Source organism: Myroides albus, from assembly GCF_009711045.1.
Lineage (GTDB): Bacteria > Bacteroidota > Bacteroidia > Flavobacteriales > Flavobacteriaceae > Flavobacterium > Flavobacterium album_A.
The window spans coordinates 1-106,441 of the sequence record NZ_WMJX01000010.1; the positions used below are offsets into that span (position 1 = coordinate 1).

The following is a 106,441-nucleotide window of genomic DNA, read 5'->3' on the forward strand; positions in this document are numbered from 1 at the left end:
TTAAAGTAGATAATTTCAGAAGGTAATGGATCACCAGCTGCATCTAATTTTTTAACTTCAAAGTAGTACCCTTTTCCATCTCCAGCATCCTTGATAGATACACTACCGTCTAATTTATTAATTGTCTCAGAAATTACTTTTTTATTATCTTCAACAATTCTCTCAAAATTAGAACTAACCACAGAACTAATATCAATAACAGCTACTTTATCATCTGTTACAGTCATTTTAGTCTGCGCATCTTCTCTTTTGTTATTTTTCGGATCTTTTAATATCCATTTAGAAATAGCTTCCTCACCAAAGTAATGTAATTTTTTAAATGTTTTCTTCACATTGTCAACTTCTTCCTCTACTTCTACAACTTTAAAGAATGTTTCGGTTTCATTACCTAATAAAAGCTCATCTAATGGAATTTCAGAAGTCCCGGTAGTTTTATCAATAATAACAAGTTTACCAGGTTTCCCATCCTCACCAGGAACATATACAACTGTTCCTCCACCATTTTCTCCAGATCCTGTTGCATTCTCAACAACTTTAATACGATCACTCAAAGTGTTAACAACAGATTGAGAAGTTACTTTTTCCCATTGACCAGTAGGTTTGTTAGTCCAATAGTAAAAACCTATACCTNTCTCATCTAATGGAATTTCAGAAGACCCATTAGTTTTATCAATAATAACAAGTTTACCAGGTTTTCCGTCCTCACCAGGAATATATACAACTGTACCCCCTCCAGTTTCTCCAGATCCTGTAGTACTTTCAATAACTGTAATACGATCGACCAAATTATTAACAACAGATTGAGAAGTTACTTTTTCCCATTGACCACCAGTAGGTTTGTTAGTCCAATAGTAAAAACCTATACCTATTGTTACAACATTACTAGCATCCTTTACTTCAGTAGCGTTATAGATAAGCATACCTTCATCCTTAGTGTTACCAGCTAATCCAAAGGTGTTTAAATCTGTTAGTTCAATTCTTGGTATCAATACCCCTTTGTTAGTTGAGGCAACATCTAACATCGCTGATTGCGATGGAAGTGGATTTCCAATACCTACTCCTGGTATATCTGTTTGCGCTTGCGCAATAGAAGAAACACCTAAAGCAAGTAAGAATAAAGTAGTAATTCTTTTTTTCATGTTTATTTTGATTTTACATTATACTTTGAAAACTCTAAAAAAATCATAACAATATTTTTTTACAAACTCTTCACAGAATTCTGTTTTCGTTTACACTACAAAATTAAAAAAAACAATCATTATAAATGCTTTTTGTTAATATTATTGATTTATTAAAAAAATACACTTAATAACAGACAAAAATCAAAATAATTTATCTTAATTAAGAGAAATAATCATTTTAAAAACATTTTAACTATAAATAAACAACCACAGCATTTAAACATATTCAACAAATTATGCTAAAAGACATAAAAAAAAGGCTTAAAAAAAGTTAATTATTACATAATAAGTAAAAAATATAATATTGAAAATGAAAAAACACCACAAAAAAAGCCATAGGTTAATTCCTATGGCTTTTTGTACTTTATATAATACGCTATTTACTTACTCAAATCTCCTAATTGAGCCTCTACTTCTTTTACTAACAGCATTGGATCTATTCCAATTGTCAGTCCTTTTCGACCGCCACTGACATATACTTTCTCTAAGTCCTTTACCTGCTCATCTACAAATGTGGCATAATTTTTTTTCATCCCAATAGGAGAACACCCTCCTCTAATGTATCCCGTAATGTTCAATATATCTTTTACTGCAACTAATTCAATCTTCTTCTCTCCACAGAGTGCAGCAGCTTTCTTTAAATCTAACTCAGCTTCAATCGGCACGACAAACACATAAAAAGTATTTCCCTTACCACTCGCTACTAAAGTTTTATATGACTCATGAGGAGAGAGACCTAATTTTTCGCATACAGAGATACCATCTATCAAGCCATCTGAAACATCGTATTCGCAAACATCATAATGTATCTTCTTACTATCTAATATCCGAAGCGCATTTGTCTTTTGTCCTTTTACTTCTTTTTTACTCATAATAATACTTTGGTTACAAAACTACAATAAAGTAGTTTTATAACCAGTTTGTCTTAAACAGAACATGAAATCATCTTCATTGTCACACACACAATATACTCGCAGTGTTGAACCTACAGACTTTTTAAAAATTGGCTTAAAACTCTTTGGCAAACTGCTGTAAAACTGCTCTAAGTTACTAATAGTATATTTTGGATCTATATCTACTGTAACCAAAACAACAAACTCATTTGTTTTTAATTCAATTGGTAGTTTCATAGTGTTATACTTATTACATTAATTGTTCTAATTTATAAAAAATAATGTATAAAATACGTGTCACTTTAAAATATATCCTTATATAATAGTATATTTTCCAAATGATATCTCTATTAGAATACAATTTACGCGTATCACTTAAAAACCAAAATATTAATAATCAACCCTTTACAACCAACTACCAATTTTAACATTTATTTTATCAATCTTTAAAGATAGGCTGTTTCACAACCTTTTATTCAACTTTTACATACTTATCGATTATTTTCAGGCATACCTCTACTCACAAAACATTACTTTTCCCCAGTATATATCGATGTAATAGTCTCAAGAAACAATAAACCACAGTCTAACACAGTTATCTCCCTCCTTTCTTAAGGATATTTCTAAACTCATAACACTCATTTTATCAAAAAAATAAAATTATTAATAATTCTTAAAAAACAATAATTAAACTCAAATACAACCTATTTTCCCTCCTTATATATAATAAAAACAAAGCGTATTAAAAATATACCTAAAACACCTAAAAAACAGCTTTAATCACTTTTATACTTATTAACACTAATTTGTTGAAAAAAAAATTACATTTGCCCGAAATAACTCAAGTAAGCTTAAATAACAACTTAGAAAATGCAAAACATTCCTAGTGTTGACTTACGTGATTTCCTATCGGATGACCCGGTACGTAAACAAAAGTTTGTAAATGAAATCGGAAAAGCCTACGAAGAAATTGGATTCGTAGCATTAAAAGGACACTTCTTAGATGATCAATTAGTAGAGAATCTTTACCAAGAGGTGCGCAATTTTTTTAACCTACCATTAGAAACGAAGCAAAAGTACGAAGTTCCAGGTATTGGCGGTCAAAGAGGGTATGTCGCTTTCGGTAAAGAAAGTGCTAAAGGACGCTCTGAAGGAGACTTGAAAGAGTTTTGGCATTTTGGTCAATACGTAGAAGACAATCCTGAATTAGAAGCTTCTTATCCTGCAAACGTAACTGTCAATGAATTGGCACACTTTAATGCAGTTGGAAAAGAAACCTACAAAATGTTGGAAAAAACAGGAGTTTACGTTCTAAGAGCTTTATCGCTTTTCTTAGGACTTGATGAGTTCTATTTTGACAATTATGTAAAAAATGGAAATAGCATTCTACGCCCTATCCATTACCCTCCTATCACATCTGAACCAAATAATGCAGTAAGAGCGGCAGCACATGGTGACATTAACCTTATTACACTTTTAATGGGCGCTCAAGGAAAAGGTTTACAGGTTCAAAACCACAATGGAGAGTGGATTGATGCAATCGCTGGAGAAGACGAGTTGGTAATCAATGTAGGGGACATGTTATCTAGACATTCTAACAACAGATTAAAATCGACTATTCACCAAGTGGTAAACCCTCCAAGAGAAATGTGGAGTACTTCTCGATACTCTATTCCTTTCTTTATGCACCCTGTTAGCACAATGCCTTTGAACTGTTTGGAAAATTGTATTGACGAAAACAATCCAAAACAATTTGAAGATATTACTGCTGGAGAATTTTTACACCAACGATTAGTAGAACTTGGATTAATAAAATAATTCAACAAGAAGCATATTCAAAAAGGTTAGCAAATGCTAACCTTTTTTGTTTATAGCACATCGCTCCAAATGAGCCTATTGCTATTAGTAGAAATAAGTATATAATTTATTCGACTACAAGCAATTGTCCTTTTTATCTTATTTTATTCAAGTAGTTTTACGCTTTTTAAGAAATCCTATTGTATATACAATAATCAATCTTATAATTTTCAAATAAAATATATCTTCTTTAAGTAATAATCGCTTTTTAAGCAAATACATTTTTCGTAACTTTGAAAAGAGCGTTTATAATTTAAACACAATTCAGCAAACAACAATATGGCAAAAAAAACAAATAGCTTTGAAGATTTAGGAGGTTTTGTTTTCTCTACAAATGAGAATTTCGATTTCAATACCAATGAAGATTTCGAAACACCTGCCCCTCATCTTCAAAAACTGGAAGCTCATTTGGACAAAAAGAATCGAGGCGGTAAAATAGCCACGATTATAAAAGGTTTTGAAGGAACCGAAGATGATTTAAAAGCATTAGCAAAAAAACTAAAAACACTATGTGGTGTAGGAGGAAGTGCTAAAGAAGGTGAAATAATCATCCAAGGAAACTTTAGAGATAAAATAATGGAATATTTAACAAAAGAAGGCTACAAAGTAAAACGTGTAGGTGGATAAATAAATTTTGAATATTATGAAAATAAAAGATTCTGAGCTAATTTTAAATCCTGATGGTAGTATCTACCACTTAAATTTAAGACCTGAGCATGTTGCAAAAGACATCATCTTCGTAGGTGACCAAAACCGCGTTGATCGAATTTCAAAACACTTCGATAAAATAGAGGTTGAAACTCAAAAAAGAGAGTTCAAAACTTGTACTGGAACCTATAAAGGGAAAAGAATTACAGTGATCTCTACAGGTATTGGTCCTGATAATATTGACATCGCTATCAATGAAATTGACGCTTTATTCAATATCGACCTAAATACAAGAGAAATCAAGAAAGATTTGACATCGGTTAATATTGTGCGTATTGGTACTTCGGGTTCTTTACAAGCTGATATTCCTGTAAACAGTTTTGTTTTATCACAATATGGTCTTGGTTTAGACAACTTAATGCGTTCTTACGTAATTGACAAAGTGATCGATACAGACTTAGAGGATGCATTTATCAAACATACTAATTGGGATTTGAGAAAAGGACGCCCTTATTTTGTACAAAATAGTCCTGAACTGGAAGCTAAATTAGAAAGTGACAAAACATTTAAAGGCATCACAGGTACTGCTGGTGGTTTTTATGGTCCACAAGGACGTGTATTAAGACTTGCTATTCAAGATCCTGAATTAAATCACAAAATTGACAACTTCAAATTTGGAGGTCATAGAGTGACTAATTTTGAAATGGAAACATCTGCTATTTATGGCCTTTGTAAATTATTAGGTCACCATGCAGTATCTCTAAATACAATTATCGCTAATAGAGCTAATGGTACTTTCTCTGAAGATCCATATGCTGCTGTTGATAAATTGATTGTGTACACATTAGATAAATTAAGTGCACAATAAAATAAAAAAAGAAGTAATTTAATGATATGAAAAGGTAGTATATTTTTATACTACCTTTTTTTATGCCTTTTAATTCCATACTCAAAAGAAAGAGTCTATCTCAAAAATGGGAAACTCCACCTAAAGTTTAGTCAATCTGAGAAGGACAGGCATTCCCCCTATTATATCACTATAGCTAAGATGAAAGAAGCTACTTCTTTAACTTGAAAATCAAACAATAGCCTAACTAAATATGTTCATTATCTAATGTATAGCTCCAAAATCATGCTTTATAGTGGTTTGAAAAAGTTATCTTTTATCTACCCTTGAAACTTAGCGTAAGTTTACTCATGACTATTGCTTTAGCTATTTGATGATGATTTACCTTTCTCAGGAGGGGTGCAACTAATTCAACCTGACTCAACCCTTAGAAAGGTTCTGATAACTGCTCAATATCTTGCTGTTAATAGCTAAAATTTCGTATACCATATAAAGTCATCAATTAGGAGAAATGAAAACACTTTCCTTGGGCTTTCTTGCGGTTTTCTTGCACCTTCCTTGCGGTTTTCCTGCTGAAAAGGCGTGTTTTCCGAACAAAACCCCTAGCAATCGCCTAGAAACCCCAAAGAAAGCCCAAGCAAGACTGCTTTGATTTATCACTTAAACAAAGATCTATAAAGGTCTTTCTATTCTACTATTCTTTAAAAATGTATAGTATTGAGAGAGAATAACTCCTTTGATTATCCTTCTCCCCCAGGCAACAAGGGGTTTCTCCTCCGATTTTTCTATATGCTAAATACTTAAGTGAGATAAGGAGTAATCAAGAAGGACCACCCTGCGTTCCTTAGTGTTACCAATCATAGTTTAGAACTGATATCTTTCTCTTTCCTGCTTTACTGATTGTTTAGATGCTACATAAATATCCACATCCGACCTTATTAAAGTGATAAAACAGCTCATCGCTTTAACTTTCACTCAAAGTAAAGTTCAAATAAAGTACAAAAGTCAAATCACAGTTCGACAAACTCGTTTAAATACTGATAGACAGTAAACACTTAGACGAATACTTCAAGCAAATCAATATAATTATGATTCAACTTGCATACATAAAAGCGATCAAACCTGAGTTGTATCTATATTAAGAAATTATTATTATTTAGTGTACTTTATATCCATGTTCATTCAATAAAACAAAACATATTCTACTTAAATAAGTTGCTTTTTGCAGTATTATCAACTTTTTCAACAAAAGCTAATTACATTAAAAGCAACAAAAAGAATTAAAACCTTTATTTTACTTTTTATTTCTTAAATTATTTCACAATAGTTATATACTTTATACTAATAGATTTAAAGTAAAGCATTAATCTACCTGAATGGCATTTTATTTGATAAATAATAAATAATATTATTAAATTTAAGAGCTTAAAATTTTTATTTGAAATGACGAAAGAAGACTCGAGAATAGAGCGTATTAAATATGCTCCCTATAGAGAACGAATAATTACTGCAGAACAAGCAGCTCTTTTAATTCATGATCAAGCCGTAGTTGGAGCAAGTGGCTTCACTAAAGCAGGAGATAGTAAATCAGTTTTACCAGCATTTGCACAACGCGCTGCAAAAGAGAATGTTGCTATCACACTAATCACTGGAGCTTCCTTAGGACAAACAACCGATGCAGACTTAGCTACTAACAATGCACTTATACGCCGTATGCCTTTCCAAGCAGATGCAGTTCTAAGAAAAACAATTAATAGTGGTCAAGTAAAGTATATCGATCAACACTTAAGTGAAACAATAGAACAATTACAAGAAAAACACATACCTCAAGTAGAGATAGCTATTATTGAAGCTACCTATATTAATGAGGAAGGTTTTATTATTCCTACAACTTCTATAGGAAACTCAGCTTACTTTGCCAGTGTTGCCAAAAAAATAATCATTGAAGTTAACACAGCTATTCCATTGAGCATAGAAGGTATCCACGACAACTGTGTACCAAAAAAACAACCAAGACGCGAGATTATCCCTATTCATACAGTTGAAGATAAAATCGGTGAGTCTTTCATTCGCTTGAATCCTGAGAATGTAGTAGGAGTTGTATTTTCAAGTATAGAAGATACCCCTGCCCTGCTTCCGGAACCTGATCACAAGACATCAGCTATATCTCAACACCTATTAAACTTCTTTGAAGAAGAAGTTAAAAAAGGTAAATTAACCTATGCGTTACTTCCCTTACAAGCAGGTATTGGAAAAGTTGCAAACGCTGTTTTAACCGGATTTAAACACGGCCCTTTCGAGAACCTTACGATGTATTCAGAAGTATTGCAAGACAGTACATTTGACTTAATCGATGCTGGTAAGATGACTTTCGCATCTGGTTCTTCAATTACTGTTACTGAAGAATGCTACAACAGATTGCTTGAGAACTTCGACCAATACAAAGATAAATTAGTTCTAAGACCACAAAACATTAGTAATGCCCCAGAGGTAATCCGAAGATTGGGAATTATCGCTATCAACACTGCTATTGAGTTTGACATCTACGGAAACGTAAATTCAACACATATTGGAGGTAATAAAATGATGAATGGTATTGGAGGTTCTGGAGACTTTGCTCGAAATGCCTACCTAAGTATCTTTGTTACACAAGCAGCATCTAAGGATAATAATGTGATATCACACGTTTTGCCAATGGTGTCCCATGTAGACCACACAGAACACGATGTAGATATTCTTGTTACTGATATTGGTTTAGCAGACTTGAGAGGTCTATCTCCACGCGAAAGAGCTGAAGTAATCATAGAAAACTGTGCTCATCCTGACTACAGAGATGAGTTAAGAGATTATTTCGATAGAGCTGTAAAAGAAGTAGGTGGTCATACCCCACATATCCTTGAAGAAGCTTATAAATTCCACATAAGATTTAAAAATACAGGATCTATGAAATCCTAAACTATTAAAAACTCTACTTAATCAAGTAGAGTTTTTTTATTTAGAATAAACCCATAATTAGATAACTAACAGAATTTGCATTTTTAGTATATTAGCATGAAAATGTATACAATTTAAAAATGAAAAAAGTTAAGATTATAGGGGTTCCCGAACATTTTAATTTACCATGGCACCTTTGTATTGAAAATGGAGAATTCAATGAGATTGGAATAGACCTACAGTGGGAAGATATACCAGAAGGAACTGGAAAAATGTGTCAATTACTACGCAATGAAGAAGCAGATCTTGCCGTTATATTATCTGAAGGAATAATCAAGGATATATCCAATGGCAATCAGACAACAATCGTACAGGAATATGTATCTTCTCCTTTAATTTGGGGAATACACGTAGCAAACAGTTCTCCTATCCAATCAATCGGCGAATTAGAGAATAAGAAAATTGCAATCAGTAGATATGGATCTGGTTCACACCTTATGGCTATTGTACACGCTAAGTCAATGAATTGGGACATCAGTTCACTACAGTTTGTAGTAGTTAATACACTTGAAGGAGCAATAAACGCTTTGACAGATGGAGAAGCTGACTACTTTATGTGGGAAAGATTCATGACTCAACCTATCGTTGATAAGCAGATCTTTCGCAGAATAGGTGAATGTCCAACTCCTTGGCCGTCATTTGTCATCGTTGGTACTAATAAGTTTGTCTCGGAAAACAAGTCCTTGGTTAAGCATATATTGGAAGTTGTAAATACAACAACTGCAGAGTTTAAAAAGATCCCAAGTATCGATAGAACATTAGCAAGTAAATACAACCAAAAACTTGAGGATATACAAAACTGGTTAACACTAACACGTTGGTCTCAAAGACAATTATCACAAAAACACTTTGACAAAATTCAAAATCAATTGCAAGAGTTAGGTCAGATAGAAACGCTAAAAGAATATAAACACATAATACTCTAAGTGGCTTAAATATCCCAGTTTTAAACGATGAACACAGATAATAGAGGTAAAAAAAAATGGTACACTTATATTAGAATTCCAAAACCTTGGGATTCTATCATCATTTTATTACTGAATATTCTGATTACGGTACCTATCTTTATTATCTTACACCACAATATAGTAGACCCTGAATGGCCTTTTCAACTGGATCGTATTTTACTTTTTATCCTCATTGTAGCTATACTTCAATTTTTATTGCAAAAACTAAAGACCCTTTTGCTTATAATACTCTTTTGTTATCTTGGAATACTTACGTGGACAACGATAAAAGGAGGATATGGCTATTATGAAGTTTATGAGGACTACAGGGCAATGGTTTACAATATGTCTGAAGCTCCGGCTCCACAAGATATTATTATCTCTAAGCTATTGCCGTTTCCAAATAAGAACAAAATCATTAGAGCTATTGAGTTCGACAACCCACAGGTAAGGAATTTTGCCTTATTAGCTACGACCAAACACTTTACAAGAACAAAAGGCTACTACGAAAGCCGACAGTTAATCCAGTCCCTTGCTATCTTTAAAGAGATCCGAACGCGATGGAACTACGTTAATGATCCAAAGGGAAGAGAATATATCGCGACAGCATCAGAATCATTAATTCACTTTTCGGGTGACTGCGACGATTATTCCGTATTAATGGCTGCTTGTATTAGAGCTATCGGTGGTACACCACGGTTAATCCATACAAAAGGACATATGTACCCTGAGATGTTGATTCACAACAAAGCGGATTTAGAACAAGCAATATACTTAATCAAAGAAGTTTTGTTCAGAGAAGAAACAAAAGGAAGAGAAATCTATTACCACATTGATGAGAGAGGACAAATCTGGCTTAATCTTGACTATACAGCACGTTATCCAGGTGGCCCTTTCATGTCAGAAGAAATATTAGGACAGTTAACCTTAAATTAAAACAACATATGATAAACAATATTACCCCTTTAATAGCAGGAAGTTTATTTGGCGGACTTGCCATTATCTTTGGTGCATTTGGTGCGCATGCTTTGAAAAAATATATGAAATCTGATTCACTTACGAGTTTCGAAACAGGCGTAAAATACCAGATGTATCATGCAATATTACTTGTAGCAATGGCATTCATGCCTAAAGCAGACCAGTTAGCACACGCTGCTAACATCATTATAATTGGGACCATATTGTTCTCATTTAGTATATATGGACTGACGTTAAGTTCTACTTTTGGTAAAAAAATCAAAATATTAGGTCCAATAACTCCTATAGGCGGGCTTTGTCTAACGATTGGATGGTTTATTATTTTCTTTTACTTTTCATTTATACATTAAGAAATATCATAAATAAACTACCCTATTTATGGTATTTACAACATATCACCTACTAATCATCAAAATATAACAACTATTTTTACCTATATTTGTTATAACAGTTATAAAAACATATACATGAAAAAGATCATAGGACTATTGTCATTTGCTGCTTTAGTAACAGCATGTGGGCAAAGTGGATATCAAATTACAGGATCAACAGAAGACGTTGAAGAAGGTACTGTAGTATATCTTGAAAAGTTAAACTTAGACAATAACCAATTTTTTGCTATTGATTCTACAGTTGTAAAAGACAATTCTTTTGTATTCAAAGGAGCAACTACAAACGCAATTGACCAAGCCTTTATTCACATTGGTGAAAACCCTGGTAGAATTCCTTTTATTCTTGAAGATAATAACAAGATAAAAGTAGAACATTCGAAAGAAAAAAATCTTGTCAGCGGAACTAAATACAATGACGAATATTATAGCTTTATCGCAAAGAAAGATGAATTGACAAAACCTATTGTTGATTTCAGAGCGCAAAATGAAGAAGCTTATATCAAAGCAAAACAAGAGAACAATACTGCAGTTATAGAAGAAATCAAGAATCAAGATCGCAAATTAACTGGAGCTTATGCAGATTGGTATGAAAACTATATCGAAACTAATCGCTCTTCTATTGCTACATTGATCACTTATAATGAATATACTCATAATGGTTACTATTCGAAAGATGAGATTGAACCAATATTTGATAGCTTTTCTTTAGATTTAAAAACAACAACTATTGGTAAAGCTCTTAATGAGTACATATCTAAATTACCTGAGCCTGCAGTAAAAATTGGAAGTAAAGCACCTAACTTCAAAGCACTGACTCCTGATGGAAAAGAATTAGCATTAGAAGATGTTTTAGGTAAAGTTACTCTAATTGATTTCTGGGCTTCTTGGTGTGAGCCTTGTCGTATTGAGAACCCAAACGTTGTAAAACTTTACAATGAATATCACGAAAAAGGATTGAACATCATAGGGGTTTCTTTAGATCAAACAAAAGAGAATTGGGTTGAGGCAATCAACAAAGACCAATTGACTTGGAATCACATTTCAAACCTCGCTTATTGGAAAGAACCAATCGCAAAAGAATATGAGGTAAGAGGTATTCCTGCGACATTCTTATTAGACGAAAATGGCGTAGTAATTGCAAAAAATTTAAGAGGAGATAAACTTAAAGCAAAAGTTGCTGAGTTATTAAAATAATAAACAACTTCGAAAGAGGCTTCATAAGCATATGAAGCCTCTTTTTTATTTGTAAACGGCCATTATTCTTCTTTATAGTCTTAGTGATGTATTGTTTCTAACTGCACAACTCTTTTGTCGTGAAAACATAAAAATAACTAAATAACCATTTACCTTAAGAACATTTATTATACCTTTAGCTTAAAAGAATTAAAAATTATGTTACGTAAATCTGCCCTATTATTAGGAATCGCATTTCTAACTATGAGCTTTTCTTCAAAAAAGCACCCATATACAATCACAGGATCAACACTTCAACAAACGAATGGAAGTTATATCTATTTATCAATATTAGATCCCATAAAGAATGATTTTGTAAAAACTGACTCAACACAGATTAAAAACAACACCTATAGTTTTAAAGGTACGATTACAGCGCCTTCTTATGCTATTTTAACAACAGATGATATAAATGATGCTTTCATTTTAGAACAAGGTCATATCAAGGCTTATAATACTCCACAGAACATCAATACCTCATCTATTACTGGTACAAAGAACAACGATGAATTAGATCAGTTCACTCAGAAAGTTCGCGAAAGTCAATTAGAGTTAACCCGTTTTAAGGATATAAATCAACCCATTCTTGAAAATGCAGTGCAAGAAAACGATGGTAAAACCATTGACGCTATTTCTGCAGAATTTAATACTTTGATAAAAAAGGTTTCGGACGTAATCCTTGATCAATCAGCAAATAAACCAAATAGCTTTACATCGCTTGTTGTCCTTTACCAAAGACTCGACAACGACAATATCTCTCGTGAAGAAGCTTATTACAACTATGCGCAACTAAGCAAAGAATTACAAGAGACAAATATTGGTCAGGCAGTAAAGAGAATGATTGATAAAACTAATGAAACAAAAATTAAAGTAGGTGAATATGCTCCTGATTTTGAAGCGGTAGACTTACAACAAAATAGAATTACATTACTTCAAAACTTAGGCAAGGTCACTATACTTCACTTTTGGGCTCCTTGGTGTCCATCTTGTAAAGAAACAACTCCATTTATCTCTGAATTATTCCAAAAATACAAAGGAGAAGGACTCAAAATCATCAGTATTGCTTTAGACGAAGACAATGAGGAACTTAGAAAAACAATACAAGACGAGAAGTTGGATTGGACACACATATCAGATCCTGCAACCTTGCAAATTAAATATGGGGTTCGAACAATACCTACAGCATTTATTATCGATAAAGATGGTGTAGTAGTCGATATTAACCACTTAGAACCATCAATAGAAGATGTAATAAAATCATATCTAAAATAAGAAAGGTCTGCAATAGCAGACTTTTCTTATTTTAGTCTTGGACATAAACCATTTCCCTTGAAATCCAAACAAGTTCTTCATTAACCTTGAACTCTCTACTTTTTTCAGTGAACTGATATCCTACTTTTTCGTAACATTTTATAGCTCCAATATTCCAATCAAACACATTCAGATAAACTTTCGTTGCCTGTAGCTCTTGCAAGCAATAATCTGTCAATAAAACAATCATTTCTTGTCCATAACCTTTTCCTCTAAACGCTGTATCTCCAATTACAATTCTTGCTAACTTACAAGTATTATATGGCTCTAAGACTACTTCACCTACACCTATCACTGTATTACTAACGATCTCTTGTATTGCAAAAAAAGAAGAACCTTCTTTCTTCATAAAACTAATGACTTCTTCTTCTCGCAATGGATAAGAAAAGGCATCACCTGCAAATTGAAACAACTCTTCTTTCGAAAACCCCCATTTAATCATTGTCGGAATATCCGACAGGTCAAATTCTTTTAATCTAAGCATATTATAATATATATTTGCGAAGATATATCTTTAAAGAAATATTAATCATATTATTTGTAACAATAATATAAGTTGTGCGACACATTAGATATGAATAAACATCTGGAGCCTGAATTTATAACCTTATTGGATAACAATCAAAACCTTATCCATAAAGTATGTCGATTATATACAGTCGACGAGGCTTCTCATAAAGATCTTTTTCAAGAAATCTCCATTCAACTATGGAATGCCTATCCTAAGTTTAGAGGAGATGCTAAATTCACTACCTGGGCTTACCGAATCGCATTAAATACGGCAATCTCTTTATATCGTAAGAAGAAGCGATCAATAGACACTACTTCTATTGACTTTAGTATCCACAAATTTGAATACACAGAGTACAACGAAGAGGAAGAAGAACAGCTTAAAGCAATGTACAAAGCCCTACAAGAATTAAATGACATCGAAAAAGCCCTTGTCTTTCTTTATTTAGAAGATAAAAATTATGATGAAATAGCAGAAACACTTGGTATATCAAGTATAAATGCAAGGGTTAAAATGAATCGAATTAAAACAAAACTAAAACAGCTATTAAATCCATAGTAATACGTTAGATATCATGCAGGAGTTAGATTTACTTAAAAAACACTGGAATCAGCAAAAGGATTTTCCTAAGATTTCAAAAGAAGAGATACAGAAGATGATTCACAAGAAGTCATCGTCTATAGTTATGTGGATTTTCGTGATTAGCATCATAGAATTTATTGTGCTTAATCTACTTAGTTATCTATATTCTTTTAAAGAACAAAACGAAATAGAGTTAAAGGGCAAACCTTTATATTTTCTTGTGGATTACATAGATTATATCTCAGGATTGACTTCTATCGTATTTATTGTATTGTTCTTTTTCAATTACCGCAAAATATCTGTAGCAACCTCAACAAAACAACTCATTGCACAAATATTAAAAACCAAAAAGACAGTCAATTACTATATCTACACCAATCTAATCATTATAGGATTAGTTATTATTCTCGCAACTATCAACTATATTCCATGGACAAATTCAAATATTAACTTTAAACAGAGTATAGTTTTTTTAGCATTAATGGCTGTTTTTTCAGCTCTTTTCATCTTGTTAATTTGGGGGTATTATAAAGTGATTTATGGTTTATTAATCAAAAAATTAATGAAGAACTTTAAAGAATTAGAAAAAATAGATTCAGACAATTAGATATCACTTATTTTAACTAACTTACAACAAAATAAGGAATAGTTTATTTATGACAATTACCCAATTAATATATGCTCTGGCTGTTGCTGAGCACCGAAACTTTACGCTTGCAGCCGAAAAAATATTTGTAACCCAACCTACCTTAAGTATGCAAATACAAAAGCTCGAAGAAGAGCTTGGTGTTCAAATATTTGACAGAAGTAGCAAGCCGATTCAACTAACTGCAATTGGAGAAATTATTATAAAACAAGCTCAGAAAATTGTAGATGAATCAGACAGAATAAAAGATTTAATAGATCAGGAAAAAGGCTTTATTGGCGGAGTCTTTAAATTAGGAATTATCCCTACTGTAGCCCCTACATTGCTACCTATGTTCCTAAAAACATTCTTTACAAAATACAGTAAAGTTCACTTAATTGTTGAAGAGTACACTACTGATGAAATTATCTACAAGCTTAAAAATGGTTACTTAGACGCTGCTATTGTTGCAACTCCTTTGCAAGATAGTGATATCGTTGAAAAAGTCTTGTACTATGAACCATTTGTTGGATATATTCCTCCGCAGTTTAAACAAGGACTAAACAAAGAGATAACTGCAGAAGAATTAGACTTAAAAAACCTCTTACTCTTACAAGAAGGCCACTGTTTTAGAGATGGAATCATCAATATTTGCAAAAATGCAAATGCCTCAGAGGACAGGAGTTTTAAACTTGAAAGTGGAAGTTTCGAAACGCTAATCAATCTATCTAAAGAAGGATTGGGTTATACCCTTCTTCCATACCTACATACAATAAACTTGAGTAGAGATGATCAAGCTAATTTGGTTCAATTTAAAGACCCTAAACCCGCAAGAGAAATTAGCTTAATACACACCAAGAATGAGCTTAAAGTACAAATTATAAATGCCTTATATGATGTTATACTAAGTATTGTAAGAGGCGCCATAGCATTTCAAGATGTCAAGATTATAAGCCCTAAAAAAGCAAAATAATATCATTTAGATAGACAAAAAAAGGGACAATGTTTAAAACATTGTCCCTTTTTTATATCGACTCAATCTTATTTTTGATCTTCTTTGTCTTTAACCACTAATCTGAATCCTTCTCCGTGAATGTTTAAGATTTCAACACTCTCGTCTAATTTTAAATACTTTCTCAACTTAGCGATGTAAACATCCATACTACGAGAAGTAAAGTAATTATCATCTCTCCAGATCTTTGTTAAGGCTACTTCACGAGGCATTAAATCATTCTCGTAGATAGCTAACATTTTTAATAATTCATTCTCTTTTGGAGATAATTTGATTGGCTCATCATTCTCAAAAGTTAAAAATCTTAATTTAGAATTCAAATGGAATTTACCAATTTGAAATTCAAACTTAGTATTATCCGTTTTAACTTCTGAAGATTTTCTATGAATAATTGCTTTTATCTTCATCAGTAAAACTTCTGAATCAAAAGGCTTATTTAAATAATCGTCTGCTCCAACCTTATAACCTTTCAATACATCTTCTTTCATTGACTTTGCAGTTAAGAAGATAATTGGAATTTCCTTATTCTTATCACGGATTTCTTTGGCTAAGGTAAATCCGTCTTTATAAGGCATCATAACGTCTAAAATACAAAGGTTAAAAGTATCTCTTTTGAACTTTTCAAAACCTTCCATCCCATTCTTTGCTAATGTAACCTCGAAATCATTAATGGCTAAATAATCTTTCAAGATTGCTCCGAAATTAGGATCGTCTTCTACTAATAAAATCTTTTTGTTGTTTGTTGTTTCCATGTTATATGTATTAATTTATTAATGGCATTTTTATAATAAATGTACTTCCTTTTCCTTTTTCGCTCTCTACATATACTTGAGCATTGTGTACTTCTACAATTTGTTGAACATAGGCCAAACCTAATCCATGACCTTTAACATCGTGTAAATCTCCCGTATGTTCTCTGTAGAATCTGTCAAATATACGCTTTTGAGCATTTTTACTCATCCCTACTCCTTGATCTTTTACTTTAATCAAGATAAAGTCCCTATAGTTCTCAGTATAAACATCGATTATAGGTCTTTCTTTAGAGTACTTAATTGCATTGTCTAAGATATTTACGATCACACTGGTAAAGTGAAAATCATTACCTAAGACATCAGTTCTAGTAGCATCTAAATGCAAGTTTATATCTCCGCCTCTATCTTGTATAATCAAAGCAACGTGATCAACAGCATTTTCAATAATTTCATGAACATCCATTCTATCCTTCTCAACATCGTAATCGCGCTTTTCCAATTTCGAAATACGCAAGACATTCTCGACTTGAGCATGCATTCGCTTATTCTCGTCCCGTATCATCTTTAGATATCGATCAACTTTTTCTGGATCAGATATCACCTTGGGATTCTTAATAGCATCTAACGCTAAGTTTATAGTTGCAATAGGCGTCTTAAACTCATGCGTCATATTATTGATAAAGTCAGTCTTTATTTCAGAAATTTGCTTCTGTCTAATTAACTGATCAATAGCACTTAGATACGCAGCTATAATAACTACTGTAAAAAGTACTGATAAAAATGTTATTCCAATTAAGGAAGAAAACAAATATTTACTTTTTTCTGGAAAAGACACGTACAAATGATACTTACTTTTCCCACTATTATCTTTCAAGATTGGAACACCATAAGTTGAGTTTTCTTCGTATTCAAACTCATCTGACTTAATCTTAGTAGCCAATCCTTTATTATAAATACCAAATTCAAACTTAGCATTAACACCATACTGCTTTAATTCCTTTTGCAGTAGTTCATGCAAATTATCTTTTGATACTCTTTCATCTACACTTCGCAAAGCAACAATATCTTTGAAATAAATTTCAAATTGCGCTTTGTCTAATAAATCTAATCCACCTGTCTGTTCAATAACCTCATCAGGATAATTTTGATTTATCTCATTTCTCTCAAATCCATTACCGCGATAAATCTCAGTCTTTCTCTTAGAAATAAAATTCTTTACCTTGACTGAATCTGGAGCTTTCTTATCAAAGAGCGAACTTTTTATATTATAGTCCTCTGCTATTAAATAATTCGAGTAAAATATCTCCTCATTGGTAGCAGGGTCTCTCTCGACAATTAAATACTGCTTTAGTTCACTTTGTTTAGGAGCGGTCCCAATACTATCTTTTAACTGATTGTAAAACTTATAGAACTCAGTCGCTTCATTTTGCTGAATTGTATTTGCTACATTTCCAATTACCTGTTGAACATGATATTTAAACTGTTCATCATTATTTCTATATGAGCTTACAATCCAATATAGTTGAACTATTATTATACCTATCAGAGAAAAACTCATAATAGCTACTAATAAACGAAACCTAAACTTACTCATTGATTTTCAAAATTAACATTAAAATAAACACCAATAATAACGATTAACATAAAATTAACTAATTAAATTGAATTTTTTCTCAATTTAATGTCATTAACAATGGAAATTACGCATTCTTTAACCAATTTCATATCAATATTCTCAATAATATAATCGCTTAATGACTTTTTCTTCAAGTCATCCCATTGATTAGCTATAATCTGTCGAATACTGTCTTCCGTTGTGTTATCTCGCTTCTTTACGCGCTCAATTCTTATTTCTTCTGGTGCTGTAACAAGAATCGTAAAGTCACATTCCCTATCCAAACCCTTTTCAAATAGAATGGCTGACTCCTTTATAATAAAATCAGCTGCCTGATTTGCCTGAACAAATTCGAGAAAGTCTTTCTTTACTTCTGGGTGTACTATACTATTTAACTCATTTAACAGTGATTTATTGTCAAATACTACTTCGCGAATCTTTCTCCTATCTAACTTTCCCAAAGCATCGAGCACATTGATTGGAAAAACAGCCTGTATTCTATCTATTACATCTTGTCGATCCATTATATACTTTGCTCTATCATCAGCTATATAAATCGGTATTCCCTCTGCTTCAAACATTTTGGCTACCGTCGTTTTACCACTGCCTATACCTCCTGTTAACCCAACTATTTTCATAACGCTTACCTTCTATTTAAAAAACATCTCTGGCAATGCTTCTTCAGGTTTTCTATTCAAGACAACTATTCTATAAGTAGCTTTAACAAAACCCGTACCATAACCAAAAAATTGTATAAAAACTGACAAAATTGACAAAAAACCTATTTTCAAACTACGCTCTTTTATCGCAGATGTCATAAATACAAGTAAAAAGTACAAAATATAAAGACAAAACAAGTAATAATTTTCAAATAAAATACCTATCAAACTCATAAGTAATCCCAAAATAAAAACACTCGGAAACCAATAGGTTAACTTACTGTACTTTGGATACCTTTTATTTAAAATAGGCCTTGCCTTGCCAAACTTATTTACTTGCGTATAAAATTTCTTCCAGTCTATTCTCCTTTTGTGATAGACATAAGCCTTAGGGAAAAGCTCCGTTTCAAAACCTAATTCCCATAAGCGAATCGTCAAATCAGGATCCTCTCCTGGATGTATTTTACCATAACCTCCTGAAGCTTCAAATGCTTTCTTTGAAATTCCCATATTAAAGCTCCTTGGTTGAAACTTACCTACTCGCTCACTGCCCCCTCTTATACCCCCAGTTGTCATAAACGAGGTCATTGCAAAGTTGATTGCCTTTTGAACATCAGTAAAGCTATCCAATGCTGCATCAGGCCCACCAAAACAATCTACAAACTTGTGATTTAAATATTGGTCTACAATTGTCAAATACTGACTTGGTATTATACAATCTGAATCTAAAACAATAAAATAATCTCCTTTAGCGCGTTGCATACCATAGTTGCGCGAATCACCTGGTCCCGAATTTTCCTTATAATAGTAACTGACTGAAAGTCTGTCTTCATATTTTGCCACTATATCTCGTGAATCAATTGCTGAACCATCCTCTACCACAACCACCTCAAAATCACCTTTATAGGTTTGATTAGTCAAACTATCTAAAAGCTCGTCAATTTCATCTGGTCTATTGTAAAGAGGAATTATGAATGAATAGTACATTTTCCCAATATTTACATAATACTGTAACAAAAATATCGTTAAGTATTGTAATACAAAAATTGATTATTATATTTATCAATACTATTTTATTCTTTATTAGAATTAATACCCCACAAACTAATTACAAAACAATCAAAACATGAACAAAATCAGCATATTATGGGTCGATGATGAAATTGATTTACTTAAACCTCATATTCTTTTTTTAGAAAAAAAAAATTATATCGTTACAACGTGTACTAATGGTCAAGATGCCATTGAACTTGTCAAACAGCAATCATTTGACGTAGTATTCCTTGACGAGAATATGCCTGGGATTACAGGATTAGAAACTCTAAATGAAATCAAAAGTATCAACAGTAGTGTACCAATCATCATGATTACCAAAAGTGAAGAAGAATACATTATGGAGGAAGCAATTGGATCAAAGATATCTGATTACTTAATCAAACCTGTCAATCCGAATCAAATCCTTCTGAGCTTAAAGAAAAACCTCGACGATTCACGATTAATCTCTGAAAAATCAACACTTAGTTACCAGAAAGAGTTCCGCAATATATCGATGGACCTTATGGATGCAAGGACTTATGAAGACTGGATATCTATTTATAGAAAACTGTTATACTGGGAACAAAAATTAGAGACAATTGAAGATCAAGGATTAATTAATATCTTAGACAGTCAAAAATCTGAGGCCAACAACCTCTTTTGTAAATTTGTCGAGAAAAACTATGAATATTGGATTAATAACCCTGATGACAGCCCAGTATTTTCACATCAAATCTTTAGAAAGTGGATTGCTCCTGAACTAAAAAAAGAAAATGCCAAAATATTATTTGTCGTTGTCGATAATATGCGATACGATCAATGGAGAGCATTTGAGCCTATAATAGGAAATCACTATAAAGTAGAATCTGAATACAGTTTCTTTTCCATTTTACCTTCTGCAACTCAGTATTCTCGAAATGCCATTTTCTCAGGGTTAACGCCTTTAGAAATGTCTGAACATTTCCCACAATATTGGAAGAACGACACTGATGAAGGGGGAAAAAATCTTTTTGAGAATGAATTCTTACAAGCCCAATTAAAGCGATTGCGACTTGACGTAAAAAATGAATACTACAAAATCACCAATCAAAGAGAAGGTAAAAAGTTAGCCGAAAACTTCAAAAGCCTAAAGAACAACCAATTAATTACGATTGTTTACAATTTCGTAGATATGCTTTCTCATGCCAAAACAGAAATGGAAGTTATTAAAGAACTGGCATCTAATGACAAAGCTTATCGTTCGCTAACTGTGAGTTGGTTCAAGAATTCTCCTTTGTTTGAAATGATTCAACAAGCCCAACAAATGGGATACAAAGTAGTCATCACAACCGATCACGGTACAATTAACTGTAAGAATCCTTCTAAGGTGATAGGCGATAAAAACACCAGCCTGAATTTGAGATACAAAACAGGTAAAAGCCTTACTTTTGAAAATAAGGATGTCTACGCAGTGAAAGATCCTAAAAAAATACAATTACCAAGTATTAATTTGAGTAGTTCATTTATTTTTGCAAAGAATGATTTATTTCTCGCTTACCAGAATAACTTCAATTACTATGTATCATACTACAGAAATACATACCAACATGGAGGTATCTCATTAGAAGAATTAATTGTTCCTTTTATTATTTTAAACCCCAAATAAAATGGAAATCACATTTTCTTTAGAAAATATTGATCAGACTGCAGAAACAGTACTAAGAAACATACAGAACAAAGTTGTTTTATTTGATGCTGAAATGGGCACAGGTAAAACAACTTTCATCAAATCATTAGCAAAGCACTTAGGAGTAAATGATTTGACAAGTAGTCCTACGTTCTCTATCGTCAATGAATATCATTCTGCTACGACAAGCGATATTGTCTATCACTTTGACCTATATCGCATCGAAGAAGAAGAAGAAGCCTATGACATGGGAATGGATGAATATCTTGACTCTGGCAATTGGTGTTTTATAGAATGGCCTGAGAAAACGCCTAATATAATTCCCGAAGACCATACTTTAATCGAAATCTTCACTTTAGAAAATGGAGATAGACGATTGACTTTAACAAATAACTAAATACCCTGTAACAATCATGAATTTCTCATCTCCTTTTTCTCAAAAAGATTTAATTCCTCAAGAAGAGTGCCTTATGGTTGAAAGACCTAAAAGCAGCTTATTCATAGGTGTACCAAAAGAAAACTTTGATATCGAAAGAAGAATATGTATCACCCCTGAGGCAGTACATACCTTAACCTCTTATGGTCATAGAATCTTAATCGAAAAAGGAGCTGGCGAAGCTGCGAGTTACACAGATCAAGAATACAGTAAGGCTGGTGCGGAAATTACTGCGGATATCAAAAAGGTTTTTGGCTGTCAGATTATCATAAAGGTTGTCCCTCCTACTTTGGAGGAGATAAAACTGCTTGCTCCATACTCGGTGGTATGGTCAACAATTCAATTAAAAACGCTTGATAACAAGTATTTTAACGCTTTAAGTAAGAAGAAAATCTCTGCTATTGGCATTGATTTCATACAGGACAAATTGGGTTCTTTTCCCTCAACCAGTGCGTTAAGTGAAATTGCAGGAATAGCCTCTATTCACATAGCCTCTGAACTCATGAGTACTATTAACGATGGAAAGGGACTGCTCTTTGGAAATATCACCGGTGTATTTCCCACGGAAGTAGTGATCCTTGGAGCTGGAATTGTAGCAGAAAACGCTGCGCGAACAGCTTTAAACTTAGGTGCAAATGTCAAAGTATTCGACAATTCACTACAAAAGCTAAAAAGACTACAGAACAACCTACCACATCGCATTGCTACATCGACCATACAAGAGAAGATATTGCTAAAAGCTTTAATGCGCTGCGACGTAGCCATTGGTGCTATCCGAGGAAAAACAAGAGCGCCAATCATCGTCAGCGAAACAATGGTAGAAAACATGAAAAAAGGCGCTGTAATCATTGATGTTGCGATTGATAACGGAGGGTGTTTTGAAACTTCAGAACTGACCACACACGAAAAACCTACCATAGTCAAAAATGGAGTTATTCACTATGGTGTGCCAAATATCACTTCCCGTTATTGCAGAACGGCCTCAATGGCATTAAGTAATATACTAACTCCACTCTTATTAGAATTTGTTGAAAACGGAGATCTGGAAGGTACAATTCACAGCGATAATACGATTCGATCTGGAATCTACAGCTACAAAGGACTCGTTACAAATCAAAGTGTGGCAAATTGGTTTAACCTTGATTTTAAAGACATCAATCTTTTCACCTTTTAAAATTTTGGTAAATGATTAGTTTACCAAGTTTGAATTAGTATTTTTGCACAAATTTATTTAAAATGAAATTTACACAACGTTTAGCATACTACTTGTTTGGTATTTTAATTGGCTGTATGTTCTTGGTTTATTTCTTTGGAGAAAAGAAAACTGAATTCTGTTATTTGCCAAACTGCAGAGTATTGAAAGACTTGAGAAGTAAACCTGTAGTTTATTCTCCTGAAGCTGAAAATATCTTTAAAGAGGGATGGGTTACAGACGATGATGTTAGAAATACCTTAACTTATGGTAAAGTTGATTTCTCTAAGAGTAATATCGAGGAAGAAAGTGGTAAACTATACATTGTCAAAGGCAAAAACGAAGCAAAAGAGCCAATCATTGTGGAGATAATTAATTACTCTGATAAAGTCAGATTAAAAAATATTAAAAAGGGAGAATAGATTTTCTCTTTCACCAAAATAGCAAAAGCCAATATCTTTAAGTAAAAGAGATATTGGCTTTTTTAATGGAGTTAAACACCACTATACTGTTATATTTTTAACCCTATCCTTACTTAGCAAACTCTCACTTCAATCCAGTGCTAAAAGTTGACAAGTACAGAATGATTCCCCCTTACTTACCAAGAAAAACTCTATATCATCACCATCCCTAAACCTACCTCCCCCTACTTTAAAACACTTATAGCTACTTTTATTTCCTTTATCAGTGGAAAAATAACAACTTGCCTTAACACAGCTTAAAAGTTCTTAAAACAGCTTTTAAATCGATTTAAAAAAGGTTTCTTGAATGTTTTTAAACCTTTAAAACAACCTTTGTTTTGATTATCCCCTTATCTATTCACTGAATACAGAGTACACCAAAAGCAATAAACCATTTAAAATGCGGGGGCAATTGAATCAGGACTTCTACACCTACTTTCACCTTGTGAAACTCTTTGACTAAATTCAACCTTACTAAACATAAAGAACACCAATACTTTCATCGGACTTTCTTGCACCTTTCTTCGAGTATCCTTGCACTTTTACTGCCCAAAAGGAGTGTTTTCCCAAGAAAACCCCCAGCAAGCTGCAAGAAAACCCGAAGAAAGTGCAACCAAAAGCACACTAATTTGAAAATAATCATACAAAACGGGTTTTGCTACTTTACAAAAAAGAAGTACTCCTATTGAATCACAGAAAGCAATACTTAGAAAATAATTCTTTAACAACAATCAGAAGATCAGAAAGCTTTTACCCAATATCACTACACAAGTATTCTGTTATGGGCATACTATTAGCTTTTTGTATTTTAAATTAAACTGGTGAATACCCACAGAGATTTTTACCTTTTGTTCAACCTAAGACTAATGACCACACAACGGTACACCCTTTTTGGCAAACCATTCTAATAGCTAAGATTCTATTTCTCACTTTAACATACTAAAAAACACTTTAACATGCTGCTATCAACAATAAAATCACTATTTTTATTACCAAGTATTATTGACTATCTCAGTGATAATCAACACACTGAAAAAAAAGTATAAGTACTTAAAAATCAGTATTTATTTAAAAAACACAACTATGAAAAAGGCGATTTTATTAATTGCAATTAGCGCAATGGCTTTTGTTTCTTGTAAAAACAATGAAAAGAAAGAAGACACAACAGTTCCTAATTCTGAACAAAAGACTGAAGAAGTACAACCTGTTGCACAACAAGAAGAAGTGCAGATTGAAGGAACAGTTACTTACATTATTGCAGATAAGTTAGCAGACTGTACAGGTGTCGGGCCAATGAAATGTATGCAAATTAAAGAGAGTAAAGATGCAGAATGGCAATTTATGTATCAAGGGATTGAGGGATTTGAGTACGAAGAAGGATTCGAGTACGTAGTAGAAGTAAAACGTACTGAATTAAAAAATCCTCCAGCAGATGCTCCTTCTATTCGCTATACTTTAGTCAAATTAATTTCTAAAGAGAAAAAATAAAACAACAAGAGGTTAGCTAAGCTAACCTCTTGTTCTGTATTCCACTTACACTTAAACAGTGATGGACTTTTTCATATATTTTCATCAATGCGATTCCACATTGTCACTAAATCAACTTACTCTTTATACGACTGAACTTTTCTATACACTTCTTCATAGTAATTGTTCGGTAGATCGCTTTCGCTTTGAGTTTCCTCACGATGACTTCCTTTCAGTGTACCAACTTTATATCGAATACTAATCCTATTCTCTCTTAAATTCACTATTCCCTTTACCTTTTCATTACTTTCCTCGTACTTGATACAAAGCACGTCCTCTGATAAATTTGAATCAAACTTGACAGTATACTGTTCACTTCCTTCCTTATGCTCACTCACTGATAGAACACCTCCATGCTTAAAAAAAAGCATCTTTTGATAACCATACACATCCAACTTCATCTCAACGTTTCCTTCTTCGCTTAAAACATTCATTTCCGTCATCTCCCACATTGTACCACTTAACGGGCCATTATTAACTAATTCATAATCAGAAGAACTGCACCCAAACAACATGAATAAAAAGACGAAATAGAAAGTTTTAAAATATTTATTTTTCACAGCAATTATTTTAATTTTATTTTATTTGTTAAAATTAATACTATTTGAATAACTTCAGCATAAATATTTGGCTAACCTATTTGTTTTTTGAGTAAGCATACGCTATATATGTAAAACAAAATTAAATAAGTATGAAAAACAGTGGAGTTCAAAGCAAAAAATAAGCTCCTACACTCCTCATTCCTACATCTCAAATAATATTACACACCCGTATTTTCAGCTTTGATTTTTTATTCTTTTACTTTTTCTCAGATGAATGGCAAATCAATTGTGCAATCAATAATCGGAATTAGAAAAAGCGAAACATACTTGCTTAAGACACTATCCCTTGTGGGTTATTAGACAATTTTCACCTACAAGGTACCATAGGTATTTAAGCGAAAAAGAAGGATCTAACACGAAATAGAATGAATGATACAAGTTTGCTACAGTAGAGTTTTAAAGTAAATTGAAAACTTGTGATTTAGATTTCCTTTGTTGGGTTTGAGCAAAGGGGATTCAAGGTTAAAACTCTAAGGTAAAAAACTCACTTTTTGCTTAGGATTATAGCAATACCAAAGAAGAAACGTAGAGGAGTTGCCGACATAAATTTGTATCTTAGCCCCGTATTTAACTTAATAAACATGTCGAGAAATCTACTTGATACACCAATTGAATACCTTAAAGGAGTTGGCCCACAGAGGGGAGATCTCCTAAAGAAAGAATTGGGTATTTTTACTTATAGAGATCTACTACATCTATATCCAAATAGATACATTGACCGTACAAAATACTATAGCATCAATGAACTAAATGGCAATAATAGCGAAGTACAAATCATTGGAAAAATCATTCACTTAAAAACAGTTGAACAAAAAAGAGGCAAACGCCTTGTAGCGACTTTCACAGATGGTACTGGAGAAATGGAACTCGTATGGTTTCAAGGTTTTAAATGGATTAAAGAGAATCTAAAAATCAACACTCCTTATGTTGCATTTGGCAAATTGAATAGTTTCAACTACTCTTTTTCAATTCCACATCCAGAATTAGAGCTGTTAGAAGACCACCAAAAGAACCTTTCTTCTGCCATGCAAGCAGTCTATCCTTCTACTGAAAAATTAGGTTCGAAGATATCAAATAAGGCAATGAATAAATTAATGAATCAACTTTTAGTTGAAACTCATCAATTGTTCAATGACACTTTACCGAAGGAAATGCGACAAAGATTAAGCCTACTCTCTATGAGAGATGCCTTAATTAATATTCACTTCCCAAAAGACCCAAACCTACTGTCCAAAGCAGAATTTAGATTGAAATTTGAAGAGTTCTTCTATATTCAAATGCAGTTGCTAATAAAAAATATTGCGCGTAAACACAAGATTAAAGGTTTTCCTTTTAAAACTGTTGGCGACTATTTCAATACTTTTTACAAAGAACATTTACCCTTCCCATTAACAGGAGCTCAAAAGAGGGTAATTAAAGAAATTAGAAATGACGTTGGCCAAGAGGCTCAAATGAATCGCTTACTACAAGGAGATGTAGGATCGGGAAAAACAATTGTTGCTTTTCTCAGCTGCTTATTAGCCTTAGACAACGGTTTCCAAGCTTGTATTGTTGCCCCGACAGAGATTTTGGCAACGCAACACTTTATTGGTATATCCGAATTTGCCCAACCGTTGAATTTAAATATAAAGTTATTGACTGGATCATCCAAAACAGTAGAACGCCGAATCATTCACGAAGAACTTGAAAGCGGAGAACTGCAGATTTTAATTGGAACTCATGCGCTTTTTGAAGATAAAGTTATTTTTAAAAATCTCGGCTTAGCGATTATAGATGAACAACATCGATTCGGTGTTGAACAACGTTCAAAATTGTGGACTAAAAATGTCCTCCCTCCCCATGTATTAGTCATGACAGCTACACCTATTCCCCGTACTCTTGCCATGAGTTTGTATGGAGATCTTGATGTTTCAGTTATAGATGAACTCCCACCTGGTCGAAAACCAATAGAAACCCTTCATTATTTTGAAGGGAAGCGATTGGCTGTTTGGCATTTTATCAGAACGGAAATTGCCAAGGGAAGACAAGTATACATCGTATATCCACTAATAGAAGAAAGCGAAACCTTGGATTACAAAAATCTCATGGAGGGATATGAGGGGATATCCAGAGATTTCCCTTTACCTGAATACAGTGTAAGCATTGTTCATGGTCAGATGACTCCTGCTGAAAAAGAAGTTGAAATGGATCGATTTGCTAAGGGAAACACAAATATCATGGTCGCAACAACTGTAATTGAAGTTGGCGTGAATGTCCCGAATGCTTCTGTAATGATTATCGAAAGTGCGGAGCGTTTTGGTTTATCTCAACTACACCAGCTAAGAGGCCGCGTGGGTAGAGGCGCTGAACAAAGTTATTGTATCCTTATGACCGGAGATAAACTGAGTAATGACTCAAAAATCAGAATGGAAACTATGTGCCGTACCAATGATGGATTCGAAATATCCGAAGTAGATCTAAAGCTTAGAGGTCCCGGAGATATCATGGGAAAACAACAAAGCGGAACGCTTCCTTTAAAAATAGCAGATATCGTTAAGGACCAAGATATCCTACACTATGCAAGACATCAGGCTGTACAACTTCTAAAAGAAGATCCTAACTTAGAAGACGAAACAAATCAAAATATTAAAAACAAATTAAACGTACTAAATAGCAAAACAACTATTTGGAATTACATAAGCTAAACAACAACACTATGAAATTAGTATTTGCTTCAAACAACAAAAACAAAATTAAGGAAATCAAGAATCAACTACCTGATTCAATAGAAATTTTAAGTCTTGAAGATATTGGATGTAATATAGACATCCCAGAAACAGCTGACACAATAGAGGGCAACGCCAAACTAAAAGCTGACTTTGTCAAAAGACACTATTGTTATGATTGCTTCGCTGATGATTCAGGACTCGAAGTAGATGCACTGAATGGAGCCCCAGGTGTGTACTCTGCAAGATATGCTGGCGAGGATAAAAATGACGATGCGAATATTGACAAATTATTAGAAACACTAAAAGATAAAGATAACCGCAAGGCGAATTTCAAAACAGTAATTTGCCTAAACTTACATACAGAAACTTTCTACTTCACAGGTATTATAGATGGTCATTTATTAAAAGAGCGCCAAGGTAATCAAGGATTCGGTTACGACCCAATCTTTGTAGCAGAGGGTATGGATAAATCATTTGCCGAAATAACTATAGAGCAAAAAAATGCCATTAGCCATAGAGGAAAGGCTGTTAGTCAATTAGTCAATTTCTTGCTAACGCAACAAAAATAAACAACAAGGGCAGTCTGCACAGACTGCCCTTGTTGTTTATTTTTGTTAATCCTATTTTCTGAGAAAGTACTCCCTCCCCTGAGTATCAACATACACTTTTCTTCCATCAAACAACTCACGTATAAATAAATATTCATTTAATCGTTTTAGTTCTTTATATTTTAATGTAGTTATTTTTGCTAAACCATACTTCTTCTCTTTCTCAACAATTAATTCAGAAGGATTGCTTTCAAATACAATACTATCATACCCTATATCAGGCTGACTGTACAAACGATACTTCCCTTCTCTCTCTAAAATATACTATAGAGAATTTCTTGAAACTACATTGGATTAACTTGAATAACCAATAGTCTTTTGTCCATTAAAAATTAAAACATTTACACTCTTTATTAGTTTAATAGAATCTACTAATATCACACTGCTTACAGTATAAGGGGCATAAGTACCACATATCTCATAAATATTAAAAATATCCTTTTCCTTTTTTATTTCATACTCAACAAATGGTTTAAAGTTACCACAATACGCTATACCTGTATTTTTCATAGGTTTATTATCATAATCAACAAAGTACACTTCTCCTTTGTTTGTAATAACTCAATACCTTCCTTCCTCTTCATTTACTCTTTGTTTGTCTAAGGTATCCGATTTATTAAATAGTGGTTTAGTCACTTGAGCTGATACAATACTTTATATTAGACAACATATCAAAAAAGTAAACAATACTCTCACAATCATTTTTTACAGCCAATACAATTAACAAAACACTAATATACTGATCATTACAAACACAAACTCCTATTACATCTTCACAAGTAAAGAACCAATCACATCGTCTCATCTTTCTACCAATCACACTTTAACAAAAAAGTCTAAAACATTAATGGCACACTTTTTAGGCTAAGACCAAACTATTTAATAATGAACACCTTACCTAAAAACAATTGAAAAATCACTGTTTAATCGACATGAAAAGGCATATACAAAGCGTTAAATTATTTATTTTTCAATAATAAATGACTTTGAAGTATAATTTTTCATTGAATAGTAGTACATTTGCGGCTATTTTAATATTTATATGAACAATTTCGAACAATTAGGATTAAATGAATCCCTTCTATCAGCGATTAGTGATTTAGGATTTGAAAATCCATCAGAAATCCAGGTAAAGGCGATTCCTTTATTATTAGAAAAAAATACCGATATTGTTGCGTTAGCCCAAACGGGAACTGGGAAAACCGCAGCATTTGGTTTTCCTTTGATCCAGAAGATAGACTTGTCTAAAAAAAATACGCAAGCTCTTATCTTATCGCCGACTAGAGAGTTATGTTTGCAAATCGCAAACGAAATTAAACAGTACGCTAAGTACGTAAAAGGCCTACATACTGTTGCTATTTACGGTGGTGCAAGCATCACAGAACAAGCAAGAGAAATTAAACGCGGTGCAAATATCATTGTTGCTACTCCTGGTAGAATGCAGGACATGATCAACAGAGGTATGGTTAATATCAAAGATATTGAGTACTGTGTTTTAGATGAGGCGGATGAAATGCTTAATATGGGCTTCTATGACGATATCACAGCTATTTTAGCGGATACTCCAGAAGAAAAAAACATTTGGTTGTTTTCAGCAACAATGCCTGCAGAGGTAGCAAGTATTGCAAGAGAGTTTATGAAAACTCCAGAAGAAATTACAGTTGGACACAAAAATCAAGCTTCGACAAATGTTAGTCACGAATTTTACCTTGTTGGAGGTAGAGATCGTTATTTAGCACTTAAACGCTTAGCTGATGCAAACCCTGACATTTTCTCAGTTGTATTTTGTAGAACAAAAAGAGATACACAAGCAATTGCTGAAAAGTTAATTGAAGACGGGTATAATGCTGCTGCTTTACACGGAGATTTATCACAAGCGCAAAGAGATGCAGTAATGAAATCTTTCCGCGGTAAACAAATTCAAATGTTAGTAGCTACAGACGTTGCTGCTCGTGGAATTGACGTTGACGACATTACACACGTAATTAACTACCAATTACCAGACGAAATCGAAACGTACACTCACCGTAGTGGTCGTACAGGACGTGCAGGTAAATCAGGTACATCTATGGTAATCATTACCAAAAGTGAACTTAGAAAAATCGGTCAAATTGAAAGAATTATCAAAACAAAATTTGAAGAGAAACCAATCCCTTCAGGTATTGAGATTTGCGAAATTCAATTATACCACTTAGCAAATAGAATCAAAGACGTAGAGGTTAATCAAGAGATTGAATCATTCATTCCTGCGATTACTGAATTACTTCAAGATTTTGACAAAGAGGAAATTATCAAGAAAGTAGTTTCTGTAGAATTCAACAGATTCTTAGATTACTACCAAAAACCTTCTAATAATTTAACTTCTGTATCTTCATCTCGTGGAAACTCAAAAGAAATTCCATCAGACGGTGCAGTTCGTTTCTTCATCAACTTAGGAGCTAAAGACGATTTAGATTGGATGACTCTTAAGGATTACTTAAAAGAGACATTGGATTTAGGTAGAGATGATTTATTCAAAGTTGACGTAAAAGAAGGTTTCTCTTTCTTCAATGTTGAAGCAGATCACGCTGAGAAAGTAATGTCTATCTTAAACGAAGAATCTTACAAAGGTCGTAGAGTAAATGTTGAAATCTCTAACAATGATGGAGGTAGAAACAACAATAGACGTGACCACAACAGAAGAGGTGGACGTAGCAACGACAGAGGTGGAGAAAGATCTTTCAGAAGTGGAAATTCAGACAGACGCGGTGGTGAGAGAAGATCTGACGACAGACGCGGTGGTGAAAGAAGATCTGATGACAGACGTGGTGGTGAAAGAAGATCAGATAGAAATTCTGACAACAACAGAGCTCCACGTAATGAAAGAAGCTCGAGAAGAAGTAGCGATGCAGGATCTTCAAGAAGAACAAGAAGAAACTAATTTGTTAATTTTTACGAAATAGTACTTAAAACTGTAAAATATCTTTTATTTTTAAGCAATCTTAAAACTATGAGAAATTTTACAGTTTTTTTATTTCTAATACTGAGCTCCTTTACTGTTTTTGCCCAAAGCAAAAATGAAGTAAAAGGTACTATCATTAATGATAAGTCATTTTTACCTATTGACGATGTCAATGTAATAAACATTACCCGAGTAAAAGGAACTGTCAGCAAAAGGGATGGTACATTTGCCTTAGAGGCGAACCTAAACGACTCTATACACTTCTCCTACCCTGGCTATAATCCGATCAAACTTAAAGTGACCAATGACTGGCTTAACAACGAGAATTTAAAGATTTACTTTGAAGAGCAAACCATTATGTTAGACGAGATTATTATTAGAAAATTTGACTTAACAGGTATATTAGAAGTCGATACCAAATTATTAGAGTTAAATGACAAAATGGAATTTGACTTTTACAGAAGAAATAGAACACCGTATTATAGTTCAGCAATAGGGACTTTCTTTAGCCCTGTCGACGCAGTCTATAATATGTTTAAAGGAAAAGATAAAAAGCTCAAGAAATTGGATGCAATTAAGGAAGATCAAAACATGATCGCTTTAATGCAAACGAGGTATGATAGAGAGATTGTCTGTGGGTTATTAGACATTACAAGAGAGGATATCGTCAAGACTCTTCAAAATTGTAGCTATTCTGATAAATTTATTTATACCGCAACAGATTTTCAAATTTATCAAGCCCTAAATGATTGCTATAACAATTCCAAAGTGCTATCTTCAAAATAATTCAATACATCTATTATATAGATGTATTTTTTTATGCCCTAACGAATTTGAATAGAGAAAGATCAATTTCTGAGAATTTAAAGTATTTTTGCAACAGTAACAACACATCATAATTTAAAACTACGCTATAAAAGATGAATATCATTTTAAAGAAAGTTAAAGTAATTGACACAACAAGTACGCACCACAATCAACTTGTTGATTTAAAAATTGAGAATGGCTTAATTACACAAATTGCCAATACGATCGAGCCTACGTCCGATGAATTAATTATCAAGGAAGATAATTTACACATTTCGCCAGGCTGGTTTGATTCATCCGTTTGTTTAGGAGAACCAGGATTCGAGGAAAGAGAAAATATACAAAACGGATTGCTTACAGCAGCTAAAAGTGGATTTACACAGATTGCTGTAGAACCTAACAACAATCCAATTACAGATAACCAAACCATAGTTAACTTTATCAAGCAAAAAGCACAAGGAGCTACAACTGAAGTTTTCCCTATAGGCGCTTTAACAGTAGGGTCTAAAGGTACTGATCTTGCAGAATTGTTTGACATGAAGAATGCTGGAGCTATAGCTTTTGGAGATTATAAAAAGGCAATTGGCAATGCCAATGTTTTAAAAATAGCACTACAATATGTTCAAGATTTTGACGGCTTAGTTATCGCTTACAGTCAAGACGACAGTATTATTGGGAAAGGAGTTGCTAACGAGGGAACTGAGGCAACAAAATTAGGTCTAAAGGGAATTCCTGCTCTTTCAGAAGAAATTCAAATAGCACGCAACCTATTCTTACTGGAGTATACAGGAGGAAAGTTACACATCCCTACTATATCTACTGCGAAGTCAATTGAACTGATTAAAGAAGCCAAAAAGAAAGGCTTACAAGTTACTTGTAGTGTTGCAGTACATCACTTAGTGATGACAGACGAAAAGCTAAGAGAATTTGATACCAGATACAAAGTATTACCTCCTCTAAGAGATGAAAACACTCGCCAAGCATTAATTGAAGCAGTAAAAGACGGCACAATTGACTGTATCACTTCTGAGCACAATCCACTGGATATTGAACACAAAAAGCTGGAGTTTGACAAAGCCTCTTTTGGAACAATCGGTTTAGAGAGTGCATTCACCGCTTTGAATACCATATTGCCAGTCGATGTAATCGTTGAAAAATTAACAAAGGCAAGAGCCATCTTTCAATTAGAAAAAGTATCAATCAAAGAAGGAGAAAAAGCAAATCTATCGTTATTTACAACTGAAGGAGAATATACTTTTACGAAAAAGAATATACTATCTAAATCACATAACTCAGCCTTTTTAAACTTACAACTGAAAGGAAAAGTAATTGGCTGTATAAACAACAATAATATAACACTGAATAAAGAGTAAAATCAAATGAATACACAGAAAAATCAAGAAGGCGGAAAGTCACAGCTTTTTATTAGCGCTGAAGAAGTAAAAAAAGGAAAGACAATGGCAGTAGTAGCACATATTACAATTATTGGTTGCCTTGTAGCTATATTTAGCAATATTGATTCAAAAAATAAATACTCTGGCTTTTATATCAAACAAGCTTTTGGGATTCACCTCCTATTTTATGCATTAGCTTACTTTGTGGGAATGGCAAACTCTTGGTTTATGACTTCAGGTTTCTTCCTGTGTTTTTTCATCTTGTGGGTATATAGCTTTGTAGGATCATTGAGTAATGACATCAAAGTACTACCTGCTTTTGGAGTTTACTTTCAAAAATGGTTTAATAAATTATCTGCTTAAAATATCACTATGGACACATCTTTATCAATATCATATATACTTAAAGAGCCTAAGGTAATTAAGGATAAGAATCCCTTAATCATCCTTTTGCATGGATATGGAAGTAATGAGGAAGATCTTTTCTCTTTCGCTTCAGAATTATCTGATGAATATTATATTGTTTCTGCCCGTGCACCCTACCCTGTTCCTCCTTATGGATATGCATGGTATGCAATACATTTTGATGCAGATGCAAACAAATTCTCTGATGACGCACAGGCGATAGAATCGAGAGAATTAATCGTAAAGTTTATAGACGAATTGCTTCAAAAGTACCCTATTGACTCAAACAACGTTAATTTAGTTGGATTTAGTCAAGGAGCTATTTTAAGTTATTCAATAGCATTATCTTATCCCGAAAAGGTAAACAAAGTAGTCGCTTTAAGTGGATATTTCAATACAAACATTATCAATGAGAACTTCGAATCAAATGATTTTTCTAAGATTAAGTTCTTTGCTTCACACGGTACAGTTGATCAAGTCATTCCCGTTGATTGGGCAAGACAAACACCCACTGTACTAAAAAGCTTAAACATCGATTTTCAATACAAAGAATATCCCGTAGGTCATGGAGTACATCCTTTAAACTTCAAAGACTTTAAAGATTTCTTAGAACAATAAAAAAGAGGGAGGTGATTAAATATAGTCACCTCCCTCTTTTGTATTTTCCAATCACTTACTCCGTCAATTCCTGATCCGGACTAATGATATTCATTTCTATTGTTTTAGCAGCAGAAAAGACCGTTTCTCCCTTTTCTTTCAAAACCATATCTTCTCTGGTATCCAACTCCCAACCCTCATTGCTGTAAAGACCACTTATATTCTTTTCTTCTAACAGAATACTCTTTAACTCATTAGGTAAAAAGATCTCTGCGAACTTTTTGTCTTCACTTACTATAACAAAGCAACTTACCTGGTTCTCATCAATATCATTTTCTTCATCTATAATTTGCTCGTGTAAGACACTATCTTCTTCGATCGGATTTAATCTAAACCCTTCTTCGAAAGGTCGAATACAACCTTTGCGGAGTTTACTCCAACGATATGCTGCAGAATAAGTACAACCATGCTCATCTTCCTCCCCCACAATAGTCTTTCCTCCATCAGTTAAAACAGTAGGAGGTTCATTTTGACTCTTATTGTCCTTTAGCACAAAGTCACAAGAAACAAACATTGAACTAATTAATAAAACAGAAATAACTAAAGCTCTCATATTAATTTATCGTTTATTTATTATTGTATAACACAGTTTCGATTGTCTCGAAATCAGTAGGCTTGCCTTCACTGTAGAAATACTTAACAAGTACTTCTCCCCTTAAATCTCCAATAAAAAACTCAGCAATCAACCAACGGTGATTCAAGATACTCACTTTATTAATTAAAGCTTTGTCGTCATTTACCTTACCGTAAGGAACCAAAGGATTGCCATTCTCTTGATGATTTAAAGCCAATACTTGTTCTTTTATACCTGCAAGATTATCATCTAAAGTTTTATAGTTAAAATACTCTTGAGCATCTGAATTGCCATCAATAGAAAAATACTTTGCTTCATTCAATTCCATTACTACTGACTTCAGAGAATCTCGTATAATATCAATCCTCTTATTAGCAATTTCAGTCTTTTTCTCTTCTGACCTAGTCATATTTTTATTCGTTGCATACAAAAACACAATGATTAAAAGTGAAAATACGAATAGGTAAAAAAAAGCTTTATGTCTCATTATATAGTGGTTATTTTAAATTTTAATTTGCAAGTTATCATAGGCCAAATATACGTTTTTTGGCAGAACTTTCTCTACTTCTGCATGAAATCCTAAGTCTTGTGCAATGTGGATTAAATAGGTTTTTTCAGGATTGATATCTTGGATAAATGCCAAAGACTCCTCAAGATTAAAGTGAGTAGGATGCTCATTTACTTTCAAAGCATTTACGATTAATACTTTGCAACCTCTTATCTTTTCCCTTTGACTCTCATCAATATACTTTGCATCCGTAATATAAACTAAGTCACCTAATCTATATCCAAGAATAGGCAAATTGCCATGCATAATATCCAAAGCTTGTATTTCCTTGTTTTTAATATAAAAAGGAGTAGATGAGTTAATTAAATTTTGTTGAACTGAAGGAGCTCCTGGATACCTGTTCTCAGTAGCAAAAATATAATCATATCGCTTCTTCAAAGCCTCCATTACTTGCTCAGAAGCATAGATAGGCAAGTCACCGTACAACAAGCTGAAAGGTCTAATCTCGTCCAATCCTGCGATATGATCAGCGTGTTCGTGTGTAAATAAGATTGCGTCGAGATACTCACACTTCGCACTTAACATTTGCTGTCTAAAATCAGGACCACAATCAATAACAAGTGTTACATCATCCCACTTTATTAGCACAGAAGTTCTAAGTCTTTTATCTCTTTGATCTGTACTGTGTGCTACTGGGTGATCAATCCCAATTATTGGAATCCCTTGTGATGTACCTGTTCCTAAAAAATATACCTCCAAAACATTTAATTTTATTACAAAAGTAAGGTTTATCTTTTTTTCTTGTACGATATTTGTTACGTTTGTTTAAAAAGCTAATTAATGAAGAAATTTTCAGAAGACTTAGTATTAGAAGGAGATAGATTAATTGAACACCAACCCGCTATCTCTGATAAAGCATTACGCATAAATTTGAACAACAATATTTATGGTACTTTTGCTGAAATTGGTGCAGGACAAGAAACTGTAAGACATTTTTTCCGTGCTGGAGGTTCCTCAAGAACAATCGCTAAAGCAATGTCTGCCTATGATAAAGTATTTAGTGATGCTATTTACTCTGTAGAAGAAGATGGAAGATACGTTACTGAAAGTAGATTAAACAAAATGTTAGATTACGAAACGCGTAAATTAGAAGACCGATTAATACGCGAAGACAATCCTAACAAAACTTTTTTTAGCTATGCCAATACTGTAGCTACTATTGATTACGCTAAGAAAAACAAAGGACATGGATGGATTGGGATAAAGTTTCAATCAGAGCCTGACCAAGCTTTTAGCAAAATAGTTCTACACATTCAATTCAAAGAAACTGATTCTAAACTACAACAAGAAACATTGGGTATTTTAGGAGTGAACTTAATCTATGGTGCTTACTACCAAAATCACGACCCAAAAAAACTTATACACAGCCTATATGATCACTTGGATAAAGATCAAATAGAAATTGACAGTATCAACTTTTCTGGACCTTTATTTCAAGACGTTGACAATAGACTAATGAGCTTGTTCTTGGTAAAAAATGGTATGACAGATGCAGTGATGTTTGGCAGTGATGGACAAAGCAAACTACCAGCTAATGTACTATACAAACAAAACATTCTTGCCCTTAGAGGTAGTTTTAGACCTGTGACAATTGTAAATATGGATATGACACAGAAGTCCATAGATATGTTTATACGAGAGAATGACTTGAATAGACAAAATACAACAGTTGTTTTTGAAATTACTCTTTCTAATTTACTAACAGAAGGGGAAATAGATGAAATAGACTTCTTACATAGAGCTGATCTTCTGTGTTCTTTAGGGCAAACTGTTATGATTTCCAATTTCCAAGAATACTATAAACTAACTGAATATTTCTGTACTTATACTGATCAGAAAATTGCAATGAGTTTAGGTGTAAGTAGCTTATTGAATATTTTTGAAGAAAAGTACTACAAAAACTTGACAGGTGGAATATTAGAGGCCTTAGGTAAACTATTTAGAAAAAACATGAAGATTTACCTTTACCCTATGATGGATAAAGAGAAGAATATTATCAATTCTACTAATCTGAAAGTAGATATTCAGATGAAAGAACTATATAAATTCTTCAAAAAACAAGGACAGATTGTCGACATTACTGAATATGAAGAGAAACACTTAGGAATCTTCTCTCGTGATGTATTAAAGCAATTACAAGAGAAGAAAGATGGATGGGAACAACAACTTCCTGCAGGTATCTCTCAAATGATAAAAGAAAAAGAGTTATTTGGATACAAAAACTAATAAAAAAACTCCCTGTCAAAACAGGGAGTTTTTTTATTTACTTTATACTCTCGTAGTACGTCTTTAATATTTCTTCTCTAAAATCTGGATGTGCAATTTCTACCATTGCTGACACACGTTGCTTTAAGGTTTTACCATACAAATCAGCTACACCATATTCTGTCACAATATATTGAGCATGCGCACGAGTGGTTACCACCCCTGCTCCTTGTTTTAAAAAGGGAACGATGCGATTATGTCCTTTATTACTTGTAGAACTCAAAGCAATGATCGCTTTTCCTCCTTTACTCAAAGAAGCTCCTCTTACAAAGTCCATTTGACCTCCAACGCCAGAATACATCTTTACTCCAAGTGAATCTGCACACACTTGTCCTGTTAAATCAACTTCTAAGGCAGAGTTAATCGCTACAACTTTAGGATTTTGTCGGATAATAGAAGTGTCATTGACATAACTTGACTCTTTCATCACAATAAAAGGATTGTTATCTACAAATTTGTACAAGCGCTCTGACCCCAATAAAAAGGTTGCAAGTGCCCTACCCTTTGCTATTGTTTTTCGAGAACAATCAATTACTCCACTTTCTATCAAATCAATTACCCCGTCTGAAAACATCTCCGTGTGCAAACCTAAATGCTTATGAGAAGTCAACTGAGATAAAACAGCATTAGGAATAGAACCAATCCCCATTTGAAGCGTACTTTCATCTTCTATCAATTCTGCTACATACTGCCCTATAACCTTCTCTGTATCTGTGATAGGCAATTGCTTACTCGCATAAATCGGCGAGTGATGTTCTACTGCTAAGTCAATTTTTGATATGTGCAATACACTATCTCCAAATGTACGTGGCATATTCTTATTGACTTGGGCAATGACCCATCGAGCATTCTCCATAGCAGCAACAGTTCCTTCTACTGAAACACCTAATGAGCAAAAACCATGTTCATCAGGAGGTGAAACTTGAATAAGAACAACGTCTATTTTCAGTACGCCTTTTCGAAATAAAGTAGGTACTTCACTTAAAAAAACGGGCGTATACGATCCGTTCCCTTCAGTTATTGTGTGTCTTACATTCTTTCCTATAAAAAATGAATTTACATGAAAACTATCAGCCAAAGAAGGATCAGCATAAGGAGCAGGTCCTTCTGTGTGAATATGACAAAATTCAACATTTCTCAATTCACTGGCGCGATCACTTATCGCTTTCGTTAATATATTAGGGGTTGCCGCTGCGGCATGTACATAAATTCTATTGCCTGATTCGACTACTTTCGCAGCTTCTTCTGCTGATACATATTTCATAAGTATGCGCTATTTTAGTTTGTAAAAAGTCTTATTTAAAGTCCTTACAAATTACAAAAAATAAAAACACAGAATACCTGATATACATCATTGAACAGAAAGATTTAGCCTATAAAAATGAATAAAAACAAATTAGAAACACTTAGATAGATACATAGAGGAATAAAGTACTTTTTATCACAAATGGCAAAAGTAGTATTGGTAATCTTCTTGAATATCCCAACATATTTAAAATCACCTATCACTCTTAATCCAAAAAGCACAAACAATAACAAATATAGGTAATTAACGTAACCAACTAATATGTAAGGAAACACACCAAAGAAAAGTAAAAAAAAAGCCACACAAATAGTTCCTAAAACACTTGGTTTAAATACTTTTCCACTTAACTGAGAGGGCAATACGCAATCTAAAGCTCTTTTACCTCCAAATGCCCAGTAGAAGTGAATAAAAGAGAGAAAAATAAAAATTACAAAATTTAAAAACTGAATAATTGAAAATAGAGTCATACCCTTAATTAATTTGAATGTATAAGACAAAGATAGCTTGCATTCAAAACATAAAAATTCACTTAAGTTAATCTTTCTTGAGTAATTCTCTTTCGAATTCTTGATAAAGACTGAGCAGTTATTCCTAAATAACTTGCAATGTACTTTTGAGGAACTTGCTCAAAAATCTTTGGTGTGTCAGACACAAGTTGTAAGTACCGCTGTTCTGGATTCAAAAAAAGTAAAAAATCAATGCGTTTTTTAGCTTGTAAAAAAATAGCCTCTGCCATTATTCTACCAATACGCTGAGCCTTTAAAGAAGTCTCATAATATCTTAATAACTCCTTTTTATAAATGATACTTACCTCTACATCATTTAAAGCTGTAATAATTAGATTAGAAGGTTTTCCCGTTAGTATTCCTTCATAGTTAGTAAAGACATCATTCTGCAAATAGAATGAGAAAGATACTTCTTTTCCATTTTCTTCTATATAATACATTCTCAATGCTCCTTTATTTACAAAGCCTACAAAATCACAAGTCTCTCCTAAACTAAGTATCTCATCACCTTTTTTAAACTTTCTATACTTTACTTTATCTTGCAACTCATGTAATAACTCTTGTCCTATCTCAGTACTTTTCATTTTTCTAATTTCTATTTTAGATTAACCTATCTAAAGTAGAATTTTTAAAACAATCCGATCTATATAAAATCAGAATATTAGCAAATAATACTATTTTTGTAGTTCTAATTTTTTACAATCGAATGACATCAATAAATAAGAAGACATTAGAAGACTTAGAATTTGATTCAGTATTAGAAACTGTATCCGAATTGTGCGTAACTGAATCAGGTAAACAAGCTGCTTTAGAAATTACGCCATTTCGCAGTGCACAAGAAACAATTAAATCACTAAAACAAACTTCAGAATACGTTTCTTCTTTTACTAATAATAACATAATTCCCAATCACTATTTTGACAGTATTTCATACGAATTAAAGTTCTTGGGTATTGAGGATAGTTTTTTAGAAGTTAGTAGTTTCAAAAAGATATTCTCACTAACTGACACAACGATTAACTTACTGATATTCTTAAAGAAATTCGAGGAATATTATCCATTTTTGTATGAAGAAATACAGGAAGTAATCGTTGAGAAAACAATTTTAAAGTCAATAGAAAACGTATTAGACAAATATGGAGAGATTAAAGACAATGCTTCTATTGATTTATTAAATATTCGCAAGAACATCAATATTGTCCGTGGAAAGATTAATCAAAGTTTTGGACAAGCCTTAACGCAATACAACAGCTCTGGGTATTTAGACGATATCAGAGAAACTGTCGTCGAGAATAGACGTGTACTTGCTGTAGTTGCAATGCACAGACGCAAAGTAAAAGGAAATGTATTAGGACAATCGAAAACAGGTAGTATTGTTTATATAGAGCCAGAGGCGACTATGAGATTCTCAAGAGAACTCAATAACTTAGAATATGAGGAAAGAGAAGAAATAGTTAGAATACTTAAAGCTCTAACAAACACTATACGCCCTTTTAGAGATGTATTAATTGAATACCAGCATTTCCTTACTTATATCGATGTAACGGCTGCTAAGGCTAAATATGCTAATAAAATAAATGGTTTGTTACCTGAGATAACAAAGGAAAAAACATTGTATTTCAGAGAAGCATACCACCCTATTCTATATTTGAGTAACAAATCTAAGAGAAAGACAACTTATCCCCAAACGATATCACTCGAAGAAGACAGTAGAATCATTGTGATTTCTGGACCTAATGCTGGTGGTAAAAGTATTACACTAAAGACTGTAGGTTTACTTCAACTTATGCTCCAATCAGGTTTGTTAATTCCTGTTCACGAGCGAAGTAAAACTTTTCTATTTGATCGAATATTGACAGACATTGGAGATAATCAATCTGTAGAGAACCACTTGAGTACTTACAGCTATCGATTAAAAAACATGAATTACTTTTTGAAAAAATGTAATGACAAAACACTTTTTTTAATTGATGAATTTGGTACAGGGTCAGATCCTGAACTTGGAGGTGCACTTGCGGAAGTATTCCTAGAAGAATTCTATGAACGCAATGCCTATGGAATCATCACCACGCACTATACTAATCTAAAAATATTAGCAGATGAGTTGCCAAGTGCTACCAACGCAAATATGCTCTTTGATGAAAAATCATTAGAACCTATGTACAAATTAAATGTTGGTCAAGCTGGTAGTTCATTTACATTTGAAGTTGCACAGAAGAATGGTATTCCATTTAGCTTAATAAATCGCGCTAAAAAGAAAGTCGAAAGTGACAAAGTTCGCTTCGACAAAACAATTGCAAACTTGCAGAAAGAGCGACATAAAATGGAGCGCACGTCAAATAACCTAAAAGAAGAAGAAACACGTGCAAGACAGGAGAGTAAAAGGCTTGAGGAAACTAATGCGAGAATACAAGATAAATTAGAAAGGTATCAAGAACTTTTTGACGCTAATCAACGCCTACTATATCTTGGACAAAAGTTAGATGATCTCTCTGAAAAATACTTTAATAACAAAAGTAAGAAAACACTTTTTAGCGAACTTTTAAAAGTGGTAGAAATAGAAAATTCTAAACGAAAAAAAGTAACAATTAAAGAGAAAAAAGAAAAAGAAAAAGTTCAGAAAGAAGTAATAAAAGAAGTTGAACAGAAGGTTGAAATAATTCGTCAAGAGAAGAAAGAAGAAAAAGAAAAGAAGAAACAACAAGATCAAAATAAACCGAAGTTTCCTTTAAAAATCGGAGATCGTGTTAGAATGATTGATGGTAAGGCTGTAGGAACAATTGATGTAATTGAAAAGAACAAAGCCACAGTTAATTATGGTATCTTTACTTCAAAAGTTGATTTAGAACAACTGGAAATGGTAGAACGAAAAAAATAATGATAGCTTTCCCTAAAAATAAGAAAATAATCCTTTTTGACGGTGTCTGTAATTTCTGTGACAGCACCGTCCAAAAGATTATTGCAGCTGATAAAAAAGATCAGTTTAGATTCACTTCTTTAGATTCTGAAATAGGAAAAGAAATTCTACAATACATCGGAGTTGATCGCAGTAAGATTGATAGTATTGTTTTGTACGAACCAGGCAAAGCCTACTATATTAAATCTAAAGCGGCCTTTCAGATAGCATCCTACTTAGGTTCTTACTATTCTATGATAGGAATATTTTCAATATTCCCTCAGAAATTAACAGATTCCATCTATGATTTTATAGCCCGTAATCGCTATAAATGGTTTGGTAAAAAAAGTGAATGCCCTATCCCCTCTCCAGAGATCAGAAATAAATTTTTATAATTTCTTTTAGCACACTGCTATTTAGAAATATTTAATCATAAATAATTTCCCTTAAACTTTCGCAATGCTTATATTTGCGTACTTATAAAAATTATTCGAATGCATATTTCATACAATTGGTTAAAACAATTCATCAAATTAGACATTACACCAGATGAGACTTCTGAGATATTAACAGACTTAGGTCTTGAAGTTGAAGGAATTACTCATTACGAAAGCCTTAAAGGTGGTTTAAAAGGAGTTGTTGTTGGACATGTACTATCATGTACAAAACATCCTAATGCTGATAAGTTAAATGTAACGAAAGTAGATTTAGGAGCAGGTGAGCCAGTACAAATCGTATGCGGAGCTCCCAACGTTGCAGCTGGGCAGAAAGTAGCAGTGGCGACAATTGGCACTGAGCTATTTGATGCAGAAGGAAATGCATTTCAAATTAAAAAAGGTAAAATACGAGGTGAAGAAAGCTTCGGAATGATATGTTCAGCAGTAGAATTAGGTGTTGGAACAGATGGAGATGGTATCATGGTACTTGATCAAAATTTGACACCAGGTACTCCTGCAGCTGAAGTATTTAATATTGTTACAGACGAAGTATTCGAAATCGGACTAACGCCAAACCGCTCTGATGCTATGAGTCATTGGGGAGTTGCAAGAGACCTTAGAGCTGGACTACTTCAAAATTCAAAAGAAGAAATCCAACACAAAGAGCTAATTACTCCTTCTGTTAGCAAATTCAAAGTTGAAAGACGTACATTAAAAATTGATGTAAGCGTAGAAGACTATAAAAGAGCTCCAAGATATTGTGGGGTTACTATTTCGGGAATTGAAGTTAAACAATCACCTGAATGGTTACAAAACAGGCTGAAAGCGATAGGAATAACACCTAAAAACAATATCGTAGACGTTACTAACTACGTTTTACACGATTTAGGACAACCTATGCATGCATTCGATGCTGCCAAAATAAAAGGTGGGAAAGTAATCGTTAAAACAGTTGAAGCAGGAACAAAATTCAAAACATTAGACGATATAGAAAGAACACTACACCAAGATGATTTAATGATTTGTGATGAGAATGGACCTATGTGTATGGCTGGGGTTTTTGGAGGAACAAGAACTGCTGTAAGCGAAAACACAACTTCTATCTTTTTAGAAAGTGCTTATTTTCACCCTGTAGCAATTCGTAAAGCTGCGAAAAGACATGGATTAAATACTGATTCTTCTTTCAGATTCGAAAGAGGTATAGATCCTTCTATAACAGAATATGCTTTAAAACACGCTGCTTTATTGATCCAACAGGTTGCTGGGGGAGAAATAACTTCTGATATCGTTGATTTGTACCCTAAGAGAATTGAAGATTATTCTGTATTCTTGAATTTCAATAATATCAACAGAATTTTAGGAGAAGAAATCTCTAAAGAGACAATCAAAAAAATATTAGTATCTCTTGATATAAAAGTACATAGCATGTCTGATGTAGGTCTTGGAATTACAGTACCCGCATATCGTGCAGACGTAACAAGAGAAATTGATGTAATTGAAGAAATACTAAGAGTATACGGTTTTAATAATATTACCTTTTCTTCGAAATTAAACGCAACGATTTCTAATAATTCGAGAACTGAAGATCACAAAGTTCAGAATACGATTTCAAATTTGTTAGTTAGTCAAGGGTTCTACGAAATTATGTCTAACTCTTTAACTACTCCAGATTATAGTAATTTATCAGAAAGCTTAAAATCAAGTTTTCAAGTTGATATACTCAACCCATTAAGTCACGATTTATGTGTGATGCGACAAACTTTATTGTTTGGTGGGTTAGAAGCTATCGCTTATAACATTAACAGAAAGAGAACAGATTTAAAACTTTTTGAATTTGGTAAGTCTTATCACAAAATGCTTGGAAGCTTTGAAGAACACAAGCACTTTGCATTATTTGCAACAGGTAACGGTACCAAAGCAACGTGGAACTCTACCCCTAAAGCAACAGACTTTTTCGAGTTCAAAGGTTATATCAATGGAATTTTGATGAGATTGGGCTTAAGTAAAGCTACCACTCAGCCAACAGATAATGATGTTTTCTCTGAAGGTATAGCATATTACATCGGAAAAGATTTAATTGTTGAATTTGGTATCTTGAAAAAAGCAATTTTAAAAGAACTGGATATTAAACAAGAAGTTTGTTACGCAGATTTCAATTGGGAAAATGTTTTAAAATTCATTTCTGAAAAGATTAAATTTACAGAGATTAATAAATTCCCTTCTGTTAAACGCGATTACGCTCTTTTAATAGACGAACATATTACATTTGACCAAATCTATAATATCGTAAAACAAGTTGATAAGAACACAATTAAAGATGTTACTTTATTTGACGTTTATCAAGGTGATAAGATAGAGGAAGGTAAAAAGTCTTATGCAATCTCTATTTTAATGGAAGATGCTTCAAAAACATTGACTGACAGTCAAGTTGAGAAGATAATGGGAAAAATAAAATATCAACTTGAGAATAATCTAAATGCTCAATTGAGATAAAAGTTAATACAATATAAAAGAGGCAGTATCATAGTGATACTGCCTCTTTTTTTAGCTTATCACCCTAACATTACGATACAATAAAACAGTGATTGTTTAGTCATCCGTAACTCACTAAAAAGACAAATAATTATCCTTTTATTAATGCATTAACCATTAGGGAGTTTACAACAGAAGATTGCTACATTTCAACCTAATCTTAAACAACTACAGTTTCCCACTCTACTGTAAAGTTGTTTCTGAATATCCTCTAACAATAACACCTCTCATATAATTAGCTATAATATTAGTTAAGAAAAGAAAGCTCATACCTAAACAAACCGTTAGGTTTACAACTAAAGAAAAAATGACTAACAATTTAGTTTGAAAAATATATTAGACGATCCTTCATAATCAATTTCAAAAACGATTCGTCCAAATACTATATTTCATTCATTTCCCTCCAAGAAAGCACAACTAAACTTAATTTGTTACTTCCATTAGAGTAATAGGTAATATCCAAATCTATATGTATTGATGTAGATACAATACAAAAAAAGCTCCCAAGAAATCTTGAGAGCCTTATACTATAAAATGTATTCAGGTAATTAACCTAATACTTCTTTTACTTTCTTACCTATTTCAGCAGGAGAATCTACTACGTGGATTCCACATTCTGCCATAATACGTTTTTTTGCTGCTGCTGTATCATCAGCACCTCCAACAATAGCACCAGCATGTCCCATTGTTCTACCTTTAGGAGCTGTTTCACCAGCAATAAATCCAATTACAGGCTTTTTATTACCATTCTCTTTAATCCAACGTGCAGCATCTGCTTCTAATTGACCACCGATTTCACCAATCATAATGATTGCTTCAGTTTCTGGATCAGCCATTAACAATTGAACAGCCTCTTTTGTTGTTGTTCCAATGATAGGATCTCCACCGATACCGATAGCAGTTGTAATTCCTAAACCTTGTTTCACAACTTGATCTGCAGCTTCATAAGTTAAAGTTCCTGATTTAGAAACAATACCTACAGTCCCTTTTTTAAATACGAAACCTGGCATAATACCAACTTTAGCTTCACCTGGAGTAATAACACCTGGACAGTTAGGTCCAACTAAACGACAATCTCTTGTTTTGATGTAATCATAAGCTTTGATCATATCTGCTACAGGAATACCTTCAGTTATACAAATAATAACTTTAATTCCCGCATCTGCAGCTTCCATAATAGCGTCTGCAGCGAATGCTGGCGGAACGAAAATAATAGAAGTATCTGCACCTGCATTATCTACAGCTTCTTTTACTGTATTGAATACTGGACGATCTAAATGAGTACTTCCTCCTTTACCTGGAGTAACACCACCTACAACGTTTGTTCCATATTCAATCATTTGCGAAGCGTGGAATGTACCTTCACTACCAGTAAATCCCTGAACGATTATTTTTGAATCTTTATTTACTAAAACACTCATGATCTTGTTTTTATTTATTTAAACTTACTCTCACAAAAATAAACAATTCTATCAAGCAATAAAACTTTTTATCTTAGTTAAACGTTAAGTTATATTAATATTACTAACTAATTCTCCCTTGATAACGAAAAACGATTATAACTGTTTCACTTTTTCCATTATTTCAGGAATACGTTTGACGTATGCAATCTGTTTCAACTTTTCGCGAGACTCCTCAGCTGGGTAACCAAAGTACACCTTACCTCCTTCTAAAGATTTAGATACACCTGATTGTGCTAAAACAACAGCTTTTGTACCAATTGTGATACCACTTGTTGTCCCTACTTGCCCCCATAGAGTCACTTCATCTTCTATAACTACACAGCCAGCAATACCACACTGTGCAGCAATCAAGCAACGAACACCAATTACTGTATCATGTCCTATATGAACTTGATTATCAATCTTAGCTCCTTCTTTAATAGTCGTATCTCCTGTAACACCTCTATCGATAGTACAAGCAGCACCGATACCAACGTTATCTTCAATAACAACACGACCACAAGAAACCAATGGATCAAATCCTTCTGGACGCTTTTTGTAATAAAAAGCATCTGCTCCTAAAATAGTACCAGCATGAATAACAACATTATCACCTATAACGGTACCATCGTATATAACTACATTAGGATGGATAAGACAGTTTTTTCCAATCTTTACGTTATGCCCAATAAATACGTTTGGTTGAATAACAGTTCCCTCGCCTATAACCGCATCTTCAGCCTGAACTTTTAATGCCGGTTTAAAAGGATTAAAGTATTTTGACAACTTATTAAAATCTCTAAAAGGATCATCCGAAATCAAAAGAGCTTTACCCTCAGGACATTCAACATCTTTATTGATTAGAATAATTGTTGCATTTGAATTTAATGCCTTGTCGTAATACTTTGGGTGATCTACAAAAACAATTTCTCCTTCTTGTACAACGTGAATTTCATTCATACCATACACCAGAAAATTAGAATCACCAACAAACTTACAACCTATAATATCAGCAATAGTTTGTAAATCTTGAACTTTTGCAAAACGCATAGTCTACCTTATCTGAAATTAATTATTCCTTGATACGCTCAATGTAAGCGCCATTTGTTGTATCAATTTTGATTTTATCACCTTCATTGATAAATAATGGTACATTCACATTAGCACCTGTTTCAACAGTTGCCGGTTTAGTAGCATTTGTTGCAGTATTTCCTTTTACACCAGGCTCAGTGTATGTAACTTCTAATATAACAGAAGCTGGCATATCAACAGCTATTGGCAACTCAGTTTCTGTATTAATTTGAACCATTACATTCTCTCCTTCTTTCAATAAATCTGGAGCATCTAAAATATCTCTAAGTAAAGTAATCTGCTCGTAATTTTCAACATTCATAAAGTGGAACTGATCTCCCTCTGGATATAAATATTGAAACTTATGAGTTTCTACTCTTACAGGATCGATTTTATGTCCTGCTGAAAAAGTATTTTCCAATACTTTACCATTAGTTAAACTTTTCATTTTAGTTCTAACAAATGCAGGTCCCTTCCCAGGTTTAACATGTAAGAATTCTACAATTTTATAAATATCATTGTTATACTTAATGCATAAACCATTTCTAATATCAGACGTCGTTGCCATTGCTTTTAATATATTTTAGTATTACTAATTAATAAATTCCCGAATATCCTCTCATAATTCCTCTCGATGAATTACGGATAAACATTAATATTTCATCACGTTCTGGTGTAGCTTCCATTTCAGCTTCAATTAATTCCAAAGCTTGTGTAGTATTAAAGTTCTTTTGATATAAGATTCGATAAATATCTTGAATCTCTCTAATTTTTTCAGGTTCAAAACCTCTTCTTCTCAACCCTACAGAGTTAATACCTGCATATGAAATTGGCTCACGTGCAGCCTTAATATAAGGAGGAACGTCTTTTCTCACCAAAGTACCTCCTGTAATGAAAGAATGAGAACCAATAGTACAGAATTGGTGTACAGCTACAAGACCAGCTAATACAACATAGTCACCAATTGTTACGTGTCCTGCCAAAGTACTTGAGTTAGAAAAGATACAGTTATTACCAACGATACAATCGTGTGCAATATGACTATATGCCTGAATCAAACAGTTACTTCCTATTACGGTTTTATATCTATCTTTTGTTCCTCTATTTATAGTGACACACTCTCGAATAGTTGTATTATCCCCTATTTCTACAGTAGTTATTTCACCTTCAAATTTTAAATCTTGTGGTTCAGCAGAAATTACAGCACCTGGAAAAATCTTACAGTTTTTCCCGATTCTAGCTCCTTCCATGATAGTCACATTCGAACCTATCCAAGTTCCCTCACCAATCTCAACGTTATTATGAATCGTTGTAAAAGGCTCAATAACTACATTTCGTGCTATCTTTGCGCCTGGATGAACATATGCTAAAGGCTGATTCATATTCTTCTTTTATAAGTTATTTATCTTTGATATTTGAGCCATTAATTCTGCTTCTGCTACTAACTTACCATTTGCATATGCATAACCTTGCATATGACAAATACCACGTCTGATAGGAGTGATTAATTCTAATTTAAAAATCAAAGTATCACCTGGGAATACTTTATTCTTAAATTTCACATTATCCATCTTCATGAAATAAGTTAAATAATTTTCTGGATCTGGAACAGTACTTAAAATTAATATACCTCCTGATTGTGCCATTGCTTCACAAATCAATACACCAGGCATTACAGGTGCTCCAGGGAAATGTCCTACAAAGAAAGGCTCATTCATTGTAACATTCTTAACACCCACTACGTGAGTATCAGACATTTCTAATATTTTATCTACTAACAAGAAAGGTGGTCTATGTGGTAATAGCTCCATAATTCTTGTTACGTCCATAAAAGGCTCTTTGTGTAAATCATATGTTGGAACATGATTTCTTTTCTCATTGCGAATAATCTTAGACATTTTCTTAGCAAATGCAGTATTCACAGCATGTCCTGGTTTATTTGCAATAACTTTTCCTCTAATACGAGTACCGATTAAAGCCAAATCTCCTACAACATCTAAAAGTTTATGTCGAGCAGCCTCATTTGGATAATGCAAAGTCAAATTATCCAATACCCCATTCGGTTTCACACTAATTTGATCTTTACCAAAAGCTTTCTTTAAATGCTCCATTGTCTCTGGAGAAATTTCTTTATCCACATAAACAATTGCATTATTCAAATCACCGCCTTTTATAAGACCATGAGCTAACAACGCTTCTAATTCATGTAAAAAACTAAATGTACGAGCTTCAGAAATATCTTCTTTAAAATCACTCATAGACTTTAAAGTAGCATTCTGAGTCCCCAACACCTTTGTACCAAAATCTACCATTGCAGTAATTTGGTAACTATCCGAAGGCATGACAATAATCTCACTTCCTGTAGCATCATCAACATAAGAGATAACCTCTTTTACAATATATTCATATCGCTCAGCATCTTGTTCTACTACTCCTGCTTTTTCTACAGCCTCTACAAAGTATTTTGAAGAACCGTCCATAATTGGAGGCTCTGAAGCATTCAACTCAATAATAACATTATCTAAATCACATCCAACTAATGCCGCTAATACATGCTCTGTTGTTTGAATACGAACTCCTTTTTTCTCTAAATTCGTACCACGTTGCGTGTTCACAACATAATTAGCATCTGCTTCAATAACAGGATGCCCTTCTAAATCCACTCTAACGAAAGTAAATCCGTTGTTTACAGGCGCAGGTTTAAAAGTCATTGTAACCTCTTGTCCTGTATGTAAACCAACTCCTACTAAAGTAATCTCGTTTTGGATGGTTTTTTGCTTAACCATAATTAAATCTTTTTAGTTTTGATAGGCTATAATTAAATATAAACTAATACTTCTTTTTTAAAAGTTCTACGTCCTCGGCTAATTTAGCAAGATTTTTAAAATAACTGTACGATCTTAAAAAATCTGCATGCCCCAACGCTGGAGTACCTTGAACAGCTGAATCATTTTTCAAGTTTTTAGTAACTCCTGATTGCGCTTGTATCTTAACATTATCTCCAATTGTCAAGTGCCCTACAATACCTACCTGTCCTCCAATTAGACAGTGCTTTCCGATTTTTGTAGAACCCGCAATTCCCGTTTGAGAAGCGATAACAGTATTTTCGCCAATCTCAACATTATGTGCTACTTGAATTTGATTATCTAACTTAACTCCTCGTCTAATAATGGTAGATCCTAAAGTAGCTCTATCAATTGTAGTACCTGCTCCAATTTCTACATTATCTTCTATAATCACATTACCTATTTGAGGAACCTTATTGTAAGTTCCATCTTCATTTGGAGCAAATCCAAAACCATCAGAACCTATAATAGTACCTGCATGTACAATACAATTATTTCCAATAATCGTTTCAGAGTATATTCTTACTCCTGCAAATATTATAGTATTATCTCCTATAACTACATTATCTCCTATAAATGAGTTCGGATATATCTTTACATTATTACCAATCTTAGAATTACTTCCTATATATGAAAAGCTACCAAGATACAAATCATCGCCATGAACAGCTCCTTCCGAAATAACAGCATATTGCTCAATCCCAGATTTCATTAATTTCACTTGATTATAGTATTCCAATAATTTAGAAAATGACTTGTAAGCATCATCTACTTTAATCATTGTAGTTTTCACTTCTTGATCAGGAGTAAAACTTTTATTAACGATAACCACAGATGCTTCCGTAGTATAAATATGATTTACATACTTAGGATTCGCTAAAAAAGATAACGAACCTTCTTTCCCCTCTTCAATTTTAGACAAAGTGCTAACTTGAACCGATGGGTTCCCAACAACTTCACCACCTAAAACTGATGCTATTTGTTCTGCTGATATTTTCATTAGGGCAAAAATATAAAATATAATTGAAATTTAACTTTGAAAAGTATTTTTTGGATAACAAACTAAATACTTGGTAACTGTTTTTGTCAGTGGCTTTAAATTAAGATGATCCGATACCTTCAGAACATCAACTACCTCCCCATCTTTTTTCAGAATCATAATAGGCTGCTTCTCTTTGCTATATGCTTGATTCTTTAATTTTCCTTGGAAAGCAAAGTAATTAGCAGACTCTAATTTTAAACCATACTTTTCGGCGACAACTGTTTTTAAATTAGCTATCTTACTTTGAAGTTCTTCCTTATTATTAAAAACTTCTATACGCAATAAATCTCTATTGACAATCATTTTACTTAGGGTTGACAGGATAAAGTCCTCATGAAATTGCCAACTCTTAAGTGCTCCCATAATATCTGAATCATCCAATAATGAAAAATTCTCCAAAGCCTTGTCTTCAAACTCTTCAATGTCTATCTGATTGTACAAAAAGAATGACAATGCCTCACTTGCCCAAAGTTTTTTACCCCTGCTACACAATTCCTTAGCACGTTTTAAAATGCGAACCAAAATCAATTCAGCACACACACTTGTCTTATGCAAATAGGCTTGCCAATACATCAACCTACGTGCTATTAAAAACATCTCTACAGAATAAACACCTTTCTCCTCAACAACTAGATTATCATCTACCACATTTAACATCTGAATGAGGCGTTCTGAATTAATATTACCCTCTGCCACACCGCTATAAAAACTATCCCTTTTAAGATAATCTAATCGATCCATATCCAATTGACTGGATATTAATTGCAACATAAAATTACGATGATACTCTCCTTTAAAAATTTTAATTGCCAAATCTAATTGACCATTAAATTCCTTGTTGAGTTTTTTCATGAATAGCAGAGATATCATCTCGTGATGAACCCCTTCTACTATACTATGTTCCATAGCATGTGAGAATGGTCCATGACCAATATCGTGTAATAAAATAGCTACATATAGAGCCGTTTCTTCTTCTTCAGATATTGCAACTCCTTTAAATCTCAAAACTTGGACAGCTTTTTGCATTAAATGCATACAGCCTAAGGCATGATGAAATCTCGTATGATGAGCTCCTGGAAACACCAAATAGGAAACTCCCATTTGCGAAATTCTTCTAAGTCTTTGAAAATAGGGATGCTGTACCAGATCATACAACAATGAATTAGGAATAGAGACAAACCCATAAATTGGGTCATTCAATAACTTTAATTTATTTGTAGTTGCCAACTATATATAGTTTAATAAATTCTAAAACAAATATATTAAAAAACCACATCTTTATCTCTAAAAAAATGTGGTTTAATATAGTTTTAGTAATTAATTTCGATTAATCTTCTAAATCAATTTGAAAAGTTTGCAAGAATCCTACTGTTTTTTCAATATCATAATGCAGTATTCTATCTTCTGAAACAAAAGACACTTCATCGCGATATGTTTTCACAAAAGCCTCTATAAAATCACTCGATTTCATTGGTCTTCTAAACTCCAAAGCTTGCGCTGCATTAAAGAGCTCAATAGCCAATATCCTCTCTAAATTTTCTACTACCTTAAATGCTTTAGTTGCGCCATTAGCACCCATACTCACATGATCCTCCTGTCCATTACTTGAGACGATACTATCCACACTTGAAGGAGTTGCCAATTGCTTATTCTGACTCACAATACTCGCCGCTGTATATTGCGGTATCATAAAACCAGAATTTAAACCTGGATCAGAAACTAAAAAAGCAGGTAAACCTCGAAGCCCAGATATCAACTGATAAGTTCTGCGTTCCGAAATACTTCCTAATTCAGCAATTGCTATACTCAAAAAGTCAAGAGCTAACGCCAAAGGTTGCCCATGAAAATTACCTCCCGAAACAATCAAGTCATCTTTATGAAAGATATTAGGGTTATCCGTAACAGAGTTAATCTCAGTTTTAAATACGCGATCAACATAGTCAATTGCATCCTTTGAAGCACCGTGAACTTGCGGTATACATCTAAAAGAATAAGGATCTTGTACATGCTCTTTTTCCCTACTAATCAATTCAGACCCTTCTAAAACTTCATTAAAAAACTGAGCAGTCAAAATTTGTCCTTTATGAGGACGAACGTAGTGAATCAATTCATTAAAAGGCTCTATTCGCCCGTCAAATGCCTCAAGTGACACCGCACCTATCAAATCAGCTAAATAAGAAAGCTTTTTTGACTTTAACAACGCATAACAACCATAAGCACTCATAAATTGCGTACCATTTAACAACGCCAGGCCTTCTTTTGATTTCAAGACAATTGGTTCCCAACCATACTTCTCTAAAACCTTAGAAGCAGGTTGTCTAAATCCCTCACAGTACACCTCTCCTTCACCAATCAGAGGGAGTGATAAGTGAGCCAATGGCGCCAAGTCCCCTGATGCTCCCAAAGAACCTTGTGTATACACAACAGGTAATATATCGTTATTGTAAAAATCAATCAATCGCTCTACAGTTTCCAACTGAACACCAGAATGACCGAAGCTCAAAGATTTCACTTTCAACAGCAACATGATTTTCACAATCTCCTCAGGCACTAAGTCCCCAGTCCCACAGGCATGTGATTTCATAAGATTTTCTTGTAATCTTGACAAGTTACTATTGTCTATCTTCACATTACACAAAGAACCAAACCCCGTATTTATTCCATATATAGGATCCGCTTGAGTATCCATTTTTTTATCTAAATAATCACGGCAGTTTACAATATTTGCCCTTGCTTCTTCAGACAACTGTATCTTCTGATTTTGAGTTAAAATCTCATTTAGCTTTTCAATCGTAAAAATATCCGAGCTGATATAATGTATCATTTCCATAAAATAATTGGCTAACTTATTTATTTATCTTGTAAAAACTAACTTATTTCCTTTAGATTCACTTTCACTCAAAGCATATCCATCAATATTGAATTTTTTTAATCCATCAATATCTTCCACATTGTTATCCAAAATATATCTAACCATCATTCCCCTTGCTTTTTTAGCATAAAAACTAATTGTCTTTAATTTGCCATCACGCAACTCTTTAAACTCAGGTATAACTAATTTTCCTTTTAAAACCTTAGTATCGATTGAACTAAAATACTCATTACTCGCTAAATTGACCACCAACTCATCTTGTTTCAATTCCTTATTCAAAGCAGAAGCCAGCACAGGCTTCCAGAATTCATATAAGTTTCCAAACTCGTTAATCGCCAATTTAGTTCCCATTTCTAATCGATAAGGCTCAATCTCATCGAACGGTCTTAAAATACCATAAAGTCCAGACAAAATCCTTACTTTATCTTGAAGCTGATCATATTTCTCATCTTTAAGAGAATACGCATCAAGCCCAACATAAACATCTCCATTAAAAGCAAAAATAGCTTGTCTAAAATCTTGCTTGTTCTTCTCTGACTTTTGGTAATTTCTTTCCTGATTTCTTTTCCAGTTCAAATCAGCAAGTGCATTAGATATCTTCATTAAGTCCATTAAATCCATTGGAGTTTTGGATTTAAGAACTTCATTAATTGTTTTTGATTCTTTTAAAAATTGAGGTTTTGTCACAATATCAACAGGTATACTCGTCGTATAATCTAAACTTTTAGCAGGTGATATTAAAATTTTCATAGTGTCATTTTTTATTTATCCAAATATAGTAGTTATCAATTTATTTTCATAGAACTAACTATACACCACCCATCCTTTTCCAAAGTTTTCTCAATAGTTTAACACCATCTCGCTTTTCTTTCTTCACCTCTCTGACTGATAATTGTCCATCATCATCAACATAAAAATCATAACTAAAAGCAAATTGAATATCTTCTTCATCATTTTTCAAAAGACCAAATCTCAAATCATTAAAAAATATTTTATCATTATCTTCCGTAAAAGTATACTGTCCCTCAGACACCTTTATAAGCCTTTTTAATAAAACATGATTTTCTAAATGTTCTTGATACTCGTGATTCTTAGGGAATGTCTGAAACTTTATTTCTGAAGTATCAAAAAAAGAATACTCCCCTATTAAAAAACTATCCTTTGTTTCGACAATTCCATTCCACAACACAACATTCATCGCAGTAGGCTTTACAGAAAGAGCACTATAACTAACATTTACTCTATCAAGAGCATCAGTAAACTTATAAAAAGCCAATGCCTTCAAAAGTAAAGTCAAAGCTAAATATGAAGAACTAACAATCAATCCTAAATTATTAAACCTCATTCGCTTTCTTAAATTATTCTTCTCGCGCATGGACCTAATTAAAAAGTAAATGAAGGGCAAGGTATAAAGAGGATCTATTACAAAAATAGATTTAAAGGCAAACATATAATCAAAAGGCCACAATACACGTGTTCCCCATGAGGTAAATACATCTAAAATAGAATGCGTAAACAAGCCCCAGAAAAACAACCAATATCCTTCTTCGTAAGTTAGCCCATTTTTTTTCTCAATCTTATACACTACAAACCCTAGAAGAAAAGAAGCGAAAATTGCAAATAATATAGAATGACTCACGCCTCTGTGGATTTCCAAGGCGGTCAAAGGATCAGTCATCCAACCAACAACAACATCTAAATCCGGTATAGTTCCAGCGATAGCACCATACAGAACAGCTCTATTCTTTAGTTTCTTTCCCGCTACAGCATTTCCTATAGCCCCTCCTAAAACAATCTGAGTCAATGAATCCATACTACTCTATTTATTATCAATGGTAATTATACAAAAAAAACTGCCATATAGCAGTTTTCTTTTTTGTTCTATAAGTATTATGAATACTATAATTCTTTAAAAATAGTATGCATTAAACGTTTTTTATCATTGATACTTTCTTCTAAAGAAATCATTGATTCAGTTCTGTAAACTCCTTCAATGTCATCAATCATATAAATAACTTCTTTTGCATGACGTGTATTCTTAGCTCTAATTTTGCAGAACACATTAAATTTACCTGTTGTAACGTGAGCCACTGTAACAAATGGTATTTCATTAATTCTCTCTAAAACGAATTTAGTTTGAGAAGTATTATGAAGAAATATTCCAATGTAAGCAATGAAAGCATAACCTAATTTCTCATAATCTAATGTTAATGAAGAACCTTGGATAATACCTGCATCTTCCATTTTCTTAACGCGTACGTGAACAGTACCTGCCGAGATTAAAAGTTTTTTTGCAATATCTGTAAAAGGAACTCTCGTATTATCAATCAACATATCTAATATTTGGTGATCGATTTCATCTAAACGAAATTTACTCATAAATCAATTATTTATCTTAATTCTAAATCTATAATTCTGTACAATAATACTAAATAAAAATCATCTTTATTCAAAAAACCTTAAATTTTATTATTTTTTTAATAGTTTTTTAACCTCGACATCTTCAATATTTACAACATCTGACAAATTTTTATTCAACATCTCTATCATAAATCTACTACTTTTTTTAAAGTAAAAAACTTTATTTATTGAAAGATGCACAAATTTACTTTGTTTTTTATTAATATCCACAACAATGGGGCAAAATTTAACTTTTTCCTCCTCTAATTCTTCTAAAAATTGAATATTCACAATATAACTTTCACCAGAATCACTAAAGACTACATTGGTTAAAGCTACATCACAAAAGTTTTTCTCATTTTCTGGGATTTGAAAATAATCTTCAATAGTATAGTTAAAATATGATTGAGTAGCTATTCCATCAAGCATATACAACAAAGATTTAAATACAAACATTCTCGTTTGCTCTCGATCATAATCTCCTTGATAATGCCCTGCTTCAAATAACACAGTTGGTATATTGAGTGTCTGACAATAATCACCTATGCAATTAATATTAAAACTATCATCAAATCTACCTACCTGACCAGGAAGATCTCTTTCTAATTTATCTTTGACAGCAGCAATCAACTTCATAGCTACTTCCCTATATGAATTAATATCGCGCTCAAAATTATATGCTGGTGACAAGAAAGAAATAGTAGCTGGTAGATTACTTGAACCCACTCCAAAAATAGTTCTTTGATCATGTAGATTAAATGCAAAATTAGGTTTGAAATCCTCTATACTTTTTCGAAGAATTCTACTTTCTGGTTCTTTCAAATCTATTGAATCTCGATTCAAATCTATTCCATTAGCATTTACTCTTGTATAAAATTCAGCACCATCAGGATTCAATATAGGTATGATTCTTAAAGTAAAAATATCCCTCCATTTTAACACTTCTACCTGAGTATCATCAGAGAGGTAATTTAACAAATCTATCACTGCTTTTGTTGTGGTTGATTCGTTACCATGCATCTGAGACCACATCAAAATTCTTATACTACCATTCCCCCAAGTAATACTTTTAATCTCTTTTCCCAAAACAGATTCTCCTTCTATATTTAACTTAAAACTATACTTTAAGTCTCGTAAAAAATCCTCGATACTTTTATTAGTGATATACCTACCCTTAATTTTACTATAAGTATTGGTCTTTACAATATTATCTACCTCCATTGCTTGAGTTACTTTTCATTAGTATTACAAATGTAAACAGATATTTTTTTACATCTGTAAACAGTTAAATTAAAATCATAGTTTACAATTGTAATTTACATTAGTATACATTCATACTGTTACTTGCAAATAAATCATTTCAAACAAAATAAAAACACAAAACATAATAAATCAACTATTTAAGTACTATATATTAAACCAATACGTTAACATAGTTTACATATATACAGTTGTAAACATTGGATATATACAATAAATAATTACATTTGTAAACAGTTATATATTTTGTATGTATTTACATTTTTAAACAAATACCTATGGACAATTTTGTAAACAGATTAGAATTTTTACTGGAAACATTAGACTATACTGCTTCCGCTTTTGCCGATAAAATTGGAGTACAAAGATCGAGTTTATCTCACCTTCTATCGGGTAGAAACAAACCAAGTTTAGATTTCATTCTAAAAATAAATGACACCTTTCCCGACATTAATCTCTTGTGGTTACTCAAGGGAAAAGGCAATTTTAACAACCTCGATAATCAGGAAATAAACATACAAAAAGACATCCCTTCTTTAACCAACACACCTATTTCCCCTACTCTATTTGATGAAGATAAACGAGAAAAAGAAAATAATATTTTAACAAAAAAAGAGGAAAATATTGAAAGTAAAAGCTTGACAAATTTAGCTCCAATCGCACAGTCTTTTAATTCAAATAGCGACATAGACCAAATTATTATTTTTTATAAAGACGGAACTTTTAGCAACTTCAAACCTAAATAAAAGAATAATAATCCATGTCCTATTTCAATAAAGTAATGCACTATCTTTGCAATTAAAAACGTTTAAATGATAACTAAATTTCTAAGCTATTTTTTTCCAATTACCATAAAAAAAACAAACTCTAAAATCAACAATCAATTAGAAGTTACATGGCATAAAGGAGAATTAAATTTAGATTCTACAAATACAAACTACTCCTATGGAAATCTTGAAAAAGTACTTCGAGATGGACTAAAATTTATTGGCAGTCATAAAATAAAAGAGATGAATCATATCTTGGTTTTAGGATTAGGAGCAGGTAGCATAGTCGATACTTTAAGAAATTATATTAACTACCAAGAGAACATTATTAGCGTTGAAATTGATCCTATAGTTATCCATTTAGGAAAGAAGTACTTCAATTTAAAAAAGCTAACTCATAAGCACACTATCGTTGAAATGGATGCTTTCGAATATGTTCTTAGAAGTCAAGAAACCTTTGACTTGATTGTCATCGACATCTTTCAAGATTACACGATGCCAAGTTTTCTATTCGAGGACTATTTTGTATCTCACCTAAAGGAATTATTATCAGTTAATGGTTTTATATTATTCAACACTATCATATTAGACGAACATCACAGAAAAAGAAATAACGCCTTTTTGCAGATGTTTGAAAAAGAGATGTACTCCACTCGCATATATCCGAAAAGCCAAACACACAATGAACTAATTACAATCAAAAAGCTTAGGTAATAAAGTTTTAATACACTCACAAATAATTATCTTTGTAAATCTAACAGATGATAAGACTTACAAAATGATAAAGATTATAGAAGCTCAAAGCAAAAAGGAAATAGCTGATTTTGTCAAATTCCCTTTTAAACTTTATAAGAACAATCCTTATTGGGTCCCTCCCATCATAAAAGAAGAAATAAAGAGTTTCGATCTGAAAAATGACATATTCAAAAGTGTTGATGTAAAATTCTTCTTAGCGTATAAAAACAACGAAATTGTAGGCCGTGTTGCTTGTTGTATTAACTGGACAGAAGTAAACGATTTACACAAGAGCAAAGTCAGATTTGGATGGCTTGAGATGATTGATGATATCGAAGTTACTAAAGCGTTAATTCAAGTCGTTAAAGAGTTCGGAAAAACCCATAAAATGAACTATATAGAAGGCCCTATGGGATTTTCTAATATGGATAAAGCAGGAATGCTAACAAAGGGGTTTGACTATATTGCTACCATGATCGGGATATACAATCCTGAATACTACCCTATACACCTTGAACAATTAGGCTTTAAACCTGAAGCTGAATGGATAGAATACAAATTAGACAAGACACTCTATAACGAAGGAAAATTAACTAAGATGGCCAGTTTGATAGAAAGTCGCTATAATGTAAAAGCACTTGAATTCAAAACGACAAAAGAGCTAATGCCTTATGTGAATGAAATGTTCGCTCTTTTAAACAAAACATATGCTGACCTACAAAGTTTTGTTCCTATACAAGATTTTCAAATTGAGCATTATAAAGAAAAATACCTTCAATTCATCCACCCCGATTTCATCTCTTGTATCATGGATGAAAACAATAAGATGATTGCATTTGCCATCACTATGCCGTCATTCTCTAAAGCATTTCAAAAAGCAAATGGCAAATTATTCCCATTCGGTTTTTTACATTTACTTAAAGCCATAAGAAAGAACAATCATGCAGAGTTTTATCTTATAGGAGTAGATCCAGAATACAGAAGTAAGGGAATTACTGCAGTTATATTTAGAGAAATATATGACTGTTTCAAAAAACACAATATTGAATTCATAGAAACCAATCCTCTTTTAATTGAAAACAATAAAATTCAATTGTTATGGAAAAACTTAAATCCAATCATTCACAAAGAACGAAAAACCTTTAGATTAGATTTATAAAAATATAAAAGACTCTCATTTTTTAACATTTTATCCAAATAAGATATTTGAATTATCCATTTAAGATAACTAATGTTAATTTAAAGAAATAACAACATATAATTAAATAAAATATCCTACATTAGCTATAGGAAATCAGAAAAATACAAATAACTATTACTTTTACTACAATTAAAACTATGGTTTCCTAAAACATTAAATTGAACTCTCAACACTTGACGAGTTCAATTTTTTTTATCTATACTTGAACAAGAAAACTTTCACATCAGCTCTTATGCACAAATTTAGAACTATAGATAAAGTTCAACCATCACTATTCCAGAATTCATTTAGAGATGATATCTCTTTCTAAAAATAGTAGCCCTTATACTTATGTTTTAGAGCGAATGAAAGAGATATGAAGTAGAATTGCTTTATAGTATTTAGCTAAAGGAAATCAGTGTTTAAATAGCAGAATAAAAAATAGTACTTTCCTTGGGCTTTCTTGCACTTTTCTTGCGGTATCCTTGCACTTTTGTCCACAAAAAGGGGGGTTTCTCGAAGAAAACCCCTAGTATCCCCCTAGAATCCCCTAAGAAAGTGCGACCAAAACAGCACCTGTTCACATCGTTAATAAAAGTAGTTGAGAGCTATAGCTCCAAAAAGCGCACTAACAGATAGCCGCATTGACAGATATGGATTTCCACAATCATTCTTCCCTTAAAAGTAGAGCTATAATTTTGTCAACAATGCTTTTGTGTTTGCCGTATTAAAGTACTCAACGAAATACACTGATAAACCTATAGTCAATATTACTTTACTGTCCATCATCGAACAAAGTTCCTTCTTTACACTTTCCGCACTTACTTTGCACCTTAAACGACTCTTACCAATTTATGTGATACAAATGAGGGTAAACTATAATACCATGAGCCAACATTAAATTCTCTCTCACTTATAGCCTATTAGCAATCCTGTTTCTCTCTCAATATTGGTGATTACAAGAAAACAAGACCAATAGTCAATAAATCCAATTGATATTTAGTCAAAAAGCAGATTAGAACACCTTAAGACATTTCGCAAACAAGTACTAAAACAGAATTCTCACCTTAAAAAAGCATCAGCTCCATTCGCCTATAAAACCTACAAGTAATCCAAATACAACACTGTGATATAAGTTCATACATCAGCATTGCATAATTCATAGCTTCCACCTCATCTATCCCCCGTATTCTTCAACGTAAACCAACAAACAGCAGCCCTATAGTATTTTATACCTTTCTGTAAAAAAACACACTATAATACAACCATACAACTCAACGTACTACAATAAAAAAATCATCCTAAACAATTAGAATGATTTTCATAGTACCAAAAAAAGGGTTTACGATTTGTAAACCCTTTTATATATTCTTATTTTTCTAGTTATTCAACATAACTGGCATTACTAACATTGTAACAGATTCTCCATCTTCTAATCCATCAACAGGTGTTAAGATTCCCGCTCTATTTGGCAAAGACATTTCTAAGAGAATATCGTCTGATTGAAGATTGTTCAACATCTCAACAAGAAAACGTGAATTAAACCCAATCTGCATATCATCACCTTGATAATCACATGTCAATCGCTCATCAGCCTTGTTTGAATAATCGATATCTTCAGCAGAAATGTTTAATTCTGTACCTGCTACTTTTAATCTAATTTGATGTGTAGTCTTATTAGCATAAATAGAAACACGACGAACTGAATTTAAAAATTGTACTCTATTAATTAATAGTTTATTTGGATTTTCCTTTGGTATTACTGCTTCGTAATTTGGATACTTACCATCTATTAATCGACAAGTCAATGAATAATTATCAAAGTAAAACTGTGCATTAGATTCATTAAACTCGATCGTTACATCTGCTCCAGAAGACATTAAAATATTCTTTAATATAGTCAATGGCTTTTTAGGCATAATGAAACTTGCTTCATTTGAAGAAGAAATATCAGATCTTGAATATTTCACCAATTTATGAGCATCAGTAGCAACAAATATTAATCCAGAAGGAGAAAACTGAAAGAATACTCCTGACATTACTGGACGCAAATCATCATTACCTGCAGCAAATATAGTTTTGCTAATCGCAGTTGCTAAAACTCCTGCTGGCACCTCCGTTTTTGAAGGATCTTCTAAAGACTCAGCTTTTGGAAACTCCTCTCCTTGAGCATAAGCCAATACATATTTACCAACATCTGAACTTATTTCAATTGTATTGTTTTCCTTCACTGAGAAAGTCAATGGTTGCTCTGGAAACGTTTTTAACGTCTCTAACAACAACTTAGCTGGTACAGCTATACTTCCTTGACTTGTTGATTCAATCTCTAATGTAGCTGACATTGTTGTCTCTAAATCAGAAGCAGAAACCTTTAATATATTATTATCTAATTCAAATAAAAAATTATCTAAAATATGTAAGGTATTACTACTATTGATAACACTACCCAAAACCTGTAGCTGTTTTAACAAGTAGGAACTCGATACTATAAATTTCATATTACAATTATTTAACTCCGCAAAGTGCTTTATAGCTACAAATATATCGGATTATTATTAATAATAAAAGTGATTTTGTCTTACTTTTTCTCAAAAATGCGTTTTTTCAAAACTAAAAAAACAATTGAAAAAATGACAACAATCAGTATTGGTAAGATTAAAGCTAACATTTGAATTTTTGTATAATTCTGATACACTTTAACTTTGTCCATCATTGGGAATCTAACTTCTTTGGTACGAAGCTGTATCAACCCACTATCATCTAATAAGAAATCAACTGAATTCATCAATAACTCCTTATTCCCATATAATTTATTAGTCCATTTATCATATCCTAACTCCATGGGAGCACCTCTCTGATCCAATTGATTCTTTGCTAAATTACCATCTGAGAAGACAATTATTTTATTTTGTAGCCCCTTCTCTTTGAAATCACTCATTTGAAAAGGCAATACTCTATTCTGAAAAACAGATCTAAAATCTCCTTCTAATAAGACTCCTAAAATATAGTTTCCTTTTCCTTCATATACCTCTGGTCCTACCTGTTCGTTTAAAACATCAAGACTTATCTCAATAGGAGTTCCTACGGTTGACGAGTATTTTGAAGATTGCAATAAAACTGTCTTAGCAATGTTGTTTTTTAAAGTATCTATTGGCGATACGAAATCAAACTTAACTCCTTCTATATTTTTTATTATTGGATGTTTCCCCTCTGGATAAACAAAAGGAGAAAATTTCCAAATAAAATCCCCATACTGCGTCTCACTTCCTTGTTTTCCTATTGCTAATTTAATTGGAGCACCTATTTCATCTTTAACCAAGACAGGGTTTATTCTAACACCATATTTAAACAACATTTCCCCTAAACTTTGGTCTTTAGCATAAGCTAACATATTACCTGTAGCACGCAAACTATCAAAATCTGCTTGAACTTGATCTAACATAAAAATAGCCTTACCTCCACTGACAATATATTGATCAACTACTTGAATTTGTTTGTCTGTGAAATTTTTATGAGGCTTTGCTATTAAAGTTAAATCATATTCCTTCAGCTCATTTAAAGTCTTTACTGGATTACTTGCAACTGAATCTAAAGTAAAAGGAGCTATATAATAACTCTCTTTTAAAGATAATAATAAATCTGCAATATATACATCTTCTAATTCGTCATTTCCTCTTAAAACAGCTATTTTCTTTTGCTTCTCTTTTATTACCTTTTGTATTGCATCAATAAAAGCATATTCCAAGTGCTGAACAGAAGTCAATACTTTTTCTTCCGTATTCGCTCCTAACATATTTTTCAACAACTGAACTTTGGATGCCTTTTCTCCCCTCGAGACAATCGCCCACGGTAAAACCACTTGCTGGGTTTGAGTCCCTTTATCATTTACCGTGATAGAAACAGGTTTAATTCCATACTGAACAAGTTCATTCAAAACCTCCTCACTACCATTAGCCTCATCTAAAGGGTTTACAAATTGAAACTTTACATTCGAATTTACAAGTTCAAACTCCTCTAATAGTTGACGCGTTTCTAATTGTAACCTTCTAAACTCACCTGGAAATTTTCCTTCTAAAAAAACATCAATTATAATGGGGTTTTCAACCTGTTCTAATAATTTCACTGTTGCTTCTGACAAGGTATACCGTTTATCTTGTGTTAAATCGAATCGCTTGTAAACAAGACCTCCTATCAAATTGAGCAACACAATCACAACAATACATTGCAACAGTACTTTTAGATTTTTACTTAAATTACTTTTCATTATTTGCGCAATGTTTTTATTTTAGAAACTGTCATACTTAAAAATAAAAAAGCGATTGAAACAAAGTATATTAAATCTCTTGTATCTATCACCCCCCTAGAAATACTTCTAAAATGATATTGTACTCCAAATTTCTCTACGAATGTACTCTGCATTAAGCCTGCTAAAGCATCTATTCCCAAAGAGAAAAACAGACACAACCCCACTCCTAATATAAAAGAAACTATTTGGTTTTCTGATAAGGCAGAAGCAAATATTCCCATCGCTCCATACGCAGCAGAGAGAAACAATAATCCAAAATAAGATCCAAGTACACTTCCCATATCAAATTCTTGCCCAGGCAAGAGATAACTCTCTAAAAAGTAGACATATATAACAGTAGGTAATATCGACAAGAAAATCAAAAACAATATTCCAAAATACTTGCCTAAAACAATTTGCCAAACAGAAAGGGGTTTAGTTAGTAACAACTCTATTGTCCCCTGCTTTATTTCCTCTGACAAACTTTTCATTGAAACAGCTGGAATTAAAAAAGTTAAGACCAAAGGAGCTAAATAAAAAAACGGAGCTAAATCCGCAAAATTACTTTGCAATATATTGTAAGTTCCATCAAAAAACCAAAGCATTAAGCCATTGATCAATAAAAATACGATGATAACTAAATACCCTGTCAAACTACTTAAAAAAGAGCGGATTTCCATTAAACAGATGGCTTTCATTCTTAATATCTTATTTAACTGTTACTAATCTATCTACACTCCAAGCTTCTGCTTTTTCACTAAAAAGCGTTTTGACAAAAGGCCAAACTTCTTTAAAAGTACTTGAATGCCTGTAAGTATCTAAATCTTGCTCTGTATCCCAGTAGCTATATGTAAAAAAAATATTCTTTATATGCTTGTCCTGATACAACTCCAAGAAAGTACAACCTGGTTGATTCCTCACAACACTCTTTATTTCTTCAAAGTAATTCACGAATTCCTCTACCTTATCTTCGTGAAAAGTAAGCTTTACGATTCTAATAAACATCCTTAATTATTTTGTTATGTAATAGGTTCAACGGCAAATTCTATTGATATATTGTCATGTAGTTGAAGACTTAATAATGTTCTTGGAGATCCACCCGGATTATTAGGCCTAGAATAAAAGATTGTAATCACAAGTAAATCAAGGTCATTAAAAACAGCTAATAAATCACCCGCTCTATCTTTGAGCGTCATACTCTCTGTGACTTTAAAATCTGCATAGTATTTATTTAGTCGCGATATGCTATTGCTCTTAACGCGAATAACAAAGTCTTTTCCTCGGCCAATTTTATCAAATGCTTCCTTGGTGATATTAGTAATCAAATTGCCATAGGTGTCTTCATAGACAATTTTACCTGAGATTCTATTATCCTCTAAAATTAAAGAATCACTAATTCGATTTAATTTAGTTAAGCTCTCAACCTCAACCCCTAAACTTTTAAGCTTTCTTCCTTCAGATAACTGATAAGCACAATACACAAATAAATCATTTGATCTCAAACTTCCATCATTGTGAATGTAAACAGCACTTTCAAATCCATCAGAAGATAGCAATTGGGTTAAGACACCATTGTCTACTGTAATAAAATAATGCCCATTGTATTTCATACACACCGCGGGCGTACTTTCAGAAATAAAAGCATCTACAGCAACAATGTGAATTGTTCCTTTTGGAAAATTATTATAAGTGGCAGCAATAACAAAACCAGCTTCTTCTATATTATAACTAGTTATTCCATGTGATATATCTACTATATTACAATTAGAAATATTTGAATAAATCTTTCCCTTCAATGCGCCAACATAATAATCTTTGTATCCAAAATCAGTCGTCAATGTAATTATCTTTTGCATTGTAAATTTTTAGTATAATTTTTAGAAGAGTCGAATTTTTATAGTAGCTTTGAGATACAAAATTATGTTATTTTTTTTAATTAATTCTCATAGGTATTGAACGAAAGAGTAATTGAACTTACAGAATTTAGCCCAAAAGACTTTTGGGGGCCACAAGATATTCATTTAGACTTACTTAAAAAGCTCTATCCAAAAATCAAAATAGTTGCTCGTGGCGGAATCATAAAAATATTTGGAGACCCAGAAATTTTAGATGAATTTGAAAAGCGATTTGACAGACTCATCAAGTATTTTGCAAGATACAATAGAATTGATGAAAATGCAATTGAACGAATCGTCATGGACAATGGACCACAGATTATGAATCCTGCTGATGACATCTTAGTTCATGGTGTATCAGGCAAGCTAATCAAAGCGTTAACCCCTAATCAACAAAAACTCGTCAAGTTTGTAGAGAAAAATGACATGGTATTTGCCATTGGACCTGCTGGTACAGGAAAAACCTATACAGGTGTCGCTCTTGCCGTAAGAGCCCTAAAAAACAAAGAAGTAAAGCGAATTATTCTAACTCGCCCTGCTGTAGAAGCTGGAGAAAACTTAGGTTTCTTACCTGGTGACATGAAAGATAAGCTTGATCCTTATATGCAACCCCTTTATGATGCATTACGAGACATGCTTCCTCCTCAAACCTTAGATGATTACATACTCAAAGGCGTAATTCAAATTGCTCCATTAGCTTTTATGCGTGGCCGTACATTAGACAATGCTTTTGTTATCTTAGATGAAGCTCAAAACACTACGCACTCACAAATGAAAATGTTTTTAACTCGAATGGGAAAAAGTGCTAAATTCATCATCACTGGAGATCCTGGTCAAATCGACTTACCGAGAAAAGTATCGTCTGGGTTAAAAGAGGCGTTATACATTCTAAAAGACGTCGAGGGCATAGGGATTTTGTACTTAGACGACAAGGACATTGTCAGACATCGCTTAGTGAAAAAGATTGTCGATGCCTATAGAAAAAGTGAAGAAAGACCAGATCAAATGTCTTTTGAAGAACTAAAGAAGATGGAAACAAAACAGTAAAATACAAAAAAGGGAAACTTAATAAGTCTCCCTTTTATTTTGTATTTCATCACCCTATTAAAGGCTTTAATTACATCCCATAAACATCGCGTAAAAAAGTCAATTTTTGAACTGCCCCTTCATACAACATTAAATAATCGCCTTTTATCTCATAGCGATCACAATTATCCAATACAGCGAGTAACTCTTTCTCTTTTTGATACATCTCAGTTACATATTCTGGCGATAAGATTATTTTAAAAAAAACAGAATCACCTTCACATCTTAAATCCCCATAAATCATATGATTACCGCCACTGCCTGAAAAACTTCTTGTATTAATATCAATGCAAATCAACGGTATCTGATTTATACCCAATTCTTCCACTCTCTTTCCTTCGTATGACTGAAAAATCCAGTTACCCGAAAGTGAATTGTCATACAAATAATGACCAAAACAAGCGAAGTCAACAGAGTCATCTTGCAATTCTTGCTTTTTCACTAAACTTACAGCTACTGAATGATCAAAACGTCCATCTAGAAAATCACGAGCTGTCTCGTCTTCATAGATCACAATTTCTATTTCCTCGTGTTTTGTTGAAGACTTATAAACACGGCTCTCTCCCTCTATCAAAGGTTCAACAAATGGAAAGATAATCTTTTGATTGGGCTTAGAACTTGAATATACTATACCTTTTTTACTTATTGCAATGGCTTGCAATGAATCTTGAGCTACAGCTTTAAAAAATGTTCCATCCAAATCATTCTTATTCAGTAAATCCATTTGTTTAGATGTACTGTCCTTACTATTTTTTTCTCTTGACTGCTCCATCCCACAAGATGGAAACAGAGAAACTGTCAACGCCAAAATCATAATTTCCCTTTTATTTACAACTTTAAGAATCAAAGGCTATACCAAAAAAATACATTATCGACTAATTAACATTTTTTAAGTTAACATTTACCTCCTAAAACTGCATTATTCCTAACTTTACCTTCTTAAAAAAAACGTTGCAAAGATACGACTATAATAAAAAAGTATATAATACTTTATATTAATATTATGACAATTTTCAGACTTATTTATTCTCTTTTAATCCCGAATAAATTATCTATTTTACAATTTTATCTCTTGAGATTTAAACTATTGTAATACCTCTATTTACTTTTCTCTTTTATTCACAAGAATCTTCCATCCTATAGTAAAAAATCACCAACTATTTTTTATCATATACGTCATTACTTTTATACTTAAATCAACTAAAATTCAATATTTTTCAATTCTTTTTTTCCAACAAAAAACCTCTTTTTTGAAAAAAAAGCCCAACCAAAGAGAAATCATTTTGACGTATTTGTAGAAACACAAGTTTTCTACTATTTTTTAGTACTCTATTTCCAACCTATCAAACAAGCTTACTAATGCTATTTAATCTTTCCTTATTTAAAAATTGGCAAAATTGAATATCTTGTTCGGATAGTGATTGCAAACTAACATTACAAAATTGTTACGAAACAAATTAAAAATAAGATACACTCAACAAGTCGCTAACTAAGGAAAAACCTTCTCCTTATCCATTGTCAGGTATTGTCTCTTTAAAACAATTCGCTAATGCTATTATCCCCAACTTCATTTCTTCCTCCTCGAGATTACCAAAGCTCAATCTAAAACCAACAGACTTATTGTCAAAACTATAACTTATTGAAGAAATTAATTTTATACCCTTATCAAAAACACTTTGTTCAAACACCTTGTGATTAAATCCTGTTTTATATTCCAACCAGAAAGCCAGTCCACCTTCAGGTACACTATAATTCACATAGTCTTTCAAGTAGCGCTCTATTAAGTCTTTCATTGTATCCCTTCTCTGATTGTATATTTGAGAGACCTTTCTCAAGTGTTTCTTAATCGTGCCTTCTTGAATCAATTGCAATACAGCTTGCTCCATGATAACATCTCCTTGCACATCAATTAATTTGCGAAGGTTGCCTATTTGCCTCAATAGCTCTTGATTCTTTGTTACCAAATACCCAATTCTCAATGCAGGTGCAACTACTTTGCTCAATGTTCCTATATAGATATAATCTCTCAATCCCTTATTACTACAAAGGGGCATTACAGGTCGATACCCATAGTGAAACTCATTATCATAATCATCCTCTATAATTGTAAAATTATGCTCATTACTCAAAGCTATTAACTCTAATCGCCTTTTTGTACTCATAACTACAGTAGTTGGATATTGGTGGTGTGGAGTGGTATATACTGCTTTAACACCTTTGTACTTATTCAAAATTTGAGACACCTCATCCACCTTCAAACCCTCTTTATCAACACCAACACTCAAAAGAGTTACTCCAACAGTCTCGAATGCTTGCCATGCTGGCTTATACCCCAAATCTTCGACAATGACAATATCTCCCTTTTTCCACAGACAATGAGCTAATAAGTATAACGCCATTTGGCTGCCTCTTGTAATACAAATGTGATCTGCTTGAACATACATACTCCTTTGATGATTAAGCATATCTGCTATAGCCTGACGAAAATCACGTTGTCCATAAGTATCCGCATATCCCATTAATTGCCACTTGGCTTTTCTTTTAAATATTTTTCGATACGCCCTTGCTAACTCGTCTACTGGTGCTAAGCGACTATCTGAATGACCATCATTAAAATTAATCCAATATGATTTATCTTCTAAATTTTTTATTATATCTGAATTCTTTTCTTTTTTAAAGGGATCTAAAACAGGGAGTTCTTCAGCTACAAATGTGCCTCTCCTTTCTTTACTATCTAACCATTTTTCTGCAATCAGGACATTCAGTGCTTCTACAACCGTATTTCGGTTAACTCCAATCTCTGCTGCAAGAACTCGACTTCCTGGCAAAGCCGTACCTGATTTTAATCTACCTAAGGTTATGTCCTGTATGATAGCATCTGCTATTTGAAGGTAAATAGGTTTATCTAAGGTACCATCTATTTCAATATTCAATTTCCAAGGTCTTAACATCTGGACTACTTATTTATATTAAAACTGTATCATTATAGTGGTCCAAATATAAAATACTTTTGCGTAGTATAATCAATTATTCAACATTTAATAACATGAATTTTAAAATCCGAAAAGCTAATCTTGAAGATTTGCAAGAACTAAGTCAACTGTTCAATGAGTACAGAGTTTTTTATCGTCAAGTAAGCAACCTTGAGCGCAGTATGGAGTTCATAAAGAATCGACTACTAAATAATGAATCAGATGTATTTATTGCTCTTGTTGAAGACAAAGTAGTTGGCTTTGTTCAACTATACAAATTATTCCACTACATCAAATTAGAGAAGCAATGGTTATTAAGTGATCTCTATGTACAACCCGAATATAGAGGAAAAGGGATTTCCATAGGATTAATAGATCGCAGTAAAGAATGGTGTATAGAAACAGGTGCTTGTGGTCTAATGCTGGAAACAGAAAAAACAAACCACATTGGGAATACGCTATACCCAAAATGTGGATTTTTACACGACGAGGGACACAATTACTACCATTGGTGGAGATAATCTCACAGTGATAGCGTATCTTTATTCTATTGCTACACACAATGTAAAAATCAAACTACGATGAAAGAAAATATTCTCAATAATTTAAAAGCCATATCGAATAGAATTCAACTTGCTTGTCTAAAATCAAATAGAGATCCCCGAGATGTTAAATTGTTATTAGCAACAAAAACTGTTCGCGCTGAAGACATTAAAATAGCTATTGAAGCAGGCTTCCACTTAATTGGAGAAAACAAAGTTCAAGAAGTAAAAGAAAAGTTCGAAATCCTTTCGACAGTAGAGCATCAAAAGCATTTTATCGGTCACTTGCAAACAAATAAAATCAAGGATATCCTCAAATACGATGTTAACTGTATACAATCCTTAGACCGCATTGATTTGGCAGAAAAGCTACATCAACGTCTATCTAAAGAGAATAAAACAATAGATGTATTCATACAAGTGAATACTTCTAATGAAGAGAGTAAATTCGGTATTTCACCAGAAGATGCTGTCGAATTTACAAAGCAAGTAGCACAATTTGACACTTTGAAGATAAAGGGCTTAATGACAATTGGATTATTTAGTGCTGAGGATGAAAAAGTAAGGGTTTGTTTTAAACTTTTAAAGAAAATTCAAATGCAAATTAACGAACTCCATATTCCCGACGTAAAAGTCAACGAACTCTCAATGGGAATGAGCAACGACTTGGAAATAGCTATAGAGGAAGGAGCGACAATTATTCGCGTTGGAACTGCTATTTTTGGGCAGAGAATCTACCCAGATAGTTACTATTGGAATGAAAGTAAATAATGGTATAAATAAAAAGATGCAATAATTAAACACTATTGCATCTTTTTACTTTTAACTAAAACCACTTTCGCCATTTAATATACCCAATCATTAAGATGACGATAACAAGCATGGCTAACAAAGTAAAGTAATATCCATTTGGATCTTTGAGCTCTGGCATATTCTCAAAATTCATCCCATACACTCCTACAATAAAAGTTAGAGGAATAAATATAACAGAGACGATAGTCAAGACTTTCATGATTTCGTTCATTCGATTACTCTGCGAAGAAAAAAAGTAATTCGTGGCACTATCTAACTTATTCAAATTGTATTCAATCTGATCTAAGATTTCATTCGATTTATATTGTAAACGCTCAAAAAAGGCGATACTCGATCTGCTTATAATTGCTTTTCCAGAGCTTTTTTCATGCTGTGTTCTTAAATTATACAGAACCTCTCTCAAGGGAATTACTGCGCGCTTAATATCATTCAACTCTTGCGTATACTCCTCAATTCGTATGATTATCTCTTTCTGATATTGCACACGAGCTTCTACTAAAACCTTCTCTACATTGTCTTCAACCATATCAAGAGTAACCAAAAAGCTATCCATCAATGAATCCATTAACCCATATAGTAAATAGCCTGCATCTCTTTTTCTAACTTGACCAATTTTCAGTCGAATACGCTCGCGAATTAAATTAAAAAAATCTCCCTTTTTCTCTTGGAAAGACAAAAGGATATTTTCTTTTAGGATAAAACTTATCTGCTCGACATTAACATAAACATCATCTACAGTATAAGGCAAAATTGCTTTGACACTAAAAAACATCGTCTCATCAAGCTCCTCAACTCTTGTTCTACGCGCAAAGTTTAAAATTTCTGCCATGATATAATTTTCAATAGCAAAGAAACTACCCACTTCTTTTAACAAGTCAATATCGTGTAATCCATGTAAGTTAAACCACTTAATTGCATTGGGATTCGATTTTTTAAGCACCTCTTCAATTTCACTCAAGCTCAAGTCATTGTATTCTTCAAAACTATCCTCATCATATACGAATAACTGCATACTAATTGGTACTTCAGGAAAAGCACCAGAATATTCAAGAGAATTTGGTTGAAGTTTTCTTATTTTCTTATATTTAACTCGTCCCACAATATTAATTTTGTTTAAAAGGTTTATGATAATTAACTTCACGAACTATAAATAACTTCTTAGAGATACAATAGCAAATGAAACTATTAATCAAAAATATAAAAGAATTACTTCAAATCAGAGAACAACATGTAGATAAATTAGCAGGAGAGCAGATGAAAACACTTCCTAAGCTTGAGAATGCTTATCTTATTGTTAAAGATGAAGATATCATTGACTATGGTCCTATGGCAGATTTACCTCAAAATGTAGTCTTTGACCAAATCATAGATGCAACTGGTAAGACCGTTTTACCAAGTTGGGTGGATAGTCATACACACATAGTTTACGCTGGAAACAGAGAACTTGAGTTTGTAGACAGGATAAATGGCTTGAGTTATGAAGAAATTTTTAACAGAGGTGGCGGAATACTAAATTCTGCTAAAAAATTACAAGAAACTTCAGAAGAAGATTTGTATAACCAATCCAAAAAGCGATTAGAAGAAATTATTCAGTTAGGTACTGGTGCAGTTGAAATTAAATCAGGTTATGGATTAACACTTGAATCTGAGCTAAAAATGCTTAGAGTAATAAAAAAACTAAAAGAGAACTACCCTATTGAAATTAGAGCTACATTCTTAGGAGCTCATGCTTTTCCAGCTGAATACAAAGAGAACCACCAAGGATACATTGATTTAATGATTAACGAAATGATCCCAGCAATAGCAAAAGAAAAACTGGCTGATTTCATTGACGCTTTCTTAGAAACTGGTTATTTTTCACCGGAAGAAACTGAAAAAATTATTCAAGTGGGTAAAGAATATGGTATGGTAGCCAAAGTACACGTAAATCAATTTACTGCAATTGGAGGAATTAAAACCTGTGTAGAGAATAATGCATTATCTGTTGATCACTTGGAAATTGTAACGGATGAAGATATCGCTATTTTAAAAGATAGCAAAACAATGCCTGTCGCACTTCCGACCTGTTCATTCTTTATATCTATTCCTTATACCCCAGCACGTAAAATGATTGATGCAGGCCTACCACTGGCATTAGCTTCAGATTCCAATCCTGGGACGACTCCTTCCGGAAATATGAATTTCGTTGTTTCAACTGCTTGTATAAAAATGAAGATGACACCTGAAGAAGCTATTAATGCAGCTACAATTAATGGAGCGTATGCTATGGGAGTAGAAAGAGATTACGGAAGTATTACCAAGGGAAAAAAAGCAAGCTTAATAATCACCAAGCCACTAAATTCATTCTATGAATTGCCATATGCATTTGGTTCAAATCTAATTGATCAAGTGATCTTAAAAGGAAAAACGCAATTGTTTAAACAAAATAACTAAGACACAATTTTATGTCAAGTACAAAACTAAAACTTCTCTCTAAAAGCGAATTAATTTCACTTACTAATTTTAGAAATGGTGAAATTAAATTCGGTGAACGCGTTCGCTTATTAGAATCTCCAAGTTGTTGGGAAGAAGAGCTAAAAACGCATGAAAGCAAATACGTAGTTCTTGGAATCCCTGAAGATATTGGTGTCAAAGCAAATCTTGGTAGACCTGGTGCTGACTCAGCTTGGCAAACCTTCTTAAGTTCCTTTTTAAACATTCAACACAATCGCTTTTGTAAAGGGAGCTGGATTACTATTCTTGGTCATTTAAATTTTGAACAAGAACTAAAGGAAGCTGCATTATTAGATGCAAGTATTAAAGAGCAACGTAAACGATTATTTGAATTAGTACAAATAATCGACAAAGAAGTTTCACACATCATCAGCAAGATTGTAGCCGCAAATAAAATTCCTATTGTCATAGGTGGTGGTCACAATAATGCTTATGGCAATATAAAAGGTAGTGCCTTGGCAAAAGGAAAAGCTATCAACGCTATTAACTTTGACGCACATACAGACTTTAGACCGTTAGAAGGTAGACACAGTGGTAATGGTTTTTCTTATGCCTTTGAAGAAGGTTTTTTGAAAAACTATTTCATCTTTGGGTTACACGAAAACTATACCTCTAAATCTGTTTTCTCTGAGATCAAAGCACATGCAGAAAGAGTAAAGTACAACACTTTTGAACAAATAAGGATTCGAAAAGAGAAATCATTTGAAACTGAGTTAGTCACAGCACAAAAACACATTGAGTATGCTCCTTATGGAATAGAAATAGATTTAGATGCTATTCCTTTAGTGGCGAGTAGTGCTATATCTCCTGCTGGTTTCTCTTCAGAAAAATTGCGCCAGTTTATACACTTTTTTGGGAAGTCAAAAAATGTAACTTATTTACATATATGTGAAGGAGCTCCATCTTTAGATTTTCCTACAAACAACCATTTAGTTGGCAAATTAATAGCTTATTTAGTAACTGATTTTATTAAATCAAACTCAGAAAAAATATAATTGTGAATATATTATTAGTAGAAGATGACAGTAGAATAAGCGAGTTCATCATTAAGGGTTTGGAAGAAAATGGAATGCGCGTACAACTTGCCTCTACTGGAGAAAAAGCAAGAGAACTCATTATGCAAAATGATTGGGACTTAATATTAATGGATATTATGCTTCCTGGAATTGACGGTATACAATTGACAAAAATGATTCGCTTTAAGAAAAACTACACCCCTATACTAATATTAAGTGCTTTAAGTGATACTAATGATAAAATAGAAGCCCTCGACAATGGTGCAGATGACTACTTAACAAAGCCTTTTCACTTCAATGAGTTACTTTCTCGCATAAATGCATTAACGCGTAGAACAAAGTTTAACTACGAAAACAGAGAAGTATTTTTTATCTGTAGGGATATTAAACTTGAACCTGAGAAGCATTTGGTAACACAAAATGGGAAGCAAGTAGATCTTTCGCCAAGAGAGTATAAACTGCTATTATACCTTTTAGAAAACAAAGACAAAGTAGTTTCAAGAACCCAGATCCTCGAGCGTGTTTGGGGCATTCAATATGACACCAATACAAATGTTGTCGATGTTTACATTTCTTATCTCCGAAGTAAATTGGATGAATCCAAAGGTAAACTCATACACACCATTAAAGGAACAGGATATATGTTACAAGACTAAATTAGGTTATGAAACTTCGCAAGCGCTTAACCCTTTATAGTACATTTACATTTGGAATAGTGTTTTTCATTACTTCCTTAGTCATTTTTATCGCCTTTTACCAAAAGACGATGTACTCTACAATTTCCCAATTAAAAAACACAACCCTACTCTCTGGTATTTATTACCTTGAGCAAGATGAACTTCCTTCTTATGAACACTCAGCTATAAAAGAAGAGTTTAGAGCGACAATACAAAGTGTAAATGTTGCAATATTCAACAACAAGAATAAAGTCGAGTACGGGCACTTATTGGGGGACGAAAATATAACATCCGCTATATTGGAACTTGTTCGAAATAATAAAGAATACTACTTCACTACAAAAGACTATTTCTATCACGGTATCTTTTACCCTGATAATCAAGGAGATTTTGTCGTCTTTATAAAAGAATCAAAAGAAGATTTTAACGAACAGCTAAGCAGCTTGGTACTTATCCTTCTCAGTGTCTTCACTTTGGGGATTATCAGCATTTACTTTTTAAGCAAATACCTATCAAATGTCGCTTATAAACCTTTCAAAAAGGTTATAGATCAAGTTAATTCAATAAACTTCAATAACTTTCAAGAAGGTATTGAAGTTCCTGACACAAAGGATGAATTAGCAGAATTAATCACAACTTATAACAAACTATTACACAGACTTTCAGAAGGTATTATCATACAAAAGAACTTTATAAACTATGCCTCTCATGAATTTAAAACGCCACTAACTGCCATAAGTGGTAATCTTGAAGTATTTGCCCAAAAAGACAGAACACCTGAAGAATACAAAAAAGTGGCAAATGACGCTTTAGAAAATGTCTATCGTATTGAAAGCATATTGAGTAATCTACTCCTATTGTCAGGACTAAACAATAAAGAGAATACAAAAGAAGAAATTAGAATTGACGAAGTTGTCTGGGATATTTTTGATGCACTTCAACCAAAAGTGAACAAGCTAAACACACAACTCAACTTACAGTTTGAAGTTAAAGATTTCAATATTCTAAAGATATACGGAAACCATACCTTAATACACTTAGCACTTTACAATATCATCGAAAACGCCGTTAAGTATTCGCAGAAAAAACCTATCGACATCTCCCTACTTACAGATAACAATCGATTAAAACTCATTGTTAAAGACTATGGGAGAGGCATCGAACAAGATGACCTTCCTCTTGTTAGACAAACGTTTTACAGAGGCAAAAATGTAGGCGATATTAAAGGGCATGGTATAGGTCTATCTCTGGCATTGCGCATTTTCGAACAGCACAATATAGAAGTTGACATACAATCAAAAGCAGGTGAAGGTACTTGTATAACCCTCTTATTCTAAAAACAAACGCAGTTAATCTATACATCATTTAAAAAAGTATAGACTACAACTCCACTAAAGAATCACAAAATAAAAAAGTCTACTAATATTCCACACAAAGTAAGAACACTAATAAACTTTTCATATATCGTAGATGTAAACAAACTAATGTTTTACATTTTCAGTTTACCATATTGCTCAATATACATATCTAACATAACAATAGCTGCCATTGCTTCAACAATCGGAACAGCTCTTGGCAATACGCAAGCATCATGCCTACCTTTCCCTTGGACTGTCACAACTTCATTTTGTGTATTAATAGATAATTGATCTTTCATTAAAGTTGCAGTAGGTTTAAACGCTACTCTAAAATAGATGTCCATTCCATTGCTAATACCTCCAACTATTCCTCCTGCATTATTTGTCTTTGTAAGCCCATTAGGAAGTATTTCATCATTGTGTTCGCTCCCCTTCATCCTAGTAGCCTCAAATCCTAATCCGAACTCTACTCCTTTTACCGCATTAATGCCAATCATTGCTTTGGCTAACTCTGCATCCAATCGATCAAATACAGGCTCCCCAAGTCCTACTGGTACCCCTTGAATCACACAAGTAATAGTTCCTCCTATCGAATCCCCGTCTTTCTTTACTTCTTTGATAAGCTGCTCCATTTGTTTAGCAATCAAAGGATCTGCACAACGTACTGGATTATTCTCAATTTCATTAAAATCTAATTCAGTATATGGCGCAGTAACCTTAATCTCCCCAACAGAAGAAACAAAGGCTGTAATACTTAATTTGCCAAGTACCTGTTTAGCGATCGCACCAGCGACAACACGACAAGCTGTTTCTCTCGCAGAACTTCTTCCTCCACCTCTGTGATCTCTATGTCCATACTTCTTATCATAAACATAGTCTGCATGGCTTGGACGATATATATCCTTAATGTGATCGTAATCCTTTGACTTAGAATTTGTATTTTCAATTATAAAACCAATTGGAGTTCCTGTGGTTTTCCCTTCGAAAATTCCAGACAAAAAACGTACTTCATCTGCTTCCTTTCTTTGTGTCACAATCTTTGATTGCCCTGGTTTTCGACGATCAAGTTCGCGTTGAACTGCCACCAAGTCTAATTCAATTCCAGCTGGGCAACCGTCAATCACTCCTCCTATTGCATCTCCGTGAGACTCGCCAAAAGTTGTAACTCGAAAACGATTACCAAAAGTATTACCTGCCATAATATTCTGTATTTCCTACAAGTTTACTATTTTTTTAAGACTTCTTCAGTATACATGTCTAAAAATAGTAAGCTATAAATAATTCCCTATAAAAAAGGGAACAAGTCAAACACCTCATTCCCTTTTACTTATTCTTTTTTTAAGTGTTTTACTTAAAAATACTCGTACTTTAATTTTCGCTGTACATAATGATTAATATATCCTAAATAGTCTCTAAACTTCGGCAATCTATGAGAGTCCTCTACAAATAGAATTTCACTATTGTAAGTAATCTTATCCTGTAAATCAACAAAGTCTAATACTTCATCTTGTTTTCCCACAATAATAAAAGCATCTTCAGGATTATTAATTTTTAGAATACTCTCTCTGAGATTATCGCTAAATATCAATTTACTATTGAGTCTTGAATCTAAATCTAACAAAGGACTTAGCATAATTAATATAGACTTCAATCCCTTTTCCTTCCTCTTTTCTCTCAGTTGATAAGCTAAATTAGCTCCAGTCGAATCCCCTATTAAAATTACCTGCTCTTGTTCAGATAACTCTGCATCAACAACATTTAAAATACTCTTAATATCTGATTCTGGATTCCATTCGACACAAAAACTAGAGGAGTTTTTAAAAAGTCTTTTACAATCTTCATATTTACGAGAAGTTTTATCCGAACCATACCCATGGAAATAAATCATTATCATAGCTAACTCATTTTTTACTTAATTATATGTTTAATTTACAATTATTTTTCAAATAAACATATAGCTTACTGCAAGTACCTTCACTAATTATCATTCAAAAAACAAATAAAAATAACACTTAATAAAACTATTCAATGCTATTAGTAGACTAAATACTATTGCTCTTTCTTAGCGTTAGTATCACCATGCTCTAATCTTGTATCTTTTTCTTCTTCTTGATGATGATCTGTCACATCTTCATAACTATCAAATCCGCCATTTTTTCTTTTCTCATACATGTTTTTCACATGATTAACCACTTCCTCACTCTCTTTCTTAACGTCTTCTCTTACATTCTTAAAGCCCTCTTTAAACTCCTCCCATGTACTAAATCCTTCCTCTTTCGCTTTTTCATATACTACTTTCGCTTTCACTTTAGCCTCACTGTATTCCCCTTTAAATTCAGACCAAGCTTGAGCACCTTCTTCTTTAGCTTTACTATAAATTTCAGAAGCCTCTCCTTTAGCAGTATCAATGCCCTCTTTCAAGAATTGTTCTATCTTATCAGCATTATTTCCTAATTCTTTTAGGCCTTTTGAAAGATCTCCAGCTACCTCTTTAGCCATATCAAACAAATCATCCAATATATTTGCTCTATCCTTTCCTTCTTTGTTATCAAACTTATTTTCCATAGTTATATCTTTTTTGTTAGTATAAAAATACCTCTTTTTAGAATTAAACAATTGCTATTTAGCTTTATTTTAAGTAAAACTACGATGATAATCGATACTCATTGGGTGTCTTCTGAGCATATCGCTTGAAGAAACGACAAAATACAGATGCATCACTAAACTGCAACTCTTGGCTTATTTCATTAATAGTCATTGTTGTACTTTTTAATAAAAACTTGGCATATATAATCACTGCTTCATTAATCCAAGCCAATATCGATTTACCTGTGCGCTCGCGAATCACAGTAGTCAAATACTTTGGCGTTAAATACAGTTTATCTGCATAAAAAGAAACCGCTCGTTCTTTTTTGTAGTTCTGGGATAGCAACACATAAAAATCATCTACAATCTTGTCTTTACGATCTTTAAATTTTCGAGAAGATTCTGGTAGAGTTCTATATACTTTCGAGATTGAACTTATTAAGGCAAATATCAAATGCCTCAAAACCTCCTCTTTATCTGTTATCAATGCCTCATAATAATATCGTTGTAAAAAGCTCATATAATCCATCATTAAAGAATACTGCAAGTCACTTAGCTTGACAATCGGATTATTGCGAACAAATTCATTCGATATAAAATCACGTAGAATTGGATAGGAGACAATAAAATCTAATGAAATAACAATGGTAATCGTACGAAAATCGGGACTTATCAATTCAGATTCTATCAAGGTATGCGGAAGGAGAATCATTAAATCTCCTTTTTCTCCAAAATACTCTGAATGATTGACTTTTATTCTATTACTTCCATCAAAACACATTCCTATCATCAATCCATCAAATAAATGTTGATTTCCAGAAAAATGCTTTCTCAACTGATTCATATCATTAGTAATAAAAACCCCTTCTACCCTTTGGTGATCATAAAGGTTAAACATTGACTGAATAGCCTGTACAGTTAACTTATCGCGTTTCATTAAGTAATATTTAAGACAAAACAAACATATTGCACATAATTGAAGCTTAAAGGTACATATTAAATATAAATTCTAAAACTATCTTTGATGTATTAAAACAAAGATATAATGGGGATTATAAATATCCCCTTTAAACGTATCTTTAAATTGTGCAAAAATGAAAAAAGAAGATTTTGTCTATTCAAATAAATTATACACTCTATATAAAGAGCGTAGTCTTAATAATGAAAATAGCCAAGGTATCCTATATCCGTTTTATTTTTCCGATAAGCTAATTTCGGATAAGAAAGATTTTGGAACAAGTTTTTGCATATACTCGATTTACGAAAACAAAAAGCTCTTAGGACAGATTACTACAAATCAGATCACATTAAATTCAAGTAAGCCAAATAACAAACTTCCAATAATGTACCTTGTCATTAACAACGAGGAGAAATTAATGTGTACAGATTTAATCACAAAGCTTATTGAAAGAATTAAACTTGATTTCGCACATATCAAATACTTCTATTGCTTTAATCATAAAGTAACAAATTTGCATAAAGATTGGAGTTCCACTCCCAGCAGAAGATATAAAAACAACAAAATCAACCTCATAGCGAACAATTGGTAAAATATTTCCAAATATATATACTCTTTTAAAAGAACTTGTTCACTTTCTTTTAGAAGCAAAAGCAGTTAATTAATTAACTGCTTTTTTTTCTTCAAAGTTACAGTTGCTAACTAAGCAAGAGTAACTATACTACATAGCTCTGGGTGGGAGATAAAAGCATCCTACAGCATGGGGAATAGAGTAAATGAAGCAGTGATAAAGTAGAATCTATGTCATCTGTTTTAATTAATCCCAAATTAGGCGATAGAGATATAAACGAAAAGTAATTATACAAAATAGCTCTGAATGATTAAGTGAAGCATACGATAGTATGGTTTTAGAACTAATGAAAAGATATGAACTAGAATTGCTTTGTCGTATTTGGCTAATGCGTAATCCGGGTTAATAGCGATCTGGAAGTTATACCCATAAAAAAAGCCCTTGTTATCACAAGGGCTTCTATATAGCTATTGAAAATAGATTACTTATTATGAGGATATACCTTTAAAGCTTTTGAACAGTTTTCTCTTACCTGAGCCACTAATTCTGGATGTTCATTCAAACTCATTCCAAAAGAAGGAATCATTTCTTTGAACTTAGCTTGCCATTCTGGAGATTCAAATTCATCTTTGAAGCACTTAGAAAGAAGTTTTACCATAATAGAAGTTGCTGTTGAAGCACCTGGAGAAGCACCTAATAATGCTGCTATACTACCATCACCTGCTGCGACAACTTCAGTACCAAACTGCAAGATACCTCTACCTTTAGCATCTTTTTTAATTACTTGTACACGTTGACCTGCTTGTTCCAATGTCCAGTCTTCATCTTTCGCATCAGGAAAGTATTCTCTAAGAGATTCATGTCTTGATTTATTAGATTGTAATACTTCACCAATTAAATAGCGAGTCAAATCCATATTTCTCAATCCAGCTCCTAACATAGGACCTATATTATTAAACTCTAAAGATTTTAGCAAGTCCCAATAAGAACCTTTTTTCAGGAACTTAGTTGAAAAACCAGCATAAGGACCAAACAGCAAGCACTGCTTACCATCAATAAAACGAGTATCTAAGTGTGGTACAGACATTGGTGGCGAACCTACTGAAGCTAATCCATATACTTTAGCTAAGTGTTTTTGAACAATCTCTTGATTGCGACATACCAACCATTCTCCTCCAACAGGGAAACCTCCAAAACCTTTACTTTCTGGAATATCTGCTTTTTGAAGTAATAAAATAGCTCCACCTCCAGCACCTACAAATACAAAATCTGCCGAAACTTCACTCTTACTTCCTGTTTTTCTATCTACTGAAGATACTTGCCACTTTTTACCATTTCTTGTAATATCCTTTACATGAGTATTAAAAGTCACATTTACTCCATCTGTTTCTTCCAAATGTTGAAACATTTGGCGTGTCAAATCACCAAAATTCATATCTGTTCCAAGAGGCATATAAGTAGCAGCATAATTCTCTTTAAGCTCTCTCTTTTCCATTAATAATGGAGCCCATTCCTTGATTTTTTCAGGATTATCTGAAAACTCCATACCGTGGAACAATGGATACTTTTGTAATTCTTCGTAACGTTTTCTCAAGAAATTTACATTATTTTTTCCCCAAACAAAACTCATATGAGGTACAGTATGGATAAAACTCTGTGGATTCTTTAAAACATTTTTATTTAATAGGTATGTCCAAAATTGTCGAGAAACTTCAAACTGCTCAACAATATTGATAGCCTTTGTAGCGTCGATGGTACCATCTGCTCTTTCAGGCGTATAATTTAATTCACAAAACGCAGAGTGTCCTGTTCCAGCATTATTCATTGCATCGGAACTTTCGGCAGCTGTACTGTCGAGACGCTCAATAACCTCTATTTTTAAATTTGGTTTCAGCTCTTTTAATAGGACACCTAGAGTAGCACTCATAATTCCAGCACCTATCAAAACAACATCAGCCTCTGATTTTTGTATACTTGACATTATTATTAATTTAATTTTCTCTACAAAATTACTTCATATTTAGACTAAGAAAGGGTAAAATTTTCTTAAATTATTATAAATCAATTCACTCAAATTATTGATTCATATAATCTTGAAGAATGATTGTGGCAGCAATCTCATCAATCAAGGCTTTGTTTTGCCTTTGTTTTTTCTTAAGACCGCTATCAATCATCGTTTGAAAAGCTATTTTTGAAGTAAAACGCTCATCTATTCTTTCAACAGGCATATTGGGAAACTGCTTGTGAAACTTATCTATAAATTCATTCAATAGTGGGGTTATCTCCGAAGGTTCGTTATTTAAGCGTTTAGGTTCGCCTATAATGACTTTTTCAACTTTCTCCTTGCTGAAGTAATCTTTTAAAAAGTCCATTAATTTACTAGTATCCACTGTTGTTAAACCAGATGCTATAATTTGAAAGTCATCTGTGACAGCAATTCCAGTACGTTTTTTTCCGAAATCAATCGAAAGTAACCTTGCCATTTGTATTTGTATTTTTAATAAATGAATGTTCCGTGTTCCGAGCTAATAGTTAATTGCTTCTTATCAGAAGCTTCAACACGCCCTATAATTTTTGCTTTCACATTAAATGATTCTGAAATGGCTATAATATCATTAGCCACTTCTTGACTTACATACAATTCCATTCTATGCCCACAGTTAAACACTTGATACATTTCGCGCCAATCTGTCTTAGATTGTTCTTGTATAAGTTTAAATAAAGGTGGTACATCAAATAGATTATCTTTTACAATATGTAAATTATCAATAAAATGTAAAATCTTAGTTTGCGCTCCTCCACTACAGTGCACCATACCGTGAATTTGTTCGGCATTGTACTTATTCAAAATAGCTTTGATAATTGGAGCATATGTACGAGTTGGAGATAACACTAACTTACCAGCATCAATTGGCGAATTTTCAACTGCATCCGTTAAATTTACTTTTCCTGAATACACTAATTCTTCAGGCACAGAAGAGTCATAGCTTTCCGGATACTTAGCAGCCAAAGAATGATCAAATACATCATGTCTTGCCGAAGTTAACCCATTACTTCCCATTCCTCCATTATACTGCTTCTCATAGGTTGCTTGACCAAATGATTCTAAACCTACAATAACATCTCCAGCTTTTATATTTGCATTATCTATTACATCACTGCGTTTCATACGCGCAGTCACTGTAGAATCAACGATAATAGTGCGAACTAAATCACCCACATCAGCAGTTTCTCCCCCTGTAGAGTATATAGTAACACCATATTGCTTTAATTCGTTAATTAGCTCCTCCGTTCCATTAATAATAGCAGAAATCACTTCTCCTGATACAAGGTTCTTATTGCGTCCTATCGTACTTGACAACAAAATATTATCTGTTGCACCAACACACAATAGATCATCAATATTCATAATTAATGCATCTTGTGCGATCCCTTTCCAAACAGACAAATCTCCTGTTTCTTTCCAATACATATACGCTAATGAAGATTTTGTTCCAGCTCCATCCGCATGCATTATTAAGCAATAATCACTATCACCCGTTAAGTGATCTGGTATAATCTTACAAAACGCTTTTGGAAATAATCCTTTATCAATGTTCTTTATAGCATTGTGAACATCTTCCTTTTCTGCAGACACTCCCCTTAAAGCGTATCTATTATTTGAACTCATATTTAGTGTGTTGTTGTTTGCGCGCAAATTTAATGCTAATGTTTTTGTAAAACAATGTTATTTTACTCCAAAACACACATTTCTTTTTTTAGGCTCTTTATTTAACAAAAAAAATCCACTATGGTTTATAGTAGATTTTTTTATTTGTTTACTCGACTTAGATTACTTGAAGAACCTCAATCAAAGTATCTATTTCTTCTTTTGTATTTTCATGGCTAAAAGACAATCTTAAACTTGGGCGTTTTAAATCTTCTTCACATAAAAACTGAGACAATACATGTGATGGTTTTTGACTTCCAGATTGGCAAGCACTACCTCTTGACACAGCTATTCCCTTCATATCCAATTGAAACAACATCATAGCTGCTTTCTCTTGCGACAAAGGCAGTAACACGTTCAATATATTGTAAAAACCGACATTATTTCCGTTGAACTTCACATCTGGATACACTTCACTCAAGCGTTTTTTACAATACTCTTTTATCTCACTGATGTGCTTTCTTTCCTCATCTAACAACTCATAAGCCATTTCTAATGCTTTTGCCATCCCAACTACTTGGTGAACACCTTCTGTACCCGCACGCATTCCCTTTTCTTGCTCTCCTCCAAAAATAACGGGTTTCAAAACATTCTTTTTTCTAATAAAAGCAAAACCAATTCCCTTAGGCCCATGAAATTTATGAGCACTTGCCACAATAAAGTCGATAGGCAACTCCTCTAAGTTAATTCGAGTTTTACCAATTGACTGTACTGTATCACAGTGAAACAAAGCCTTGTGTTCAACACATAACGCAGAAACTCTCTTCAAGTCAAGTTCTGTTCCAACTTCATTATTCACGTGCATTAAAGTAACAAGTGTTGGTTGACTTTCATCCTTAAGCAAATCTTCTAACTGATTATAATCTATTTCACTTGTTGGCAATATATTTAAAAACACCACTTCTACACCATACTCTGCACTTAATTGTTTTACCGTATTTAAAACTGCATGGTGTTCTAATTTAGTCGTTATAACTCGCTTAACTCCTAAATCACGCACACATGAACGCAAAATCCAATTGTTTGCTTCTGTACCACATGATGTAAAAATAATTTCTGAAGATGTCGCATTAAACTGTTTTGCGATTACTTTTCGAGCATTCTCTATTAATGATTTTGCATGTCTTCCGATTGCATAAGTAGAAGAAGGATTACCATAATCATTTCTCAACACTTTCACCATTTCTTCGATTACCTCTGGGCGAACGGATGTTGTAGCAGCATTATCAAGATATACTTGTTTCATTATTAGTTGGTTTATTATTTTTCCTAAGTTAGGAAGTATTATATTATTGATTATTTTTTTTCGCGATACGCAAATGTAGTAAATCTCAAAAAAATAGTCCGCTCTATTTTCAAAATTTAAAACTTTGATTCGTCTATATTTACTATTCTATTCTGTCTATTTCTATATTTTGCTCTTTTAAAACTCTTTTGGCGATTAAACCGAAAGCCAAAAGGTAAACAAAACACATCACACATACGATGTATGACTGGTGAATGCCAATTATATCTGCTACTTTGCCTTGAATTGGCGGTATAATTCCCCCACCTAAAATCATCATGATTAAAAAAGACGAACCTTGAGCTGTATACTTGCCAAGTCCCATAATCGAAATATTAAAAATGGCTGGCCATAACACACTGCACGCCAAACCTCCTGCTAAAAATGCATATACAGCTATCATTCCACTGGAGAAAAGTCCAACAATCATCGAAACCAATCCAAACAAACTAAACAATATCATTGTTCGCGCAGATTTATTCTTACTCCAAAACGAGAACAAAACCTGAATAGCAACACAAATACTGTAATAGTATAAATGCTCTATTTCATTTCCAGCCATTTTATTAGCTAACAACACTACGCCATAAGCGACAAAGGGAACCACAATCAAAGCGAATAACCTCTTGCTCTTATCTAAGTTAAAAACGCTCACAGCTCCTGCCCAACGACCGATCATCAAGCTTCCCCAATACATAGATAGATAAGGTGCTATTTCAGAAGATTGGAGAGAACCAAATTCTTCAAGTTTAAGCAATTCGCCCAAATTACTACCAATTCCTACTTCTACTCCTACATATGCAAAAATACCTAACATTCCCAGCAATAGCTGCGGATATTGCATTGCTCCCCATCCCTCTTTACTTTTTCTACTTTTAAAATAAGCCAATAAAACACTTCCGGAGATCACTAACAATACGCCAGATAATAGCATAATACGCTTATTCTCTATAGGTTCTTTGAGTTCGACAATTTGATTGTGCAATCTATCCAACTGCTCACTTACTGCTTCTACAGATAGCTGTTCACTCTCCGCCTTGGACGCTATCTCTTTATACTCCAACTCTAAACTTTCAACTTTCAAAAAATCTTCGCTATTATAAGAACTAAACACCGGAATAAACAACGCTATTAATAAAGCAGTCATTACCAGTAATAATCGAATAGCTTTCTTTGCTGGCTCAATCTTCTCATTGCTTATTCCCTCGGGAATTTTCTTAGAAAAGTAAAACATTGCAGCAGCGAGTAAGAATAAACCACCTACAGCGGCATATAAAAACACCATCTTATCCAAACTCAAATGTTGAATTTGATCATCTGTCAAGCTCTTAGTTGTCCCAAACAGCGCATACGCCATTAAAAGTGGACCTATAGTCGTCCCCAATGAATTAATACCACCTCCTAAACTCACTCTACTTGTACCTGTTTTGGGATCACCTAAAGCAATAGCCAAAGGATTTGCTGCAATCTGCTGTAGGGAAAAACCCAATGCCACAACAAAAAGTCCTACTAACAAAGCAACATATACACTTACCTCAACAGCCCAAATCATCGCCGCAGCCCCTATGGTTGAGAATAAAAGTCCATATACAATAGATCGCTTAAACCCCCAACTACTTACAACATCTTTCTGTCTATAAGAGCTGATTAAAAACAATATTAAAGCCCCAAGATAATAAGCTGTATAAAATGAGAAATCAATCAATTGAGATTGAAACTGATCTAAGTGAAAAAAGGCTTTACAAAAGGGTATAAAAATGCTATTACCCGCTGCAAAAAATCCCCAAAAGAAAAAAACTGTAACTAAAGTGTACAGCGCAGGATAATTTGTTTTGATAGAAGATGAGCTCATAAGGCACAATGTATTTACATTAAATTTAACATTTTCAAAGATAACTAAATATGCTATTAAACACTTAAAAATGATGTTATATACAAAGAAAAAACTATTTTTGCTCTTTATGATTCATTAGACCATATTATGAAAAAAATTATTTGTGCACTAAGCTTAATATCTCTAACATTTTTAAGCTCTTGCGATGATGGAGATGTTGTATACAAGGACATAGACTTCAGCAAAAACACCACTGTAAGTAAATGTACTAATATTGGTGCCGAAAAAATATATTACAAGATTCAAGAAACTGAAGCGCTGATTATGATTCTTGACACGAATACTATTATGTCAGATCCAGGACAGAGATTAGTCGATGTAAATATTGATGGTACTTCTACTTCATTAGAATACAGAAAATACAGTGCTAAACTTGACCAATCTAACATTTGCAATATCCCTGCTCCCGCATTTCCAAATGTCACGCAGAGTATTCCGACTTCACCAGGAGGTACAGTTAGAATTGAGCGCATGATTCACGTCAAAAACAACGAATCGAGTACAAGCAATACGACTACACTTACCTATCAGTATTCCTTTACGCTTTTGAACATTAACTTTGTAGATGCAAACACGAATATCAAGTATGATAAAATGTATTTTGGAACGAATACCTATGAAAATAGAACTCTTTCTTTCAATTTCAACAACAGTGATAATTCGCTGAAGAACATCAATACATGTAATGATCAATATATTGGTTTATCAGATAGAGAAGCTATTATTTTAGACCTTAAACCGGAAGATTTCCCTACTGACGAAACAGTTAAAACCATTGACTTAAACGAAAATAGAAAAGTAAGTTTTAAACATTACAAAAGAGCTGGTATCAATATTGATCAAGTATGTAAATACAAAGGAGATATACCAGGATCAAGTGAGGCCAATACCAATACATTATTGGAACTATGGGTTGCAAGGAACGGTAAAATACAAATTGAATCACGCTGGACAAACCCTGTTGAAGGAGAAAGAAAACTCGTACACAAAGTATCTGTTGTCGATATCCTTTTACAAAAAGACCAATACGAAGACATACAAGTGATGAAAAGCTTTGATGTTGGACAAGTTGAAGAACAATAATTTATCCGATAAGACTATCCTTTTTTCAAATAACATTGCATAGTGAAGAGATAGTACATCGATAACGGTCAAATATTAAAAATCTGTTTTGGAGTCATCCCAAACAGATTTTTTTATTTCCTCATCTTACTTGTATTCCCTTTACTTAATTACACTTTAAAGTAAATTCACTTTGTTATTCGATCCATGCAAAGTAGCACAGAGCAATAAAACCAAAAGACAAGCAGTAACTTATTTAAAAACAACACCTTATTTCTAAAAAAGGTAAATACTGGAAATAGTCAGTAAGTTTTCTGTCTAAAAACGGAGTACATACTTTCGCAAAATCAATTCTGATTTTAGAAAATAAAAAATTACTTTTGCAAAAAAACAAAACATGAACATCAAGCTAATCGCTATAGGAAAGACAGATAGTAAACCTCTACAAATATTGATTGACGAATATACCAAAAGACTGTCTTTTTATATCAAGTTTGATTTAGAAATTATCCCTGACATTAAGAATGTAAAAAACTTATCTGAAGCCCAACAAAAACAAAAAGAAGGTGAGTTGATTTTATCTAAGATATCTCCTACAGATTACTTAGTATTATTGGACGAGAATGGAAAGGAATTTTCCAGTATGGGATTCTCTGAGGAATTGCAAAAAAGAATGAATACAGGAATCAAAACTTTAGTTTTTGTCATAGGAGGGCCTTATGGGTTTTCAGAAAGCGTATACGCAAGTGCAAAGGGAAAAATCTCCCTCTCGCGTATGACTTTTTCACATCAAATGATTCGCTTATTTATCATTGAGCAAATTTATCGAGGTTTTACGATTTTGAAAAATGAACCTTATCACCATCAGTAAGCTTACTATTTAATCACCTCCATTTGGCGCTCACTTAGTGCTTACTAACCCCTTGTGACGCTTTAAAACTAACGGGGATTGGATATCTCAATACTGCTTTTTGCCCGTTCAAATAGCGTGGATAAGTAAACAAATCCATGTCTAATTGAAAGAACAAACTTTTATAAGCTGTTTGGATTAATTCGATTTTCTCTTTTGATATCCCATAAGGTACTAAGTCACTAAAGTACAGATTCTTCTTTTTGGAAACAGGGTCTATTGTAAAAACCATTACCAGTGGAGTATCTTGTTTAAACGCAATTTCTTTCAGAATACGTTGCTCCGTAAGCTTCAAAAGAAAAGCAACACTTTGTGCTAAATCCATTGACTCAAAAAAATCTTCTTCGGTATCTAAACAGCCTGAAGTTTTACTTAATAACTTACCTGTTGAATCATAACAAGAGATTACACTCTTGCTATCGCCTATCTCGTAGTAACTCATCCATCCGTTCTCTAAATACGTGCTTGTCTTTATTGTAAATAGACTGTTTTTTCCATAGCCATTCGTATATACACTCTTAGAACTCATATTTACGCGATTAGACGAACCTTCAATCTCTTTACTATAGACAATTCGATTGATAATAAACTTATCCTTTTCTTTTTTTGTAGAATAGACAACCTTATTGGTCCATGGATCCTTATCCGAAACAGGTATAACAGCTTGATAATATTTAGTAATCGTGGTATCTATGCTTTTCATTCGCAATTCTGTCATGATATCACTGCCATTGTATCCTTTTGCATATTCAATATACATCTGAGCAGCATTTCCTCTTTGCGCATGCACCCCCACCCCGACTAAAACAAATGAAAATAAGCTCAACAATTTACAAATACTCATACTTTTAATGCTTATGCATATTTCTATAACGATTTTTGCAATCGATTATTACAAATCACTTTTTAAAAATTGCACATAAAAACACAAAGAGACACAATACATAGTTGCGTCTCTTAATATTCAATTATTCAATAGTTTAATATACTAAATCACTTTGTTGGAATTTAGCGCTAATTTCTTTTTCCTCTAATAATACGCGAACTTGAAGATAAGTTTCAAAGCTAAGTTCTTTATTAAAACCCAGTTGAATACTATCTCGTTGTTGAATAGAAGTCATCAATTCTTCTCTATTCATTTTATTTCCTTCGAAGATAAAATCATTTGCACCCTCAACGTAAACAACATTTTCTAATGCTGTTGGACCAGTAAATGCGAAATTTATATCTTTAAATGGAAACCAAGCTCTGTTCTTGTGTAGAGAATCGACATAGATGTAGAATACGCCTTTCTCATCACTGTGCATATTTTCTTGATCATACTTGTGATCCTTAACCTTTTTTACCATCTTAGCTACATCTAAGAGATTGAGTTCTCGCTCAATAGCAAATAAATAATTTGTACCTGCAATTCTATTAGTTTCATTCAAATAAGCACCTTTTGTATCTTCGTCATACTCTATATAAATATAGGAATGATCATCTACACCTTCCAGAACAGTATGTGAAGCCCTTGTAAGCAACATTTGTTTTCTATTACAACTCCCCAAAACTAACAAAGCTGGAAGTAAGAATAACAGTAATTTTTTCATATAGCTAATTGTTTTAATATTTCTCTGCTCTCTACTGCTTCTTTTACATCGTGCACACGCAAGATTTTTGCACCTTTTTGCAAAGCAATTGTGTTCAAAACCGTTGTACCATTCAGTGCTTCAGAAGGAGAGGATTCTAATAATTTATAGATCATTGACTTTCTAGAAATCCCAACTAAAATAGGCAATTCAAAAACATCAAACAACTCTAATTTTGCCATCAACTCATAATTTTGAGGCAAGGTCTTTGCGAAGCCAAATCCCGGATCTAAAATAATATCATTGATCTTACATTCTCTTGCTTTGGCGATTCGCTCTGCGAAATAAGATCTAATATCTTTTACAAGATCCTCATACGACGTTAGTGATTGCATGGTTTGTGGATTACCTCTCATATGCATCATAATGTAAGGAACTCTTAACTCACCCACCACCTTCATCATTTGTTCATCTAAGAATCCTGCAGCAATATCATTGATAATGGCAGCTCCTGCTACAACACTCTCTTTTGCCACTTTAGCTCTAAAAGTATCGATAGATAAATACAGTTTAGGAAATTCTCTCAATAAGAGATCAATAACAGGAATAAGCCGACTAATCTCCTCGTATTCACTTAAGTAATCTGCACTTGGTTTACTCGAATAAGCTCCAATATCGATAAAATCAGCACCTTCTTTAATCATTTTTTCAGCTTGTTTAAGAAAAGCTGAATCTGTCTTATACTTTCCTCCATCAAAGAAAGAATTGGGAGTTACATTTAATATTCCCATAATCTTTGGAGAGGATAAATCGATGATTTCTCCTTTACAATTAATTGTCATTGTGTATTGTAACTAACTTTTTAGTAATTTTATGTGAATATTTAGTCCAAATTACAATTTTATACTTTCAAAGAGGAGGTATAATTAGTATTTTTGGAAAAATATAATACAAATATAATCCAAATGAATACGACTTCTGACCAATTTGACCAAGTAATTGCGATATGCAAAGATTTATATACAAAAAAGATGACAGATTATGGATGTGCATGGAGAATAATGCGCTTACCTTCACTAACTGACCAAATCTATATCAAAGCACAACGCATAAGAAGTATTCAAGAAAATGAAGTCCGCAAAGTAGATGAAGGTGAAATACCTGAGTTTATTGGGATTATTAATTACTGTATTATGGCACTAATCAACCTTGAAAAAGGCGTAGCAAATCTACCTGATTTAACTGCAGAAGAAGCCATCTCATTATATGACAAACAAGTTGCAATTTGCAAGGCTTTAATGGAAAACAAAAACCACGATTATGGCGAAGCTTGGAGAGATCTAAGAGTGAGCTCTTTAACGGATTTGATCTTACAGAAACTCTTACGTGTCAAATCAATTGAAGGAAACAAAGGAAAAACAATTGTTTCTGAAGGAATAGATGCCAACTATCATGATATGTTGAACTACTCTGTATTTGCTTTAATTCACTTAGACCTTGTCAACACTAAATAATACAAACCTTACCACAAAATAAATTGTTATGAAAGTACTAACTCAATTATCGCGACTTTTTGTAGGAGTCTTATTTATACTCTCCGGATTAGTAAAATTAAATGACCCTTCGGGGTTCTCTTTTAAGCTGGAGGAGTACTTTTCTACAGAAGTATTAGACCTTCCTTTTCTAATACCTTATGCTTTAGCATTAGCCGTTATAATCGTCATTGCAGAAGTTTTATTAGGTGCCGCTCTATTAATTGGCTATAAGCGAAAATTGACACTATGGTCACTTTTCTTAATGATTCTATTTTTCACATTCTTGACGTTCTATTCTGCTTTTTTCAACAAAGTGACTGACTGTGGATGTTTTGGTGATGCTGTTCCCCTTACCCCTTGGGGATCGTTTACAAAGGATATTATACTACTGATATTCATTCTAATCCTTTTAAAAGGAGGAGAATATATCACCCCTCTCTTTAAGCGCTCTACTAACAATATCATAATGCTCGTTGTTCTTTTACTGTGTTCTTTTATGGGATATTGGGTATTGAACCACTTGCCGTTGAAAGACTTTAGAGCATACAAAGTAGGTACAGATATTATGAAAGGGATGGAAATACCTGAAGATGCGCCAAGAGCTAAATATGAAATGAACTTTTATTACGAAGTAGATGGTGAAGAAAAGAAATTTACAGATAAGGAGTTAGGCAATATTCCTGAAGGTTCTAAGTTTATCCGCAGAGAAGATTTCCAAATTTCAGCAGGCTACATTCCCCCAATTCACGACTTTAGTATGGATAAGGACGGAGAAGATCACACAGCTGAATTAATGGCAGAACCTAAATTGGTGTTAATTATCAGTTATGACTTAGATAAAGCAGATACTGAAGGATTAAAACACATGAAAGACTTTGCCAATAAAGCAATTGTCAATAATTATAAAGTAATTGGTATGACTGCTTCTTCTCAAGAGAAAATTGACAAGACTATAAAGGATTTCCAATTGCCTTTTGAGTATTATACATGCGACGGAACAACTCTAAAAACAATTGAAAGAGCAAACCCAAGTATAGTAGTATTAAACAAAGGTGTTATCGTTGAGAAAAAACACTGGAATGATAGAAAAAATGTCAACTTATAATAACAGTTTTCCTTGTTAAGTTATTTTATAAAAAAAATTATATATGCAATGGCTACCCTATTTGGGGTAGTCACTGTTGTTTTTTTACTATTCAATATTCTGCCTGGCGATCCGGCCAGAATGATGTTAGACCAAAACGAAAACCCTGAACAACTGTTAGCTGTTAAGAAAAAATATGGATTTGATAAGTCACTCACAACACAATATTTATTGTACTTAAATGACCTATCTCCTATTTCGCTTCACAGTACTACCGAAGGAGATTTCACTTATGACAATGGCAAATACACCAGTATGCAGATTATGCGTACCAAAGAGATTGCTCTGAAAATAAAGTTTCCTTATCTGAGAGAAAGCTTCCAAAAAACAGACAAAAAAGTAAGTACAATTATCGGAGAAACACTGCCAAACACAGTTATATTATCGTTTTTAGCCATTAGTCTTGCCCTTTTTGCAGGTGTATTATTAGGTGTTATTTCTGCACTTTTTAAAAACACTTGGGTGGATCGATTGATTGCATTAGTAAGTACATTTGGCATGAGTTTGCCTTCTTTTTTTAGCGCAATACTATTTGCCTGGATATTTGGCTTCATCCTCCATGAATACACAGGACTGCCAATGATAGGTAGTCTATATGAAATAGATGACTTTGGAGAAGGAAAAACCCTTGCCTTAAAGAATTGCATACTCCCAGCTATCGTATTAGGAATAAGACCCTTGGCTGTAGTTACTCAATTAATGAGAAACTCCCTATTGGAAACACTAAATCAAGATTACATTCGAACAGCCAAAGCCAAAGGATTGCCAATGTCTAAGATAATTAAACGACACGCAATCCGAAACTCTCTTAACCCAGTTGTAACAACACTCTCAGGATGGTTTGCTTCAATGCTTGCAGGAGCAGTCTTTGTAGAATATATATTTGGCTGGAATGGCCTGGGAAAAGAAATTGTCCAAGCCTTAAACACCCTTGACTTACCTGTGATTATGGGAGCTGTTTTAATTATCGCAAGTACTTTCGTAATCATAACAATTTTAGTAGATTTGATATACGCTTATTTAGACCCAAGAATTAAGTTAAACTAATATATTTTATTAATGAAAAAACTTCTTTTCACAATAGCCTTGGTTGCTTTCGCATTTACTGCGTGTAATCAAAAAAACAACAATACAGAAACACCCCAAACTGAAGTTTCTGCTAAGCAAGAAGAAACACAAGAGATAAAGAAAGACAATACAACTTTTGCTACAAGAGCATTAGAACAAGATTTTATCGATTTAGAAGGCAATACAATCACTTTAGAACAAATCTTAGCTAAGTATAAAGGAAAAGCTATATTAATCGATATCTGGGCTGCATGGTGCCCTGATTGTATTAAAGCAATTCCTGCCTTAAAAGAAATTAAAGCAGAATACACGGAAACTGTTTTTGTAAATCTATCTTTGGACAAAACAGAACAAGCTTGGAAAGAAGCTATCGAAAAATACGGAATCGACGGTGAACAATACTTCTCTACAGAAGGAAAGGGAATGAAAGGTGATTTTGGAAAATCACTTGATCTCAATTGGATACCAAGGTATATAGTAGTAGACAAAGAATCAAAGATCGCGCTTTACAATGCGACTGAAAAAAGCTTTGACGAAATAAAAGAAACATTAAAAAAAATACAGTAATTATGAGACATGCTATCGTTGCCGGAAACTGGAAAATGCATAAAACTTATGCAGAAACACATAAACTTTTGGATGAGTTAATCGAAAAGTTACCAGCTGGAAAAGAAGTTGAAGTTATTGTTGCTCCAACGTTTACTAATTTAGGTAGTGCTGTTGCTCACCTTGAAGGAACAAATATTCAAGTTGCAGCACAAAACATGCACCAAGCTGAAGGAGGTGCATTTACTGGGGAAATATCTGCTCAAATGCTAAAAAGTGTAGGAGTAGATATCGTAATCTTAGGACACTCTGAGAGAAGACAGTATTTTCATGAAACTGATGCTATCTTAGCTGATAAGGTTAATACAGCTTTAAGACACGATATGCGCGTAATCTACTGTATCGGAGAAGAATTAAAAGACAGAGAAAGTAAACAATACTTGAATGTAATTTTTAATCAACTCAAAGATGGGCTTTTCCATTTGTCAAAAGAACAATGGAAGAATATTGTCATTGCTTATGAGCCTGTATGGGCTATTGGTACAGGTATGACAGCATCTCCTGATCAAGCGCAAGAAATACACGCTTTTATTCGTCAAGAAATTGAAAGAAAATACGATAAAACAGTAGCTGAAAACACTTCAATTTTATATGGAGGAAGTGTTAAGGCATCAAATGCTAAAGAGATATTTTCCAAACCAGATGTAGATGGTGGACTTATAGGAGGAGCTGCTTTAATTGCAGACGATTTCTGTACAATAGTAGAATGTTGCTAATACAGCATTAATTAAAATAGAAAAGGGCATTTTTATAAATTAAAAATGCCCTTTTTAAATATATGCTTATCTTGGGTTTTGCTTGATGTAAATTTGAGTTGCACCTAAGCCATACTTTTGATAATTTGCATCTTCTGCTACCACTTCTGGATATCGACTAAACAGGTACTCTAACTCTGCTTTTAATATCCCCTCACCTACACCGTGAATAAAGACGATTCTCGGTATTCTATTTCGAATAGCGAACTCTAACTGCCCTCTTGCAGCATCTAACTGCAGTGTTAACATATCGTACTTTTCTAAACGAGCGTAATCTTTAGTCAATTTTTCGATGTGCAAATCTACTTCGAGTACAAATTCATCTTTTCGAGATCGCTTTTCTTTCGTAAAAGAACGCTTTTTAGGACCTACCTTGTCTTGTAAGGCATCTTCTATCATTCCTCTACTCGTTGCTGAACTTATTTCATCAACTGCTTCGCGGTTGACCTTTAAGAGTTCTCTCTCACTATAGTTCAATACAAAACCATCTTTTGTCTCAATGGTAATTAAATCTCCCTGAACCTTTATCACTGTACCTTCTTCATTCTCATCAAGAACATGTACATAATCTCCTTTATTTAGCATCCTTTTGATCTTCTTTATCTAATTCAATCAAATCTTTTTTAATTCCAGTATTAAACTCTCTTTCAGCAGGACTTTCGATAGTTGAATTACTTGCTGTCCTACGAGTTAAACGCGACATTGCAGCAAAAAACAAAATCACTGCCACTATTTGTATCCATACATTAGGTTGCTCTTTTGTCTGCTCAAAAAATGCCCATCCCATAACCCCTAAGGTTACAACAACAAAAATAATCTTCATTACTCTCTTCATACACCAATCGTATTTATGGAGCCAATCGCTCAATCTTCCAGTCTAATTCATCCTCAGTCAAAGTATAGCGTATTCTATCGTGTAGACGATTTGGTCTACCTTGCCAAAACTCAATAGAAATTGGCTTCACTACAAACCCTCCCCAATTACTTGGTCGTTTGATTCCCTGTAGGGCAACCTCTTTCTCTACACGCTCCATTTCTCTTTCCAAAACTTCGTGAGAAGAAATCACTTCACTTTGATTAGATACAATCGCACCAATACGACTTCCTAAAGGACGAGAATCAAAGTAATTGTCTGACTGAATATCAGAAGCTTTAGTAGCTATACCTTTTATAATAACTTGTCTTTCCATAGAAGCCCAGAAAAAAGACAAACATATATGTGGATTAGCCAAGATCGCTTTGCCTTTTTCTGAATTGTAATTCGTATAAAAAACAAAACCATTCTCGTCATAAGACTTTAGCAGAACAACCCTTGACTTTGGAAAACCATCTAAGCCAATCGAAGAAACAGTCATCGCATTTACCTCGTCTACTCCACCAAAGTCTTCCACTTCGCAAAACCACTTGCGGAATTGCATCATTGGATTCTCATCTATTGTACTTTCTAAAAGCACATTTTTTTCATATGATTTTCTATAATCTTTTAAATCACTCATAAGTAAATACATTTATAAGTTAAAAACAGCTCCATCATCACCATTTAGAATATTGCCTTTAAAGACAGTTTCTGCTTCTTTCTTAAAGAGTGTAATGTCACTATAACGCGTAGAATAATGCCCTAATATCAAAGTTCCTGCATTAGCCAGTGTAGCAATCTTAGCTGCTTCCTTAGCGGTACAATGCTTGGTTTTCTCCGTATAATGCTCTTCTGAATCTAAAAAAGTACTCTCGTGATACAACACTTTTACATCCTTGATGATAGGTACTATCTGCTCTGAATAACAAGTATCTGAACAAAAAGCATAACTCTCAGTTGGATCCGGATCATAGGTTATATCGCTATTTTTCACTACTGTACCATCTTCTAAAGTAATATCTCCACCATTTTTTATTTTTTGATAGTAACATCTATCAATCCCCAAATCCTCAATGGCACCAATTCTCAGACGACGATCACCTGGTTTTGATTCAAACAAGTAACCGTTGGTATACACGCGATGATCTAATGGAATCGTCCTTACAACTACTTTATCATCTTCAAAAACGACTTCACTTTCCTTACTGGTCAATTCATGGAAGAACAATTTGTATCCCGTAAAAGAATTTGACAAGCGAAGTTGTAACAGTATCACCTCTTTTATCCCCTTTGGTCCATAAATATGTAGATCTGCCTGTCTATTAAGCAACATAAAAGTGGAAACAAGCCCTATCAATCCGTAAAAGTGATCCCCGTGCAAATGGGATATAAAAATATGATTAATACGCTGAAACTTAAGCTTTCTGCGTCTTAGCTGTACTTGAGTTCCTTCACCTGCATCTATCAAAAACATATGCCCATTCATCTCTAAAACTTGAGAAGTAGGATTTGTTATTGTTCGAGGAGTAGCTGCATAACAGCCTAATATGGTAAGTTTCAATATATTGTATTTTTACTATTTCAGGTTGTAATTTACAAAAATAGCCCACAGATTACAAAAAGAAAAGGCTTAATTACTTAAGCCTTTTCATATATTATTTACTTTATTTAGAATCCTAAATCTCTTTGAATTTCGTCCATTTCAATTAAGTCATGTGCCTCTTGTAGTGTACGCACAACTATTAAATCTCCATCAAAATCATTAAAATCAATATCAGGTACTACAATGACGAATGATTTATTAGCCTCTTCCATATGTGAGATTGCTAAATCCTCAAATAAAACTAAAGATTCCTCCTCTACAATATCCTTATTATGACTCAAATCAATAATTATATTCGCTTTTTTAAAACTATCACTGTACTGCGCTTCCACCTTCTTGACAAACTCCTCTATTGTTACTTCATTACTTGAAACAATGATAGTATGACCTTTTTCTTTTAATTTCATAGTATAAGTCTTAATTTGATTTAGCTAATATAAAACGAATATAAATACTATCATATAGTAGAGCAAAAATATCTTCATTAATCACAATCGCAGAGGTAACCTATAGATGCTTATCACGATGTAGTAACAAATAACGATGTTTATCAATAGAGTAAAATATTTGATTTATATCATTCATAGATATACAGACAGTCCATAGATAGTATTTTTTACTCCTCTCAAAATGAACTATAAAAATAGCTAAAAAAGTAGATTAAAGCAGCTCAAATCAGTTCTTAAACCCAATAAAATCAATACTTCATCGAGGTTTACAGAACCTTTGTTCGGAGATTCTTCGGAAGATGTTCGAAAAACAAGGCTTTTTCCGAAGAGATACCGAACAAACACCGAGAAAAAGCCCAAAAACACAGGGATTACAGGGTACGAACTTTTAATAATCATCAAAAAAAAGAATGCAAAATGCGAAGAATAGATTTGCTTTAAAATGGTGTTTTTTACAAAACAAAAAGAAGGTTATGTACTTTGATTCGTTTACTTCTCAAACCAATTAAACCAATCAAAATAATTGACTAACAATGAAGTACAACACAAATATACATTTTTATTATTATTTACTGCTGAATAATCTTTAAACCAATTCACAAGTATTCACAACCGACCAAGTAAGTAGATGACACAACTGGGGATACGCAAGAACCCCTTTATTCGATACAGTGATAAAACCTACTTGATCATGACCTAAGCGTGCTAATTCACAGAGAAAATCTAAACTTTCTATAGCATTTGCATGGGCCAACTCCTCTACTCATTCGTTTATCCGTCAATCAAAAATTACCCTACGCAAAGACACTGATCCCTAAGCTCGTGTTTCCCCCTTACATCTTCTATAATTTGACCTAATATAGTGTTACACCTCTTTTCTAATCCAAGCGAAAGCACTTCAGCTTAAAGAAATGGAACGATGATTACCGTACCACTTTTAGCCGCCCGTACAATTAGATTTGTTTCTTACAATATCGCTCTTACTCTTCCTTCAAAACCGAATAATAAGACTCAACACTCCTTCATAGCAAATAGACAGGAAAGGTTTTCGTATGACATGCCTTATTCTTATTTCTTTTGTCCAAAAGGACTTGTTCTATCTTCTGAGAATACGTGACGTCGGAGATAAGTAATAAAGACAAAAGTTGCCATATTACTTTTGACGAAATATACTTCGAGAATGATAAGTTTAATAGGTTAACCATACCCCTACCAAATAATAAAATATAGAAAAACACGGCATACAGCACAGTGAATATTGTGCTGTATGCCGTGCTCTATAGGTATAAAATAAGCCAACAAAATGGCTGGCTTTAATTATTTAATTTTTGATGCTAATAAATAGATAACAGCCATACGCACTGCAACTCCATTCTCCACTTGATCTAAAATCACTGATTGCTGTGAATCTGCTACATCTGAAGTAATCTCAACTCCTCTATTAATAGGGCCTGGATGCATCACTACAATCTCTTTATCCAGGGAGTCCAAAATTTCTTTAGTCAATCCATATTGTTGTGCGTACTCTCTTGTATTGGGAAAGTAACTAAAATCTAAGCGCTCATTTTGAACGCGAAGCATATTAGCAACGTCACACCATCCTAAAGCTTTTCTCAAGTTAGACTCTACCTTAACACCAAGGCTTTCAATATGCTTAGGAATTAATGTTTTTGGACCACATACTCTTACCTCAGCCCCTTGCATCTGCAAAGCGAAAATATTAGACAATGCCACACGTGAATGTAGAATATCTCCTACAATAACAACTTTCTTACCTGCTACGTCACCCAACTTTTCGCGAATAGAGTAACTGTCTAACAAAGCTTGGGTTGGATGCTCATGGGCACCATCTCCAGCATTAATTATACTTGCATTGACATTTTTAGACAAAAAATAAGCTGCACCAGGATTGTTATGACGCATCACGACCATATCCACTTTCATTGCCAAGATATTGTTCACCGTATCGATTAGCGTTTCTCCCTTTTTCACAGAAGATTGGGCCGCTGAAAAACTAATCACATCCGCAGAAAGACGCTTTTGTGCTAATTCAAAAGATAGTTTTGTACGTGTACTATTCTCAAAAAAGATATTTGCAATTGTAATATCCCTTAAAGAAGGAACTTTTTTAATAGGTCGATTAATGACTTCTTTAAAATGATCTGCTGTTTCAAAGATTAAATCAATATCGTTCTTAGTTATATATTTGATACCTAAAAGGTGATTTACACTTAATTCTTTCATTGCTTAAGTAAGTAAATTTAATAGTTAGATTGATAAACTTTGCTGTATATAAACACTATCTGACATTCCGTCTTCTGACCAATGTACACGCACTGACTCCTCATTAAAGGCATCTACTTGACGACCTCTATAATCAGGCTGAATTGGCAAATGGCGACTAAATCTTCTGTCAATTAAAACCAGTAGTTCTACTTCAGCTGGACGACCAAAAGATTGTATTGCAGTCAATGCAGAACGAATACTTCGCCCTGTAAACAATACATCATCAATAAAAACGACTTTCTTGTCTTCAACAAGAAAATCAATCTGTGTTTTATTCGCTTCAAGAGGTTTTTGATTTCTTCTAAAGTCATCGCGAAAGAAAGTAATATCTAAAAATCCCAAGGGAATATCAGATATGTTATATTCTTTTTCAATAATAGCTTTAATTCGCTCTGCTAAGAACTTACCACGTGGTTGAATACCAATAAGAAGAGTATTTGAAAAATCTAAATGATTTTCTACTAATTGACAAGCCAAACGATGTAGAATAATATCAATCTCTTTTGAAGTAAGTAATACTTTTGGATTCATATAAAAAAGAGTTGTGTTTGGGGAGTAAAAGTACAATTAATTATTGTTTTTACACTTCAATTTTAGAATTATCTCTAACAAATTGAATAAAAACAGTTGTTTTTATTGGCTATAGAAGTCAAGTTTATGTATTTTTACTTAAAGACTATCGCAAGTTTTTACTTATATTATATTTTCAAAATCAATTGACTATGAAACACTTTTTAATCTTATTCGCCTTGTTGTGTTCAACACCACCAAGTGTATTTGCACAAATAGATAAAAACAGTATTGCCAGCCATATTGAAGAAAAAACAAATGATATCTATCGCACAAAATGGGTTTTACAAAAGATAAATAACCAAGAAGTCAATTCCGAACAACCGATTTATATACGCATAGACGATAGCAATTTCAAAATCCACGGCAACAACGGGTGTAACATTTTTCAAATTAGCATAAAATCGCTAAAGAAATTCAATCATAACCCCATCAAAATAAAAACAAGAAAATCAATTGCTACAAATCACAAATGTGTTGATTCACTTTTTACTAAAGACTGTGATATTCTCTCCTTACTAACAAAGGCAAAGTTTACGATATCAAAACAAAATAACGATGAGCTAACACTCTTAACTAAAGATAAAACAGAGCTATCCTTTGTAAGAGAAGACGAAAACCCCATGTTAAAGTATATGGGAAAATACGCATGGAAACTGATTCAATACAAAGGAGATAGCGACAAAGACTTTTCTGAATATTTAATCTTTGACTTCCAAAAACAAACGGTAACGGGTTATAATAAGAATGCTTATTTCGAAGTAAAGTTTTCGATTAATAAAAAGAAAACGAAAATCACCTTTTACGATGTCTTTTTACTTAAAAACATTCACACAATTGATAAGCAAAGTCAGAATTTCATTTCATTGCTTTCAAACAAAACATATTATTTTGATATAGCTGAGCAAACATTGAATTTATATGAAAACAATAAAATTATTTTAATGTTTGGCATTATTGAGAAAGAAATTATAAAATCAATTACAAATTAATAATTAAGCATTTTATTTTTATTATTTTTAATTTTTGACAAATGTAGACGCACTGTACAAAGCATTTTGCATAAACTTATTCTCTCAAATAATTGTCATACCTTAGTCCGTAAAATATTCAAAATAGTTTTATGAAAGCTTTAATTTTTAATGGTTCTTTAGATGAAGAATCATTTCGTACATCGAGACGTATAGCACAATACTACGCAGATCAATTCATAAAAGCTAATGTTGAAGTCCAGCAAATTCACTTATCTGATTATCAGATCCCTATATTTCAAGCAAAACTCATGCAGGATATCCCTGATGATGTTTTGGACTTTGCAAACGCTTTCCGTTCGGCAGACATCATGATTTGGTTAACTCCTCTATATCATGGAAGTTTAACTGGCGTAATGAAAAATGCGATAGATTGGCTGGAAATCACGTCAAAAGACACACCAGCTTATTTGACAAATAAAGTAGTAGGATTTACTTGCTGGTCGGCAGGAAATCAAGCGATGCAAGGGATACAGTCCTTAGACAATATCGCGAAGGCATTAAGAGCTTGGTCACTACCTTATTCTATTCCTATCAGCAATATGGATTTATATGAAAACAATGACATATCAGAAATGTATAAAAACAAAATGAATATGTTGACTGAATTGTTAATTCAAAGTAAGCAATAAAAAATAAAGAGAGGCTGTCTAAAAAGCCTAAAAAACAAAACCCCGTCT

General features: G+C 33.1%; 104 protein-coding genes. 49 read left to right on the forward strand and 55 right to left on the reverse strand.

Features of this window, described 5'->3' with window-relative positions:
- Positions 1 to 1,561: 1,561 nt before the first annotated feature.
- Positions 1,562 to 2,053, reverse strand: a complete 492-nt coding sequence (ybaK, locus tag GJV76_RS06350; RefSeq protein ID WP_155091803.1) for a Cys-tRNA(Pro) deacylase — start codon at positions 2,051 to 2,053, stop codon at positions 1,562 to 1,564.
- Positions 2,054 to 2,074: 21 nt separating this feature from the next.
- The gene (locus GJV76_RS06355; protein ID WP_155091804.1) at positions 2,075 to 2,311 is read right to left on the reverse strand and encodes a hypothetical protein; all 237 of its coding nucleotides are present in this window, start codon (positions 2,309 to 2,311) and stop codon (positions 2,075 to 2,077) included.
- Between the two features lie 633 nt (positions 2,312 to 2,944).
- Between GJV76_RS06355 and GJV76_RS06360 the strand changes: the two genes are divergently transcribed.
- From GJV76_RS06360 to GJV76_RS06400, 9 genes are all read left to right on the forward strand, one after another.
- Complete coding sequence (locus tag GJV76_RS06360) at positions 2,945 to 3,892, forward strand: isopenicillin N synthase family dioxygenase (protein ID WP_155091805.1); 948 nt, start codon at positions 2,945 to 2,947, stop codon at positions 3,890 to 3,892.
- A 318-nt stretch (positions 3,893 to 4,210) separates the two neighbouring features.
- On the forward strand, positions 4,211 to 4,558 hold the full coding sequence (locus GJV76_RS06365) for a translation initiation factor (RefSeq protein WP_155091806.1): 348 nt from the start codon (positions 4,211 to 4,213) through the stop codon (positions 4,556 to 4,558).
- Positions 4,559 to 4,574: 16 nt separating this feature from the next.
- A complete protein-coding gene (locus GJV76_RS06370; protein WP_155091807.1) occupies positions 4,575 to 5,447 on the forward strand; it encodes a nucleoside phosphorylase in 873 nt (290 codons plus the stop codon).
- A gap of 1,422 nt (positions 5,448 to 6,869) precedes the next feature.
- Entirely contained in the window at positions 6,870 to 8,381 is a 1,512-nt protein-coding gene (locus tag GJV76_RS06375) for a succinate CoA transferase (RefSeq protein WP_155091808.1), read from the forward strand.
- 119 nt (positions 8,382 to 8,500) lie between these two features.
- A complete protein-coding gene (locus tag GJV76_RS06380; RefSeq protein WP_155091809.1) occupies positions 8,501 to 9,346 on the forward strand; it encodes a substrate-binding domain-containing protein in 846 nt (281 codons plus the stop codon).
- A 27-nt stretch (positions 9,347 to 9,373) separates the two neighbouring features.
- Positions 9,374 to 10,303 carry a transglutaminase domain-containing protein gene (locus GJV76_RS06385; protein ID WP_155091810.1) on the forward strand — a complete coding sequence of 310 codons (930 nt, stop codon included), beginning with the start codon at positions 9,374 to 9,376 and terminating at the stop codon, positions 10,301 to 10,303.
- Positions 10,304 to 10,311: 8 nt separating this feature from the next.
- Positions 10,312 to 10,695, forward strand: coding sequence for a DUF423 domain-containing protein (locus GJV76_RS06390; protein WP_155091811.1), 384 nt, complete (start codon positions 10,312 to 10,314; stop codon positions 10,693 to 10,695).
- A gap of 117 nt (positions 10,696 to 10,812) precedes the next feature.
- Positions 10,813 to 11,931: a TlpA disulfide reductase family protein gene (locus GJV76_RS06395; protein ID WP_155091812.1), complete on the forward strand. Its 1,119-nt coding sequence runs from the start codon at positions 10,813 to 10,815 to the stop codon at positions 11,929 to 11,931.
- 198 nt (positions 11,932 to 12,129) lie between these two features.
- On the forward strand, positions 12,130 to 13,242 hold the full coding sequence (locus GJV76_RS06400) for a TlpA disulfide reductase family protein (protein ID WP_155091813.1): 1,113 nt from the start codon (positions 12,130 to 12,132) through the stop codon (positions 13,240 to 13,242).
- Positions 13,243 to 13,273: 31 nt separating this feature from the next.
- Here the strand turns inward: GJV76_RS06400 and GJV76_RS06405 are convergent, their stop codons facing one another.
- Entirely contained in the window at positions 13,274 to 13,765 is a 492-nt protein-coding gene (locus tag GJV76_RS06405) for a GNAT family N-acetyltransferase (RefSeq protein WP_155091814.1), read from the reverse strand.
- A 90-nt stretch (positions 13,766 to 13,855) separates the two neighbouring features.
- Here GJV76_RS06405 and GJV76_RS06410 point away from each other — a divergent pair, with 90 nt between their 5' ends.
- The 3 genes from GJV76_RS06410 to GJV76_RS06420 are packed head-to-tail and all read left to right on the forward strand — an operon-like array spanning position 13,856 to position 15,972.
- A complete protein-coding gene (locus tag GJV76_RS06410; protein WP_155091815.1) occupies positions 13,856 to 14,350 on the forward strand; it encodes an RNA polymerase sigma factor in 495 nt (164 codons plus the stop codon).
- A gap of 16 nt (positions 14,351 to 14,366) precedes the next feature.
- The gene (locus GJV76_RS06415; RefSeq protein WP_155091816.1) at positions 14,367 to 14,981 is read left to right on the forward strand and encodes a hypothetical protein; all 615 of its coding nucleotides are present in this window, start codon (positions 14,367 to 14,369) and stop codon (positions 14,979 to 14,981) included.
- Between the two features lie 49 nt (positions 14,982 to 15,030).
- Positions 15,031 to 15,972 carry a LysR family transcriptional regulator gene (locus GJV76_RS06420; protein ID WP_155091817.1) on the forward strand — a complete coding sequence of 314 codons (942 nt, stop codon included), beginning with the start codon at positions 15,031 to 15,033 and terminating at the stop codon, positions 15,970 to 15,972.
- A 68-nt stretch (positions 15,973 to 16,040) separates the two neighbouring features.
- Here the strand turns inward: GJV76_RS06420 and GJV76_RS06425 are convergent, their stop codons facing one another.
- The 4 genes from GJV76_RS06425 to GJV76_RS06440 all read right to left on the reverse strand — a co-directional run bounded on the left by GJV76_RS06425 (position 16,041) and on the right by GJV76_RS06440 (position 20,024).
- The gene (locus GJV76_RS06425; protein WP_155091818.1) at positions 16,041 to 16,763 is read right to left on the reverse strand and encodes a response regulator transcription factor; all 723 of its coding nucleotides are present in this window, start codon (positions 16,761 to 16,763) and stop codon (positions 16,041 to 16,043) included.
- Between the two features lie 10 nt (positions 16,764 to 16,773).
- Entirely contained in the window at positions 16,774 to 18,357 is a 1,584-nt protein-coding gene (locus tag GJV76_RS06430) for a sensor histidine kinase (protein ID WP_155091819.1), read from the reverse strand.
- Positions 18,358 to 18,419: 62 nt separating this feature from the next.
- Complete coding sequence (gene coaE, locus GJV76_RS06435) at positions 18,420 to 19,016, reverse strand: dephospho-CoA kinase (RefSeq protein WP_155091820.1); 597 nt, start codon at positions 19,014 to 19,016, stop codon at positions 18,420 to 18,422.
- 12 nt (positions 19,017 to 19,028) lie between these two features.
- A complete protein-coding gene (locus GJV76_RS06440; protein ID WP_155091821.1) occupies positions 19,029 to 20,024 on the reverse strand; it encodes a glycosyltransferase in 996 nt (331 codons plus the stop codon).
- Positions 20,025 to 20,163: 139 nt separating this feature from the next.
- On the opposite strand from GJV76_RS06440, the gene porX reads away from it, so the two are divergent.
- The 5 genes from porX (at position 20,164) to GJV76_RS06465 (ending at position 25,315) form a co-directional block, all read left to right on the forward strand.
- The gene (gene porX, locus GJV76_RS06445; RefSeq protein ID WP_155091822.1) at positions 20,164 to 21,717 is read left to right on the forward strand and encodes a T9SS response regulator signal transducer PorX; all 1,554 of its coding nucleotides are present in this window, start codon (positions 20,164 to 20,166) and stop codon (positions 21,715 to 21,717) included.
- Position 21,718: 1 nt separating this feature from the next.
- Entirely contained in the window at positions 21,719 to 22,135 is a 417-nt protein-coding gene (tsaE, locus tag GJV76_RS06450; protein WP_155091823.1) for a tRNA (adenosine(37)-N6)-threonylcarbamoyltransferase complex ATPase subunit type 1 TsaE, read from the forward strand.
- Between the two features lie 16 nt (positions 22,136 to 22,151).
- Positions 22,152 to 23,348: an alanine dehydrogenase gene (locus GJV76_RS06455; protein WP_155091824.1), complete on the forward strand. Its 1,197-nt coding sequence runs from the start codon at positions 22,152 to 22,154 to the stop codon at positions 23,346 to 23,348.
- Between the two features lie 62 nt (positions 23,349 to 23,410).
- Entirely contained in the window at positions 23,411 to 23,788 is a 378-nt protein-coding gene (locus GJV76_RS06460; protein ID WP_155091825.1) for a DUF4258 domain-containing protein, read from the forward strand.
- 1,122 nt (positions 23,789 to 24,910) lie between these two features.
- Complete coding sequence (locus GJV76_RS06465; RefSeq protein WP_155091826.1) at positions 24,911 to 25,315, forward strand: DUF4377 domain-containing protein; 405 nt, start codon at positions 24,911 to 24,913, stop codon at positions 25,313 to 25,315.
- Positions 25,316 to 25,431: 116 nt separating this feature from the next.
- Here the strand turns inward: GJV76_RS06465 and GJV76_RS06470 are convergent, their stop codons facing one another.
- Positions 25,432 to 25,914: a hypothetical protein gene (locus GJV76_RS06470; protein ID WP_155091827.1), complete on the reverse strand. Its 483-nt coding sequence runs from the start codon at positions 25,912 to 25,914 to the stop codon at positions 25,432 to 25,434.
- A gap of 623 nt (positions 25,915 to 26,537) precedes the next feature.
- Between GJV76_RS06470 and recG the strand changes: the two genes are divergently transcribed.
- Positions 26,538 to 28,640, forward strand: a complete 2,103-nt coding sequence (gene recG, locus GJV76_RS06475) for an ATP-dependent DNA helicase RecG (RefSeq protein ID WP_155091828.1) — start codon at positions 26,538 to 26,540, stop codon at positions 28,638 to 28,640.
- A gap of 11 nt (positions 28,641 to 28,651) precedes the next feature.
- Positions 28,652 to 29,233 (forward strand): non-canonical purine NTP diphosphatase, encoded by a 582-nt coding sequence (locus GJV76_RS06480; protein ID WP_155091829.1) that lies wholly within the window; start codon positions 28,652 to 28,654, stop codon positions 29,231 to 29,233.
- Positions 29,234 to 29,284: 51 nt separating this feature from the next.
- On the opposite strand, the gene GJV76_RS06485 is transcribed toward GJV76_RS06480, so the two are convergent.
- Both GJV76_RS06485 and GJV76_RS06490 read right to left on the reverse strand, forming a co-directional pair.
- The gene (locus GJV76_RS06485) at positions 29,285 to 29,506 is read right to left on the reverse strand and encodes a hypothetical protein (protein WP_155091830.1); all 222 of its coding nucleotides are present in this window, start codon (positions 29,504 to 29,506) and stop codon (positions 29,285 to 29,287) included.
- 60 nt (positions 29,507 to 29,566) lie between these two features.
- Positions 29,567 to 29,782 (reverse strand): hypothetical protein, encoded by a 216-nt coding sequence (locus GJV76_RS06490; protein WP_155091831.1) that lies wholly within the window; start codon positions 29,780 to 29,782, stop codon positions 29,567 to 29,569.
- Between the two features lie 532 nt (positions 29,783 to 30,314).
- On the opposite strand from GJV76_RS06490, the gene GJV76_RS06495 reads away from it, so the two are divergent.
- The 5 genes from GJV76_RS06495 to GJV76_RS06515 all read left to right on the forward strand — a co-directional run bounded on the left by GJV76_RS06495 (position 30,315) and on the right by GJV76_RS06515 (position 35,437).
- Positions 30,315 to 32,192 (forward strand): DEAD/DEAH box helicase, encoded by a 1,878-nt coding sequence (locus GJV76_RS06495; protein ID WP_155091832.1) that lies wholly within the window; start codon positions 30,315 to 30,317, stop codon positions 32,190 to 32,192.
- A 69-nt stretch (positions 32,193 to 32,261) separates the two neighbouring features.
- Entirely contained in the window at positions 32,262 to 32,999 is a 738-nt protein-coding gene (locus tag GJV76_RS06500; RefSeq protein WP_155091833.1) for a carboxypeptidase-like regulatory domain-containing protein, read from the forward strand.
- A gap of 134 nt (positions 33,000 to 33,133) precedes the next feature.
- Positions 33,134 to 34,393 carry a dihydroorotase gene (locus tag GJV76_RS06505; protein WP_155091834.1) on the forward strand — a complete coding sequence of 420 codons (1,260 nt, stop codon included), beginning with the start codon at positions 33,134 to 33,136 and terminating at the stop codon, positions 34,391 to 34,393.
- 6 nt (positions 34,394 to 34,399) lie between these two features.
- Positions 34,400 to 34,777 carry a hypothetical protein gene (locus GJV76_RS06510; RefSeq protein WP_155091835.1) on the forward strand — a complete coding sequence of 126 codons (378 nt, stop codon included), beginning with the start codon at positions 34,400 to 34,402 and terminating at the stop codon, positions 34,775 to 34,777.
- A gap of 9 nt (positions 34,778 to 34,786) precedes the next feature.
- On the forward strand, positions 34,787 to 35,437 hold the full coding sequence (locus GJV76_RS06515) for an alpha/beta hydrolase (RefSeq protein ID WP_155091836.1): 651 nt from the start codon (positions 34,787 to 34,789) through the stop codon (positions 35,435 to 35,437).
- Positions 35,438 to 35,492: 55 nt separating this feature from the next.
- On the opposite strand, the gene GJV76_RS06520 is transcribed toward GJV76_RS06515, so the two are convergent.
- The 3 genes from GJV76_RS06520 to GJV76_RS06530 form a co-directional block, all read right to left on the reverse strand.
- The gene (locus tag GJV76_RS06520) at positions 35,493 to 36,029 is read right to left on the reverse strand and encodes a hypothetical protein (RefSeq protein WP_155091837.1); all 537 of its coding nucleotides are present in this window, start codon (positions 36,027 to 36,029) and stop codon (positions 35,493 to 35,495) included.
- A 13-nt stretch (positions 36,030 to 36,042) separates the two neighbouring features.
- A complete protein-coding gene (locus GJV76_RS06525) occupies positions 36,043 to 36,459 on the reverse strand; it encodes a hydrolase (protein WP_230381505.1) in 417 nt (138 codons plus the stop codon).
- A 93-nt stretch (positions 36,460 to 36,552) separates the two neighbouring features.
- Entirely contained in the window at positions 36,553 to 37,317 is a 765-nt protein-coding gene (locus GJV76_RS06530) for an MBL fold metallo-hydrolase (protein WP_155091839.1), read from the reverse strand.
- Positions 37,318 to 37,398: 81 nt separating this feature from the next.
- Here GJV76_RS06530 and GJV76_RS06535 point away from each other — a divergent pair, with 81 nt between their 5' ends.
- Positions 37,399 to 38,844: a TonB-dependent receptor gene (locus tag GJV76_RS06535; protein ID WP_155091840.1), complete on the forward strand. Its 1,446-nt coding sequence runs from the start codon at positions 37,399 to 37,401 to the stop codon at positions 38,842 to 38,844.
- Between the two features lie 37 nt (positions 38,845 to 38,881).
- Here the strand turns inward: GJV76_RS06535 and GJV76_RS06540 are convergent, their stop codons facing one another.
- From GJV76_RS06540 to GJV76_RS06550, 3 genes are all read right to left on the reverse strand, one after another.
- Positions 38,882 to 40,147: an acetyl-CoA hydrolase/transferase family protein gene (locus GJV76_RS06540; protein WP_155091841.1), complete on the reverse strand. Its 1,266-nt coding sequence runs from the start codon at positions 40,145 to 40,147 to the stop codon at positions 38,882 to 38,884.
- Positions 40,148 to 40,251: 104 nt separating this feature from the next.
- Positions 40,252 to 40,656 carry a DUF3995 domain-containing protein gene (locus GJV76_RS06545; RefSeq protein ID WP_155091842.1) on the reverse strand — a complete coding sequence of 135 codons (405 nt, stop codon included), beginning with the start codon at positions 40,654 to 40,656 and terminating at the stop codon, positions 40,252 to 40,254.
- Positions 40,657 to 40,718: 62 nt separating this feature from the next.
- Complete coding sequence (locus GJV76_RS06550; RefSeq protein ID WP_155091843.1) at positions 40,719 to 41,279, reverse strand: Crp/Fnr family transcriptional regulator; 561 nt, start codon at positions 41,277 to 41,279, stop codon at positions 40,719 to 40,721.
- Between the two features lie 122 nt (positions 41,280 to 41,401).
- Here GJV76_RS06550 and GJV76_RS06555 point away from each other — a divergent pair, with 122 nt between their 5' ends.
- From GJV76_RS06555 to pheT, 3 genes are all read left to right on the forward strand, one after another.
- Entirely contained in the window at positions 41,402 to 43,573 is a 2,172-nt protein-coding gene (locus GJV76_RS06555) for an endonuclease MutS2 (protein WP_155091844.1), read from the forward strand.
- Positions 43,573 to 43,986 (forward strand): thiol-disulfide oxidoreductase DCC family protein, encoded by a 414-nt coding sequence (locus GJV76_RS06560; RefSeq protein ID WP_155091845.1) that lies wholly within the window; start codon positions 43,573 to 43,575, stop codon positions 43,984 to 43,986. Before GJV76_RS06555 ends, GJV76_RS06560 begins: the two co-directional genes overlap by 1 nt.
- 99 nt (positions 43,987 to 44,085) lie before the next feature.
- On the forward strand, positions 44,086 to 46,521 hold the full coding sequence (pheT, locus tag GJV76_RS06565) for a phenylalanine--tRNA ligase subunit beta (RefSeq protein ID WP_155091846.1): 2,436 nt from the start codon (positions 44,086 to 44,088) through the stop codon (positions 46,519 to 46,521).
- Positions 46,522 to 47,108: 587 nt separating this feature from the next.
- On the opposite strand, the gene sucD is transcribed toward pheT, so the two are convergent.
- From sucD to GJV76_RS06625, 12 genes are all read right to left on the reverse strand, one after another.
- Positions 47,109 to 47,981 carry a succinate--CoA ligase subunit alpha gene (gene sucD, locus GJV76_RS06570; protein ID WP_155091847.1) on the reverse strand — a complete coding sequence of 291 codons (873 nt, stop codon included), beginning with the start codon at positions 47,979 to 47,981 and terminating at the stop codon, positions 47,109 to 47,111.
- A 135-nt stretch (positions 47,982 to 48,116) separates the two neighbouring features.
- The gene (locus GJV76_RS06575; RefSeq protein ID WP_155091848.1) at positions 48,117 to 49,052 is read right to left on the reverse strand and encodes a UDP-3-O-(3-hydroxymyristoyl)glucosamine N-acyltransferase; all 936 of its coding nucleotides are present in this window, start codon (positions 49,050 to 49,052) and stop codon (positions 48,117 to 48,119) included.
- A 22-nt stretch (positions 49,053 to 49,074) separates the two neighbouring features.
- The gene (efp, locus tag GJV76_RS06580) at positions 49,075 to 49,641 is read right to left on the reverse strand and encodes an elongation factor P (RefSeq protein ID WP_155091849.1); all 567 of its coding nucleotides are present in this window, start codon (positions 49,639 to 49,641) and stop codon (positions 49,075 to 49,077) included.
- Between the two features lie 28 nt (positions 49,642 to 49,669).
- On the reverse strand, positions 49,670 to 50,455 hold the full coding sequence (gene lpxA, locus GJV76_RS06585) for an acyl-ACP--UDP-N-acetylglucosamine O-acyltransferase (protein WP_155091850.1): 786 nt from the start codon (positions 50,453 to 50,455) through the stop codon (positions 49,670 to 49,672).
- Between the two features lie 9 nt (positions 50,456 to 50,464).
- Positions 50,465 to 51,859: a bifunctional UDP-3-O-[3-hydroxymyristoyl] N-acetylglucosamine deacetylase/3-hydroxyacyl-ACP dehydratase gene (locus GJV76_RS06590; protein ID WP_155091851.1), complete on the reverse strand. Its 1,395-nt coding sequence runs from the start codon at positions 51,857 to 51,859 to the stop codon at positions 50,465 to 50,467.
- 43 nt (positions 51,860 to 51,902) lie between these two features.
- Positions 51,903 to 52,919, reverse strand: a complete 1,017-nt coding sequence (gene lpxD, locus GJV76_RS06595) for a UDP-3-O-(3-hydroxymyristoyl)glucosamine N-acyltransferase (RefSeq protein ID WP_155091852.1) — start codon at positions 52,917 to 52,919, stop codon at positions 51,903 to 51,905.
- A gap of 30 nt (positions 52,920 to 52,949) precedes the next feature.
- Positions 52,950 to 54,188 carry an HD domain-containing protein gene (locus GJV76_RS06600; protein WP_155091853.1) on the reverse strand — a complete coding sequence of 413 codons (1,239 nt, stop codon included), beginning with the start codon at positions 54,186 to 54,188 and terminating at the stop codon, positions 52,950 to 52,952.
- A gap of 100 nt (positions 54,189 to 54,288) precedes the next feature.
- Positions 54,289 to 55,791, reverse strand: coding sequence for a histidine ammonia-lyase (gene hutH, locus GJV76_RS06605; RefSeq protein ID WP_155091854.1), 1,503 nt, complete (start codon positions 55,789 to 55,791; stop codon positions 54,289 to 54,291).
- A gap of 24 nt (positions 55,792 to 55,815) precedes the next feature.
- Positions 55,816 to 56,583: a peroxide stress protein YaaA gene (yaaA, locus tag GJV76_RS06610; protein WP_155091855.1), complete on the reverse strand. Its 768-nt coding sequence runs from the start codon at positions 56,581 to 56,583 to the stop codon at positions 55,816 to 55,818.
- 58 nt (positions 56,584 to 56,641) lie between these two features.
- A complete protein-coding gene (locus tag GJV76_RS06615; protein WP_155091856.1) occupies positions 56,642 to 57,646 on the reverse strand; it encodes a metal-dependent hydrolase in 1,005 nt (334 codons plus the stop codon).
- Between the two features lie 86 nt (positions 57,647 to 57,732).
- On the reverse strand, positions 57,733 to 58,212 hold the full coding sequence (locus GJV76_RS06620; protein ID WP_006258948.1) for an Lrp/AsnC family transcriptional regulator: 480 nt from the start codon (positions 58,210 to 58,212) through the stop codon (positions 57,733 to 57,735).
- A gap of 90 nt (positions 58,213 to 58,302) precedes the next feature.
- Complete coding sequence (locus GJV76_RS06625; protein ID WP_155091857.1) at positions 58,303 to 59,454, reverse strand: M14 family metallopeptidase; 1,152 nt, start codon at positions 59,452 to 59,454, stop codon at positions 58,303 to 58,305.
- Positions 59,455 to 59,771: 317 nt separating this feature from the next.
- Here GJV76_RS06625 and GJV76_RS06630 point away from each other — a divergent pair, with 317 nt between their 5' ends.
- The 3 genes from GJV76_RS06630 to GJV76_RS06640 all read left to right on the forward strand — a co-directional run bounded on the left by GJV76_RS06630 (position 59,772) and on the right by GJV76_RS06640 (position 62,154).
- The gene (locus GJV76_RS06630) at positions 59,772 to 60,239 is read left to right on the forward strand and encodes a helix-turn-helix domain-containing protein (RefSeq protein WP_155091858.1); all 468 of its coding nucleotides are present in this window, start codon (positions 59,772 to 59,774) and stop codon (positions 60,237 to 60,239) included.
- 66 nt (positions 60,240 to 60,305) lie between these two features.
- Positions 60,306 to 60,974, forward strand: a complete 669-nt coding sequence (locus tag GJV76_RS06635; protein ID WP_155091859.1) for a spermidine synthase — start codon at positions 60,306 to 60,308, stop codon at positions 60,972 to 60,974.
- Positions 60,975 to 61,038: 64 nt separating this feature from the next.
- Positions 61,039 to 62,154 (forward strand): GNAT family N-acetyltransferase, encoded by a 1,116-nt coding sequence (locus GJV76_RS06640; RefSeq protein WP_155091860.1) that lies wholly within the window; start codon positions 61,039 to 61,041, stop codon positions 62,152 to 62,154.
- Between the two features lie 1,400 nt (positions 62,155 to 63,554).
- Here GJV76_RS06640 and dnaN read toward each other — a convergent pair.
- From dnaN to GJV76_RS06665, 5 genes are all read right to left on the reverse strand, one after another.
- Positions 63,555 to 64,673: a DNA polymerase III subunit beta gene (gene dnaN / locus GJV76_RS06645; RefSeq protein ID WP_155091861.1), complete on the reverse strand. Its 1,119-nt coding sequence runs from the start codon at positions 64,671 to 64,673 to the stop codon at positions 63,555 to 63,557.
- A gap of 80 nt (positions 64,674 to 64,753) precedes the next feature.
- Positions 64,754 to 66,439, reverse strand: a complete 1,686-nt coding sequence (gldG, locus tag GJV76_RS06650; protein ID WP_155091862.1) for a gliding motility-associated ABC transporter substrate-binding protein GldG — start codon at positions 66,437 to 66,439, stop codon at positions 64,754 to 64,756.
- On the reverse strand, positions 66,439 to 67,158 hold the full coding sequence (gene gldF / locus GJV76_RS06655) for a gliding motility-associated ABC transporter permease subunit GldF (protein ID WP_155091863.1): 720 nt from the start codon (positions 67,156 to 67,158) through the stop codon (positions 66,439 to 66,441). Before gldF ends, gldG begins: the two co-directional genes overlap by 1 nt.
- Positions 67,159 to 67,168: 10 nt before the next feature.
- Positions 67,169 to 67,465 (reverse strand): putative quinol monooxygenase, encoded by a 297-nt coding sequence (locus GJV76_RS06660; protein WP_155091864.1) that lies wholly within the window; start codon positions 67,463 to 67,465, stop codon positions 67,169 to 67,171.
- Between the two features lie 14 nt (positions 67,466 to 67,479).
- Entirely contained in the window at positions 67,480 to 68,316 is an 837-nt protein-coding gene (locus GJV76_RS06665) for an SAM hydrolase/SAM-dependent halogenase family protein (RefSeq protein ID WP_155091865.1), read from the reverse strand.
- A gap of 96 nt (positions 68,317 to 68,412) precedes the next feature.
- On the opposite strand from GJV76_RS06665, the gene GJV76_RS06670 reads away from it, so the two are divergent.
- Positions 68,413 to 69,402, forward strand: coding sequence for a PhoH family protein (locus GJV76_RS06670; RefSeq protein WP_155091866.1), 990 nt, complete (start codon positions 68,413 to 68,415; stop codon positions 69,400 to 69,402).
- A gap of 70 nt (positions 69,403 to 69,472) precedes the next feature.
- Here the strand turns inward: GJV76_RS06670 and GJV76_RS06675 are convergent, their stop codons facing one another.
- Complete coding sequence (locus GJV76_RS06675) at positions 69,473 to 70,255, reverse strand: META domain-containing protein (RefSeq protein WP_155091867.1); 783 nt, start codon at positions 70,253 to 70,255, stop codon at positions 69,473 to 69,475.
- Positions 70,256 to 70,949: 694 nt separating this feature from the next.
- Complete coding sequence (gene pdxR, locus GJV76_RS06680) at positions 70,950 to 72,392, reverse strand: MocR-like pyridoxine biosynthesis transcription factor PdxR (RefSeq protein WP_155091868.1); 1,443 nt, start codon at positions 72,390 to 72,392, stop codon at positions 70,950 to 70,952.
- A gap of 95 nt (positions 72,393 to 72,487) precedes the next feature.
- On the opposite strand from pdxR, the gene GJV76_RS06685 reads away from it, so the two are divergent.
- Entirely contained in the window at positions 72,488 to 72,934 is a 447-nt protein-coding gene (locus GJV76_RS06685; RefSeq protein WP_155091869.1) for a GNAT family N-acetyltransferase, read from the forward strand.
- Positions 72,935 to 72,994: 60 nt separating this feature from the next.
- A complete protein-coding gene (locus tag GJV76_RS06690) occupies positions 72,995 to 73,726 on the forward strand; it encodes a YggS family pyridoxal phosphate-dependent enzyme (protein WP_155091870.1) in 732 nt (243 codons plus the stop codon).
- Between the two features lie 55 nt (positions 73,727 to 73,781).
- On the opposite strand, the gene corA is transcribed toward GJV76_RS06690, so the two are convergent.
- Positions 73,782 to 74,867: a magnesium/cobalt transporter CorA gene (gene corA / locus GJV76_RS06695; protein WP_160339513.1), complete on the reverse strand. Its 1,086-nt coding sequence runs from the start codon at positions 74,865 to 74,867 to the stop codon at positions 73,782 to 73,784.
- Between the two features lie 77 nt (positions 74,868 to 74,944).
- On the opposite strand from corA, the gene hutI reads away from it, so the two are divergent.
- The 4 genes from hutI to GJV76_RS06715 are packed head-to-tail and all read left to right on the forward strand — an operon-like array spanning position 74,945 to position 79,291.
- Complete coding sequence (gene hutI / locus GJV76_RS06700) at positions 74,945 to 76,201, forward strand: imidazolonepropionase (protein ID WP_155091871.1); 1,257 nt, start codon at positions 74,945 to 74,947, stop codon at positions 76,199 to 76,201.
- A gap of 11 nt (positions 76,202 to 76,212) precedes the next feature.
- Positions 76,213 to 77,256 carry a formimidoylglutamase gene (locus tag GJV76_RS06705; protein ID WP_155091872.1) on the forward strand — a complete coding sequence of 348 codons (1,044 nt, stop codon included), beginning with the start codon at positions 76,213 to 76,215 and terminating at the stop codon, positions 77,254 to 77,256.
- A gap of 2 nt (positions 77,257 to 77,258) precedes the next feature.
- Positions 77,259 to 77,933 (forward strand): response regulator transcription factor, encoded by a 675-nt coding sequence (locus tag GJV76_RS06710; RefSeq protein ID WP_160339514.1) that lies wholly within the window; start codon positions 77,259 to 77,261, stop codon positions 77,931 to 77,933.
- Between the two features lie 8 nt (positions 77,934 to 77,941).
- Positions 77,942 to 79,291 (forward strand): sensor histidine kinase, encoded by a 1,350-nt coding sequence (locus GJV76_RS06715; protein WP_155091873.1) that lies wholly within the window; start codon positions 77,942 to 77,944, stop codon positions 79,289 to 79,291.
- A 152-nt stretch (positions 79,292 to 79,443) separates the two neighbouring features.
- On the opposite strand, the gene aroC is transcribed toward GJV76_RS06715, so the two are convergent.
- The 4 genes from aroC to GJV76_RS06735 all read right to left on the reverse strand — a co-directional run bounded on the left by aroC (position 79,444) and on the right by GJV76_RS06735 (position 82,835).
- Positions 79,444 to 80,511: a chorismate synthase gene (gene aroC, locus GJV76_RS06720; protein WP_155091874.1), complete on the reverse strand. Its 1,068-nt coding sequence runs from the start codon at positions 80,509 to 80,511 to the stop codon at positions 79,444 to 79,446.
- Positions 80,512 to 80,663: 152 nt separating this feature from the next.
- The gene (locus tag GJV76_RS06725) at positions 80,664 to 81,206 is read right to left on the reverse strand and encodes a YqiA/YcfP family alpha/beta fold hydrolase (RefSeq protein ID WP_155091875.1); all 543 of its coding nucleotides are present in this window, start codon (positions 81,204 to 81,206) and stop codon (positions 80,664 to 80,666) included.
- A gap of 155 nt (positions 81,207 to 81,361) precedes the next feature.
- Complete coding sequence (locus GJV76_RS06730; RefSeq protein ID WP_155091876.1) at positions 81,362 to 81,877, reverse strand: hypothetical protein; 516 nt, start codon at positions 81,875 to 81,877, stop codon at positions 81,362 to 81,364.
- A gap of 79 nt (positions 81,878 to 81,956) precedes the next feature.
- Positions 81,957 to 82,835, reverse strand: coding sequence for a helix-turn-helix domain-containing protein (locus GJV76_RS06735; RefSeq protein ID WP_155091877.1), 879 nt, complete (start codon positions 82,833 to 82,835; stop codon positions 81,957 to 81,959).
- A gap of 157 nt (positions 82,836 to 82,992) precedes the next feature.
- Here GJV76_RS06735 and GJV76_RS06740 point away from each other — a divergent pair, with 157 nt between their 5' ends.
- The gene (locus GJV76_RS06740) at positions 82,993 to 83,448 is read left to right on the forward strand and encodes a hypothetical protein (protein WP_155091878.1); all 456 of its coding nucleotides are present in this window, start codon (positions 82,993 to 82,995) and stop codon (positions 83,446 to 83,448) included.
- A gap of 460 nt (positions 83,449 to 83,908) precedes the next feature.
- Here the strand turns inward: GJV76_RS06740 and mqo are convergent, their stop codons facing one another.
- The 5 genes from mqo to GJV76_RS06765 all read right to left on the reverse strand — a co-directional run bounded on the left by mqo (position 83,909) and on the right by GJV76_RS06765 (position 90,273).
- Positions 83,909 to 85,408: a malate dehydrogenase (quinone) gene (gene mqo / locus GJV76_RS06745; RefSeq protein WP_155091879.1), complete on the reverse strand. Its 1,500-nt coding sequence runs from the start codon at positions 85,406 to 85,408 to the stop codon at positions 83,909 to 83,911.
- 94 nt (positions 85,409 to 85,502) lie between these two features.
- Positions 85,503 to 85,910: a Holliday junction resolvase RuvX gene (gene ruvX, locus GJV76_RS06750; protein WP_155091880.1), complete on the reverse strand. Its 408-nt coding sequence runs from the start codon at positions 85,908 to 85,910 to the stop codon at positions 85,503 to 85,505.
- A gap of 14 nt (positions 85,911 to 85,924) precedes the next feature.
- Positions 85,925 to 87,097 (reverse strand): AIR synthase related protein, encoded by a 1,173-nt coding sequence (locus tag GJV76_RS06755; RefSeq protein ID WP_155091881.1) that lies wholly within the window; start codon positions 87,095 to 87,097, stop codon positions 85,925 to 85,927.
- 157 nt (positions 87,098 to 87,254) lie between these two features.
- On the reverse strand, positions 87,255 to 88,382 hold the full coding sequence (locus GJV76_RS06760; RefSeq protein ID WP_155091882.1) for a cysteine desulfurase family protein: 1,128 nt from the start codon (positions 88,380 to 88,382) through the stop codon (positions 87,255 to 87,257).
- 142 nt (positions 88,383 to 88,524) lie between these two features.
- On the reverse strand, positions 88,525 to 90,273 hold the full coding sequence (locus tag GJV76_RS06765) for an MFS transporter (protein ID WP_155091883.1): 1,749 nt from the start codon (positions 90,271 to 90,273) through the stop codon (positions 88,525 to 88,527).
- Between the two features lie 129 nt (positions 90,274 to 90,402).
- Between GJV76_RS06765 and GJV76_RS06770 the strand changes: the two genes are divergently transcribed.
- Entirely contained in the window at positions 90,403 to 91,398 is a 996-nt protein-coding gene (locus tag GJV76_RS06770) for a hypothetical protein (protein WP_155091884.1), read from the forward strand.
- 376 nt (positions 91,399 to 91,774) lie between these two features.
- On the forward strand, positions 91,775 to 92,248 hold the full coding sequence (rlmH, locus tag GJV76_RS06775) for a 23S rRNA (pseudouridine(1915)-N(3))-methyltransferase RlmH (protein ID WP_155091885.1): 474 nt from the start codon (positions 91,775 to 91,777) through the stop codon (positions 92,246 to 92,248).
- Positions 92,249 to 92,282: 34 nt separating this feature from the next.
- On the opposite strand, the gene GJV76_RS06780 is transcribed toward rlmH, so the two are convergent.
- From GJV76_RS06780 to folP, 3 genes are all read right to left on the reverse strand, one after another.
- Complete coding sequence (locus GJV76_RS06780; RefSeq protein ID WP_155091886.1) at positions 92,283 to 93,131, reverse strand: hypothetical protein; 849 nt, start codon at positions 93,129 to 93,131, stop codon at positions 92,283 to 92,285.
- Between the two features lie 136 nt (positions 93,132 to 93,267).
- The gene (locus GJV76_RS06785; protein ID WP_155091887.1) at positions 93,268 to 93,879 is read right to left on the reverse strand and encodes a hypothetical protein; all 612 of its coding nucleotides are present in this window, start codon (positions 93,877 to 93,879) and stop codon (positions 93,268 to 93,270) included.
- Positions 93,876 to 94,700, reverse strand: coding sequence for a dihydropteroate synthase (gene folP / locus GJV76_RS06790; RefSeq protein ID WP_155091888.1), 825 nt, complete (start codon positions 94,698 to 94,700; stop codon positions 93,876 to 93,878). Before folP ends, GJV76_RS06785 begins: the two co-directional genes overlap by 4 nt.
- Positions 94,701 to 94,823: 123 nt before the next feature.
- On the opposite strand from folP, the gene GJV76_RS06795 reads away from it, so the two are divergent.
- Genes GJV76_RS06795 through tpiA form a run of 5 tightly spaced genes read left to right on the forward strand, consistent with a single transcriptional unit; the run spans position 94,824 to position 98,927 of the window.
- Positions 94,824 to 95,372 carry a DUF1599 domain-containing protein gene (locus GJV76_RS06795; protein ID WP_155091889.1) on the forward strand — a complete coding sequence of 183 codons (549 nt, stop codon included), beginning with the start codon at positions 94,824 to 94,826 and terminating at the stop codon, positions 95,370 to 95,372.
- A 28-nt stretch (positions 95,373 to 95,400) separates the two neighbouring features.
- The gene (locus tag GJV76_RS06800) at positions 95,401 to 96,498 is read left to right on the forward strand and encodes a BT_3928 family protein (protein ID WP_155091890.1); all 1,098 of its coding nucleotides are present in this window, start codon (positions 95,401 to 95,403) and stop codon (positions 96,496 to 96,498) included.
- A gap of 12 nt (positions 96,499 to 96,510) precedes the next feature.
- Positions 96,511 to 97,584, forward strand: coding sequence for an ABC transporter permease (locus GJV76_RS06805; protein WP_155091891.1), 1,074 nt, complete (start codon positions 96,511 to 96,513; stop codon positions 97,582 to 97,584).
- Between the two features lie 12 nt (positions 97,585 to 97,596).
- A complete protein-coding gene (locus tag GJV76_RS06810) occupies positions 97,597 to 98,172 on the forward strand; it encodes a TlpA disulfide reductase family protein (RefSeq protein ID WP_155091892.1) in 576 nt (191 codons plus the stop codon).
- A 2-nt stretch (positions 98,173 to 98,174) separates the two neighbouring features.
- Entirely contained in the window at positions 98,175 to 98,927 is a 753-nt protein-coding gene (tpiA, locus tag GJV76_RS06815; protein WP_155091893.1) for a triose-phosphate isomerase, read from the forward strand.
- A 66-nt stretch (positions 98,928 to 98,993) separates the two neighbouring features.
- Here the strand turns inward: tpiA and GJV76_RS06820 are convergent, their stop codons facing one another.
- From GJV76_RS06820 to GJV76_RS06840, 5 genes are all read right to left on the reverse strand, one after another.
- On the reverse strand, positions 98,994 to 99,551 hold the full coding sequence (locus GJV76_RS06820) for a Smr/MutS family protein (protein WP_155091894.1): 558 nt from the start codon (positions 99,549 to 99,551) through the stop codon (positions 98,994 to 98,996).
- A complete protein-coding gene (locus tag GJV76_RS06825) occupies positions 99,541 to 99,801 on the reverse strand; it encodes a hypothetical protein (protein ID WP_155091895.1) in 261 nt (86 codons plus the stop codon). The genes GJV76_RS06820 and GJV76_RS06825 overlap by 11 nt, the downstream gene beginning before the upstream one ends.
- Before the next feature lie 13 nt (positions 99,802 to 99,814).
- Positions 99,815 to 100,462: a pyridoxamine 5'-phosphate oxidase gene (pdxH, locus tag GJV76_RS06830; RefSeq protein ID WP_155091896.1), complete on the reverse strand. Its 648-nt coding sequence runs from the start codon at positions 100,460 to 100,462 to the stop codon at positions 99,815 to 99,817.
- 12 nt (positions 100,463 to 100,474) lie between these two features.
- Positions 100,475 to 101,383, reverse strand: a complete 909-nt coding sequence (locus tag GJV76_RS06835) for a ribonuclease Z (protein WP_155091897.1) — start codon at positions 101,381 to 101,383, stop codon at positions 100,475 to 100,477.
- A 107-nt stretch (positions 101,384 to 101,490) separates the two neighbouring features.
- Positions 101,491 to 101,832 (reverse strand): ribonuclease Z, encoded by a 342-nt coding sequence (locus GJV76_RS06840; RefSeq protein WP_155091898.1) that lies wholly within the window; start codon positions 101,830 to 101,832, stop codon positions 101,491 to 101,493.
- A gap of 961 nt (positions 101,833 to 102,793) precedes the next feature.
- Here GJV76_RS06840 and GJV76_RS06845 point away from each other — a divergent pair.
- Positions 102,794 to 102,991 carry a hypothetical protein gene (locus GJV76_RS06845; RefSeq protein ID WP_155091899.1) on the forward strand — a complete coding sequence of 66 codons (198 nt, stop codon included), beginning with the start codon at positions 102,794 to 102,796 and terminating at the stop codon, positions 102,989 to 102,991.
- Between the two features lie 200 nt (positions 102,992 to 103,191).
- On the opposite strand, the gene GJV76_RS06850 is transcribed toward GJV76_RS06845, so the two are convergent.
- Together GJV76_RS06850 and pyrR are read right to left on the reverse strand one after the other, a co-directional pair.
- Positions 103,192 to 104,118 carry an aspartate carbamoyltransferase catalytic subunit gene (locus tag GJV76_RS06850; RefSeq protein ID WP_155091900.1) on the reverse strand — a complete coding sequence of 309 codons (927 nt, stop codon included), beginning with the start codon at positions 104,116 to 104,118 and terminating at the stop codon, positions 103,192 to 103,194.
- Between the two features lie 24 nt (positions 104,119 to 104,142).
- Positions 104,143 to 104,691, reverse strand: coding sequence for a bifunctional pyr operon transcriptional regulator/uracil phosphoribosyltransferase PyrR (gene pyrR / locus GJV76_RS06855; protein ID WP_155091901.1), 549 nt, complete (start codon positions 104,689 to 104,691; stop codon positions 104,143 to 104,145).
- 191 nt (positions 104,692 to 104,882) lie between these two features.
- Here pyrR and GJV76_RS06860 point away from each other — a divergent pair, with 191 nt between their 5' ends.
- Positions 104,883 to 105,722 carry an META domain-containing protein gene (locus GJV76_RS06860; RefSeq protein ID WP_155091902.1) on the forward strand — a complete coding sequence of 280 codons (840 nt, stop codon included), beginning with the start codon at positions 104,883 to 104,885 and terminating at the stop codon, positions 105,720 to 105,722.
- A gap of 131 nt (positions 105,723 to 105,853) precedes the next feature.
- Entirely contained in the window at positions 105,854 to 106,393 is a 540-nt protein-coding gene (locus GJV76_RS06865; protein WP_155091903.1) for an NADPH-dependent FMN reductase, read from the forward strand.
- Positions 106,394 to 106,441 lie beyond the last annotated feature (48 nt).

Coding starts and splice junctions, on each gene's coding strand:
- GJV76_RS06635 (WP_155091859.1), top strand. CDS start 60,306: ATGATAACTAAATTTCTAAGCTATTTTTTTCCAATTACCATAAAAAAA.
- GJV76_RS06410 (WP_155091815.1), top strand. CDS start 13,856: ATGAATAAACATCTGGAGCCTGAATTTATAACCTTATTGGATAACAAT.
- GJV76_RS06660 (WP_155091864.1), bottom strand. CDS start 67,465: ATGTTTATTAGAATCGTAAAGCTTACTTTTCACGAAGATAAGGTAGAG.
- folP (WP_155091888.1), bottom strand. CDS start 94,700: ATGACAATTAATTGTAAAGGAGAAATCATCGATTTATCCTCTCCAAAG.
- sucD (WP_155091847.1), bottom strand. CDS start 47,981: ATGAGTGTTTTAGTAAATAAAGATTCAAAAATAATCGTTCAGGGATTT.
- ybaK (WP_155091803.1), bottom strand. CDS start 2,053: ATGAGTAAAAAAGAAGTAAAAGGACAAAAGACAAATGCGCTTCGGATA.
- mqo (WP_155091879.1), bottom strand. CDS start 85,408: ATGTCAAGTATACAAAAATCAGAGGCTGATGTTGTTTTGATAGGTGCT.
- GJV76_RS06795 (WP_155091889.1), top strand. CDS start 94,824: ATGAATACGACTTCTGACCAATTTGACCAAGTAATTGCGATATGCAAA.
- GJV76_RS06370 (WP_155091807.1), top strand. CDS start 4,575: ATGAAAATAAAAGATTCTGAGCTAATTTTAAATCCTGATGGTAGTATC.
- GJV76_RS06515 (WP_155091836.1), top strand. CDS start 34,787: ATGGACACATCTTTATCAATATCATATATACTTAAAGAGCCTAAGGTA.
- aroC (WP_155091874.1), bottom strand. CDS start 80,511: ATGGCAGGTAATACTTTTGGTAATCGTTTTCGAGTTACAACTTTTGGC.
- GJV76_RS06725 (WP_155091875.1), bottom strand. CDS start 81,206: ATGATAATGATTTATTTCCATGGGTATGGTTCGGATAAAACTTCTCGT.
- gldG (WP_155091862.1), bottom strand. CDS start 66,439: ATGAAAAGTAATTTAAGTAAAAATCTAAAAGTACTGTTGCAATGTATT.
- GJV76_RS06640 (WP_155091860.1), top strand. CDS start 61,039: ATGATAAAGATTATAGAAGCTCAAAGCAAAAAGGAAATAGCTGATTTT.
- GJV76_RS06480 (WP_155091829.1), top strand. CDS start 28,652: ATGAAATTAGTATTTGCTTCAAACAACAAAAACAAAATTAAGGAAATC.
- GJV76_RS06860 (WP_155091902.1), top strand. CDS start 104,883: ATGAAACACTTTTTAATCTTATTCGCCTTGTTGTGTTCAACACCACCA.
- pdxR (WP_155091868.1), bottom strand. CDS start 72,392: ATGTTAAGACCTTGGAAATTGAATATTGAAATAGATGGTACCTTAGAT.
- GJV76_RS06620 (WP_006258948.1), bottom strand. CDS start 58,212: ATGAGTAAATTTCGTTTAGATGAAATCGATCACCAAATATTAGATATG.
- GJV76_RS06575 (WP_155091848.1), bottom strand. CDS start 49,052: ATGCGTTTTGCAAAAGTTCAAGATTTACAAACTATTGCTGATATTATA.
- lpxD (WP_155091852.1), bottom strand. CDS start 52,919: ATGAAAATATCAGCAGAACAAATAGCATCAGTTTTAGGTGGTGAAGTT.
- porX (WP_155091822.1), top strand. CDS start 20,164: ATGAACAAAATCAGCATATTATGGGTCGATGATGAAATTGATTTACTT.
- GJV76_RS06625 (WP_155091857.1), bottom strand. CDS start 59,454: ATGGAGGTAGATAATATTGTAAAGACCAATACTTATAGTAAAATTAAG.
- rlmH (WP_155091885.1), top strand. CDS start 91,775: ATGAACATCAAGCTAATCGCTATAGGAAAGACAGATAGTAAACCTCTA.
- efp (WP_155091849.1), bottom strand. CDS start 49,641: ATGGCAACGACGTCTGATATTAGAAATGGTTTATGCATTAAGTATAAC.
- GJV76_RS06390 (WP_155091811.1), top strand. CDS start 10,312: ATGATAAACAATATTACCCCTTTAATAGCAGGAAGTTTATTTGGCGGA.
- pheT (WP_155091846.1), top strand. CDS start 44,086: ATGCATATTTCATACAATTGGTTAAAACAATTCATCAAATTAGACATT.
- hutH (WP_155091854.1), bottom strand. CDS start 55,791: ATGGAAATGATACATTATATCAGCTCGGATATTTTTACGATTGAAAAG.
- GJV76_RS06440 (WP_155091821.1), bottom strand. CDS start 20,024: ATGTACTATTCATTCATAATTCCTCTTTACAATAGACCAGATGAAATT.
- GJV76_RS06520 (WP_155091837.1), bottom strand. CDS start 36,029: ATGAGAGCTTTAGTTATTTCTGTTTTATTAATTAGTTCAATGTTTGTT.
- GJV76_RS06675 (WP_155091867.1), bottom strand. CDS start 70,255: ATGATTTTGGCGTTGACAGTTTCTCTGTTTCCATCTTGTGGGATGGAG.
- GJV76_RS06740 (WP_155091878.1), top strand. CDS start 82,993: ATGAAAAAAGAAGATTTTGTCTATTCAAATAAATTATACACTCTATAT.
- ruvX (WP_155091880.1), bottom strand. CDS start 85,910: ATGGCAAGGTTACTTTCGATTGATTTCGGAAAAAAACGTACTGGAATT.
- GJV76_RS06365 (WP_155091806.1), top strand. CDS start 4,211: ATGGCAAAAAAAACAAATAGCTTTGAAGATTTAGGAGGTTTTGTTTTC.
- hutI (WP_155091871.1), top strand. CDS start 74,945: ATGAAACTATTAATCAAAAATATAAAAGAATTACTTCAAATCAGAGAA.
- pdxH (WP_155091896.1), bottom strand. CDS start 100,462: ATGAGTGATTTAAAAGATTATAGAAAATCATATGAAAAAAATGTGCTT.
- GJV76_RS06785 (WP_155091887.1), bottom strand. CDS start 93,879: ATGAAAAAATTACTGTTATTCTTACTTCCAGCTTTGTTAGTTTTGGGG.
- lpxA (WP_155091850.1), bottom strand. CDS start 50,455: ATGAATCAGCCTTTAGCATATGTTCATCCAGGCGCAAAGATAGCACGA.
- GJV76_RS06360 (WP_155091805.1), top strand. CDS start 2,945: ATGCAAAACATTCCTAGTGTTGACTTACGTGATTTCCTATCGGATGAC.
- GJV76_RS06455 (WP_155091824.1), top strand. CDS start 22,152: ATGAATTTCTCATCTCCTTTTTCTCAAAAAGATTTAATTCCTCAAGAA.
- GJV76_RS06840 (WP_155091898.1), bottom strand. CDS start 101,832: ATGAAATTAAAAGAAAAAGGTCATACTATCATTGTTTCAAGTAATGAA.
- GJV76_RS06415 (WP_155091816.1), top strand. CDS start 14,367: ATGCAGGAGTTAGATTTACTTAAAAAACACTGGAATCAGCAAAAGGAT.
- GJV76_RS06760 (WP_155091882.1), bottom strand. CDS start 88,382: ATGAAACAAGTATATCTTGATAATGCTGCTACAACATCCGTTCGCCCA.
- GJV76_RS06705 (WP_155091872.1), top strand. CDS start 76,213: ATGTCAAGTACAAAACTAAAACTTCTCTCTAAAAGCGAATTAATTTCA.
- GJV76_RS06845 (WP_155091899.1), top strand. CDS start 102,794: ATGATTACCGTACCACTTTTAGCCGCCCGTACAATTAGATTTGTTTCT.
- GJV76_RS06615 (WP_155091856.1), bottom strand. CDS start 57,646: ATGGATTCATTGACTCAGATTGTTTTAGGAGGGGCTATAGGAAATGCT.
- GJV76_RS06465 (WP_155091826.1), top strand. CDS start 24,911: ATGAAAAAGGCGATTTTATTAATTGCAATTAGCGCAATGGCTTTTGTT.
- GJV76_RS06665 (WP_155091865.1), bottom strand. CDS start 68,316: ATGCAAAAGATAATTACATTGACGACTGATTTTGGATACAAAGATTAT.
- GJV76_RS06395 (WP_155091812.1), top strand. CDS start 10,813: ATGAAAAAGATCATAGGACTATTGTCATTTGCTGCTTTAGTAACAGCA.
- GJV76_RS06525 (WP_230381505.1), bottom strand. CDS start 36,459: ATGACTAGGTCAGAAGAGAAAAAGACTGAAATTGCTAATAAGAGGATT.
- GJV76_RS06375 (WP_155091808.1), top strand. CDS start 6,870: ATGACGAAAGAAGACTCGAGAATAGAGCGTATTAAATATGCTCCCTAT.
- GJV76_RS06535 (WP_155091840.1), top strand. CDS start 37,399: ATGAAGAAATTTTCAGAAGACTTAGTATTAGAAGGAGATAGATTAATT.
- GJV76_RS06800 (WP_155091890.1), top strand. CDS start 95,401: ATGAAAGTACTAACTCAATTATCGCGACTTTTTGTAGGAGTCTTATTT.
- GJV76_RS06810 (WP_155091892.1), top strand. CDS start 97,597: ATGAAAAAACTTCTTTTCACAATAGCCTTGGTTGCTTTCGCATTTACT.
- gldF (WP_155091863.1), bottom strand. CDS start 67,158: ATGAAAGCCATCTGTTTAATGGAAATCCGCTCTTTTTTAAGTAGTTTG.
- GJV76_RS06630 (WP_155091858.1), top strand. CDS start 59,772: ATGGACAATTTTGTAAACAGATTAGAATTTTTACTGGAAACATTAGAC.
- GJV76_RS06355 (WP_155091804.1), bottom strand. CDS start 2,311: ATGAAACTACCAATTGAATTAAAAACAAATGAGTTTGTTGTTTTGGTT.
- GJV76_RS06730 (WP_155091876.1), bottom strand. CDS start 81,877: ATGGAAAATAAGTTTGATAACAAAGAAGGAAAGGATAGAGCAAATATA.
- GJV76_RS06510 (WP_155091835.1), top strand. CDS start 34,400: ATGAATACACAGAAAAATCAAGAAGGCGGAAAGTCACAGCTTTTTATT.
- GJV76_RS06560 (WP_155091845.1), top strand. CDS start 43,573: ATGATAGCTTTCCCTAAAAATAAGAAAATAATCCTTTTTGACGGTGTC.
- GJV76_RS06545 (WP_155091842.1), bottom strand. CDS start 40,656: ATGACTCTATTTTCAATTATTCAGTTTTTAAATTTTGTAATTTTTATT.
- GJV76_RS06500 (WP_155091833.1), top strand. CDS start 32,262: ATGAGAAATTTTACAGTTTTTTTATTTCTAATACTGAGCTCCTTTACT.
- GJV76_RS06715 (WP_155091873.1), top strand. CDS start 77,942: ATGAAACTTCGCAAGCGCTTAACCCTTTATAGTACATTTACATTTGGA.
- GJV76_RS06850 (WP_155091900.1), bottom strand. CDS start 104,118: ATGAAAGAATTAAGTGTAAATCACCTTTTAGGTATCAAATATATAACT.
- GJV76_RS06505 (WP_155091834.1), top strand. CDS start 33,134: ATGAATATCATTTTAAAGAAAGTTAAAGTAATTGACACAACAAGTACG.
- GJV76_RS06735 (WP_155091877.1), bottom strand. CDS start 82,835: ATGAAACGCGATAAGTTAACTGTACAGGCTATTCAGTCAATGTTTAAC.
- GJV76_RS06555 (WP_155091844.1), top strand. CDS start 41,402: ATGACATCAATAAATAAGAAGACATTAGAAGACTTAGAATTTGATTCA.
- GJV76_RS06380 (WP_155091809.1), top strand. CDS start 8,501: ATGAAAAAAGTTAAGATTATAGGGGTTCCCGAACATTTTAATTTACCA.
- GJV76_RS06590 (WP_155091851.1), bottom strand. CDS start 51,859: ATGGTTAAGCAAAAAACCATCCAAAACGAGATTACTTTAGTAGGAGTT.
- GJV76_RS06425 (WP_155091818.1), bottom strand. CDS start 16,763: ATGGAAACAACAAACAACAAAAAGATTTTATTAGTAGAAGACGATCCT.
- GJV76_RS06865 (WP_155091903.1), top strand. CDS start 105,854: ATGAAAGCTTTAATTTTTAATGGTTCTTTAGATGAAGAATCATTTCGT.
- dnaN (WP_155091861.1), bottom strand. CDS start 64,673: ATGAAATTTATAGTATCGAGTTCCTACTTGTTAAAACAGCTACAGGTT.
- GJV76_RS06405 (WP_155091814.1), bottom strand. CDS start 13,765: ATGCTTAGATTAAAAGAATTTGACCTGTCGGATATTCCGACAATGATT.
- GJV76_RS06430 (WP_155091819.1), bottom strand. CDS start 18,357: ATGAGTAAGTTTAGGTTTCGTTTATTAGTAGCTATTATGAGTTTTTCT.
- GJV76_RS06540 (WP_155091841.1), bottom strand. CDS start 40,147: ATGAAATATGTATCAGCAGAAGAAGCTGCGAAAGTAGTCGAATCAGGC.
- GJV76_RS06550 (WP_155091843.1), bottom strand. CDS start 41,279: ATGAAAAGTACTGAGATAGGACAAGAGTTATTACATGAGTTGCAAGAT.
- recG (WP_155091828.1), top strand. CDS start 26,538: ATGTCGAGAAATCTACTTGATACACCAATTGAATACCTTAAAGGAGTT.
- GJV76_RS06780 (WP_155091886.1), bottom strand. CDS start 93,131: ATGAGTATTTGTAAATTGTTGAGCTTATTTTCATTTGTTTTAGTCGGG.
- yaaA (WP_155091855.1), bottom strand. CDS start 56,583: ATGAAAATTTTAATATCACCTGCTAAAAGTTTAGATTATACGACGAGT.
- GJV76_RS06825 (WP_155091895.1), bottom strand. CDS start 99,801: ATGAAGAGAGTAATGAAGATTATTTTTGTTGTTGTAACCTTAGGGGTT.
- GJV76_RS06385 (WP_155091810.1), top strand. CDS start 9,374: ATGAACACAGATAATAGAGGTAAAAAAAAATGGTACACTTATATTAGA.
- GJV76_RS06495 (WP_155091832.1), top strand. CDS start 30,315: ATGAACAATTTCGAACAATTAGGATTAAATGAATCCCTTCTATCAGCG.
- GJV76_RS06420 (WP_155091817.1), top strand. CDS start 15,031: ATGACAATTACCCAATTAATATATGCTCTGGCTGTTGCTGAGCACCGA.
- GJV76_RS06460 (WP_155091825.1), top strand. CDS start 23,411: ATGAAATTTACACAACGTTTAGCATACTACTTGTTTGGTATTTTAATT.
- tsaE (WP_155091823.1), top strand. CDS start 21,719: ATGGAAATCACATTTTCTTTAGAAAATATTGATCAGACTGCAGAAACA.
- GJV76_RS06770 (WP_155091884.1), top strand. CDS start 90,403: ATGAAAAAAATTATTTGTGCACTAAGCTTAATATCTCTAACATTTTTA.
- GJV76_RS06755 (WP_155091881.1), bottom strand. CDS start 87,097: ATGAGTTCAAATAATAGATACGCTTTAAGGGGAGTGTCTGCAGAAAAG.
- GJV76_RS06820 (WP_155091894.1), bottom strand. CDS start 99,551: ATGCTAAATAAAGGAGATTATGTACATGTTCTTGATGAGAATGAAGAA.
- GJV76_RS06685 (WP_155091869.1), top strand. CDS start 72,488: ATGAATTTTAAAATCCGAAAAGCTAATCTTGAAGATTTGCAAGAACTA.
- coaE (WP_155091820.1), bottom strand. CDS start 19,016: ATGAAAATAGTTGGGTTAACAGGAGGTATAGGCAGTGGTAAAACGACG.
- GJV76_RS06400 (WP_155091813.1), top strand. CDS start 12,130: ATGTTACGTAAATCTGCCCTATTATTAGGAATCGCATTTCTAACTATG.
- pyrR (WP_155091901.1), bottom strand. CDS start 104,691: ATGAATCCAAAAGTATTACTTACTTCAAAAGAGATTGATATTATTCTA.
- GJV76_RS06490 (WP_155091831.1), bottom strand. CDS start 29,782: ATGAAAAATACAGGTATAGCGTATTGTGGTAACTTTAAACCATTTGTT.
- tpiA (WP_155091893.1), top strand. CDS start 98,175: ATGAGACATGCTATCGTTGCCGGAAACTGGAAAATGCATAAAACTTAT.
- GJV76_RS06690 (WP_155091870.1), top strand. CDS start 72,995: ATGAAAGAAAATATTCTCAATAATTTAAAAGCCATATCGAATAGAATT.
- GJV76_RS06765 (WP_155091883.1), bottom strand. CDS start 90,273: ATGAGCTCATCTTCTATCAAAACAAATTATCCTGCGCTGTACACTTTA.